The sequence below is a fragment of the Pseudomaricurvus alcaniphilus genome, from assembly GCF_011440395.1.
In the GTDB taxonomy this organism is placed as follows: Bacteria; Pseudomonadota; Gammaproteobacteria; order Pseudomonadales; family Cellvibrionaceae; genus Pseudomaricurvus; species Pseudomaricurvus alcaniphilus.
Window position 1 is genome coordinate 1 of record NZ_JAAOIX010000010.1, and the last position, 115,343, is coordinate 115,343.

The following is a 115,343-nucleotide window of genomic DNA, read 5'->3' on the forward strand; positions in this document are numbered from 1 at the left end:
ACGACAACATCGATTTCTGAGCGCCCGTAAGCAAAATAGGGCGATTACGAGGCGGTGTAATGGCGGTGTTGCGTGAAATCAAACGGCGGCAAATAACCGCGCTTTTACTCCGGCGTTAACAGGCATCGACATCCTGTTGTCGAACTTGTAATTCAGACTCAAGTTGGAAGCGGTCTAGCTCATCATCACCCAGCCGAAAACAAGACTACAGGTTTGTTTAACAGCGTGCGCTCTATGGGTTCACGGGAAATTTCGTTAGAAAATGCGGCCATGTACCAGCAGTTGCGTACGATAATGCTGTTAAAATTAAATGGATACACGACCGATTATTCCCGATTTCTATTTTCTGCAAGCTTACATTGGGCCCAACAAGCTTACATTGGGCCCAACAAGCTTACATTGGGCCCAAACAGGTTTTTAATTGCCAGCCTACTTCGTCAGCAGGCTCGTGGCACCCTTCAGCCTGGCCGCCGCCAGCACAACACCAGCCGCACACAGTCCGGCAAACAGCAACAGCAGGTTTTCCAAACCGCCCAGCTTGCTTTGCAGTGCTGCGGCAAGCAGCGGCGCAAAGAACTGACCGAAAAAGAAGATGCCGGTCCACAGACCTGTGCCGCGACCGCGGACATTGTCCGGCAGTAACTGCAGCACCCAGGTCAGCATTGTTGGTAACAGTATGCCGAAACCCAGAGAGGCGATGATGACAGATACAGTGGTCACGGCCAGTGATCCGGACAGACCCGACCCCATATACCCAACGGCCGCAAGCGCCAGACCTATCAACACCAGCAGCGGGCCGGATGCGTTGCCGAAGCGGCGGAACAACATCGTGCCGACCGCAACACCGATATTGGCAGCGGCGCCGATTGCTCCGATCTGGCCGGGTGAGACTTCAGCGCTAAGGCCGAGAATCTCGCCCAGCTTAACCATAACTGTGTAGAAAATGATGCCGACAAATAGTGTCGTCAGCAACAGCGGCAGTAGGCGGGCAAACGGAAGTTTTGCGCCGCTCTCGGATGCCTGCCTGGCAGAACGATTCGGCTCGAACAGGACCAGCGCGACCAACAGGGCCACAGGAATCGCCAGAATATACAGCAGGAAAGGACCGCGGGATCCAAACAACTCGCCGAGAACGCCGCCAACGGCGATGAGTACAATGGCGCTTAAACTGACAGTGGCAAACTGTAGTCCAACCCAGCGTTCCCGCTCCTTGCCGGTGAAATAGTCACCAATCAGCGCTGTGGCGATAGTCATAATGACCGCTTCGGCCAGGCCTAACCCGATACGAGCGGCAATAATATGCATGATGTCGCTGAGGAAGTAGGGCGTGACGCCAACTGCCGCGTAGATGAGCAGTGTAATGACCAGCAGATTCTTGCGGCCAACGCGATCGGATATCCAGCCGGCGATGGGAGAAAACAGGGCGACACAAAGCGCCGGGATGGTCATGGCGACCGGCACGAGAAACTGGCTGCCTTCGACGCCGCTGAATTCCTGCATTAGCAGCGGCAAGACCGGAATCAACGAGATAATTGCCATGGGGGGCATGACTGCGGCTAACAGCAGTATTATGCCATGCTTGGTAGAAGCGGATTTGCTCGTGCTCACGGCCGTTTCTCCTGCGGTAGTGGTGATTGTCATTTTATTTGCCCCTGTTGTCAGTTATATCTCTGCAGCGGTTTAGGTCATTGGCAATACTGATTTCGCCGTCAAGCAGTTTGCCTGTTTCAGTCTTGTCGTGTTTTACCCCGGCATCACTACGGAGTCCCGGTGCCATGGTTGGCTGAGCCGAAATCGAATTTGAGCTAGGTACTGATAGCCCGGTAGTAGTCTGGCAGTGACGCCGCTTTTCATTGCGCCGAAACGGCTGCTTCTTCGAGCGTCGCACCACTGTGATTTCCGGCTCCTGGATTCAAAAGGGGTCGGTGACAAATGCAAACCATTCTCAAGTGTCACCGACCCCTTTTATCCCGCTCCCTTTTACCGTGAAGGTGGCTTGAAAGTGAGGCCTTCGGCTTCGAGTTGCGCCATTGCGGCCCGCTCACGTTGCCATGCCCGCTGGACTGCGGGACGCTCTTCCATTCGCTTGGAATGATCCTTGAAACGGGGGAAAGGGGTGACATCAAAGTCGGCACCTTCGACCCGCCAGAATACCCAGTACAAATAGGCATCCATGGCGCTCCACTGGTCGCCGTACCACCAGGGTTGGTCAGTCAGGCGGTTCTCTATTAGGCTGAAAAACTCTGTCATGGCACTGCAGCCTTTTTCCCAGATCGATTGTGCTGCGGCTTCGCTGGCAAAGAAGTGGGGCATGCGTATGCGGGTAACGATCGGGTGCAGGGTCGCCGAACAAAAACACAGGTCGGCAATCTGGCGGGCACGGGCCAGCGCGTCCGCCGCCTCTGGCATGAGTTGCGCCTCTGGAAACCGTTCGTTCAAGTACGTGATGATAGCAACGTTCTCGGTCAGCGCTTCGCCGTCAATGACCAGCGTCGGCACCTTACCCTTGGGGTTCAGCTTCTTGAAATCCGGCGACTTGTGCTCGCCTTGCATAAAGCGGATGAGGACGGTTTCGAAATCCTGTCCGGCCTCTTCCAGGCAGATAGAGGGCACCCGCGCGCAGGTGCCCGGTGCCATATAGAGTTGTGTCTGGCTCATGGTTACTCCACTTGTGGCGGGGTTATTCAAAATCGATCGAGGTCATTGGCAATTACGATTTCACCGTCGAACAGTTTGCCGATTTCAGACTGGTAGTGTTTTACCATGGCTTCAGTGCTGATATCGGGCACCATGTGGGTAACCACTACCTTGTTGACCCCGGCGTTTGCTGCCAGTTCGCCAACCTGGCTTGGCAGTAAATGGTGGGCCCTGAAATGCCATTCGATGCCATCGAGCTGCCGCTGGGGCATGTTCGGGTTTACCTTGCGAATGCTTTCCATAACCGCCGGAATGTCCATCATTTCACTGATAAGCAGGTCAGCGCCGCGGGCCAGCTTTGCGACAGCATCACTCGGTCCAGTATCCCCGGTAAAGGCAATGGAGCGATCTTCCAGGTCGAAACGGAAGGCCAGGGATTTCGCTTTTTCCTCGAGGTTACTGTTTTCCGGGATCTTGAAGTGAGAGTTTTCGGCTGCCGTAACTTTGACTCCGTTCAGCTCAACCACCGAACCGTGGGTCAACTCTTTGACCTCGACATTGGCTTTCCACTCCTGGCCGGGCATGCCGTAGGCGGCTTTCCTCGCCGGCTCCATGCCTGCCAGGAGCCCCTCGATAAAGGCTTTGGTACCCGGGGGGCCGTAAATGGTCAGCGTATTGTAGGCATGGAGCTGCATACGCAAGCCGAGGATTGCCAGCACGCCGCCGGTGTGGTCAAAATGGTTGTGACTGATAAACAGCCCTTTCACCTGTGGCAAGCGCAATCCGGCTTTTTTCAACTGACCCACCGCGCCATCGCCGGCATCCACAAGATACACGTCGTCGCCGACCAGCAGCGCGTTAGCCGGCTGTGAACGGCTGGCCTCACCCTCGGGGCCACCGGCTGTGCCGAGTGTGATAAAGGCGTTGCCGGGGCGTGCAGACGCAACGGGTGAGGAGGCCGAATCAGCAGTTATTTGCTGACATGCAAACAGCATCAGGCTGCATGCCAGCAGTGTCAGGTGTCGAGTTGTTTTCATTCTCATATCCTTTATTTATTCGCTTGCCTGGTGGTTGCAGAAGAAACTTGCGCCGTAGGTCCGCGCTGTTTCATAGGCCGAGCCGGAGGCACTACCAGCCCGTGCGGGCAAGTGACTGTCCCGGTTAGATTGGTCCCGGTTAGATTGCGGATGAAAGCACTTAAGTTCCAGTTCCTATTGATCGTTATTGCAACACAGCGCCTTGTATAAATGAAATTATTTTATTCGATAGTAAACGATCAATATTATTAATTGGTGGCGCCGGCGCGTCCGCTTAAAGAAGGCGCTTAAAACCCCGGTTGAATCCAGCCGTCAATCACCCGTCGATTTCAGATCAGTTGTTTGATCTGGTCAACCAGCCAGCGCAGGCCGGCATCATGCCGGCGTGATTCGTGAAACTGGATCATCTCGCGCATAACCGGAAAGTCGAACGGCATCTCGGCTATGGCGATATCCAACCGTTGCGCAAACAGTCGCGCCAGTCGCTCGTGCATCACGGTCAGTTTCATGGTGTTAACCACCATTTCGGGGGCGATGAGAAAGGAAGGCACTTTCATATCAATGCGGCGTCTTTCGTTGAAGTTGCGCAGGTGGGTTTCGGCAAAAGAGGAGCGCGCCAACTGGCCAATTTCCACCACCACATGCCTGGCATTGAAGAAATCTTTCTCCTTTATCTTGCGGCGTTTGAGCGCCGGGTTCTTTGCCCAACCGGCCACAACGTATTTTTCCTCGAACAGCAGTTCGCTGGGGTGATTGGGGGAAACATGCTCCTCGGGGGTGATAACCAGGTCAATATCACCCTGGTCCAGCAGTGACAGGGTCCGCTCAGAGGGCTGAAAGCACTCCATGGTGACTCCGGGTGCGATCTGCTCCAGCTTTTGTGTCAGGGAAGTGAAAATAACGGCAAGCAGGTAGTCGGAGGTGATGATGCGGAAGCGCCGGTCGGAGTCTTGCGGGTCAAAATGGGTAGTCTTGGTCACCAGGATCTCCACGTCCTGGAGCAGGGCCTTCAGCGGTTCCCGCATCATCAGTGCCGCGGGGGTGGGCACCATACGTTTGCCATGCAATACCAGCAGCGGCTCTTTGAAGTGGTCCCGCAGGCGCGACAGGGCGGCGCTCATTGCCGGCTGGCTTACATTGAGTCGTTCCGCCGCCCGAGTAACGTTTTTCTCCTCCAGCAGTACGTCCAGTGCCACCAGTAGATTAAGGTCCAGCGCCTTGAATCTCATTTGACTACCTATATTGTTTATTGATCGTAATGTATAGATATAAACAATTTTATTTATTGATTGTCAAGGAGTAATCTCGCTAACAGCTTAATTGATGTAGGCTTTTATTAACGCTTCATTGTCTCTACCTAAATAATAAATCGGAGATTTCAATGCGCAGAGCACCCATTTCTTTAGCCACTTTCGCGCTAATGCAAACAGCAATAAGCAGGATAGTTTCAACATCTTTCACAGAGGAATTACGATAATGCTTAAGTCACCTCCTACTATGTCCAGTTTAACCATTTTGAGTTTATTACTTGGCGCTTCATCGGCATTCGCGCAAACGAATGACAATAGAACCCAGGCGAGCTCCAAAGGCGTTCTTGAGGAAGTCATCGTAACTGCGCAACACCGCGAGCAGTCGATGCAAGATGCTGCGGTTGCGATTCAGGCATATGACCAAGAAGCGCTGATGCAGTCTGGCATGGAGTCCGCACAGGATCTTGGCAAATTATCCCCGTCTCTGGGAATAAGCGCTGGCGGCGGTCCCTTGACGAGCTTTTTTATTCGCGGGGTCGGGGCGCTCACAGTTAATCCATTGACAGATTCTGCCGTTGCTCAAAACGTTGATGGTATTTACCTCGGACGGTCAAGTGGTGCGGCTGGCCAGGCTTTATATGATTTAGAGCGTGTAGAGCTGATGAAAGGCCCCCAGGGCACGCTATATGGCCGAAATGCGACGGGCGGCGTTGTAAACTATATTCCACAAAAACCAGTCCTGGGTGAAAACTCCGGTTATCTGCAGGGCGAATTTGGAAACTATTCTAAAGTTGGTGTGCAGGGGGCCGCGAATATCTCACTTGCCGAAACAGCTGCAATTCGGCTCTCTGGTAACAAACTGGAGCGCGATGGCTACTCTGATGACGGCTCAAATGATCAGGATTCCTACAGTGTGCGTGCGCAGCTTTTAGTAGAGCCCAACGAGAATTTATCCGTGCGATTTGCAGCGGATTACTCCGAAATTAATGGGATGGGGAACGGCGGAGATTTGGTCGGGACTTACAATAATACACCTGGTTCACTTGCTGAATTTATACCCTCAGGTTTGCCGATTGGTAGTGGGCCCACGGCAGCCGGTGCAAATGCAATTCGAACAGGTGTTCTTCACACCCCGTCGTTTGCATTTTTCAAGCCGATCGACACAAGCGAATTGTATCAAGATATCAGTTTCACGGGCTATATGGCCGAAATTAATTACCAAACAGACGCTGGTACATTGACGTTCATTCCAGCTTATAGAGAGTCGGAGCAGGATTACCAATTTTCGGGTCCGGGTTTTGCTCCTGCGAAAACGCTTGAAGAGAATAATCAAACCAGTTTTGAGCTGCGTTTTGCAACCGATTTGGACGGCCCTTTAAACGGCATTATTGGCGCGTTCTATATCGATGAAGAGATCAGTACAAGTGGTGTGTTTGCGCAAAACTATACGTCTCCCATTCAAAATTATGACAATGGCGGAGATTCCTGGGCGATCTTCGGGCAAGGGACATTTGATGTTACGGATACATTTCGTTTAAATGCAGGAGTTCGCTATACAGAAGACAGCAAATATGCCAGGGGCATTAGTGATACGTTTGTAACGTTCTGTGGTGGCGCGCCGGCGGGCCCTAATTTCCTGACCCCCCCACGCAGTTTTGCTAATGGTTGTGCGTCTGGCGCCATTCCGGCTCACGCCATTACATCCGATCGTGATGAATTTATTGCCGATTTAGTCGCGAGAGGCGAGATTGCTCCCGGATCGACGGCAGATGATGGCGTATTTCCTCTGCTCGCTCCCGGCGGTATTTCACCCAATTTGGCTGTGATTGTTAATGTGGGCGATGGCTTTCTCGAGTCTGAGCTTGACTATAGCGAAGTCACTTATCGTGTCGGGGTAGAGTGGGATTGGGGGCCAAGTAACCTTCTCTATGCCGGTTTTGAGACCGGCTATCGTGCCGGCGGCGTTGATCTCAGTGTTGTCAGCCCTACTTATGATCCAGAATATATTGACGCCTTTACCATCGGTTCAAAAAACCGCTTTTTGGAAAATACCTTGCAGGTCAACGCCGAACTATTCTATTGGAAATATGACGGCCAACAAGTAACGTATTTCACTACGTTGGAAGGTGCGTCCGCATTCCCAATCGCCAATGCTGATGCCACGATTCAGGGTATCGATGTCGATTTCATCTGGGCGGCTACTGACAACACCACAATAAGCGGCAATTTCCAGTTTTCAGATGCTGAATACAACAAGCTGCAGCTTATTTCTGATCCGGGCAGGGGTAGGTTTGGTTGTGCGTCTTCGGGTGTTAATGCCGGCCTGGAAAGCTTCGATTGTTCAGGTAATTCGTTGCTTTATAACCCGGACTTTGGTGCAGATTTAAGTGTTAATCATGTCATCGATTTCGAAAATTCTGATCTGTCATTGACTGCCAATGCTTCATATAGAGATGAGCGACAAACAAACTTCCTCTTTTTGAAAGAGACAGTATCTGACGCTTACACCACGTTCAATCTGGATGCGACACTGTCGCTGGATGATGCTCGCTGGGAAATCTCTGCTTTCGTGCGAAACTTGACGGATGAAAGGGTGAGTGCCAACACCAATGTCTCCAACCGTGGGCTTTCCTACGCAATATACTCGCCACCTAAAACCTATGGCGTACGTCTGCGGGCGAACTTTTAATCTGGCGAGATAAGTAAAATAGGTGACCCTATCCGAGATACAGGCTTTACGGGTAGGGTAGCCTTCCCTGTTTCTTCGGAAAACCGTTTTTGAAGTCCAGGCCAAGAGAAAAACTATTTATGAAACTAGCAACCCTGAAAGACAAAAATCGTGACGGCCGGCTGGTAGTTGTTTCGAAAGACCTGAGTCGCGCTGTAGATGCCAGTTCAATCGCATCGACGCTGCAAGTGGCCGTTGAACGCTGGTCCGAAGTGGCTCGGGAACTGGAGCAGTGCTATCAGGCATTGAATAACAATGAGCGGGCGGACGCTTTCGATTTCGACGCCTCCCAGGCGATGGCACCACTGCCCCGGGCCTGGCAGTGGCTCGACGGCTCCTGTTTTCTCACCCACGGCGAACGCATGCAAAAGGCCTTTCACCTGGAACCCATTGCCAACGCCGATACAATTCCGCTGATGTATCAGGGCGCGGGCGATGATTTTATTGGCCCCCGCGACGACATAGTGCTGCCCGCTGAAGAACACGGTATTGATTTTGAAGGCGAATTTGCCGTGTTGGTGGACAAGGTTCCTATGGGTTGTCCGGTCGATCAGGCACTGGATCATGTGAAGCTGATTCTGCAACTCAACGATATCAGTTTGCGTGCTCTCGCACCCCGTGAAATGCAGACTGGCTTTGGTTTTTTGCAGGCCAAAGCTACCACCGGTTTTGCACCGGTCGCGGTAACTCCCGATGAGTTGGGAGCGGCCTGGAGCAATGCGCGGGTTAAGCTGCCGTTAAAGGTAGAATGGAACGGTGAGTGGTTTGGTCATCCCCATGGCAGTGAAATGCACTTTGGCTTCGATCAGTTAATCGCCCACGCAGCGCTCACCCGCAATTTGAGTGCAGGCACCTTGATTGGCTCTGGTACTGTTTCCAATAATGACCTTGACGCCGGGGCCGCCTGTATATCGGAAAAGCGGGCGCTGGAAATGATCGAGTTTGGCCAGCCCAGAACCGGTTTTATGAAATTCGGGGACCGGGTGAAAATGGAAGCGCTCGATTTGGAAGGCAAGCCGCTTTTTGGCGCCATCGACCAGCAAGTTAAGCCATACGGAGAATAATTATGTCTACCAGCAAGCGTCGTTTGGTTGATCTTTCCGTCACTCTGGATAACAACCCCAATAATGATCCGCCGCCACTGCGGCCACATGTTGAATATACGGATCACCAGGAGGGTTGGCCGGAAATGGAGGCCATGTTTCCGGGCCTGACCATTGACGATTTACCCGGCAGTGAAGCCTGGGCGGCGGAACGATTACAAATCACCACCCACAGCGGCACCCACATGGATGCCCCCTGGCACTACGCCTCAACCACTGACGGTGGCAAGCCGGCTTACGGTATTGATGAGCTGCCGCTGGATTGGTGCCTGCAGCCCGGTGTCAAACTGGACTTTCGCGCTCTGCCGGACGGCCACGTGGTCACGGCGCAGGAGGTTGAAGCGGAGTTAAAACGTATTGGTCATGACCTGCAGCCGCTGGATATCGTGCTGGTCAACACCCGCGCTGGCTCGGTATTTGGCACACCGGAGTATTTGCTGGCGGGTGTTGGCATGGGGCGCGAAGCCACGATGTATCTGCTGGAGCGCGGCGTAAGAGTGGTGGGTACCGATGCCTGGAGCTGGGACGCACCGTTCAAATACACTCGCGAGCGCTTCGAGGCCAGCGGTGATGCTTCCATTATCTGGGAGGGGCACAAGGCCGGTCGCGATATTGGCTACGGCCAAATGGAAAAACTCGCCAATCTTGAGGCCTTGCCGGCGCACGGATTTACCGTGTCCTGCTTCCCCTACAAGATCAAACACGCATCCGCCGGTTTTGTGCGCGCGGTGGCCATTTTTTACGATGAATAGTCGCAGCTAAATGGCTGAAAGTTAATCGTTGAAGGCGAGCAGTCGCCGACACAACAGCAACCGAGGAATTCTTATGTTCAGATATTTTCCAACCAACTACGTGTGGGACCTGTCCATCAACCTGGCCATAGAAATGGGCGCCCGTATTGGTGAAATCCAGGAGATGTGCGAGCCCCTTAAAGAAGCCGCCAAGCAGCCGGATGCTGCCGGTACCAAGGCCTTTCGCGATACCTGGCAGAAGATGGCCGATAAACTGTGTGGCCTGGCGGAAGAAGATGAGGCCCGAGGTCGGCTGCTCTCTGCCGGCGAAAAGTATTCCCGTGCCTCCATTTACCTGGGCACCTGTGAGCGCCTGCAAGCGCATGGCGCCGAAGGCCGGCTGCAACTTTACCAGCGCTCTTTGGAGCTGTTCCTGAAAGGTGTTGCGCTGTCCAAAGCCAAGTGCCAACGGGTGGAAATCCCTTACGAGGGCAAACACCTGTCGGCGCTCTATGTGCCTGCCGAAGATGTCGATGGTCCGCAACCTATCCTGGTACAGGTCAATGGCCTGGACTCGACCAAGGAAATGAAATATCGCGTTGGCCTGCCGAGTTGGCTCGCCAAGCGCGGTGTGGCGTCGCTGATTGTGGACCAGCCGGGTACCGGCGAAGCCCTGCGCCTGCAAAACTTTAGCGCCCGCTACGACAGTGAACACTGGGCCAGCCGCGTGGTGGATTACCTGGAAACCCGCGCGGATGTAGACAGCAAGCGTATCGGTATGGAAGGTGTGTCCCTGGGCGGTTACTACTGCCCGCGCGCAGTGGCATTCGAACCGCGTTTTGCTGCCGGTGTTGTTTGGGGGGCAAACCACGACTGGCGTGATGTGCAAAAACGCCGCCTTGCAAAAGAGGGCAACCTCCCGGTACCCCATTACTGGAACCACGTCTGCTGGGTCTGGGGTGCGAAAGATATTGAGGAGTTTATGCAGATCGCCGAGAACGTCCATCTCGACGGCGTGGTGGAGAAAATCAAAGTGCCTTTCCTGGTGACCCACGGCAGCAAAGATTCGCAGATTCCTCTGAAATGGGCAGAGCGCACCTACGAGCAGCTGGTCAACAGCCCCAAGCGCGAACTGAAAATATTTACCGAGCGCGAAGGTGGAGTACAGCACTCCAGTTTTGACAACAGCATTAACGCCGGTCACTACATCGCCGATTGGGTTGCCGAGACTCTGGGCGGCCGAATTTCCTAAGAATTGGAGCATGAAAAATTATGAATATTATTGGACCTGATGCACTTGTTTTTGGCGTCGACGATGTCGAAGCCTGTAGCCAATATGTTACCGACTACGGTCTGGAGCCCAAGGGCAATGGCCGCTTTGAGGCACTCGACGGCACCGCGGTGATCGTGCTGCCCAAGGATGACCCGACGCTGCCAGCGCCGCTGGCAACTGGCACAAGCCTGCGTAAAACCGTGTACGGAGTAGCGGACCAGCAAACCCTGGATGCCATCGCTGCGGAGCTGGGCAAGGACCGCGAGGTCAAGCAGCTCGACGACGGCTCCCTGGAAGCAGTGGACGACCTGGGTTTTGTGCTGGGCTTCCAGGTGACAGTGCGCAAAGCGCTGTCGCTGGCCGCGGAAGTGGTCAATGCCCCCGGTTCTTCGGCACTGCGCCCGGTCAACACCGTCGGCGTGCAGAAGGAAGCCAGCCCCAAGCCGCGTTCGCTGTCGCATGTGGTTTATTTTGTGCCGGATTTCGCCAAAGCGGAAGCGTTTTACGCGGATCGGCTGGGCTTTGTCACTACCGATCGCTTTCATCATGTGGGCCCGTTTATGCGCCCTGCGGGTACCGATGATCACCACACCCTGTTCTTTATCCAGACTCCGCCGCATATGCAGGGTATCGAACATTTTACCTTCCATATGGGCGGGCCGACCGAGGTAATGCAGGCCGGAACCAATATGGTGAACAAGGGTTACCAGAGCTTCTGGGGGCCGGGACGGCACCTGTTTGGCTCCAACTGGTTCTGGTATTTCAAGAGCCCGTTCGGTTGCAATATGGAATACGACGCCGATATGGATCTGCACGACGATAATTGGACCGCGCGTGAATTACCGCCGGGCGCTGATAATTCCCAGGCGTTCCTGTTCCAGTACCGGGAAAAGTGGGCACCTATGGGCCCACCACCGGGCAAATAAAATGCGACAGACGGTGCCCCTTTGCCACCTTGACGATCTCGCCGATGGCAGCGCCAAAGGCTTCGATCCTCAACACCAGGGTAGCGACACGGTATTTATTGTGCGCAGCGGTGACAAAGTCTTCGCCTATGAGGACAAGTGTCCTCACTATCGGGGCCAGACGTCACTGCCCTGGCGCAAAGATGCCTACCTCGACCCGTTTGGCGAAACCATCGTCTGCGCCGCCCACGGTGCACATTTTGAGATAGCAACGGGACTCTGCACTGCAGGTCCCTGCCTGGGTGAATCACTTACCCGGGTGCCTTTGCAAATCCGCGACGATGGTTGCGTGTTGGCAGAACTTAACGATAACAACGTTGGAGGCGAAAGCCCGTGACTCATTCCGTTTCTAAAGTATTGATTATTGGTGGTGGTTTCTCCGGTATGTCAGCCGCTATCCAGTTGCGCAAACAGGGTATCGAAACCCACCTGGTTGAAATCGATCCCGATTGGCAAGCCGACGGCGCCGGTATCAGCATTGGTGGTGCCACGCTGAGGGCTTTCGACACGCTGGGCATACTGGATGAATTTTTGCAGCACGGCAGCGGGCACGACGGCCTGGATGTATTTGCACCCAATGGACACCACCTGCAACATATTCCAACCCCGCGTTTCGCCGGCCCGAACATTCCGGGTACCGGGGCAATCATGCGGCCGGTATTGGCGCGTATAATGTCCGACAAGGTCAAGCAGAACGGCACCAAAGTGCGTCTGGGCCAGACTTATCAAAACCTGGAAATGGACAACGAGGGTGTGGCCGTTACCTTCACCGACGGCAGCAGCGATCGCTACGATCTGGTCATAGGCGCCGACGGTGTCAAATCCAAAACCCGTGACTGGCTGCTGCCAGGCGCTCCCAAACCAGCCTATGCCGGGCTGGGAGTCTGGCGTGCCGTTCTGCCCCGTCCGGCGGAGTGCAAAGGCACTATGATGTGGGTGGGTGAGCACTTGAAAGCGGGCATCAACCCCATGTCCAAAGATCAGGTCTACCTGTTCCTGACCGTGAATAGTGAAACGCGCCAGCGTTTCGACCCAGCCGAAGAGCCCGCCATCCTCAAGCAATTGTTGCTGGACCACTTCAGTGCGCCCACGGTGCAGGAGCTGGCAGCGGCCATTGGCGAAGATTCCCACGTTATGCTGCGACCGCTGGATTCCCTGCTGGTGCCTCGGCCCTGGTACAAGGGGCGCGTGGTTTTGATTGGCGATGCGGTTCACGCCACCATCCCGCACCTGGCTTCGGGCGCCTGTATCGGTATTGAAGACGCCATCGTATTGGCGGATGAATTGGGCAGCAGCGAAGCGCTGGAACCCGCCCTTGATGCCTTCCAGAATCGTCGCTGGGAGCGCTGCCGCATGGTAGTTGAGAACTCCGCACGTCTCGGACAAATTGAAATCGAAGGGGGCGATAAAGCTGAGCACTCTGCCATTATGCGCGAATCCATGATGGCGTTGGCGCAGCCTATTTGAGGCCTTGATTGATGCTGGAGCTCTATCACAACGATATGTCAGTATGCGCACAAAAAGTGCGCCTGGTGCTGGCGTTTAAAAACCTGGAGTGGCAAGGGACCAATCTCAACCTGCGTGCAGGCGAGCAATTTGCCCCGGATTTTTTAAAAATCAGCCCCAAGGGTTTGGTGCCGATATTGCTGCACGACAAGCAAGTAGTCTACGAATCCAACGTGATTATCGAGTACCTTGAAGAGGTATTCCCCCAATCGCCATTACTGCCAGTGCAGCCATTAGAGCGGGCGCAAGTGCGGGTTTGGTTGACGCGCCTCGATGCCGGCTTGCATGAACAGGTGGCGGTGCTCAGTTTCTGTATTGCGTTTCGCCACCAGATGCTGGAACGCTATCCAACCGACGAAGCCTTACAGGGCTTTTTTAACAGCATGGCTGACCCGGCCCGCAGAGCTGTGATGAAAGATATCGTAGTCAACGGTATGGCCTCGCCCAGGTTCTATTTAGCCGCACTGGCCTACGATAAATTGCTGGCGGATATGGCGAAAGCTTTGGCTGTTAACGACTGGCTGGTGGGTGAAAACATCAGTTTGGCGGACCTGTCATTCCTGCCTTATATCGAACGCCTGGAGCAGTTGCAGTTGTCTGCCTGGTGGTCCGGGTATCCGCAGTTGCAGCGATGGCTGGCGCGGATGCGAGATACTTCGGCGTATCAAATGGCGGTGCGCGATTGGCACAACCCCGCCTACATTGGCTTGATGAAATCCTGTGGGGCTGACGCCTGGGAGAAAGTCAGCGAAGTGCTCAAAGGGTAACGCTTTTTTACAACGCGAGAGATAATAGTTATGAGCGTCAAATTACATATTCCCGGTGTCTGCGACCTGACCACCCAGAACAAGACTCCATTTCCGCTGAACCAGTGGTATGTAGCCGCACTCAGTACAGAGTTGGCGGATCAACCGCTGGCAAGAACCCTGCTAAATCATGCCGTGGTGTTGTTTCGCGATGCCAGCGGCAAAGTCTCGGCACTGGAAGACCGCTGTTGCCATCGCGCCTTACCCTTGTCCAGCGGTACCCTGGATGGGGGTGGTATTCGCTGTGGCTATCATGGCATGTTGTATGACGGTTCGGGGCAGTGTATAGAAGTGCCCGGGCAGGATGTTATTCCGCGCCGTGCAAAAGTGAAAAGTTTTTTTGTCGAGGAAAAAGACGGGCTGGTGTGGATATGGTTTGGTCAGGACGAACAGACTGAACCAGTAAGTTCTGCCCCCGATTACCCGGTGCATTCCAGCGGCGACTATATTTGGGGGGGGGGCGTCTACCATTATCGCGCACCCTATCAACTGATTCACGATAACCTTCTGGATTTAAGTCATCTGGGCTATGTGCATCTGCGCACCATCGGTGGTGATCCCGGTACGCACATGAACGCTGATATGAAAACAACTGCCGATGGCGATTGCGTAAGGGTGGTGCGTCACATGCGCGATTCCACGCCGCCCCCGACCTACGTTGCTGCCTATCCCTTCAAGGAAAAAATTGATCGTTGGCAGGAGATTGAGTTTTTGCCATCACACCTGAAGATCTGGACTGGCGGGGTGAACGCTGGAACAGAAGACCTGGACAACCCCGATCGGGGCGGATTTCATATGCGCGGCTTTCACGGAGTAACTCCTGAAACGGAAACGTCCGCTCACTACATCTGGACAATTGCCACCAATCCCCAGACAGACCCCGAAGGGACATTGAAAAAAGTGGTGGACCAAACTGCGCTGACTTTTGAAGAGGACAAGGTGGTAATCGAGAACCAGTACCAGAATATGCTCAAGTTTGGCGATCAGCCCATGGTCAGTATTCATGTGGATGCCGGCGCAAATCAGGCGCGTCGAATAATCGAAAAACTCAGAACGCAAGCAGAGTAAACCAAGCCTGAAAAAGGCGCGGTCAGGGGGGCCTGCAATGGCAAGAAAAGCAGTGCCGATTCGTCGTGTGGTCACAGGCCACGACGACAAGGGTCGCGCCGTATTTCGCTCGAAGGATGTGATCCAGCCTGAGACTATTCCCTCCGGTGATGCGGACTTCGCAACCCTCTGGAGCACGGCGCAAGTACCCGTGGACCTCAATGATGAGACCGACGGTCGCGACCGCGATGCGGGGCTTACGCTCAACGGTGGTTCAGTCATACGCGTGACCGATATGCTGCCGGGTGGCGAGTCACCGATGCACCGCACCAACAGCATCGACTACGGTATCATCCTGGCGGGAACCGTTGAACTGGAACTGGATGACGGGGTGGTGGAAACCTGCCGCGCCGGTGACGTGATCGTGCAGCGCGGCACCATTCACCTGTGGCGCAATCCGAGTAAAACCGAAACCTGCCGCATTATTTTCGTGCTGATCGAAGCCCGGGGGCCTTACCTGCACGATGGCCAACCGTTGGCAGAGTTGAAGCCCTGAAAATAAATCGATAACCCAGGTAACGCCATGCGCATAATCATTACCGGTGCCGGCGGTTTCCTCGGTCGCACACTGGTCGAGCAACTCGCAGACCACGATGTGGTGGCGTTGGACTCGGTCGCCGATGGCATTCCGAAACTCGCGCACGCTACGCCTGTCACGGGTGATTTGTGCGACGTCAATAGTTTGCAAGCCGCCATGGCGGATGGCTGCGACGCTGTAGTCCACCTGGCAACGGTACCCGGCGGCGCCGCTGAACAGAATCCGGATCTCGCCCGGCGCGTCAATATCGAAGCAACGATGGCATTGGCCGCAGCCGCGGCAGAGGCGGGCAAGCCGCCGCGATTCCTGTTCGCCAGCAGCATTGCGGTGTTTGGGAGTCCGTTGCCGGCCCGCGTCGACGACGCCACGCCGCTGGCGCCGACAATGCTCTATGGTGCCCACAAAGCGATGTTGGAACAGTGGCTCGCGACCTTGACGCGACGCGGGGCCCTGGATGCCCTTTCACTGCGGCTCTCGGGGGTAATCGCGAGGCCGAAAGGTCCATCGGGTATGAAATCGGCGTTCCTGAGCGACGTCTTTCACGCACTGTCCGCCGGCGAGTCATTCGTTATGCCGGTTTCCCCCAAGGCGACTACCTGGTTGACATCACTCGATTGCGCCGCGGCCAACTTCGCCCATGCACTAAGTGCTGATCTGGGCGAGGCTCCCGCAGACCGTGCGCTGACGCTGCCAACACTGAGAGTTCAAGTAGCCGACCTGGTCGCCGAGATCTGCCGCCAGACTGGCGCACCTATCGAAGCCGTTTCCTATGCCCCGGATGCTGCGCTGGAAGCGGGGTTCGGTGCGCTGCCGCCGGTGAGTACAATTGCAGCGGATAGACTCGGATTCACCCACGATGGTGACCTGCAACAACTGGTGCAGCGTGCGCTGGAGAACCTGAAGGCTGCGGCGGCGCTGTAATTTCCCCGCACTGCTGCCCCTATTTTTTACCCCAGATTGATTTGAGTGTGTACAGGTCGGCGGATTCCACCTCAACCTGGCCGTCGCTGCTCAGTTGCACGCTGGAATAGGGTTGAGTGGGGAAAACCTGAGCGGTCATGACCGTCTCGCCGGCGTTGATAAAGATCTCAACCGATGAGTGATCGACGAAGACTTGCAGCGACACCGCGCTGGCGTCGCCGACAATGGGCGCGGTCTGCACGCTGGCAAATGACTCGTCGAAATCCACCTTGCCCGATCGGGTTCGGTCCAGTTTGTACACACCCTGTTGCCGGTCAATGGTGAACAGGGTTTGATCCCCGGCCTCATTGGCCAGCGTCAGGGTTACAGCCGGAGACTGCAAGGTGTCCAGCGAAAGCAGGATTTCCATGGTTCCGTTAAGGCGGCGCAACTTCTTGCCCAGGTCCAGCACGCCGTCAAAGCTGAGGTTTTCGAGGCTGGTTTTACCCGCGCGCAGTTTTTCCAGCTCCCGCACTGGCTGGGAGTGCACCCTGAAGCTCTGATCGGACTGGTGTAGCGTCAGTTTCCGCGGAATGGTCATGGCACTGCGCCAGCGTTCCGTAGGGGTGGCGCCGCCATAGTCCCAGTTGCTCATCCAGCCGATAAACAGGCGCCGGCCATCTTCTGCCGGGATATCGGACCAGGTGACGCCGGCATAGTTGTCGGTGCCGTAATCGAGCCACAGTGCGGACTCCTGCCGGGGCATCGCCGCTTGCTTGGCAAACACGATATTATCGATGTGGGTGTGTCCCCAGCGGCCATCGGCCTGGTCTATAATCTCCAGCTGTGCCTGCTGGCCCTTGAATTCACTGACATCCCAGCTTGCAACTCGCATGCTCTGGGAATTGTTGCCCGCGGCACGGCGAACCACCTTCCCGTCTACCAGCAGGCGCATGCCCTGTTGGCTCTCGTCAGCACCGCCGCCCACGTAAAAGTTGATAAAGGGCTGCTTGATGGTAAAGGTTGTGGAGCGCAGCGAGCCGGTACCGGCACTGCCGCGGGCCTCGGTAGAGAGAAAGGATTTACCATGAATGGCGCTGTCCATGATGGTTGTTTCTATCATCTTCAGTTCTGTTGTGTCACCGGTTGCAGTCCAGCGTGACAGCGACTTTTCGAAATCCTCGAATGTTTTCCCCTTGGGGAAGGTCGCGGGCACGACCTTGAGGTTTTGCAGGCTGGGGTCGACCGTAAATTCCCGGCCGTCAAAATCACCAACAAAATACTGTGTTGCAGTGCCGCCGTTGGGGCCGCCGGCAACGATGCTGACCAGCAACAGGTATTTGCTTTTATCCGACCCGGCAATCGGAATTTCAATCAGGTCGGGGCATTCCCACACCCCTTCATGGACACCCCAATCCAGGCCAAAATCACTTTCAAACGTCCAGCTCTTCAGGTTCTTCGAGGAATAAAAGCTGATCCTGTTCTTGACCGCCAGCGACATGATCCATTTTTGCTCCTGCGCATACCAGAAAACCTTGGGGTCGCGGAAGTCCCGGTCGCCCTGGTTTTTTAAGACGGGGTTGTCTTCATACTTGGTCCAGGTGCGCCCGCGGTCCAGGCTATAGGCGACCCCTTGGGACTGGTAATCGCTGCCGCCAAAATCTTGTATCAGGTGGTTGTGGTAAGTATATATGGCCACCAACGGTGGATTGTCCTCTGTTCCAAACCCCGAGGAGTTATTCCAGTCCACCACGGCGCTGCCCGAAAAGATGGCGCCATGCCAGTCCGGGTAGATTGCCACGGGCAGGTGCTCCCAGTGCACCATATCGGTACTCACCGCGTGCCCCCAGTGCATCGGACCCCAGACATTGCTGTAGGGGTGGTACTGGTAGAACAGATGGTATTCGCCCTGGTAGTAGAACATACCGTTGGGGTCGTTCATCCACTTCTGCTCGGGAGTGAAATGAAACTGCGGCCGGTGGGGCTCCTGGTAGAGATCCGCCGGTTGTACTGGATTGGCCTGCGCTGCACCCGATAGCAGCAGCGCGGTGAGCATTATAAGAAGGGTTTTCATGCACAATACTCCTTATTCATGGAATTAGGATAGGTGATGTTCGTAGACGTCTTTGCCCAGGTCTTCCAGTGAGCGGCCTTTGGTTTCGGGCATCATAAACAACACAAACAGCAACTGCAGCACCATCATGCCGGTGAAAAAGGTGAATATACCGGTGGGCTCGAAGCGGCTGAGGAAGAACGGCATGACCAGGGTGATTACCGCCGCAAAAACCCAGTGGGTGCTGGCACCGAGCGATTGCCCGGTGGCGCGTACGCTGTTGGGAAAGATCTCGGCGATAAACACCCAGATTACAGCGCCCTGGCCGATGGCATGGGAAGCAATAAAGGTAAACACGAAGAACACAACCAAAAAGCCACCGGCGCCGCTGTGAAAGGCCCATGCCACCACTGACAGTGACCCGATATAGCCGATGGAGCCGATCAACATCAGGGTCTTGCGCCCTAAGTTGTCGATCAGGTACAGCCCCAGCATGGTAAACACCAGGTTGGTAACACCGATACCGGCGCTGGACAGCAGGGCTGAACTGGCATCCAGGCCGGCGAGTTCGAACACCCGCGGCGCAAAGTAGAGAATAAAATTAATCCCGGACAACTGATTGAAAGCGGCAATCAGGAATGCCAATAAAATGGGAAACGCATAGATCCTGTTATACAGATGGTCCTTTTTGTGCTGCTGGGCATCGGCCTGGATCCTGGCCACCACGGTGTCTACGTTCTCGGTTTCACCCACGGCCTCGCCGATCTGCTGCAGCACGGCCCGACCGCCTTCAATGTCATTTTTGCGGCGGATAAGCCAGCGCGGGCTTTCCGGCACACCCAGCACCATCAACAGGAAAAGGGCCGCGGGAATAACCTCTATGCCCAGCATGATCCGCCAGTTCAGGCCAACCAATTCTGCAATGAGGTAATTGGAGAGAAAGGCAACCAGGATGCCGAACACGATCTGGAACTGATAGGTGGCCACCAGCCGGCCGCGAATTCTGGCCGGGGCGATCTCCGAGATATAGGCCGGTACCGCAATGGACGAGGCGCCCACGCCGAGCCCGCCCAGAAAGCGAAAGAAAGAAAAGGTATAGGGATCCGGCGCAATTGCGGAAACCAGCGCAGAGACCAGGTAGAGTGCACCGACGCCGATCAAGGTTTTTTTGCGGCCCAGCGCATCGCAGAAAATACCACCTGCAAGTGCGCCGATCACAGTGCCCCACAAGGCAGAGGACATAATAAAAGCGCCGTGAAACAACGGGCTGGTCTGCCACAATTGCTGGATTGGTTTGTCCGCCCCGGAGATTACCGCGGTATCAAAGCCAAACAGAAAGCCGGCAACGGCGACAGTAAGTGACCAATATACGACTTTGTTCATGTCTCCCCCAAGAAATTACTTATTTTCAGGTTGCGCCGTGGGTCGTTTGGCGACCCGCCATTGCTTGCCATTGCGCACAATTATTATTGCTGCTCCGCAGGATCAACAACTTTCTGCGCTACTACTTTGGTGTCAGGCGCGCTGTCCAACCACCGGCTGCGGTTAGGCTGGCCTTGATTTGTGTCTTGGCGGTTACATCTAAAGTAACCTTTTTATAGTCTTCGGCCCAGCGGTCGGCGTTGATGCCGTCCTGGAACGCCACCATTTCATAATTGCCTGCGCCAAGAAAGGACAGGTCAATATCCAGCTCGCGCGCGTTCTCATCTGTCATGGCGCCGATAAACCAGTGGGCACCCTTGCGCCGGGCGAGTGCAATGTAGTCACCAATACTGCCATGTAACACTCGGGTTTCATCCCAAACTGACGGTACGGCAGCCATAAACTCGGTGCACTCGTGCTCGCGTCGGTAGTTACTGGGAGAATCAGCGAGCATTTGCAGTGGACTTTCGAACACCGTTAGCATCGCCATCTGGTGTACGCGGGTAGTCTGGCTCATGGGGCGTTCGAAGCGCTGGGCGAAATCCTGAGCGTCACCGGCATTGGGGTCGACAGGTTTAAAGGTGGCCGGGCCGTGGGCATTGGACATGGCGCCGGGAGTGTAGTCCATGGGGCCTGCAACCATGCGAATAAACGGCAGGGTCACATTGTGCTCAGGAGTACTAAGCAAACTCCACTTGTTCCATTCCAGGCCGCGAACACCTTCACGAGAGATTACGTTGGGATAGGTACGGCGCAGGCCGGCCGGTTTGTAGGAACCATGGAAATCCACCAGCAGCTTGCGCTTGGCAGCTTCCTCGGCGATCTTCCAATAGAAATTTACCATTTCCTGATCGTCGCGCTGAAAAAAGTCAGGCTTGATACCCACCGCCCCGAGCTCCGCAAAGCGATCCATGGCGGCGTCGAACTGGTCGCGCAGGGTCATCCATGAGGTCCATAAAATAATCTCAACGCCTTTAGATTTGGCGTGGGCGATCAGTGCCGGTACATCCATATTGGGAAGCGAGCCCAGCAGGTCTCCCAGCGGGTACCAGCCTTCGTCGAGTATTACATATTCAATGCCGTAATCGGCAGCGAAGTCAATGTAATACATGTAGGTTTCGGTATTAACGCCGGCCTTGAAATCAACACCATAGAGATTGTTGGCGTTGTACCAGTCCCAGGCAACTTTACCGGGCTTTATCCAACTGGTGTCGCCGATCCGGTTGGGTACTGCGAGCTGGTAGGACAACTGGTTGTTGATCAGGTCGCCATCCTGCCTCGCGATAGCGAGAATGCGCCAGGGGTATTTGCGGTTGCCGCTGGTTTTTGCCAGGTAGTTGGCGCGCTTGGTAATTGGTTCGTTGCGGTCCGGGCCAGGACCCTCGCCCTGCAGTGTCTGCTTTTGCAATGGGAAGGTAGGCAGGGTACCAACCAGACGGTCCTTGCCATTGCCAAGCAGCCACAGGCCTGCATAATCTTGCAGTGATGACTCTGTGATCAGCAGTTTTATTCCCGCCGTGCTCACCAAGGCCGGTGTGCTGGCCAATTTTTTCTTGCCGATATCAGCCAGTGGCTGGTAGATATAGGCGCGCTCGTTATGTGAATAGAAGTCTTCTTCTTCAGGGTAGTAAACGTGGCTGTCCTGACTAAATACTAACTCCACCAGCTCGGAATTGACGGTGACTTCACCCGGCAGAGTGGTTACGTAGCGATACGCGACGCCGTTATCGTAGGCACGGAAAACCACCGAGTACTGGTTATCAAATACCAATGTCATCTCGTTGAAATGATCGCGAATAGTGGCAGATTTAACTCGTACTTCCGGTTGCAGTATCTGGTCCACGTTACGGCGCTTGACCTCTAGCACCTTGGGCGAGTGCTGCAAGTCCAGCTTTTTATCGATCTGCAATGACAGTTTTGACGGCTTCAACACCTGCTTGCCATCCACGGCAACGCTGTAGCTGACAACCTTGTTGACTTCGACCACAATCCGGATGGTACCATCGGGCGATATCAGCGATAGCTCATCCTCGTTATCGGCAACGGCAAGATGGCTGAGGAATACCAGCAGGCAGCTAAAAAAAAGTTGCCCAGCGCTTCGATTGAGAAACTCTATTGGAATGTTCATTTTATTTTCTCCGTTATTGGTTTTTACTTTATTGGTGTTAACGTTAGTTGTGAGGTTGGAGTTGTTTATTGCGATCGCGGTAGTGCTGCTCAGCGGAGGTTTGCCGTAATCTCTCTGCGGCCTGTTCGGTGGGATAAAATAACATCAGCTGCTCGCCTCCGGAGTTATTGCTCGATTCGATTGCTTCCCATGTCCCGCTCGGCACACCAGTAGCGTTCTGCCGCGGACTTACCACCAGGCAATATAAAACGCTGCCAGAATCAGCAGTACTGCCAGCGACGAGATATTGAAGCCGGCAGAGGTGCTGAAATCAAAGTCACTCAAGCGAATGGCTTTCGGGTGATCTCCACCTTTTTCGTACAGTGTCACCGCAATGGCCGCCGCGGCCGACAACAGAAACGCCAGCCCCATGCGATCGAGAAACGGCACCTGGTCCAGCCAGAGCTTAAATGCCAGTGAAAATACGACCGACACTACGGCAGCCGTCAGCGCCGAGTGTGCAGTTGCCTTGCGCCAGAACAGGCCGAACAGGAATATCACCAGGATCCCGGGGGTGAAGAAGCCGGTGAACTCCTGAATGTACTGGAACGCCTGGTCGAGGTCGCCAAGCAGCGGCCGGGCGACCAGCATAGCCACGATCAGCGCGACCAGGCTGGCGCACCGGCCAATCAGTACCAGCCTTTTTTCACTGACATCCAAATGATGAAATGTCGACCGATAGATATCCATGGTGAAGATCGTGGAGATACTATTGGTCATGGAGCTCAACGATGAAACAATGGCGGCAATCAGGGCCGCGAATGTCAGGCCAAACAGCCCTGAGGGCAGAAGTTTCATCATTTCCGGGTAGGCCTTGTCAGACACGTCCAGGTTGGGCACCAGCAGAAACGCTGCGATGCCGGGGATCACAACGATAAAAGGCATAAACAGCTTCAGGAAGGCAGCGAAGGCGATACCTTTCTGGGCTTCCTTCAAGCTCTTGGCCGCCAGTGCCCGCTGGGTAATGTACTGGTTGAAGCCCCAGTAGGAAAACTGCGCGATCCAGAGGCCGCCGACCAGCACCGAGATGCCAGGCAGATCCATATAGCGGGGATGATCGCTGGCCAGAATCATGTCAAATTTTTCAGGCGCGGCGTCGAGTAAATAGGTAAAGCCGGCGATGACTCCAGCACCATCACTGAGTTTATCCAGCGACAGCACGGTCACTGCAATACCGCCGACGATAAGAATTGCGACCTGGATAATATCGGTATAGGCCACGGCCTTAAGACCGCCGTACAGTGAGTAAGCCAGCGATAGTCCGGCCAGGAACAGCATGCCGTAAACCATTTCAACGCCGGCGACGATCTCAATTGTGAGCGCACCGAGATACAAAACCGAGGTCAGATTAACAAAGACGTAGACCCCGAGCCAAAAAAAAGCCAGCAACACCCGCACTCGGTGGTCGAAGCGTTTTTCCAAAAACTCCGGCATGGTGTAGATGTTTTTTTCTAGGTAAATAGGAATGAAATATTTGCCGATCAGTAACAGCGCTATAGCCGCAGTCCACTCATAAGAGGCAATGGCGAGCCCGATGGCATAACCGGAGCCGGTCATGCCGATAATTTGCTCAGCTGAAATGTTGGCGGCAATTAGCGAAGCGCCTATGGCCCACCACGGCAGTGAGCGACCGGCGAGGAAGTAATCCTCCGACCCTTTCTGGTGACCCTTTTTTTCCCGTGAAACCAGGCTGGCAATGGTTACCAGGCCGATGCAATAAGCTGCCACCACTGTGATATCGAGCACCGCGAGTTGCATTGGTGTTCTCCCGTTATTTTTATTTTATTTGTTCCGCCGGGCCGATCGCAGGGTTGCGCTGGTAGCGTGGCGGCCATACTTATAGAAGCGCTGTTAAGAAATTTTGTTATGAAAATATTGAGGGACTCGAGTTCACTGTAGGGCAATCGCAATCGTTTTGCAACCGATTGCAGAATAAATTACAAATGCACTGTCACAGCAGTATAGCCAGGCATTGGGCCCGCTCGAATACTCAAGCGAAGGGGCGGCAAAGCCCGGGATTCAATCGAGCGCTTTGCAATATTTATCAATGTACTGTTGATGGGTTGGAAGATTCTGTGCCGCTGCGGCCATCGCCGCACGTAACTTGTTGAGCCAGGCGGCGGCATCAACGTTACGGTAACGCAGCAGCGGATCGGAGCGCTGCGGCAGGTTGAGTTGACCAATGTGCACCGCGAGCCAGCTGGCATTACCAAACAGATCCATTTCACCGGGGATAAGGCGGCCGTAGCGACGGAAGTGTTCAATTTTGTGCTGCAGTGTGTCGGGAATTTCCATATTGGCGCAATAGCGCCACAACTCGCTGTCGTCACGCTCGGTGAGGTGGTAATGCAGGATCAGGAAGTCGCGAATACGCTCATACTCATTGATCGCAATACGGTTGTATTCATCGATCACAACGGCATCAAAGTCCCGGTCAGGGAACAGCGCCAACAGTTTCGCTATGCCGGCCTGAATAAGATGGATGCTGGTGGATTCCAGCGGCTCCATAAAGCCGCTGGACAGGCCGATGGCGATGACATTCTTGTTCCAAAACTGGTTGCGGCGGCCGGTGACGAAGCGCAGCATCCGCGGCTCCGCCAGCGGCTTGCCGTCAAGGTTATCCAGCAGGATCGCACGGGCGTCATCATCTGCCATAAAATTACTGCTGAACACATGGCCATTGCCGGTGCGGTGTTGCAGCGGAATACGCCACTGCCAGCCAGCAACGTGAGCTGTAGAGCGAGTGTAAGGGGTAAACTCACCGCGCTCGGAGGGCACCGCCCAGGCGCGATCACAGGGTAACCAATGGGTCCAATCCTGGTAGCCGGTTTTGAGTGCTTCCTCAATCAACAAGCCGCGAAAACCGGAGCAGTCGATAAACAGGTCGGCGGCGAGTTCGCGGCCACCCGCCAATTGCACACTCTCCACAAAACCGCTGCTGGCGTCCAGGTTGACGTTAGTAACCTTGCCTTCGATGCGCTCTACCCGGCGCTGCTCCGAGTATTTGCGCAGGTATCGGGCGTACAGACCGGCATCAAAGTGATAGGCGTATTCGTAGGTCGATAGTACATTGCGGGGATCCGGCGTGGGTGGTGCAAACCGACCCGCGGACCCGGCCGCCCAGGCCATACAATATTCATCGAGGCTTGCCGCCTGCCTCTGGGCACGTGCCTGTTGCCAGAACTGATGCATTGGCACGGTATCGAATTGACGCCCATAAGTGCCAAAGGGGTGGAAATAGCGGTGTCCCTGGCGCCCCCAGTTGACAAACTGTATGCCCAGCTTGAACGAACCTTTGGTGTGGCGGACAAAATCGTTTTCGTCGATACCCAGTGACTGATTGTAGACTCTGATTGGCGGAATAGTTGCCTCACCCACTCCCACCGTGCCAATATCATCTGACTCTACCAAAGTAATCTTACAGCCCTGCTGCAGGGCATTGCTCAGTGATGCAGCTGTCATCCAGCCGGCAGTACCGCCACCAACAATGACAATACTGCGAATTTGTCGATCATTCTCGTGCATCATGCCTAACCTCATTTTATGTTTGTATTTATGCAGTGGTATTGAATTGTACGGCTGTCTTCATGGTTACGGCCGAGCTGAACTACACGGCCCTGTTGGAGGCGGCAGTGATGCTCGGCGCTAGCGCGGACTGCGGCGCGCGAACGTCGAAGGCTACCACCAAACGCTCACCGTCATTAAAGGGCACAGTAGAATGCCACATAGTTGACGGGAACAATACCAGCCGCCCCGCCTTGGGTTCTTGCTGTGCCGTGGGCGACAGCGCCAGCTTGAGTTCAGCTGGTGGTGTACCAAATTGCAACCAGCCAGCCGGTGCGGCTCCCATTGACGTAGCTGGCGGCAGCGCAACATAAAACGCGGAACTGATCCAACCCAGCGGGTGAGTGTGAGAGACATTAAAACCCTGTGCTTGCAGACGCACCGACCAGCTGCCAGAAAAATGTATCCGTCCGCGTCGCAGATCGCCACGCTCAACGCCTAGCAATGGATGCCCGGGAATGGGGGATGGCAGTTGCTCGACATAAGTCCTCACAGCGGCTTGAATTCGAGATTTCAAGGCCCGTAGAATCGGCTCGTGACGCAGGAAAAGATTCTGGTCGGTCTGGGTTCCGCCGCGCACCGACTGCTCAGCAAACGGCGAACGGGCGGTGTGCAACTTGCGCAGCAGGTCGGCCAGGCGATTCAGTTCGCCGTCGGCAAATTGCAAATCGACGGCCGCGACATGGGGCGGGGAGCCATCCAGCCATTGCGCGGCCTGGGGGATACCCTGCAAGCGCCAGATAAGCGCCAGATAAGGCCAAAAAACATTCTCCGCTGGCGTAGCAATGCGCGGCCTGGCTGTGGCCTCGGCAATATCGAGATCGCCCTTGCGCAGGCTGTAACGAACCAGTGCCATGTCCCGCATCACGTCATCGATTGACGCCGTCGCTGCAAACAACTGTGCCGCCTTCAGCTCATCGCCGGACTCACTGGCAATAAACAGGCGCGCCAACTGCAACTGCGGATGAGTGCCGAAAATTCGCTCACCCTGGTCAATAATGCGGCCGGCAGCGCTCCAGTCACGGGTCTGCGCCACGCTCCTAAACCACTCCATACGCAGGGCGAGGTTGGCGGGCTGCGCCTCACAAGCGGCGCTGAAAGAATCTGCAAAATGCTCACTGTCACCACCAGTAAAGCGTAAACGCGCCAGCAACTTGTGGCCTGCCAGCCAGTCCGGATGCTGTTTGAGCCTTGACATCAGTACGGTTTCGGCGGCGTCTGACTGCTGTTCAGTGGCCAGCGCCAGGGCGTAACCGCGCTGCGCATTAAGGTCGTCGGGTTGCAATTGCAGGACCCGTCGGAACGGTTCCAGGGCTGGCAAGCCAGCAAGCAAACTGCTCTGCGCCAGCGCCATGGCGGTAGCGGCATCCCCCGGATCCAGTGCTGCGGCCCTGGTCAGGGCGACGACCGCCTCGGGCTCCAATTGCTCCTCGTGACAGGCAAAACCCAGCAGTTTCCAGGCGCCACTGTGGTTGGGAGTTCTGCGGGTGATATCCTGCAGCTTGGCCATCGCCAGATCGGCGCGTCCTCGCTCCATGGCGCGCTGCGCGGATTGTAATCGTTTGTGGTTGTTAAACTTCTTTGACATCGATCTATTCTAACACTGATTCACAATAGCCAGCGCGATTGGCCGGTAGCCGGAGTTACTCCCGCGCCGCTTCCATTTTTAGCACTGCTCCGCGGTCACTTTTTTCCACGGCCAAGTGTATCAATATGTCGAAAACGCAGAAATATCGGGCCGTGTGCGATCCATTTACAGGATCAATATGTCGGCATTTGCCTGGCAACGAAGCATTCACTGTTGTGCAAAGACATCAAGGTAATTATTTGCCAGCAGCGGACGGGCCCTGGCCAGGAAAGGTTAATGCTCCTGCCTTGAGCAGAAAAAAGGTGGCAATGTCTGCACATTGCCACCAAGGTAGAACAGGTGGGTTCTCGTAGCAGGCGCTACGAGAAACTCCTCCAACTGCAGAACGCCTTAGAACAGTACCTTAATAGAGGCACGGGTGGTTCGGCCCAACGTCGGCGCGCCGGAGATAAATGCCGGGCTGATCGAGCTGTCCCTGACACTACCGGCACCACGGATGTCATAATCGTCGAGCAAGTTGTATACCTGCAAGCCAAACTCCAGGTTTTCAGTGAGTTTGTAACTGGCGTTGGCCCCCCAGGTTTCTCCGCCCTCGTACTCGATTAGGTCGTTGCCCAAAGTATCCGTTTGGCCGGTGACGTTGACACCAAAGCTGAACTGTTCATTGACCTCATAGCCCGCTGAGATGGTATAGGTCAGGTCTGGAATACTGGGCGCACGACTGAAACCGCCTTCGCCCGCCAGCTTTCTCTCCGCATCAGAGTAGGTTGCGTTGCCGGTGAGTGACAAACCTTCCCAGAAGTAATTAGCCAACAGCTCGAAACCCTGCGACTCGTACTCGGCGTCAATGATACAGCCGCCAGCACCGCCGGGGCAGTTGGTGGCAGACAATTCAAAGGTACTCTGGGTAAAGTCGCCCTTCAGCAAGGTCAGCTCGACACTGTAGAGTCCTGAGCCGATCTCACCCTGGTTTTTGATACCAATCTCCAGCTGATTGACAAAGTCAACGGCGGCCACTTGGCCTGCCCGGTTAAGTGAACCATCAGCGTTGATCTTGCCGCTCACGGTTTGCCGGTCACTGTTGAAGCGACCGCCTTCCGAAGCGCGTGCAAATACGCTGAAGTTGTCGTTCACTTTCCAGAGGCCACCCACCGTCCAGGACTCATAGGTCTCTTCATAATCGAGATTTTCCCTGGTGCCGTTGGGGATCAAGGTCTCAATGCCGACGGTAATGTTGTCGCCGTTAAGATCCTGGGTGACCACGTCAGTGCGGAAGGGGTCGCCACCGGCCACGGTCCAGCCGGAAGCGTCCACTTTCTCCCAGCGGTAGCCGACGTCGACGGTGAACAGATCGTTTTCATAATCCAGCACCAGGTAGGGCGCTGTATTGACGTAGCCAAGATCATAATCGCGGGCACAACAATCGCCCCAGTTGTTATTGAAGCCGGCGACACCGTTGGCGGTCAGTTTGTTGCCCGCGTCATCAAACAAATCCAGCGTGGCCGGATTGTCGCCACTGACTTCCTTGTAGACCCTGTTTGGGTGCCAGTCCGCGGCAATGGACTGGTCCATGTAGAAATAACCAGCGCGCACTTTCAGGTCGCCGTCGCCGATGGTGTACTCCCCGGTCAGGACCAGGTCGTTGACAAAACTGCCAACGTCGCGAATATCGGTAAAAATACTGACATCGGTGTTGATATAGGGGTTGTCGTAAACCATTCCGGCATTGGGACCATTGGCATAACGAATTTCATCAACGGTGTCGCCAAAGCTGTTAATTGTCGAGCCAATTACGTCAGACGTCAGCCCTGGAGAGAAGAAGGGCGCGGCAAAGGAGCCGCTCATATCTGTCCAGCGGAATTTATTGTCGAGCTTGAGATTGTCGTCGAACTCATAACTCAATTCGTGCCCAAACGCGACCGTCTCGGTGGAAATGCCGTTCATATTGACACGCTTGAAATCGCCGTTTTTGTCGACGATGGTCATTTCCTGATGGTGAATGGAGTAGTTGGATTCTTCCCTGCCATCAAAACCGCTAAACTCCTTGACACTTTTCACGGATTTGCCGTCAAATTTGCCCCGACCCGGCGCGCCGGTATAGTTTAGCTCCTCGGTATCAGCAACCTTGATATGAAAGCGCATGTAACCCTTGTTATCGTCAAAGTGCTTGGTCAGGTTACCTTTTATTTGAAAGCTGTTACTAGCTCCGTAAGCGACATCGAGTGGGCCGTCGCCATTGCGAATAAATCCGCCAACGTGATAGTTGACACTGTCACTGACCGGTCCACCGTAGCGAAAATCTATCTTGTTTTCGTCAAAACCAAGGCCGGTGGAGAGTTGGACATGGCCACCTTCTTCCTCGCCGTAATTACTGACGTAGTTAATTATGGCGCCGGGGGATTGAGAGGAATAGACGCCGGCTGTTCCGCCGCGAATGCCTTCGACCTTGGCCGTTGATGGATCAAATCGGGTCCAGTAATCATTGTTGCCAAACTGGATATCACCGAACAGCACCGTAGGCAATCCGTCTTCCTGGATCTGGACGAAGGGCGAGCCACCGGTTGCCACCGGCAGGCCGCGCACGGCGATGTTTGAGTTGCCGCCGGGACCCGCAGTACCGGCTACTTGAATACCCGGAATCATACGGAAGACTTCCGCCTCGGAGCTGGGCTGGAACTTCGAAATCATATCGGAGTTGACGGCTGTTACTGCGACCGAGGATTCAAGCTGATTTCTGCCGCCAGCAGCGGCAGTGACAACAACTTCCTCCAGCATTCCTTCTGCGTGTACATACAGGTTCGGTGATGCGATAGCTACTGCCAGCGCCAGCGCGTTTTTACTGAAGCGAAAGCTGCGAGTGGTGGTGTTGGGCATACTTACTCTATTTGATTTGCTCACTAGGAGACCCTCTTATTTTTTTAAAATGTGAGTTCAAAGTTATGATTGTTAACAGCAATTACCCGTCTGTATAACTGGGTAATTACTTCTACTGCCTGACAGTTAAGTTGATGTTTTGAGACAAATTAACTGTCGTCCTCGTAAACCCGGTGAAACTTCATGGGGAGCCGGGAGTTACGCGAGCTTGTACGGGCTACGCCGATGGCGAATTACCCACAAGCCACTTCCAGCACCAACTAAAGCAGAGTGTTTATTGTAACTATTTAGCTGTTGCTGCAATCGGTTGCAGGGCGAGATTAGCATGGCCCCTTGGCAAATGCAACCGGTTAACATCGTTGCAAGTTCACTCTATGCCGAGCCGGGCGCACTGCCGGTTGTGGAATCAAAGCATCCCCCGTGCATTGGTCTCTACCGGGCTATCACCGCGCCGCGCCGGCAAAGTAGGCGCGGGTGAGCTTGAACACCACCGGGCTGAGCAGTACCAGGGCGATCAGGTTGGGCACCGCCATCAAGGCGTTGAGGGTGTCGGCAATCAGCCAGATCAAATTCAGGCTGACCCCGGCACCCACTGGTATCGACAGAATCCAGAGGATGCGAAACGGGACAATGGCCTTGACCCCAAACAGGAATTCGGCGCAGCGCTCACCGTAAAACGACCAGCCCAGGATGGTGGTAAAGGCGAAGATAGCGAGGGCGATGGCCACCACATAGTTGCCGAAATTGGGCAGCGCTTCGGCAAATGCCAGCGAGGTCAGTGCCGCCCCGGACTCCCCGGACATCCAGGCGCCGGAGGTGATAATCACCAGCCCGGTAATGGTGCAGATGATCAGCGTGTCGATAAACGTGCCGAGCATCGCCACCATGCCCTGCTTGATGGGGTCTCTGGTTTGCGCGGCAGCGTGGGCGATGGGGGCGGAGCCCAGCCCGGCTTCATTGGAGAATATGCCCCGTGCCACACCGAAGCGAATGGCGGCCCAGACCGCGGCGCCGGCAAAGCCGCCCTCCGCGGCGATCGGGGTAAAGGCGTGGCTAAAGACCAGTTCGAGGGCGTGGGGAATGGCGGCGCTGTTGAGGGCCAGCACCACCAGCCCGGCGCTGATATAAGCGATGGCCATAAAGGGCACCAGGGCGCTGGCCACATGACCGATACGGCGGATGCCGCCGATCAGGACCGCGCCGGCCAGTAGCATAATAACAATACCGGTGAGCCAGACGTTGATGCCAAAATTCGCCTCCAGCACGTCGGCCACGGAATTGGCCTGCACGGTATTGCCGATGCCAAACGCGGCTACCGTGCCGAAGCCGGCGAACAGTATCCCGAGCCAGGCCCAATTTTTACCGAGCCCGTTTTTGATGTAGTACATGGGCCCGCCGACGTGGTTGCCCTGTTCATCCACTTCCCGGTAGTTTACCGCCAGCACTGCCTCCGCGTATTTGGTGGCCATGCCCACCAGCGCCGTGCACCACATCCAGAACAGTGCGCCGGGCCCGCCCAGGAAGACTGCGGTGGCCACCCCGGCGATATTGCCAGTGCCCACCGTGGCCGAGAGTGCGGTCATCAGGGCCTGAAACGGCGAGATCTCGCCCTCCCGTTGCTCGCTGCTGGCAACTTTGCGACCACCGAACAAGAGCCGAAAGCCGGTGCCGATATTCAGCAGTGGCATCAGCCGCAGGCCGATCATCAGGTAGAGCCCGACTCCGAGGATCAGGACCAGCATCAGCGGCCCCCACACAATGCCGTTGACGGTTCCGATAAAGTTGCTGATTGCTGTCATGGGCGCAGTTCCCGCTCAGGAGTGGACAGTGGGAGTCTGGCGCCCGCTAATGGGGCGCCGGTGAGGATAGGGGCAATAGCGGTGTGCTTGGGCGGAATAATCGTAATGTCCCTGGGCTGCTGGCTGATATCCGGAAAAATTCTACCCGGAAAAACTTACTGCATGTTGCTACAGAGTAAAACTGTTTTTTAACACTTTTGGCAGCATAACCTTTTTCAGGCGCGCGTATTGGGGCATACCTTTCTTGTAGGGGGGGTAGTCCTCGCCCTGGACCAGGGGCTCAAAATAGCTGCGGGCCTTGTCAGTAATGCCAAAGCCGTCGGCGCTGATAAAATCCCGCGGCATCATCTTTTCAACATTGGCAACGTCTTCCAGCGGCGCCTCCTTGATCGACCAGCTGTATTTTTTACCGCTGCCGCGAATGATCGCCGGCATAATCGCATTTTTACCCGCCAGCGCCATTTCCACCGCCGCCTTGCCCACGGCATAGGCCTGCTCCACATCGGTGGCGGAGGCAATGTGGCGGGCAGCGCGCTGCAAATAATCCGCCAGCGCCCAGTGGTACTTGTAGCCCAGTTCGGTCTTGATCATCTGCGCCAGGGTGGGGGCGACACCGCCGAGTTGGGTGTGGCCAAAGGCATCGACGCTGCCGGCGTCGGCCAGGAAGCGGCCGTCGGCATAGCGGGCGCCCTCCGAGGCGACTATGGCGCAGTAGCCGTAGCGCTCGACACTCTCCTTTACCTTGGCCAGAAACCGTGGCTTATCAAAGGCAATTTCCGGGAACAGGATAATCTGCGGCGCATCGCCTTCCTGCTCGGCGGCCAGGCCCCCGGCCCCGGCAATCCAGCCGGCGTGGCGGCCCATGACTTCCAGGATAAACACCTTGGTGGAACTCTCGCACATGGAGGCGACATCGAGGCCCGCCTCCTTGATGGACACCGCCACGTACTTGGCCACGGAGCCAAACCCGGGGCAGTTGTCGGTTATGGGCAGGTCGTTGTCGACCGTCTTGGGGATATGGATGGCCTGGATCGGGTAACCCATGGTCTCCGATAACTGCGATACCTTGAGGCAGGTGTCGGCGCTGTCGCCACCGCCGTTGTAGAAAAAGTAGCCGATGTTGTGGGCCTGGAACACTTCGATCAGGCGTTCGTATTCCGCCCGGCTCTGTTCCACGCTTTTCAACTTGTAGCGGCAGGAGCCGAAGGCCCCGGAAGGGGTGTGGCGCAGGGCGGCGATGGTGGTGGGGGTTTCCTTGCTGGTATCAATCAGCTCTTCCCGCAAGGCACCGATAATGCCGTTGTGGCCGGCGTAGACCTTGCCGATGCGGTCCTTGTGCTGGCGGGCAGTTTCAATGACGCCGCAAGCGGAGGCGTTGATGACGGCGGTAACGCCGCCGGACTGGGCGTAAAATACGTTCTTTTTTGCCATGGGTGTCGGGCCTTGTTGTTCGGGGTAGGGGGGCTGGTTGGGGTGAGTCGTTGGGGGAGAATGATACGCCAGCGGCGCAAAAATTTCATGGCCGGTGGCAAGTCGTTGGCCGGGTGGCGTCTTTTTATGGCGTCGCCCGGGCCCCAGGCTGTTGCCCGGGGCGCAAACGGTTGGCACGCTTCCGCCGCTGCGTGCTAAGCTCTTGCGCAAACAGTCAGTACGGGTCGTTATGCACATTCATATTCTAGGTATTTGCGGTACATTTATGGGCAGCCTGGCCCAGCTGGCCAAGGAGTTGGGGCATGAGGTCACCGGCTCCGACGCCAACGTTTACCCCCCCATGAGTACCCAGCTGGAAGCCGCCGGCATTACCCTGATCGAGGGGTTTGATCCGGCCCAATTACAGCCCGAGCCAGACCTGGTGATTATCGGTAACGCCATGAGCCGCGGTAATCCGGTGGTGGAGGCGCTGCTCAATAAGGGCTTGCGCTACACCTCCGGGCCCCAGTGGCTGTGTGACCACCTGCTGCAGGGTCGCTGGGTGCTGGCCGCGGCGGGAACCCACGGCAAGACCACAACCGCCAGTATGCTGGCCTGGATTCTCGAGTACGCGGGCATGAAGCCCGGCTACCTGATCGGCGGGGTGCCGAAAAATTTCGGCAAGTCCGCCAGCCTCGGGGACAGCGTTTTCTTTGTGGTGGAAGCCGATGAATACGACAGCGCGTTTTTCGACAAGCGCTCGAAATTTGTCCACTACCGGCCCAACACTTTGATTATGAACAACCTGGAGTATGACCACGCGGATATCTTCCCCGACCTGGCCGCCATCCAGACCCAGTTTCACCACTTGCTGCGCACGGTGCCCGGCAACGGCCTGGTTATTTTGCCGGATAATGAGCCGGCCCTGGAAGAAGTGCTGGAGCGCGGCTGCTGGACGCCGGTTGAGCGCACCAGTGTGCATGGCGACGCCAACCCGGCGGGCGCTGAGTGGCAGATCAAACTGACCAGCGCCGACGCCTCCAGCTTCGAGGTCTTGCAGGGCGGGGCCGCAATCGGCACGGTGGCCTGGTCCCATACCGGCTTGCACAACGCCCGCAACGGAGTGGCGGCCATTGCCGCTGCGCGCAATGTGGGGGTGAGGCCCGCCCTGGCGGCGAAAGCCCTGGGGCAATTCGAAGGGGTCAAGCGGCGCATGGAGCTGATCGGTGAGGTGGACGGGGTGCGGGTCTACGATGACTTCGCCCATCATCCCACCGCCATCGCCACCACCCTGGAAGGGCTGCGGGCGCGGGTGGGCGACGAGCGCATCGTGGCGCTGATCGAGCCCCGTTCCAATACCATGCGCATGGGGGTGCACTCCGATACCCTGGCACAATCCACCGCCGCGGCTGACGCGGTAATCTGGTACCAGCCCCAGGGTATGCAGTGGAACCTGGAGCAGGTCATTGGCCAGAGTCCGGTGCCGGCCAGCCTGGCAAGCAGTATCGACGCGATGATCAGCGCCAGTTTGGCGCAATTGCAAGGCAATACTCATGTGGTCATTATGTCCAACGGCGGCTTCGGTGGTATTCACAGCAAGCTGATGGCTGCCATCCGCCAGTCACCAGATCCTGGTGACCAACCAACCCGGAGCAGCGAGGCAGGGCAATGAGCCAATACCAGCAAACCATAACCCTGGCTATGACCGGCGCCTCCGGCGCGCCCTACGGCTTGCGCCTGCTGCAGTGTTTGCTGGCGGCGGATTGCCGGGTGTATCTGCTGCTGTCGCGGGCGGCGGAGATTGTCATCAGCACGGAAACCAATATCGACCTGCCAGAAGAGCTGGAGGACCAGCAGGCTTTTCTGGCCGCCCGCTACGGTGCCGGCGACGAGCAGCTTATACTATTGGAGCGGGAGGACTGGTTTTCACCGGTGGCCTCCGGCTCCAGTTCGCCCACTACCACGGTGATCTGCCCCGCCAGTGGCGGCTGCCTTTCGGCCATTGCCGCCGGGGCCAGCAACAACCTGGTGGAGCGGGCCGCGGATGTGGCGCTGAAAGAACGGCGCAAACTGATCCTGGTGCCGCGGGAGGCGCCCTATTCGGAAATTCACCTGGAAAATATGCTCAAGCTGACACGCATGGGCGCCATTATCATTCCCGCCAGCCCGGGTTTTTACCACCGTCCGCGGGTGATCGAGGACCTGGTGGATTTTGTGGTGGGGCGAATTCTGGACCAGTGCGGTATCGAGCAGGACATCATGCCGCGCTGGGGCGAAGATTGAGGTAGAGCAATGTACGAACAGTTTATGGCGGCGTCGCGAGTGGTGCCGCTGGAAGGCGGGATTAATTTTCGCGACCTGGGAGGCTATCCCGCTGCGGATGGTCGCCAGGTCAAGTGGCGCAAGATTTTCCGCTGTGGCCACCTGGCGAACCTGACCGAGCAGGACCTGGACGTGCTGGAGTATCTGCGGGTCACCGAGGTGCACGATTTTCGCCGCCGGCAAGAGCAGCAGTTGACACCCAGCCGCCCGCTGCGGGCCAACTTTAACAACGACTACGAAATGCACATCGGCAGCATGGCGAAATTTTGGGAGTACCTGACCACCGAGCGGCTCAACGCCCATAAGTCCCACGAGCTGGTGGTCGGCTCCTATCGTAACTGTGCCGAGGAGGTGGCGCCCCATTACCGTCGCCTGTTTGCCGCGCTGCTGGCCAATCGAGATAACGCCAGCCTGTTTCACTGTGCCGCCGGCAAGGATCGCACCGGCCTCGCGGCGGCCCTGATCCTGTCCGCCCTCGGCGTGCCCCGGGAGGTGATTATCGAGGACTACTTGCTCACCCTGCAGTACTATGACACCAAACCGTTACTGGCGCGGATTGAAGCCCACCTGCGCGAGGCCGGGGTGGAACAGTGGGAACCGGAGTGGTTAAAGCCCTACTGCGAAGTGCACCAGGACAATATCGAGGCGTTCTTTGCCGGGGTTGAAGCCGGTTACGGCTCGGTGGATCGCTATCTGGAGACTCTTATCGGCCTCCGCCCGGAGCTAAGGCTGCAATTGCAGCAGGCCTACCTGGACGTTTAGCTTTTTTGCACCGTATAGTCTTTGCTCGCGCTTTCCCCCATAATAGCGCACTCGAATTATCGCCGTTAACGGGCGCGCAGCTGCCGCAGTTTCAAGCAGCCGCCAGGAGTAAGATCGCCGCCCCGGCTAACAGCTCAGCAGATCATCAGCTCACATGCCGCTTTGTCGCATTGAGGCCCGCCAGCGGGACCCTCAGCGCAGCGGTTATGTCACAAGGAACAACATGTTGGAATCGCTCTACCGGGGCTATAAAGCCTGTGTTATCCAGCGGCCGTTGGCCGTGCTGGTCAGTGTCGTTTTATTGGTGGTGGCGGCAGCGGCCGGGCTGCCGAATTTCAAACTGGATGCCTCCTCCGATTCGCTGACCCTGGAGAACGACAAGGATCTGGATTATTTCCGCGAGATCAACCAGCGCTACCAGAGCGGCGACTTCCTGATCGTCACCTTCCGCCCGAAGACGGAATTGTTCTCCGAGCCCTCCGTCGCCCTGTTACAGGCGCTGAAAAAGGACCTGGGGGCGGTACCCGGTGTCGCCAGCACCCTGTCCATGTTGGATGCACCGCTGCTCTACAGCCCGAAAATTGCCCTTACCCAGATCGATTCGCCGCGCACGTTGCTGACCCCCGGTGTCGATTGGCAAGCGGCCAAGGAAGAGTTTTTAACCAGCCCGATCTATCGGGAGATGCTGCTCGGCCCCGACGGGCAGACCACCGCCATGTTGCTGAACCTGGAGGTGGATAACCATTACATCGAACTGGTCCGCCACCGCGATGCGCTGCGCTTGAAGCGCACCCGGGAGGGCCTGTCCGAGGCGGAGGAGGCGGAGCTGGCCGCGGTCAGTAAAGAGTTCCTCGACTATCGCACCCAGGTGGCGGCGGAGGACCACCAGCGGGTGGAGCTGGTCCGGAAAATTGTGGCCGATTACAAGGATCGGGCCGAGATTTTTGTCGGCGGTGCGACCATGGTCACCGCCGATATGATTGCCTTTATCAAGAGCGACCTGAGCGTATTTGGCGTTGGTGTGCTGCTGTTTATGATCCTGATTATGGCGATCATCTTCCGGCAGAAACGTTTCGTGGTGCTGCCGGTCCTGACCTGTGTGGCGGCGGTGATCATCGTGCTGGGTTTCCTCAGCTGGATCGACTGGCGCCTGACGGTCATCTCCTCCAACTTCGTCTCCCTGCTGCTGATTATCTCGCTGGCCATCAATATTCATTTGCTGGTGCGCTACCGGGAGTTCCACGCCGCCAGCCCGGATGCACCCCAGGCGCAACTGGTTTGGGATACGGTGGTGTTTATGGCCAGGCCCTGTTTCTACACCACCCTGACTACCATGGTAGCCTTTGCCTCCCTGGTGGTAAGTGGGATCCGGCCTGTGATCGATTTTGGCTGGATGATGTGTATCGGCCTGGCGCTGGCGCTGGTGCTGTCATTCCTGGTGATTCCCGCCGGGCTGATGTTGATGCCCAAGCGTGCACCGCAGAAAACCGCCGACAATTCCCACGTGTTCACCACCATGTTCTCCCGTTTTACCGAGCGACGCCCCACCGTGGTGTTGGTGGTGAGCGTGCTGCTGGCGGTGATCAGTGTCTATGGCGCCAGCCGGCTGGAGGTGGAAAACCGCTTTATTGACTATTTCCACGACAGCACGGAAATCTACCAGGGCATGTCGGTGATCGATAAAAACCTGGGCGGCACCATAACCCTCGATATCATTCTCGATGCGCCCAAGGCGGCGGCCGCCGGTGCGCTCGAGGAGGGCGGTGAATTTACGGCGGACAGTGGGTTTGCCGAGTCGTTTGGCGAGGACGATCCGTTTGCGGAGCAAGAGGCGTTTGCCGACGACCCCTTTGCCGACGATCCCTTCGCCGACGACCCGTTTGCGCAAGAAGACCCGTTTGCTGCGACCGGGGCGGGCAAGCGCGGGCCCTACTGGTTTACCAGCGCCGGCCTGGAGCAAATCAAGGCCCTGCATGACTACCTGGATTCCCTGCCGGAAGTGGGCAAGGTGCAGTCGCTGGCCATCGCTTACCAGGTGGCCATGGATGTCACCGATGGCCCGCTCAATGATTTTGAACTGGCGCTGATGCAAAAATCCCTGCCCCGGGAGATCATCGATGTATTGATTACCCCGTACCTGTCGGAAGCCAATAGCCAGACCCGGATTACCCTGCGGGCAATGGAAACCAGCCCTAAATTGCGGCGCGCGGAACTGCTGAAAAAGATTCGCCATCACGCCGTTCACGAGCTGGGCTTTGCCCCGGAACAGGTGCACTTATCCGGTATGCTGGTGCTGTACAACAATATGCTGCAGAGCCTGTTCTCCTCGCAGATCGTCACTCTGGGTGCCGTGTTCCTGGGGATTATGATCATGTTTGTGGTCTTGTTCCGCTCCCTGACGCTGGCGCTTATCGCCATCCTGCCCAATCTGCTGGCGGCGGCCTGTGTGCTGGGGGGCATGGGGTTGGCGGGAGTGCCGCTGGATATGATGACGATCACTATTGCCGCCATTACGGTGGGCATCGGGGTGGACGATACCATCCACTATATCCATCGCTTTAAAAAGGAGTTTGCCGTCGATGGCGACTACGTGGCGGCCATGCATCGCTCCCACGGTTCAATCGGCCAGGCGATGTTTTATACCTCGGTGATTATTATTATCGGCTTTTCAATTCTGGCGCTGTCGAAGTTTATCCCGACCATCTATTTCGGCCTGTTGACCGGCATGGCCATGCTGGCGGCGATATTGGCGGCCCTGACGCTGCTGCCGCGCCTGATCTTGCTGGTCAAGCCGCTGCCGGCCCCGGCCCCGGTTCCGGCCGGGCAGGCGGCGGGCTAGGAGCCTGTCGGACTTAGGTACCCGTAGCGAGAGAAAGTCCGATTTGAGTCAGTTTTTAACCATTTTTGAGGCGAATAGTGGTTCTATTTAACGAGAAAATGGTTAAAAAATGGCCAAACTCGGCTTTTTCGCAGCAGGGCAACCCTAAGTCCGACAGGCTCCTAGAACAGCGGTAAACAGATCTCAAACTCGGCGCCCCCGAGGGTGGCCGAGCGCTGTACTTTCAAGCTGCCGCCGTAGGCGCTGACGATATCCTGGGTGATCGCCAGGCCGATGCCCTGGCCCGGGTTGGCGGTATCGGCGCGGGCGCCGCGCTGCAAAATGGCCTGCTGTTGATGGCTGGCAATGCCGCTGCCGTCGTCGCCGATAGTAATAATCAGGTCGGAATCCAGCCGCCGGGCCTTGATATGAACCTGGCGGCGACCGTACTTGCAGGCGTTCTCGATCAGGTTGCCGAGCAGCTCGAACAGGTCCTGGCTTTCGATGGGGTACATAATGCCGGCGCCGATATCGAGATTGAACTCGATGTGTTTGTCCCGATACACCTTGTCCATGGCGGTGCAGAGTCGCTCCACCACCGGCCGGATCTTTTGCGGTGTGTGCAGCTTTTTGTTGGTCTGCAGCACGGCCCGCTGTAACTGGTGGCGGATAATGGTGTTCATCCGCTCGACCTGCTCGGTGAGAATGCCGCTGGAGTGGGAGTGCTGTTGCACTTCCCCCTGGATAATCGCCAGCGGGGTTTTCAGGCTGTGGGCCAGGTCGCTGAGGGTGTTCTGGTAGCGCTCGCGCTGTTTCTGCTCGTTGGCCAGCACGCGGTTGAGGCTGTTGGTTACCGGGGCGATCTCCCGCGGATAGACACCGCGCAACTGCCGCTCGGTTTGCTCCGGCAGCAACTTGAGTTCCCGCACCAGCTTTTTCAGCGGCCGCAGGCCCCAGCGCATAATAAACACCTGCAGGGTCAACAGCGCCATGGCGAGGAAACTCAGCCCGTACCAGAGTTGCTGCCGGTAGCGCTTTAGCTGGGCGCTGTAGCTGTCGCGGGTGTGATAGATCTGGAAGCGCAGGGGCAGGGCAGTGCCCTGTTGATCCTCCCACACCAGGTCGTAGGTGAGGCGAAAAAAGTGGGGCAGGCTGGCAAAGCTCTGGCGGTTGGTTTCGAACGGGGCTCGTGACTCCGGCAGGGTTTCGTCCAGCAGCCGTGCCGAGGTCGAGCGCCAGCGGCTCAGCCAGGCGGTGTCGGTCAGGCGCTCCGGGTTGAGGGTCAGGATCTTGGCGTACAGGCCCGAGTCCATCAGCGTATAGCGCGGTTCCGGCAGCTGCTCGGGCAGCCACAGATTGCCCCGCTGCACTTCTGCCGAACCGAGCAGGATGTAGAGCTGGCTTTGCAGCTGTTCCTGTTCGGTGGACAGCAGGTTTTCCTTGAAGGCGTTTTCCAGCAGCAGGCCGCTGGCGCCGATAAACAGTGGCAGGCAGAGCAGGCTGGCGGCGATAAAGCGCCCCTGCAGGGAGTTGAGGAATCGCAAGGGGTCAGCTCGGGTATTCAAACCGGTAACCCTGCCCCCGCACGGTGTGAATAAACTTCTGCCCCAGCTCGATTTTCTTGCGCAAGCGGCCGACGAAGACCTCGATGGTATTGCTGTCGCGCTCGAAGTCCTGGGCGTAGAGATACTCGGTCAATTCGTTTTTCGAAACCACCTTGCCCTTGTGCCGGGCGAGGTATTCCAGGGTGTTGAATTCGTAGCCGGTCAGCTCGATGGTTTCGTTATTGAGTTGCACCAGTTTGCGGTCGTAATTGATGGTCAGGGGGCCAAAATGCCAGCTGTTGCTGGATTGGCCGGCGGAGCGGCGCACCAGTGCCTTGACCCTGGCGACCAGTTCCTGCTGGTGGAATGGCTTGGTCAGGTAATCATCGGCGCCGGCCTCGAGCCCTTCGACCTTGTCCTGCCAGTCCCCCCGGGCGGTGAGAATCAGGATGGGGTAATCCTTGTCGGCAGCGCGAATGCGCTTGATCAGCTCGATGCCATCGATCTCGGGCAGGCCCAGGTCGATAATCGCCAGGTCGTAGCGATACTCTTCGGCAAAGTACAGGCCTTCACGGCCGCCGGAGGCGCTGTCAACGGTGTGACCGAGTGCCTCCAGCTGCTGGCGCACCTGCAGTTGCAACTGGATTTCATCTTCAACGATGAGCAAATGCATGTCGGGTTTCCTTGCTCCGGTTTTGGCCGGCCGGCGGCCCGCTGGGGCTGCCGTTTGGCCTGGCCTGCACGGCGGCTTTATTTGGCCTTGACGACGATGTAGTTGACCTTGCCTTCGTGCAGTATCTTGACCTTGTAAAAGCCGTCGTCTCGTTTGACACTCAGCACTTTGCCCGGCTGTATTTTCCGAGCGATGTCTGCCGCTTCCTTGGGGTCGCCGGCGCTACCCTGGGAGTCGTATTTCTGCGCCAGGGCCCGCTCTGTCACCGACAGCGAAAGAAGACAAAACAGGACACATTTGAGGACCCCGTACTTCATATAACTCGACTCCATGTGGATAAAATCATGAGGCAGCTCTGTGCCTGTTAGTACAGCGGCGTTACGTTGACGGCCACTTTGATCTTCTTGCCCGGGTGGTGATCCATGCGAGTTTGGTAGCGCTGTCCCTGGTAGCGATAAGTGACATTGTAGCCAACTATTCGCTCCTCGTATTCAAGCCGTTCGTTTATTTCACAGACCTCTTCACTGACCGGGCGCGAATAGCCGGAGCTGGCGGAGTTGTGATGGCGCCAGTCGCGGGCCAGGGAAGCGCCCACTGCCGCGCCCACGACGGTGCCCACCTTTTTATTGGTCTTGTTGTGCCCGACCTCATTGCCGATGGCGCCACCGATGATGGTGCCGAGCAGGGTCGGGGTGTGGGATTGGTAGCCTCTGTGGCTCGGCACATAGCGGGTTTCAGTCCAGCAGGAGCGCTCCGGGATGCGGTGGGTAATGGTTTTGTAGATCGGTTTGACACTGGTTACCGGGGCATAGGCAACCTGGTTATAGTCAGCATTGCCCCGGTAGTGTCCTGAGTGCTTCTTGTGTTTGTGCTCGGCGACGGCGGGCAGGGCTGTGGCCAGGCTGGCGAAGCCGGTGGCAAGCACAACAGCAATGAGTGTCGTATTCATTTGAGTGCTCCTTCATAGGTGTTACAGAAAGACTACTCCCTGTAAACTGAACACACGCTTAATACCTCTTGAAAAGACCGCTATGAATTCACTTGCCCTGTTTCCCCTGTCGGCGCCGCTGTTTCCGCAGCAGTCGCTGGACCTGCAAATCTTTGAGCAGCGTTACCTCACGCTGATCAGCCGCTGCCTGAAGAGCGAGCAGGGCTTCGGCATAGTGCAAATTCGCGAAGGCCGGGAGGTGGGGGCGGCGCCGCAGATATTCCAATTCGGGGTGGAGGCCAGTATTGTCGACTGGCGCCAGCAAGCCAATGGCTTGCTGGGTATCACCGTGGTCGGCAAGCGCAAGTTCACTGTGCGCTCCACCAGCGTGCAGGCGGACCAGTTGCTACTGGCCGACGTGGACTGGCTGGAGGATGAGCCGCGGTTGCCGATTCCCGAATATTTCGATGGGCTGCAAATTTTGCACCAGCAATTGTGTGAGCACCCCATGGTGGCCAGGATGGGGCTGGCGGAACCGCAGTGCAGTTGCGAGCTGGGTTGGCACCTGTGCCAGCTGTTGCCCCTGAGCGTGCCGGACAAGGTCGCACTGCTGTCCATGAGCGATCCGGAAGCGAGGCTGGAGCAGTTGGCCGAGCGGGTCAGGCGGCTGGGCGAGGAATAGCCCGAAACAGTGGCGGCCGGCACAATCCATGGCCTGAAAAGCAATCGCCGGTTGGCGGGCCGGCGCGCACAATTTATACTGCGCGTCCTCTGCCGTGATGCCATCCGGGCGGCGACCAATACTGGCCGCCGTAGACCGTAACCCGGGTTGGCTGGATCTGGACCAAATACATCAAACGTCGGGCCTCCCCCATGAGTGATTTACTGCCAACACCCCTCCACGCCATGCACCTGCAAGCCGGCGCCAAAATGGTGCCCTTTGCCGGTTACGATATGCCGGTGCAATACCCCTCCGGCATTAAAAGTGAGCACTTGCATACCCGCAGTGCCGCTGGCCTGTTCGATGTCTCCCATATGGGGCAAGGGCTGTTTGAAGGGGCTGACGTGCGCCAGGTGCTGGAGAAGTTACTGCCGCTGGACCTGGAGGAATTGCCCCTCAACCACTCGGTGTACACCTTTTTGCCCAACGCCGAGGGCGGCATCATTGACGACCTGATTGTGACCCGCTGGGGGCCGGAGGCCTACTTTGTAGTCTTTAACGCCGCCTGCAAGACCGGGGATATTGCCCACTTCCGCGCCCACTTGTCCGCCACCACCCGCTTGCAGGTGCTGGATGACAGGGCCCTGCTGGCGCTGCAAGGGCCACAGGCGGAGGCGGTGCTCTCCCGCCTGGCGCCCGCCGTAAAGGCGCTGGTGTTTATGACCGGTTGCCGGGTGTCTATTGACGGCGCGGATTGCTATGTGACCCGCTCCGGTTATACCGGCGAAGACGGGTTTGAGATTTCAGTGCCGGCGGCGGCCGCCCCGGGGCTGGCGCAAACCCTGCTCAACGACCCGGCGGTCAACTGGGTGGGGCTGGGGGCGCGGGATTCCCTGCGGCTGGAGGCGGGGCTGTGTCTGTACGGCCACGATATGGACGCGCAGCGTTCGCCGGTGGAGGCGGGGCTGATGTGGAGCGTGGCCAAAAGTCGCCGCGCCGACGGCGCCCGGGCCGGTAACTTTATCGGTGCCGACAAGATCTTTGCCTGTCAGGCCCAAGGGGCGCGGGAAAAACGTGTTGGCCTGCGGGTGAATGGCAAGGCGCCGGTGCGCGAGGGCGCCGACATTGTCGATGCCGCCGGCGAATTGATCGGTAAGGTCACCAGCGGCGGCTTTGCACCGAGCCTGGCTGCGCCCATTGCCATGGGTTACGTCAAGGCGGAGCACGCGGCGCCTGGCAGCAGTGTCGCCGCCATGGTGCGCGGCAAGCCGCTGGCCATGACGGTCTGCAAAACACCGTTTGTGCCACAGCGCTATTATCGCGGCTAGGCACAGGATCCGGGGCGCACTAATAGTCCGTCCCGCCTTTTACCTGCAGGGTTGAATTTGCCTGCACAGTCAAATGAAAGAATCCATTTTTGAGATCGCCTATGAATATCACCGGTTTTGAGTCCCGCCACATCGGCCCTTCACACGCCGAGCAGCAGCAGATGCTCGAGCGCCTCGGCTACACCTCCATGGCCAGTTTTATCGATGCGGTAATACCCAGGGGAATCCGCCTGGCCGAGCCGCTGGCGCTGGACAGTGCGGTGAGCGAAACCGACGCCCTGAAAACCTTGCAGCAGCTGGCGGCGCGCAACCAGGTACTGCGCTCGTTTATCGGCCAGGGTTACTACAACACCCACACGCCGCATGTGATTCTGCGCAATGTGATGGAAAATCCGGCCTGGTACACCGCCTACACGCCCTACCAGCCTGAAATCTCCCAGGGCCGATTGGAGGCACTGCTCAATTACCAGACCATGGTCTGCGACCTCACCGGCATGGAACTGGCCAACGCGTCCATGCTGGACGAGGCCACCGCCGCCGCTGAGGCCATGACCCTGTGCCAGCGTATGGCCAAGTCCAGGGCGCAGCAGTTTTTTGTCGATGCCGATTGCCTGCCGCAGACCATCGATGTGATCAGGACCCGGGCCGAGCCACTGGATATCGAGGTGGTGGTGGGCAACCCGGACACCGACCTGGTGGCCGACGAAGTATTTGGTGTATTGCTGCAATACCCGGGTTGCAGTGGCCAGATTCGCGATTTCAGCGCGGTGATCAATGCCGTGCACGCCGCCAAGGGGCTGGTGGCCATGGCCACCGACCTGCTGGCACTGACCCTGTTGACCCCGCCCGGCGAGCTGGGGGCCGATGTGGCTGTGGGTTGCAGCCAGCGCTTTGGCGTGCCGCTCGGTTTTGGCGGCCCCCACGCGGCCTTTATGGCGACCCGGGAAAAGTTCAAACGCTCCCTGCCGGGGCGCCTGGTGGGCCGCTCCCTGGACAGCCAGGGCAATGAAGCCCTGCGCCTGGCGCTGCAGACCCGGGAGCAGCACATTCGCCGGGAGAAGGCCACGTCCAATATCTGCACTGCCCAGGTGCTGCTGGCGGTGATGGCCAGCATGTACGCGGTCTATCACGGCCCGGACGGACTGAAAGCCATCGCCAGTGAGGTGCAGCGGCAAACCACGGCGCTGGCCACCGAGTTGCAGGCGGCGGGCTTTAGCCTGCAAAACCAGATCTGGTTCGATACCCTGACCGTGCACACCGGTGCCAAGACCGCGGAAATTCTGCAGCTGGCGGAGAGCAGCGGCATCAACCTGCGCCGCGCTGACGCGGAGCATATCGGCATATCCCTGGATGAAACCGTGACCGCTGAGGAGTTGCACACCATCCTGTTCTGTTTTGGCGTCACCGCCGCCCAGGTGGGGGAGCCGCCGGCCGACGGCGAGCAGAGCGGCATTCCAGCCCAGTTGCAGCGCAGCAGCGGCTACCTCACCCACCCGGTGTTCAATACCCATCACTCGGAAACCGAAATGTTGCGCTACTTGCGCAATCTGGCCGACAAGGACCTGGCCCTGGACCGGGCCATGATCCCGCTGGGCTCCTGCACCATGAAGCTCAATGCCACGGCGGAAATGATTCCGGTGACCTGGCCCGAGTTTGGCAACCTGCACCCGTTTGTGCCAGCCTCCCAGGCCGAGGGCTACCGCCAGTTGGACCTGGACCTGAAAGCCATGCTGTGCGAGGCCACCGGCTACGACGATATCTCCTTCCAGCCCAACGCCGGCTCCCAGGGCGAATACGCCGGCCTGCTGGCCATTCGCGCCTACCACGCCGCCCGCGGCGAGGGCCAGCGCAACATCTGCCTGATCCCCAGTTCTGCCCATGGCACCAACCCGGCCTCGGCGCAAATGTGCGGCATGAAGGTGGTGGTCACCGCCTGTGACGCCCAGGGCAATGTGGATATGGGTGACCTGCGCCGCAAGGCCGAACAGCACAGCGACTCGCTGGCGGCGATTATGGTCACTTACCCGTCCACCCACGGTGTATTTGAAGAAAATATCCGCGATATTTGTGAGTTGATCCACGGTCACGGTGGCCAGGTCTATATCGACGGCGCCAACTTCAACGCCATGGTGGGGCTGTGCAAGCCGGGTGAGTTTGGCGGCGATGTCTCGCACCTGAACCTGCACAAGACCTTCTGCATTCCCCACGGTGGCGGTGGCCCTGGCGTCGGCCCGGTGGCGGTCAAGTCTCACCTCGCACCCTATTTACCGGGGCACCGGCAGCTGGGCGACAGCACCAGCGCGGTGGCCGCAGCCCAGCTGGGCAGCGCCAGCATCCTGCCCATCACCTGGATGTACATCACCATGATGGGCGCCCGCGGCCTGCAGGCGGCCACGGAAGTGGCCATCCTCAATGCCAACTACATCGCCAAACGGCTGGCACTGGCCTATCCCATTCTCTACACCGGCAACGCCAACCTGGTGGCCCACGAGTGCATCGTCGATATGCGCGGCATCAAGGAGGAAACCGGGGTGGACGTGGAAGACGTGGCCAAACGCCTCATCGACTACGGTTTTCACGCCCCCACCATGTCCTTCCCGGTGGCCGGCACGCTGATGATCGAGCCTACCGAAAGCGAAAGCCTGTACGAGCTGGATCGCTTCTGCGATGCGCTGCTGAAAATTGCCGAGGAAATCGAGGCCGTGCGCAGCGGCACCACCGAGCTGGCCAACAGCCCGCTGGTGAATGCGCCGCACACGGTGGAGATGGTGTCGGCCGACGAGTGGCCCTACGCCTACCCCCGCTCCCAGGGCGGTTTCCCGCTGGACTCGCTGCGCAAGAACAAATACTGGCCGCCGGTAGGGCGCATCGACAATGTCTACGGCGATCGCAACCTGGCCTGCAGCTGCGCGCCGATCGAGGCGTATCAGTAGCGGCCTGGTGCCTGGCTCAATCGCTGTCAGGGCATAAGCAGCACCTTGACGGCGTCGGCAGCCACCAGTTTGTGACCCGCTTTGGTGGGGTGAATGGCATCCCAGAAAAACTTGGTATTCGGTTTGCGGCAGATGCTGTTACCAGTCTGGTCGAATGTCAGGCACGGCTGGGCGTCGCTAAAGCCGTACAGGTCTGGTGCGCCAAATACTGCGCTTGACAGGGCATACAGGTCGAGGGTGTAGAAGCGGGTCTCCGGGCAGCTCGGCTGTACGACATTGGCGATAAAGAATTGCACGCCGTTATTGAGCCCGGCTGACAACAGCATCGCGCCGGTAATCGCGGGCTCACCAAAACTCTGTGCCAGCGGTGTGGTGCCCACATTGGGCACGTTTGCGATCAGGATATGCATCGCGCCGGCACTGCACAGGTTGAGTAAATTGGTAGTGATGGCGCTGACCGCGGCGCTTACCAGCGGCGGGCCGTTAACCGGACCCATAGCCAGTGCGTCGCGGACATCGTTGCCACCAAAACCAAACAGGTAAAGCGCGCTGCTCGAGGCCGCACCGTTGCTGAACGCCAGATACTGCTCGAGTTGCTGGCTGGCGGAGCTGCTGCCGGGCACATCGCGAGCCCGAGCCCCCCCGACGGCGTAATTGGAGAATACTTTCGGGTTGCGCGCGGACGGGCCGGTGGAGCGCTGCAGGCCTAGTACCTGGCCCAGCTGCTCGACCCAGGTGGGCCCATTGCTGAAGTGGTGGCCGCCAATGGCGTAGGCAGCACTGGGTACCGGGGCGAAGGGCGGGGTCGCCACGGCGCCAGTAAGGACAAAAGCGTTGCCGGAATCCATCAGGCTGTCACCGAAGGCGACGATCTGGTCAAAGTCGTTGGCGCGAGCAACCGTGGACAGGGTGCAAAACAGGGCCGCCGCAGTTACTAAGGTGCATACACAGGAGCGCATTAGTGGCAGCAGCGTACTTAACATGTCAGGGCTGGCACTGGCGCTGGTGTTAGGGCTGCGAGTGCCCGGTTGTTGACAGGAGTTATTATCACGGGACAGCATTTCGGCTACCTCTCATTGTAATGTTGGTACTGGTACTGGTGCCCATTCATTCAGCGACGGCGGAATAAATACTGCTTTAGCGAGTGAAACCGGTTGGTTAAAAATCCAATGACTGCGCCGGGAGGGCAATTGGGAACAATGGCGGGAGTAGGACTGCTGACGAACTTGCCTGGTGCCACTGTCTTGCTTGAATCTACGCCGCCAGCGATCGACTGGCAAGCAAAAACTTGTCGTTTTTGTATGGTTTTTGATCAGTCGTTGGCGCCTGAATCCCGTTTTGCCAGTGGATTGAAATTAAAGGCACTCAAACTTGCACTTTTGCGAAGTTGGGCTATTGCGTATTGCCGGCTAAATGACTATAACGTGCCGCTTACATTCGTTTTGCTGTAGGTTTGCATTGTATACATGGCGTTAAATTCTTCTTCTGCGGCAGATGTAGTGCCGACATCGCCGGCCTTTCGACTGAAAGGTGGCCTCTTCCCCCTGACTTTACTTGAAATCAGACGCTACTCTCAGCCCGAATTCGAGCAGGACCTGCTCAGCAAAGTCGCGGAAGCCCCGGCTTTTTTCCAGCAGACGCCGGTCATCCTCAGTTTTGAGATGGCGGTCGCAGAGGCCGAGCAGGTACCGCTGGCGGAGCTGGTGGAACTCTGCCGCAGCAATGGCCTGCGACCGGTGGCCCTGCGCGGCGGCAGCAAGGAGCTCAAGAAGCAGGCCGAAACCCTGCAACTGGCGCTGATGCCGGAGGGGCGAGTCAAGGTGGACGCGGCGGTCAGCCCGGAGGGCACGGCCGAGCCGGTTGCCGCAAAGGCTGCGGCCACGGATGCGGCTGCTGGAATTGATGCGGCCGCTGGCAGCGGTGCCGACCGTCCTGCGGATAGTGCCGAAAACGGCGCGGGCGGCGGCAACAAGATCATTACCACACCGATTCGCTCGGGCCAGCAGGTCTACGCCGCCGGTGGCGACCTGATTGTGCTGGCGGCGGTGTCTACCGGTGCCGAAGTGCTGGCGGATGGCAATATTCATATTTATGGTGCCCTGCGTGGCCGGGCCCTGGCCGGGGTGCGCGGCGATACCTCGGCGCGCATTTTCTGCCAGAGCCTGGAGGCCGAATTGATCTCCATTGCCGGCGACTTCAAGCTGCACGAGGATTTTCGCGGCCAGTGGTGGAAGAAGCCGGTGCAGGTATCGCTGACGGATGACATTCTGGCCATCGAGGCGCTGAGTAAATAGCAGCGCCCGCTGGCAACAGGGCTAGAGCTTGTTTGTTGAAGCTTAAGCCTGTTTATTGAAACCTGATTTTTTATTATTGAAAGGACATTGACCTTGGCCAAAATAATTGTTGTAACTTCCGGTAAAGGTGGTGTTGGTAAAACGACCACCAGCGCTGCCATCAGCAGCGGCCTGGCCCTGCGCGGCCACAAGACTGTGGTTATCGACTTCGATATCGGGCTGCGCAACCTGGACATTATCATGAACTGCGAACGTCGCGTGGTGTACGATTTTGTCAACGTCATCAACAAGGAAGCGCGCTTGAACCAGGCGCTGATCAAGGACAAGCGCGCCGATAACCTCTATATCTTGCCGGCCTCCCAAACCCGGGACAAGGATGCCTTGTCCAAAGAGGGGGTGGAGCAGGTGCTGGAAGAGTTGGCCAAAGACGGCTTCGAGTACATTATTTGCGATTCGCCGGCTGGCATTGAGCACGGTGCCTTTATGGCCCTGTATTTTGCCGATATGGCCATCGTGGTGGCCAACCCGGAAGTGTCCTCAGTGCGCGACTCGGATCGAATTCTCGGCATCCTGCAGAGCAAGTCACGCCGTGCGGAGCAGGGCGAGCGGGTGGAAGAGTACCTGTTGATTACCCGCTACAGCCCCGAGCGCGTCGCCAAGGGTGAAATGCTGGGTGTGGGCGACGTGGAAGAGATCCTGGCGACCAAGTTGCTGGGGGTGATTCCCGAGTCCGAATCGGTGTTGAAGGCCTCCAACCAGGGCATCCCGGTTATCCATGACCAGGAGAGTAATGCCGGTAAAGCCTACAGCGATGCGGTCTCGCGCTTGCTGGGTGACAATGTTGAGCACCGCTTTGTCACTATCCAGAACAAGGGCCTGTTGCAGCGACTGTTCGGGAGGTCTGCGTGAGTATTTTTGATTATTTTCGCACTGCCAAAAAAGATACGGCGTCGATCGCCAAGGAGCGCTTGCAGATTATCGTTGCCCACGAGCGCTCGCAGCGCAATCAGCCCGATTATTTGCCCAAGCTGCAGCAGGAATTGATTGCCGTGATTCGCAAATACATCGACATCGACCAGGACCAGGTGGATATCCAGCTGGACCAGAACGACGACTGTTCGGTGCTGGAGCTGAACATCACCCTGCCCGAGCTGCACGAGCGCCACTGATCCTTGACCGCCAGCGGCGGGGCTTGCCCCGGCCGCTACTGCGATTCAGCAGCCCTGCGCACCAGCTCGCAGGGCTCGATTAAAACCTGAACCCCATTCCCAATTGCAAGCCCAGCGCCCGCGCCTGTTGCCAGTCGCTGTCGTCACTGTGCAGGCCGATACTGAAGTTATCGTGACTGATATTTAGCCCCAGCGCCCCGGTTTCCAAGTCGTAACTGGTTTGCAGCAGGCAGTTGCCCAATTGCCAGCCCAGCGCCAGCCGCGGGAACAGGTGCTGGTCATAGGCGTAGACGCTGGGGCTGATGCTGAGCTTGCTGTTGAACTGGTAGCGGGCGCTGAGGTTGTAGCGCGCCGGCAGTTGCTGGGACTGGCTGCGATAGCCTTCTGTGCCGGCAATGCCCGGAATACTCGCCAGGGCACCGTCGGCGTCATAGCTGATAACGTCGGTGGTGGCGCTGGCCCGGGTGTAGGTCAGGTCCTTCCAGCGCAGGCGCGACCAGATGTCGCGCCCCTCCAGGGCAAACTCCAGCTGGTCGCCCCAGCGCCAGCGAATATCCAGGTCCACGGAATAGCCGCTGCCGTCCACGTCTTCAATCTCGCGCCCCAGCAACTGATCTTCCGAATAACCGTAATCCAGTTGCAGGTCGCCGCTGAAGCCCAGTTCTTCGGCTATCAGAACGCCGTTGAGTTCACCGTCGCTCATGTCATCGGCGCGGAGGTAGTTGAGGCGCAGGCGGCTGTGCAGGTTGGGCGCCAGTTGCCACTGATAGCTGAAGCCAACCCCCTGGGAGCGCAGCTCATTGGCGCGCAGGAAAATATTGTAGCGGCCGGTGGTGGGCAGCGGGACATTGTTTTGCTCGCTATGGGCCAGCCGGGCGGTGTCGCCGTTGAACTCGAGAAAATAATCGTAGCGCCAGAAATAGCTGAGGCCAAATTGCAGCCAGGTCTCGCCAATTTCCAGCTGGTTGTGGGTAAAAGCAAATTCACCGTCATCGACGGGTGGGCCTTCGAGGCCATGAATGACCTGGTCGATGGGGGCGATGTCGCTGTAGCTGTGGCTCTCCAGGCTGGTGTAAAACCGGGCTTGTCCGGTGTCTGCCCAGAGTGGCGCAGGAACACTAAAGACGCCCCCGACGATGGCGACGAGGCAGGTGCGGGCGCTGTGGTTCACGGCTGCTCCGACGCTAACAAGCGGCTGGTGTGCATACTGAAATGTCTTCCCTTGAAGATAAAAACGGAGGCCGAGGCCTCCGTACGAGTATTAGCGAGGCACATCTGCACTGCGCTGGATGTGCCTCGGTGAGGTTACAGTGACTGGAAGGAACCGTCGCTGAAGGTGATGACCGCGACGCCGCCATCTTCGTCAATGGTGGCATAGCGGTTGCCGTTCTGGGTGATAGTGCCAGACACGGTAACATCACCGGCTTCGGTTTCGGTTTCCGTCAGGGTCAGTTCCACGTCGTTGTGATTGCTGACCGTCAGGCTGTCGCCGCCGTCATAGTTGAAGTCGAGCTGGTTGCCGCCGTAGCTGATGTTGATATTGGCTTCGCCTTCTTCCAGCCCGGTGCGCTGGATCACAGCTTGCACCTCGATCGGGTCGAGAATGCCCTGCACATCCATGCTGAACATCACTGTGACCGAGGCTGAGGCAAACTCTGTTGCAGTCTCGTTGCTGCTGCACTCATCGGTCCAGTCGTTGGACGACTCGTTGACGCCGTCGGCGTTGTTCAGGTAGCCAAAGCTGGAGGAATAATCACAGGTCTCGCTAAAGCCGCTGCCCGCCAAAGCCACGGAGGCCGCCAGTGTATTGGCGCTGTTGCTAAACTCGCCGCTGAGAACGATGGACAGGCCTTCGACGGTGACGGTTTCCGTGCCCTGGTGGGAGAAATCGCCCGAGTTGGAAAAGTTGGCACTTCCCTCTGTGGAGGACTGGGTGTTTTCCTCGGTCTCCGTGGAATCGATGCTGAGCAGGTCGGCGCTGACACTCAGGGAGCCGGTAAAGCTGACTGGATCAGTCACTTGCGCCGATGCCTGTTGGGCGATAGTGACGCTGAGATCCATGTCCAGGTCTTCGACGGTGATGGCCTCGGCGTAGCTGCCGGACCAGGTGTCGCTGGAGGTGTAGGAGGTTTCGGTTTGCTGCATGGTGAAGTTGCCGCTTTCTTCGCCTTCATAGTCGACGGTCAAGCTGGCGCTGAAGCCGGAACCTTCATCCAGGCTCACACTGACCAGCGCAGTGCTGGCGGTGCCGCTCACGGCCAGTGCGGCGCTGGCGTTACCGCTGGCCGTCTCGGTGAGGCTAAAGCCGGTGTCGGTTTCGCTCTCCTCGTAGCTGTCTTCGATATTGTCGACAAAGCTGACCGATGCACTGAGGTCAACGGCGACGCTGCTGGCGACGCCAGTGCTGCTATCGCTGATGCTGACGTCCTGGTCTACCGCAAAGCTGGCGGAGTCGGTAGCGCCGCTGATGGTCACCGTAATGCCGTCGCTGACCCATTCGGTCAGGCTGTCGTTCAATTCGTAGGCGTACTGGGCCTCGGCGATGGCAGCCATGGCCAGGGCCATGCCCTCGATGGCGAGGGCGGTGTCGGCCGAGGTCAGTTCCGCCGCCATATCGATTTCCGCGGAGAAGGCCTGCAGGCCGTCGATGTCGCCAGCGCTGATCAGGTTGCGCACCTGCTGCACAAACTGCTTGCTGGCCACCAGGCCCTCGGAGCCGGCGTCGTCGGGGATGTCGCCCTGGTCCGGAGTGCTGTTGTCGCTGCTGTCGGCGTTGGCTTTCTCAGCGCCGATGTTGGAGGTGAGGGTGAGCAGGTCCTCGTCTTCACCGTCGAGCCCCTCCAGTGCGGCCACATTGCCGAGCAGGCTGTCGGCTGAGGCGAGAATTTCTTCCAGCGATACGGTGGCAGGGTTATCGGTGTCACCGCTGCCCTCGTTGTCTGCCAGGCCGGTGTTGACATACTGGTCGACGAAATTATCCAGGGCGTCCTCGACACTGATATCGGTGCTGGAGCCCAGTGCGGCCTGCACCACGGCGGTGGCCTTGAGGTTGTACTCCAGGGCTTCGGCGCTGGCGGCGTTGACGGACTCGGCATTGGTGATGTCGACAATCGGCTGCTGGGTGATGTCGCCAGTGATGCCGAATTTGCTGGCAATCTGGGCGTTGGTGGTCAGTGTTGCTTCACTGGCCTCGATACCGTTGGCCACTTTATAGAGGGTGAGGGCTGCGGCGACATTGGTGAGTGGGGTGACGTTGATGGCAATGCTGCTGGCCTCGGTGCCCGCGCTTACCGCGCGCAGGCGGAAGTCGGCGGCCAGCTCATAGCTGTCGCCAAATACGACCGTGGGGGTGCCGCTGCTGTCGCGCTGGCACACTGCCAGGTCACATTTCATCAAGGTGGTTTCGCCCGAGTCGGCGCTGGTGATTTCAATCAATAACGGGCTGCCGTCGTAGCTGGCGTCCAGTTCCAGTTCGTAGGAGCCGTCGACGCTGTCGGTCAGCACGGGTCCGGCAACCAGTTCGCCCTTGTCGCCGGTACTGGTCAACAGCCAGGCATTGGCCACACCGTTGAGGATGATGCCCTTTGAGGCAGAGCCGCTGACAGAGGTGGAGGAGCCACCCTGCGAGTTACCGGCAGAGGAAGAGTCGCCACCACCACCGCCGCCACCACAGGCGGTAAGAGCGGCACTTATGGCCAGCGGCAGGAGGAGTCTTTGACAATTCAGGGGGTTAAACATTCGCCATTCCTTGTGTCTTGGTCGGTTCAAATTGTGGCCACGTGGGGCGGCCTGGAGATTGGTAGCCTTACAGTTTTCAGTGTGTCAAAAGCGGAATGTAAGGTGCTAATAGACGGGGTTGCCAGGGAGCATCCGCCTGGCAAAAAATAAAAGGCTAGGGAAGGTATAGTTCAGCAGCTTTCGAGGGTCAAGAAATCGAGGGACGAGAGCTTAAAAGCTGTTGAGCCTGGTGTTGTGCCAGTACTTGCTGCCCTGCAGCGTCGCTTGCAGGGCTACGCCGGCTTCCGTCAGCTGGTAAATGCTGACCCCGGAGATGGCGGTGACTGCTGTGCTGCTCTCTTCGCCCTTGTCAGGGGACTTGATGGCCGCGTCCGCCTGGCCGGAGAAATCCCAGCCGTAGAGGATAAAGTTGCGATAGGCCTTGGCGGTGTGAAACACAAACACGGCGCGAAAGTCCTTGATGCCAACTCCCAGGCCGACACCGGCCGAGGCCATCTTCATAAAGGAGTCCTGGCCATTGTAGTTGTTGTGGGCAATGCCATTGCCACCGCCGGCAGCGAAGAACAGCAGGTTGACGCCCACATTGGAAAACACTGCGTAGCCAGCGGCGTTGCGAATTTCCTCCCGCGTGCCGGGTTGTTGCTGGTACAGCTTTTCCAGTACTTCGTTGCGCATCGCGTGAATCTTGTCGCGCTGGGCGGCGCTATCGTCGGCCAGCGTGGGGCTCAAAAACGACAGCGCCAGGCAGATAGTCAGCAGGCTTTTAATAAACGCAGGGGTTTTAAACATACACATACCAGATAAATTTTCAGGGTGACAAGTTTAATGTCGAACGGCGCTATAGACCAGAGCGGCGGCGATAGATTCACAACTCGTTGAAAAAATAAGGCAGTAGCACTACAAGCCAATAGCACATGAAACCAGCAAGGCAATAAGCCCGATGGCACAATTATTTGCGCCTGTGCGGCATGGCCCGGCAGGGCCGGTTTGACTTTGTGCCGCTGCCTGCATAGAGTTGCCAGCTGCCCAAAACACCGCTCTAGATTAATTGGAAGTTTGCTGATGTCCAACGACGAAAAGAAAAACCGGAAACACAAAGCCGCCATGGAAAAACAGAAAGCTAAAGTGGATGCGCGCATCGAGGAGGCTTCGGCCGAGCGTGGTGTGGCGATACTGCTGACCGGCAACGGCAAGGGTAAGTCCAGCTCGGCCTTTGGCATGGTGATGCGCGCGCTGGGCTACGGCCACAAGGTGGGCGTGGTGCAGTTTATCAAGGGGGTGCAACTGTCGGGCGAGGAAATCTTTCTGCGCGACCATAGCGACCAGGTGGAGCTCTATCAAATGGGTACCGGCTTTACCTGGAATACCCAGGATCGCACGGCCGATATCGCCGCTGCCGAGCGCACTTGGGCGGTGGCGGAGCCGATGCTGCGCGACCCGTCCTACAACCTGGTAGTGCTCGATGAACTGACCTATATGATCGCTTACAAATACCTGGATGAGGATAGGGTCGTCAGCGCCCTGCGCAACCGCCCGCTGGAGCAGAGCGTGGTGGTGACCGGCCGCGGCGGCGGTTCCAAGCTGCAGGAGATCATGGACACCGTATCCGAGGTAAAGGAAATCAAGCACGCCTTCAAGGCCGGTATCAAGGCGCGTCAGGGGGTGGATTTCTGATTGTGTCGCAGTGGGTTAATCAGGGGCTGGGCTGAATCAGAGGCTGCGCAAGAAGTCGTCGAGGCTGGTGTTGTTATCCAGGCTGCGAATCTTGCGTGCCAGGTGGTCCTGGGGCCCGAAGCGGCGCTCATCGTAGCTGATCTGGCGGCGGTAAGCGGGGGCGGCTGACTGTAGCTCCAGCGGTTGGCCGCCCGGTGGTTGGTGATCCGGTAGCGGGTTCTGCGCTGCGGGGGGCGCCGCGGCGGCGCTCGGCAGTGGAGCAATGGCCTCGAGGGTGGCCAACCGGGTTTCTACCTGGCGCTTGATCTGACTTATCTGGGATGTACTGAATTCACCTGGACCGGCGTGTTCCAACAGGGCCGAAATCAGCGTCAGTGCCTTGTCAGCGGGGATCGCAGATGCGCTGTCAATGTAATCCACCATCGCCTGGATACTGGGAGCGGCCGGGTCCACAGCGTCGCTGGCGGCCGGCATCGCTGGAGCAGCACTGGTAATCGCTGGGCTGTCCTGCGGTTGGCGGGTAGCGATTACGCCGCGCCAGTACTGGCTGAGCAATTGCGGCTGCACCTGGCGTTCATTAAACAGGGAGTTGAGGCTGTCGGCCAGGCGCAGGAACAGCCGGCAGGAGGGGTCGTGGGTGGGTAGGGTCGCCACCGGCTTTTGGCTGGCCACCGCGACCCGCATGCTCTCGTCCATCCAGACACTGCCCAGGTAATCCGCTTCTATGCCGATATACTTGCGCACTGCCGCCTGGAAGCGGCGGAAGATGGCTTGGGGTTGATCGCTGGACGACACCATGTTGACAATAACCAGAACCCGGCGCTGGTAGCCTTTGCGCTGCATGGCCTTGAGCAGGGAGAAGGCGTCCGTCAGGGAGGTGGGTTCCGGGGTGATTACCAGGGCGGCCACCTGGGCGGATTCAATCATATTGATGGTGACCGAGGAAATCCCCGCGGCAGTATCCACCAGTAGCCAGTCGAACGCGGCTTCGATTTGCTGCAGGCCGTTGATCAGGCTGACCTGGTCCGGCTGATTGAGTTCGGCGCAGCGAGTGATCCCGGAGGCGCCGGGAATGATCGCCAGGCCCTCCGGCCCCGGCAGCAGGATCTCCTGCATGCTGCGCTCACCGGTAAGCAAGTGCTCCAGGGTGTATTGCGGCTGCAAACCGAGCAGGATATTGACATTGGCGAGACCGGTGTCACCGTCCAGCAGGCAGACCCGATGCTGCAGACGTGCCAGCGCAATCGCCAGATTCACAGCTATACTGGTCTTGCCGACCCCGCCTTTACCACCGGTTATCGCGACAACATGGGGCCCGGGATTGGCGTAGTTGCCCCGCGCAGGCGCAGAAGAGGAGTCAGATTGGCTCATGAGTGGCCACTGTAGCGTCTTTGAAAAAAATCAATTTCGTTGCCAGCTCGCGTGTTTTTCCTGCTAATAGTGCCATTTTATGTGGCGTTCGGCCTAAAGTCTTTAACCTGGACTTTCAAAGTCTGGCTATATTTACTACTATCGATTGTCGTGATAATAAACATTTTCAGGAAGTAATGCATGCCAGCTGGCGGTGACGCAATACAAAAAGAGTTGGCAGGGTCGAAACTGCCGCCGCTGCCACATGTGTTAGTGGAGCTTTTGCGCGCCTGTCAGGACCAGTCCTCCAGCTTTCAGGATATGGCCAAAATCGTTGCCAACGATGCCGTTATCGCCGCCCAGTTGATCATGGTGGCCAATACCTCCTATTACTCGCGCAAGGGCAATGTGGCGACCATCGAGCGCGCTTTGCTGTTGCTGGGCACGGATACACTGAAGACCATGGCCATCACCGCCTCGGTGCAGCAGATGTGCGATGGCTTTCTGCCCACCGATCCGGCTTATTACAAGAGCTACTGGAAGCGATCCCTGCGCTGCGCCCTGATAGCCAAGGCTCTGGCGCATCTTACCAGCTTTTCCTCGCCGGACGAGGCCTATCTGATTGGCCTGCTGCACAACATCGGTGAGCTGGTGTTGGCGGTCAACCACACCGGTGCCTACCCGGAGTTGCTGACCCTGGTCAATGGTGGCAGCCAGGCGGAGCTGGAAAACACTCGCTTCCAGACCAATCACTGCGAGCTGGGCAGTCAACTGGCCCGGCAATGGGGGCTGGACGCCTTTGCTGCCGATGCCATTGCCTACCATCACGAAGCGGTTAATGAGGTGGTCGATGCCCACCATCTCACCAAGATTATTTTCCTGGCCGCCAAGTTGGCCGATGAACCTCTGCACGCCGCGCTCGACGATGAGGCTATCGAACTGGCGGGGATCGAGGCGGCGGAGCGGCTGTTCGATTTGAGCGGCGCCCTGGCCCGGGAGATTGCGGCCAAGGTGACCGATGAGGTCAGCCGTATAGCGGACGCCTTGGCGATCGATCTGCAGGGGGACGAGCACCAGGATATGGCCGAGATGAAATCCCGTCTCGGGCAGCAACTGCAGCGGCGCCTGGTGAACCAGGAAATGTCCACCATGTTGCAGTCGTCAGCGGAGGCGCAGGCGGTGGCTCCCGAGACATTGTCCCAGGCGGTCAATATCATGTTTGGCTATCGCCAAACCCTGCTGCTGGAGTTTGCCCGTGGCCAGAATGCCCTGCTGTTCCAGCCGCCGGCGGCGAGCGCCGGCGCTATCGCCATTGCACTCTCCTCCAGTGGCAGCCTGGTGGCCGCCTGCGCCAAAGCCGGTGAAGTGATGTGGTCGCACGCCCCAGCAGGAAACACGGTGAACCTGACGGTGGTGGATCGGCAGTTGCTGCGGCTCTGTGGCGGCCAGGCAATGGTCTGTGTTCCGGTGTCGGCTGGCGGGCAATTGCAGGGCGTACTGGTGATGGGCGATGCAAGCAATACCCCGCCCGATGGTGTAAGCTTGGCGCTATTAAAGGATTTTGCCGGACATGTAGCAACGCTATTGAGCGCCAAAGACGCAGCCCAATCTGCGGTTGATGACAAGGTGTTGGAGCTGCAAGAAAAAGTGCGTGCGGTGGTGCATGAGGCCAATAACCCGTTGACCATCATTCGCAATTACCTGGAGGCGCTGTCCGGCGCAGCCGACGCAGAGGACGACGACAGTAGCGGCGGCCAGGAGTACCGGATACTGCGCGAAGAGGTGGACCGCGCCAGTCAAATCCTGATGCGGCTGCAGGACCTGGAGCAGGACGCAGCCGAGGCGCCAGCGGCGATGTCGCTCAACCAGGAAATTAAAGCTCTGGTGACGGTGTTCCAGCAGTCCATCTGCCGCACCAGTAAGGTGGAGTGCAAGCTGCGCTTGAGCCCGAAGTTGGACGCCGCAGTGTTTCCCAGGAATCAACTGCGCCAGATTGTGACCAACCTGGTGAAGAATGCCGTAGAGGCGATGCCCAGAGGGGGCGAAATCAGGATTTCCACGGCGCTGGTGACCAGTTCTGATCGGGGTAAAAGCGCTGAGATAATCATTGCCGATAACGGGCCGGGGTTGCCGGACCAAATCGTCAGTAATTTGTTTAAACCGGGATATTCCACTAAGGATGGTTACCACTCCGGGCTTGGGTTGAGCATTACCCGCAGTCTGGTAGAGGAAGTCGGGGGGTTGATTAGTTGTCAATCCGGTGAGCGTGGTACCCAGTTCAGGGTTGTCATACCAATGGCCTGAGCGAGGCCGTTGCGCTCGGCCAACCAGCGTTCGTCCAACCTAATTGTTGGATAATTGGTTAGCTGGCCCCCAAATACCAATACTTTAGGAATTGAGCTTGTATGGGACACAGTTCTCAATCATTTTCCCTGAAAGAGGCGGATGTAGCTATTCTGGCGGTTGACGATGAGCCGCGTATGCTCGACAGCTTGCTCGCCTGCCTCAAGCCCTACCGTCTCAATATCGATACCGCATTGGGCGGCGCCAGGGCGTGTGAAAAGCTGCTCGCCGGGCACTACGACCTGGTATTACTCGACCTGAACATGCCCGATATTGATGGCCACCAGGTGTTGGAGTTCGCCGCCGAACACGGCTTGCGCTGCCCGTTTATCGTGGTGAGTGGCGAGTCCTCCTTCGATGCGGTCACCAAGGCGCTGCGGCACGGGGTGAGCGATTACCTGAAAAAGCCCTACAGTGTCGATGAGTTGGTCACTACCGTATCCAATGTCCTGCAACAGCAGTTGCTGCAAAAAGAGCACAACCTAATGCAGTTGCGGCTGCAGCAGTCCGAGGGGCTGCACCGCTATATCGTCAACAGTTCACCCGATATTATTTTTATGCTCGATAAACGCGGGCGTATTACTTTTATCAACGAAAAAGTCGAGGCCCTGCTGGGCTACAAACGATCGGAGTTGATCGGCAGGCCCTGTCTCAACCTGATCGATCACGAAGATAGAAACAAGGCAATTTACTATTATCACAAGGGCGCGGCCGAATCACAGGGCGGCGCCAACTTTGAAATTTGCCTGCGCCGCAAAGGCCCATCACACCTGCCACGGCACTTTGACATTACCCTGTTCCCGGTGGACAACAGCCAGCTGGTGGCCGACCATATCAGTGGCGTGTCGGGCAGCGTGATCTACGGCGCGGCGCGGGATATCACCGAGCAAAAGGAGGCGGAAGAATTTATCAGCTTCCAGGCCTACCACGACACCCTGACCCGCTTGCCCAACCGGGCATTGTTTAAAGACCGCCTCAGCCTCGCCATCAATCAGGCGACCCGCAACAAGCAGATGTTGGCGGTGATGTTCCTGGATCTCGACCGCTTTAAAAATATCAACGATACCCTCGGCCACTCTATTGGTGATCTGTTGCTGGAAAAAGTGGCCCGGCGATTGGAGCTGGTGCTGCGTTCCGGCGACACCCTGTCGCGTTTTGGCGGGGATGAATTTACCCTGCTGTTACCGGCGTTGAACAGTAACCAGGATGCCATGCAGATTGCGGAAAAAATCATTGCGACACTGCGTGAACCCTTTGATGTGGACGGCATGCAGCTGTTTGTCGGGGTCAGTATTGGTATTGCCCTGTACCCGGAGTCGGGATCCAATATTGAGCAGCTGATTAAAAATGCCGACCAGGCGATGTATCACGTCAAGGAGCGCGGCAAGGACGGCTACTGTTTCTACGCCGCCAGCATGAGCGATGACCTGAGTCGCCAGGTCAAGCTGGAGCGCGACCTCAGGGTTGCCCTCGAGGCCAATCAATTTGTGGTCTATTACCAGCCCCTGATCGAAATTGCGACCGGGGCCATTGTCGGTGTGGAGGCCCTGGTGCGCTGGCAGCACCCGGAGCGGGGTGTCATATGCCCGGTGGAGTTTATTACCTTTGCCGAAGAGACCCGCCTGATCAACGAGATTGGGCGCCGAGTACTGGTGGCTGCATGCACCGAAGTCAAACGCTGGATCGACATCACCGGGCACAAGTTGCGCCTGGCGGTGAACTTTTCCCCGGTGCAAATGGATGACCAGGATTTTGTCGATCTGCTGCACAGCGTGCTGCAAGAAACCGGATTTCCGGTGGAAATGTTCGAGCTGGAGCTCACCGAAAATACCTTTATCCACAACCTCGACCACATTGCCGGCAAAATTGAGCGGTTGGTGGACCACGGCATGACCGTGGCCATCGATGACTTTGGTACCGGCTACTCGTCACTCAACTATCTGAACAAGTTGCCAATTCACACCCTTAAGATCGATCGCTGTTTTATCCAGCAAATTCCCAACCTGGAGGACGGCTCCTCCTGCGTGGTGAACGCCATTACCGCCATGGCCAAGGGCTTGCACCTGAATATCGTCGCCGAAGGGGTGGAAACCCGGGAGCAGCTGGATTACGTGCGCGAGTTGGGTTGCAACGAGGCCCAGGGCTTTTACTGCGGGCGCCCGCAACCGGGCGAAGCGGTCCTCGACCTGATCGCCGCGCAGCAGCAGTTGAGTCTTGGCAGTTTGGCGTGATTCCACGCGCGAACCGCTGGCGGCTGTGGTCTTGCAAGTGCGGGCAGGAGTGATTGAGTCGTGATCGGTGCTATCCTGAATGCGCTGCGAGGCCGCCGTCGGCACCAGAACTCGGCGGCGCGCTGCCAGAACATCTACCGTTTTATACGCCTGCAACTGGGGGACACACTTTCGGATCGAGAGGTTGCCCGGCAGTGGGGTATGGATTGGTCGGGCTTCGCCAAGCTCAAGAGTGGCGCCCGCCGGCTGCCCCGTATCGAAGAGCTTGACGCGCTGGCTACCTTGCTGGAAGTGCCGTCAGCAGTGGTGTTCGAAGTGGCCATGGGCGTGCCTGCCGCTGAGGCCCATGAGACGCTGGGGGCGGGCTATAGTGGCGGGGTGGGGCTGAGCCCGGTGCATGCCTGGGTTTACCTACCCTCTGCAAATAAGCGGTTGTTGTCAAAGCGGGTTACCAGCGCCGAGGGTAAAATGGACCTGTCCGGTCTGGTCATCCGCGAGGCCATGTTTTTACTCAATGCGGACGGGGTTTTTCTCGGTTACTACGAAGGCCACTTTGCCCCCTATATCTCACCCGAGACCTTTCTCGGGCGCGCCGCCGCTGAAGTACTGCCTGCAGGTATTGCTGAGCGTATGCAGGCGGAGGTAGCTACTGCGGCGCGGGGCGACGAAGTGCGCACCCTGTCGTACGCGCTGCCTGGCCCTAATGGTGAGCAACAGTTCAGTGCTCGCCTTATTCCCCTGGAGGCCAATCTTGTTCTGGGTGTGGTGCGGCGTTTGGAGTGTACTCCGGCCGATGACAGCGGCGCGGCCTGAGGCCGCCTGGGTCTGGCACGCGGAGCGCAACTTGTAGATTGGCCTGAGTTCTCGTTACCCGGTGTATACCCGCACAAGTTGATAGATTGTTGATGTGCTGGTGTATGTTCCGTCTGGCATGTTTGCACTTCTCGGGTTAAGCCTTGCGAGCGTCAATCGGGCGCTCAGCTCCAATCCCTTCTTCTGTGGGCGCCTGCGGCGGGCTAAGTTACGGCGGTCGGCCCGACCCGATAGCAATTTGTGCGCTATCACTACCAAAATTGGCCCTGTCTTATTTCGTTGTTTTACGCCGCCTCGTACCTTCTATTCTCCAATAGCTACGTTCTCTTCGGCAATGTCGCACTGCGCCTGGTGGTTAATCTTTTTGTTGGGTGTGCAGGGTCCGGAAGGCAGCTGTCAGTTGGCTGCGCCCACAGGCAATAACCTTGTATATTTGATGGTTTTTGGCATCCAAATAAACCTGGTGGCAACCACCGTTTGTTAGAAGAAAATGCGTCTTTTCAGGTTTTTTCGATAATATTTCCGAATATTGATGTGCTTTTTAATGCAGTGAAGTGCTTTATGTATTTTGCGCATGTAAAATGCTGAAGACTTCGCGGATAATTGATGGTAAAAAGCTACCATGTTGTCTTGTATGCAGTCGGGCAGGCGGGATAATCATCAGGTCGCAAGCGAATCTCGCCCAAGTAAAGGATTCTACAACTATGGGCCCCCATGACTGACTCTGAAAACATTCTGATTGCCGCCGAAGATGTGCACGATGCCAGGCTGGTGTTTGAGATGCTGGATGGTGATTTTGCACGCATCACCATATCCACCAAGGCGGAAAAAGCGGTGGAGGACTTCGAGCGGCAGAAACCCGCCGTATTGGTGCTTGCGTTTACCTCACTGGCAAAGGCGCAAGGCTACTATCGGGGGCTGTACCGCTCCAGTCCCCAGGCCCACGCGCAACTGCATAAGACCCTGGTGCTGTGTAATAAAGATGAACTCAAGGATGTGTACGCGTTATGTCGCAAGGGGCATTTTACCAACTACATCCTGTTCTGGCCGCTGGGTTACGACGCTACCCGCCTGTCCATGGAAGTGTATCGAGCCCTGCAGCAAGTTTCCTATGCCACCGCTGGTGGCCCAACAGTGCGGGAGTTTGCCGCCCAGGCGCGGGAAATCGATGGTTTGGGGGCTATGTTGGACGACACCCTGGCGGAGGGGGAAGAGCATATTACTCGGGCCGACGACGCCTTGAAGCAATTGACGGACGATATTGGCCAGGAGTTGGCACAGCTGCCAGCGGCAGTTGGTCTGGAGCGTTCTATCGACGCCAGTAGTGATCCCAGTCAACTGGCTCTGGAGGCAGTGATTAGCCGTTTGCGGGAAAAGCTCGATCGCTTTAGCGCCGAGACTATGCAGCCCCGCCTGCAGACCGCTGCCGCTACAATGGGGCCACTGCGGGGCTGGGTGGGTGATGCCAGGCGCAACTTGACCCCCAAATTGCAGGGGCTGCGCGGCATGCAAGCCCTGGCTGAGAAAGTACGCGCGCAGGTCCTGTTGGTTGAGGATGACCCCCTGCAGCACCGGCTGTTACAGCAGCTGTTGATCACAGAGCCAATGGAGCTGGTGTTTGCCAGCAACAGTTATGAGGCCTTTGCAGCCATTCACCGACGTCGCCCTGACTTGATTCTGATGGATGTCAACTTGCCCGATATCAATGGTATTGAAACCACGCGCCGGCTAAAAGCGACGCCGGGGCTTGCGGCTATCCCGGTGATCATGGTCACCGGACATCGACAGAAAGAAATCGTGGTGCAAAGTCGGCAGGCCGGTGCGCAGGACTTTATCGCCAAGCCGTTTGACCGCGAGGTTGTGTTGAAAAAAATTAAATCAGTCATGTCGAGCGTCGGCAGTTACTAGCTTGTAGCTGCCTGGCCTGAATACTCGTATTGTTTCCTATTAACCCCGCTAGCAGTCGACGCCAGTCGCCCCTGTGTCTATGCGGGGCAGGGGCGAAAACTGGAGTTGTCGAACATAAACCCTGAGTATTACCAAAATGAACGCTTCACCCGCTAATCCGCCACAACACCTGTGGCGGGGCATACTGGCCGCCTTTGCCTGCGCACTCTTGCCGTGGCTAAGTTATTGGGTCGAGCTTGGCGCAGGTGTCGACTTGCCGTTCTGGCCTGCGGCCGGTTACGCCTGGGCGCTGTTGATCCTGTGGGGCGCGCACTACTGGCCTGTGGTTTGGGTCGGGGTCTTTGTTGGCCATGTATCGCTTGGCGCCTTTAGCGCCAGCGCACCAGCCTGGCTACCCTGGTTTATGGCAACGGTGTTGACGCTGCAAGGGCTTGCCGCAGCCTGGATGAGCAAGCGTTCTTTCCAGGGGGGCGTATTTTGTTTTTCGAGCAATTCCCGCTTGTGGTTGTGGCTGCTTATGGTCGGGCCCGTGACCTGCTTGCTGGTCCTGACTTTGGGCGCTGCAGCGTTGGCACTAACCGGGCTGACCGATGCCGGTAACACGGCGGATTTTATTTTCTGGTGGCTGGCAGACACCCTGGGAGTGGTGCTGTTTGGCCCGGCATTTGTGATCCTGGTCGGGGCAAAACAACTAAGAGACAAGATGTTTCGACGGGTTACGTTGACGCTGCTGGGCGCGACGATACTGGGGCTGGGCGTCGGCGCCTATGTGTTTACTGTAAAGCACCAGGGCAAGGCCCTGAGCGAGGCGCTGGACCGTATCGACCAGGTCTACCAAACAGGACTGTTTGGCATTAAAGACAGCAGCCATACCCTGCGGGGGCTGGAGCGTTACTTGTTCGTCAATGTACAGGTGAACCAGAGAAAATTTGAGGATTTTGTCTTCTATATCGTGCAGCAGCCGGGTGTTAGCGCCCTGGCTTGGGCCCCGAAAGTAGACAGTTCTGAACGTGCGACCTATGAAGCACAATACGGCGAAATATTCCGTATTGATGGGGATGGTCAGAAGTCGCATGTCGACGCGACCACAGAGTATTACCCTATCAGGATCGTGTCTGCTGAACAGGTGCAGCAGCCCTTGCATGGGTTGGACCTGGGAGGGTGTGGGGCGTGCAAGATAGCGATGGAAAAGAGCGTCGCACTGAATGGCCCGGTTTCTACCGACCCCATTGCCCTGTTTGCCACAGGAAGCCTGGGCCTGCATATCTACCTGCCGGTCTTCGAGCGGGATATCACTTTGGCGGATGATTACCCGTCCCGGCTGGCGAGTTTGCGCGGCTTCGTGGTCATGGGGGTGGATCTGCATGGGCTATTGTTGCCTCTAACCCGGCTGGCGGAAAAGAAGGGCGTAGTAGTGCGCTTGCGGGACGTGACGCCGGGTGCGACGGAGCAGTTGTTATTCGATTCCTTTCCCCAATCGTCGAACCAGAGTTTGCGCGAAGAATATATTGATTTCGCCGGGCGTCACTGGCACCTGCAGCTGGCGCCTGCGGAAGCACTTGCCTCGGCCAGTGAAGCGGGTCTTCACTTTTTGTTGTTCGAACTGTTTTTGGCGCTGCTGGTGGTAGGTGCTGCGCTCAGCGCGTTCAACCGGCAGCGCGAGGTCGCGAGTCTGGTGCAGCAAGGCACCGCTGAACTGGAAAAGCAACTGCGGGCAAAAGATATAGCCGAAGGTCGGTTGTTGGCCACGCAAGATATGGCACAAGTGGCCATGGAGCTGGCCGATCTGGTGTCCTGGGAGGTGGACCCCTATACCGGCATCTACACGCTTAATGACCGGATCTATCAGTATTTGGGCACCAGCGCCGAGCGCGAAGGCGGTTACCAGATGTCGGCGGCTGATTATCTGCAGCGTTTTTGTCATCCGCAGGACCAGCAGCGGGTGCAGCGAGCACTGACGGCCAGGTTTGACGGAGGTGCAAGTAGCGATGATGCGCCGCTCGAATACCGCATCGTGCGGGCTGACGGCGGAATTCTCCATATCGCCAGCCGGGCTCGGGTGTTTCGTGATAGCGCGGGTCGAGTGACCAGGGTGTGCGGGGCCAGCCAGGACATCAGCGACCGCAAGCGTACCGAGCGGGAGCTTTATCAAAAAGAATGTCAGTTGCGTGAGCTCAATGTCGAGCTGGAGCACCGGGTCGAGAAGCGCACTGCCGAGTTGGAACATACGCAAAGGTTTAACCAGTTGCTGCTGGAAAATTTGGCGGAAGCTGTTGTCGCTTGCGATCAGGAGGGGCGTATTACGCTCGGTAACAGGGTGGCGCGGGAGTGGTTTGGCCCCGGCCTTACCACTCTGCAGGCTTGGGATACCGTGGCTCTTTTCTCGGTTCAAGCAAACGATAGTGACGAGTTGATAAGTCCCGACGCGCTGCCGTTTCGCCGCTCGCTAATCCACGGCGAAACGATAGAGAACATGGAGCTGAACTTCACCGATATACAGGGCCAGAAAAAATACGTCTTCGCCAACAGTGCGCCGATTTTAGATGAAAACGGCGAGCGCTACGGGGCGGTGCTGGTTATGGCTGATATCAGCAAGCGGGTCAAGGCGATACAGGGGATGCGGGAAACCCTGGCGGTACTGGACGCCATTGAGGACGGTGCCTTGATTGTGGATCCGGATACCGGTCAGTTTACCTATATCAACGAAGGCGTGATTAAGCAAACCGGCTGGTCACGGCAGGAGTTGCAGGATAGATCCGCGGCTGGGGTTTTGTCGGCTTTTGGCGCGCAAAGTTACAGTGAGCTTGTCGCTTCCCTGTCCGACGGCAGCCGCCATCTTACCGGCGCCTACCAGCGCCCGGACGGCAGTAGCATAACCCTGGAGTTGCATCTGCAGTACGTGAAGTTGCCAAAAAGCGGCGGCCGCCTGATCGCCATTTCTCGCGACGTGACTGAAACCCAGGAGTACCTGGCCGAACTGCAGCAGGCTTCGGAGAAGCTGCAGGCTGCCAATCAGCAGATCACCGCGGAGCGCGCCAGCCTGGCGCAACGGGTGGAGCAGAGTACGAGCGAATTGCGAGCGGCCAAGGACGCGGCGGAGCGTGCCAACCGGGCCAAGTCGGACTTTCTCGCCGCCATGAGTCACGAGATCCGCACCCCCATGAACGGCGTGGTCGGCAGTGTCGATCTGCTGGCGCGCTCCAGCCTGAAGCCACACCAGGTAGAGTTGGTGCAAACCATCACCGATTCGGCCTACAGTTTGCTCACGGTGATTGATGACGTGCTGGACTTCTCCAAGATCGAGGCCGGCAAGATGGTGCTGGAGCAGGAGCAAATGTCACTGCGCAAAGTGCTGGAGTCTACCAGTCACGGGCTGGCATCGCTGGCGGTCAATAAAGGTGTGTGCTTGCTTGTCTTCACCGACCCGCGGCTACCGGCGTGGATTCTCAGCGACAGTATTCGCTTGCGTCAGATTCTCAATAACCTGATCTCCAACAGCATCAAGTTCTCCGCCGGTAAGCGTGTTGCCGGCCGCGTTATGGTGCGGGCAGAGCTGGCCGGGGTCGACGTTGTGCGACTGGTGGTGGCGGACAACGGCATTGGCATGGACGCCGCCATGCAGGCGCGTTTGTTCCAGCCATTTGAGCAAGCTGAGGCGGCCACTACCCGCCACTACGGCGGTACCGGGTTGGGGCTGGCCATCTGTCGGCGTTTGGTCGACGCCCTGGACGGCAGTATTGAGGTGGATAGCAAGCCGGGAGTGGGTACCCGGTTTACCGTGTTATTGCCCCTGACAGAAGCCAGCGCCGAGCCCGAGCCGGCCAGTGTAGATCTGCAGGGGCTGGTTTGCGTGTTGCACAACAACGATGGCGAGCTGCTGCAGGACTGGTGTACGTATTTACGCTTTGCCGGTGCCGAAGTCAGTCATTATGACCAGGAAGAAACGGCCAGGCAGCAGTTGCAGGTGCAACTCGAGCGAGGTGAAACGGCAGGGGTGTTGGTGATTGCCGCCGACAGTCACTTGTTGCAAGAGTGGTACGCGCAGCAGCGGCCAGCTACCGCACCGGCGCTGGTGTCTATCGGGGTGGGCCTGCGTCGCACGCCGCGCCTGCTGTCGTCGGGCGTGGTGGAGCTGGACGTGGATGCCATGAGTGAAGCGGCATTCCTGCAGGCGGTTGCGATGGCGACGGGGCGTGGCATAGCGGTGCAACCTGTTATGGGCTCCGGCCTGCTTAGCGAGGCTTTTTTACCGCCGGACCGGGACACGGCGGTGGCCGAGGGGCGCCTGATCCTGGTGGCGGAAGATAACGAGATCAACCAAAAGGTGATCCGTCGGCAATTGGCACTGCTGGGGCTGGCGGCCGATATCTATGAGGATGGCCAGCAGGCACTGGCGGCCTGGCGCAAGGGTGGGCACGCGCTGCTGTTGAGCGATTTGCATATGCCCGAGGCGGATGGTTTCGAGCTGGCGAGGAGTATTCGTGCCGAGGAGCAGGGGGCCGCACATATACCCATCATTGCGCTCACCGCCAACGCATTAAAAGGTGAGGTGGACCACTGCCAGGCCGCGGGCATGGACGATTATCTGTCAAAGCCCACCACCCTGGTTAAGCTCAGCGCCACCTTGAAAAAGTGGTTGCCGAAACTGGCCTCGCAAGTTGATGACTCGGATGCAGACTCATTGCTATCGGTGGCAGAGGGCAGTGCCGTGTTGGCGGTGCTGGATGTGCAGGTGTTAAAAGATTTGGTCGGGGACAATCCCTCCCTCAACCGGGAGTTTCTCACCGAATTTAGCCGGGCGGCACAGGAGGCCGCGAAAAAACTGCGGGTGTCGGTGGCGGAAGGGGACTTTAGCGCAGTGGTCAATACGACTCATCGATTGAAATCCTCTGCGCGCTCGGTTGGCGCACTGGCGCTGGCCCAGTGCAGTGAATCTTTGGAACAGGCTGCCGGGGTGGGAGATGCTCGCGCGGTGCGCGTTTTGTTTTATCAGTTTGAGCAGGAGGTAGCGACGGTTTTGGTTGCGATCGAGCGCGTGGATAGCCTATGAAAAAAACCGTAGTAGTGGATGACGACCGTTTGCAGTTACGGCTGCTGGCGCAGCAACTGTATAACCTCGGACGGAAGCAGGAGCAGGTGGTCACATGCAATACGGGCGAAGGTGCCTTGAATATGTTGCAGGAGCAAGTTGACCAGGTGGAGCTGGTGATCCTGGATCTCAACATGCCCGACATTGACGGTGTTGAACTGATGCGCCAGCTGGCCGATATGCGCTATGACGGGGGGCTGATACTGGTCAGTGGGGAGAATTCACGTATTCTGGAATCAGCTATCAAGCTGGCGACGGCACATAACCTGAAAGCCCTGGGAGGGTTGTCCAAGCCCTGTCAGCCAACCAGACTGGCGGCACTGTTGCACGATTGGCAGCAGCTGCAGAAGGTACAGCAGAGGCGGGCCTCGTTTTCCTATGCTGTAGCCGAAATACAGCGCGCGATTGAACAGAGTGAATTGGTGAATTTCTATCAGCCAAAAGTGCGTATGGCCGATGGCGAATTGCTTGGGGTTGAAACCCTGGTGCGCTGGCGCCACCCCGTCGATGGGCTGGTGTTTCCAGACCAGTTTATCGGGGTCGCCGAAGAGCACGGTTTGATTAACGAACTGACCAAAGTGGTGCTCGCGCAAGCGGTGGCAGATGCCAGCCAGTGGCGCGCCGCAGGGTTGCAGTGCGGTGTCGCGGTGAACATTTCAATGGAGGATTTGCTGACGCTGGATTTGCCGGAGTACATCATTGAGTTGATGAGCCTGCATGCTGTTCCTATGTCCAGCTTGACCCTGGAGGTGACCGAGTCCCGTTTGCTGGTCAATCGACGCGCCTGCCTGGAGGTTCTCACCCGGCTCGGATTGAAGCGGGTCGGGTTATCCATTGATGATTTCGGCACCGGTCACTCATCACTGGCCCAGCTGCGCGACCTGCCGTTTGGTGAGCTTAAGATTGATCGCGGTTTTGTTCATGGTGCTGCCGCCGACCCGGTGCTGGCGGCGATAGCGGCGGGGAGCATAAATATGGCGCGGCAGCTGAATATGCTGACTGTGGCCGAGGGGGTGGAGGACCTGGCCGACTGGAGTTGGTTGCGTGACCACGGTTGCGAGCTGGCGCAAGGGTATTTTATCGGCCGGCCTATGCCGGCCGCAGAGCTGCAAGCCTGGCGGGATGACTGGCAGCGTCGTCGGGAGGAGCGAAAATGCGAAAATGGGGACGGAGGGATTAAAATTTGACCAGCTCTTGATTTGCCTGGGCGTGCGGTTGCGCTGAGGTGGAAGCGGTTTGACGTTGTGCAACCCAGTTCTAGAGCAGTCTAACCCCGGCAGGAGAGCTTGAGGCAGGTTAGACTGGTTAAAAAATAATCCCTCCGTCCCCTTTTTCCCCCTCCCTTTTTTATTGCCGATGCCTGTTCCGGGCTTGATCGACAATATTTTGCCTCGTAATCAATGCCAGCCCGCGACGCGGGCGCGGGCGCCATCATTAGTTAAAAAGGCAAAACAGATTGTTTTTTATGCTGAAATCGGGTATAAACTGGCTTGTGAAATTAGTTAGTCAATCGTTCAAAAGCTGTATTTGTAAAAACTAGATAATTAGCGAACCGAGGAGTTCCTGCATGAATCAGTACATATTAGCCAGTGACCTGGATCGTCCGGTCAAACTCGATGAGGCGGAGTTACGCCAGGATTTGATCAGTGCCGAGCGATATACTTCCGCCGATTATGCCCGTGAAGAGTGGAAAAAAGTCTGGATGCGCACCTGGAACCTGGCGGGTATGGCGTACCATGTGAAGGAGGAGGGTGAATACATCACTGTCGACCTGGCGCATGAGTCAATCGTTTGTGTGCGCGGCGCGGACGGCGAAATCAGGGCGTTCTACAATTCCTGTCCCCATCGTGGTACACGCTTTGCCGCTGTGGAAGAGGGTTATGCGGAGAAGTTTACCTGCCCTTACCATGGTTGGCAGTTTAGTACCTCCGGCGAAACCATATTCGTGCCCAATGAAGAAGATTATGCCCAGGGTAGCCCCTGTGGCAAAAAACGCCTGAAAGAGATCCAGTGTCGCGAACTGTTTGGCTTGATCTGGATAAATATGGACAACGATTGTGCCTCCCTGGAAGAGTTCCTGGGGGAGCAGATCGTGCGCGAGCTCGGCTCGTATCATATGGAGAATATGGTGCGGGTCATGAACATGACTGCCGACAGCCCCTGTAACTGGAAAATTATCACGGATAATTTCAATGAGGCGTATCATGTTCAGGTATTGCACCCGGGGCTGATTCCTTATATCGAGGCCAATTACAAGAACTGTCAATTTGATACCCTGGCCGAGGGGCACAATCGCGGCTGGTTTCCCTCCCACAACCCTTCCATATTGCAGGACGGTGACGAAGTGGCCGAGCATCTGGCGGCCATCATGCGCCAGTGGGACCTGGACCCCGAGGACTATCACGGCAGGGAAAATCATCCCAAGATTCGCAAGGCACTGCAGCAGGCCAAGCGCGAAAAAGGCATTGAAAAAGGTTACCTGCATTACGAGGGCTATGCGGATTATCAATTCACTGATTACATTATCTACAACATTTTCCCGAACAGTGTCATTACTGTGGGGCCGGACGGTGTTCAACTGTTGCGCCCGCGCCCACACCCGTCGGGCGATCCTGCCCGCTGCCTGTTTGACCACTGGTGGATGGTACCCGAAATCGAGGGCATAACTCATACTCCGTCGCCTGCCGGCGGCCCTGACTTGCCGATCGAGGATGGCGAGCATGAGGTGATTGTCTACGGTGAAAAATCACTCGGCACCACCGCCGATGAGGATTTGAGTATCGCCAAAATGCAACAGGAAGGTCTCGCCTCTGCCGGTTACCAGCCATTCTATCTGGCGCACCAGGAGCGGCGAGTGCAGCGTTTTCATGAGGTGCTAAACGATTATATGAGCAAGGATTGAAAGCGTCTTGCAGGTTAACCGGGCCGGGTTAATAACTGGCCCGGTGCCAGCATAGCCAGTCACATTGGGCGGCTCCGCGATAAAATTACAGCGGCGCCGCCTTTTTTTTGGTGCCGCCTGACTGCCATTGACCCGTAGATCCTGGCCGCATTTTTTCCAGACAATTTGCGGCACTCCCTACATCCTTGTGGGTCGTACGTCGCCGCTACGCACATCCCTGTGCTCACGCGGCATTCGGTACTTTCTGTACATAAAAAAACCCGGACTGGGTCCGGGTTTAAAGAATATCCAGGTGAGGGCGCCGTTAAGCGCCCTTGCAACTAGAACTTGTACAGCACTTCCATACCAATTTCTCTTGGCGGGCGACGCTGGGCGAAACGCCACAGGGCGCTGTCACCTTCCACATCCAGGCGCGTGCCATTGACCACATAGTTGTGGGTCCAGCTGTCGTCGTCGGTCAGGTTGCGGCCGAACAGCGAAAACTGCCACTGCTCCAGCGCAAACGACAGGGAAGAGTCGACCATGCCGGTTTCTTCTACGCCAGAGCCCGGATAATTGGTGGTAGTCGCTTCATACTCATCGGTCCAGCTGTAAGAGAGGCGCCAGGTCAGGCTGCCACCGCCCACTTCCCAGTTCATGGTCGACGCCAGGCCGTAGCTCAACTCAGGCGAGCGCCGGAGCTCAAGGCCGGACTCATCCCGGGTTGAGTAGGGCAGGCCAGTGGACGGGCTGATGCCATAGAGGTTTACGAACAGCTCGTCGTACTCGGAGTCGAGGGTGCCCACGTTACCGGACAGGCGCCACCAGTCGTTGATCAGCCAGTTGAAATCCAGCTCAAGGCCCTGGATGCTGGCCTGGCCGGCATTAACCACGAAGTTTTGCGTAAATGGCGCAATAGTGGCGGGAATTGCCAGCTCCACTTGCATATCCTCATAGTCCATCTGGAACGCGGTCAGGTTAAAGTTCAGCGAGCCATCAAACAGGGTTGTGCGCAGGCCAATTTCATAGTTGGTCAGTTCTTCAGGCTTATATCCCTGTGACAGATACTCGGGATCCAGTGCCCTGGGCGACAAACCGCCGCTGCGGAAACCGGTGGAGGTGGTAAAGTACATCATAACGTCATCGGTAAAATGATAGCGTGCGCCGAGACGATAGATATTTTTGGAGTTGGAGGTGCTGCCACCGGCGTTTGGCCCCAGGTTGATTGTCGACGGGTCATCGATATTGGCCCAGGCGGCGCGGGCCAATTTCTTGGTCTCGTGAATGTAGCGCAGGCCTGCGGTCAGCACCAGTTTGTCATCCAGCAGTGCCAGGTCGGCTTCGCCGAATGCCGAGTAGGAATCAGAGGTGGTGCGACCAAACTCTCCGGATCTGGGCGGGAAAAGCACGCGCGTGGCCTGGTTGTTGGTGCCCTCAGCATAGGCGCTGAAAATACCCACTTGCCAGGTCAGGTTGGAGCCGGTGTCGCGACTCAGGCGCAACTCGTGGGTAAACTGGTCGAAGTCTCCCCAGCGCCGGAAGTGGTAAATGGGCAGTGCCTGGCCATCACCGTCAAGTGACTGGTCATCTTCGGACTTCATCAGGCTGCCGACGTAGGTCAGGGTGTGGTCGTCGGTGACATTGGCGGTCAGGCGTGCGGTAAACTGATGCTTTTCCAGTTCATTCCACTGCTCTCCGTCGAGTGAGCCCCGGTCGCGGCTACCGGTGCTGGACTCACCGCCAACCGGGCTGCAACCCTGGTCGGCGACGCCGTAGAAAGAACCCACATTACAGAAGGTGTCGGCGGCTGAGGATACGTTGAAGACCGTACCCGGGTCACCCTCCAGGTTGCTGTAGTCGTACATCACTTCCGCGGTAATTATATCGTTTGGCTGCCACAAGAGGTGAGCGCCAAAACGTTGTGTATCGCGATACCAGAGGTCGCCACCTTCGGTGTTATCGACGTAACCCTTACCCTGCTCCGAAACACCGCCAGTGACCTTGATGGCCCAGTTCTCTTCGCCGTAGTTGTAGAGAAAGTCGCCCTGGACTTTTTCATACTCGCCGTAGCGGGCGCGCACTTTGCCGCTGGTTTCATCGAGTTGCGGCTTGACGCGGTGAATATTAATCAGGCCGCCGACCACGTTCTTGCCAAACAGTGTGCCCTGGGGGCCGCGCAGCACTTCAATGCGCTCGATGTCGATCATGTCGAACACCTGGCCAGTACCGGTGGCCAGGGGAACGTCATCGACGGACACCAGTACGGTGGGGTCGAAACCCTTGTCGACGTCCTGATAGCTGATGCCGCGAATGGAGAAACCACCGCCACCCGGGGTACCCATTTCTATGGTGTCGAAAACCACGTTGGGTGCGAATGCCTGCAGGCCGGTGGTGTCCAGGGTAAACGCCTGCTCCAGGTCCATGCCGGTAATGGCGGTTACCGCGACCGGAACGTCCTGAATGCTTTCTTCTTTCTTGCGGGCGGTAACTGTAACTTCTTCGAGCTGCAGTGAGTAAGCCGGCAGGGCTACTGCCGCGGATACCGCTGCGCAGAGGGCTGATCGTAGTAATAGTTTTGTTTTCATGTGGTGTTGACTCCCGCTTTATTGTGCTAATGGGTTATGGGCGTAGTGTGAATTATTGTTAAGAATGACTGCGCTGTCAATAAAAACATATCAATCTGTTTGTTTTATTTGGGGCAGAGGGCTGAATTTGGCAGGGTGAATCAGCGCCGCTGGCAGTGGCGCTGGCGACAGTTGCCGCTCAGGGTTTCTCGACTTCGAATACCAGAAACATATTGCCGGGCATATGCTCATTGAACATATAGCCGGAATTGATAAACAGCATGCCAGCGTCCAGCAGCGCGGCTGAGCCGCCCTCCAGGGCGCCGCCTGTGCCCGCAATGCCGGATACCGTTTGCGGGTAATCGCGGGCGGTATTGTATTGCCAGAGAATTTTGCCGGTGGCGGCGTCGTGGATGCGCAGATGGCCGTCGAGACTGCCGGCAATTGCCAGTTCCGGGGTGGTGGTGGGCACCGCGCTGTTGCCGGGCATGCAGTAGGGACGCCCGGCACAGATATCCTCGGCCTGCCACTTCCACAGGTATTCACCGCTATCGATATCCAGGGCGAAGACCCCCGGGCTGGCATCGCCGCTGTATTTGAGCCGGTGACTGGAATCGGCCACCGCATCCGAGATGGGCACAATCAGCCGGTTGCCGGATACCGCCATGCCAAAGTGGATGCCACCGATAATGCCGCCGCGACCCACCTTGTTGTTCCACACCAGGCTGCCGTCGTCGGGGTCCAGCGCCCAGACCATGCCGGACTTCTGGCCGGCGAGCACCAAATCCTTGCCGTTACTGCGGGTGGCGAGGATAGTGGCGCCGCCGAAGTCAAAATCCGGGCCATCTTCCACCGGGCAGTTGACTGGGTCGGCTAGTACGCAGGAGGCGTTCCAGGCATCGTTGGCGGTGGCCTGGAAGGTCCATTTGATGCTGCCGTCATCCAGGTTGAGGGCGAGTATGGCATCGCTGGTTTTACTGGCCGGTGAGGAGTAGTTCTCGCCAGTGCCGACATAGAGCGTACGCCGCTTGGCGTCGATGGAGGGGGTGTTCCAGATGGGTGCACCGGACGGACCGAGCTGGGCGACACCGACGCTGTTTTTGGCGCGGGGCGAGGGCGTTTCACTGATGGTGTAGGTCTTCCACAGCTGCTTGCCGCTGTCTGCTGCATAGGCCACCACCGAACCACGGAAGCTGCAGCAGGCGTAATTCGGGTCGATTGCAGACAGCACTTCCAGTGACGATACCGATACGTAAAGGCGGCCTTCAAACAGCGTCGGGGCGGCGGTAATGGTGCTGTTTGAGTGCAGCTCGGGGCGGGCTCGCCAGGCCAGTTCACCGCTGAACACTTTTACCGCGTAAATGTTGCCGAGAAAGTCGCCGAAGTAGAGCAGCGGGTCGGCGTGCGGGTCATTTTTATCCCACGGTGCAATGACAATGCCGGTGCGGACTTCGGCACTGGCCTGGAATTGCCAGCGTACACATCCGCTATTGCGATCCAAGGCGTAGACCGCACCGCTCTGGCTGCCGACAAACACTGCACCGGCAGCCGTTGCCGGATGGGAGCGGGCGCGCACCGCTTCGGGGAAGGCAAATGCCCACTTCAATTTCAGCGTGCTGACGTTGTCGCGATCGATGCCGGCGACCGCAGTGGGAATTTCGCGGTGATTGTCCGGGGTGAAGCCCCAGCCCTGCAGCGCTGGCGGCGAGCTCCGGTCAAACCGGGCGGCCTGGTTTTCACAACGGGGCGGCTTCAGGTTGATGGCAGCGAGATCCAGCTGGCGGCCGGTTACATATTCAACCACGGCTTTTTTTTCCTGCTCACTGAGAGCTGCAGCCTGGGCTTGCATAATGCCTTCCGTCAGCGCGCGATAAATTGCCCCCGGTGCCATAAACGACAGCATGCCCTTGGCGGGCGCTTTGGGCACGCCGGCTTCGTGGCAGTTTGCACAAATACTGGTGTATACCTCGGCGCCGCTCTTCGAGGGTGCGGCGGAGGCGGGGACTGACGCGAGCCCGGAGGCCAGGCTAAAACAGAAAACAGCAACTATAAATCGAATACGCATAGGGTAGCCTGTGACCAAGAGCGGGAAATTGGGTGGTGAAGGGTTTTGGTGTTTTTTCAGTCCAGTGCCATGCTGTCAGTCCAGTGGCATCAGGGACTGGCCACGGAAGGAACTGATTTTCCAGTGGTCGCCGCTGCGCCGGTAGCCAAGGTGGTATTGCAGGTAAAAAAGTACCTCGTCGCCTTCGTTGGTCACACCCATGCCGATTACGTGAGTGCGAGCGGCAGCGCTGTCCTGTTGCAGCGAGTCGATCTTGAAGTTAGTGGCGTAGTGGGCGTGATGTGACATGCTGGCAAATACGCCGGTGAAAAATTCACGCAGGGCAGGCAGGCCGGAGAAGCTTGGATAGTTGATGCCGGTCATGTCAAATACCGCATCCTCGGTAAAGCAGTCGAGTACAGCCTCGACACTGGCAAGATCATCCACAGCCACCAGGTAATTGGTGATGACCTCCTGCAAGGCCTGGCGATCTTCAATGGATTGTATGCGCTGTTCGAGGGTTGTCATTTTGCTGTCCCATTCAAATTATTCTGTAGCCAGCATACTCTCTATTTTAAAAACCATCAATATTGTTTGTTAATTAAATGGGCTTGTGCCAGAATCGAGCGCTAATGTCGCAGCAGCGGATGGGGGATTTCCTCCCGGCTCGGGTTGTTGCGGTGCATAAATATAACTGTAAGCGCGTTAACGCGGAGGAACGGCTATGTCAGGAATTACGCAAGGGTCAGGAATTACGCAAGGGTCAGGAAGCACTCACGGGTCAGCAAGTACGCAAGGTTCAGGTCGTATGCAAGGCAAGGTGGTCATTATTCTGGGCGCTTCTGATGAGCGCAGTATGGGCGCCGCTACAGCGCGCCGCTGCCAGGCTGAGGGCGCGCAACTGGTGCTGGCCGCACGGCGAGTGGAAAAGGTGGCGGAAGTGGCCAAAAGTGTCGGTGCTGTCGCCGTAGCCTGCGATATTTGCCGGGAGGAAGACCTGGCCAATCTGGCCGACCGTGCCATACAGGAGTATGGCCGGCTGGATGCGGCGATAAACTTTGCCGGTTTGGACTCGGCTTCACCTATCGCCGATATTACCCGGGATATGCTGCAGCAGGCGTGCGATGTGCACCTGATCGGTACTGCGCTTTTTATCAAGCATATGGCCGCGCGCATGCGTGAAGGCGGCTCGGTAATTACTACCTCATCCCAGACGGCAATTCTGGCGCCGCCCGGGCTGGCGGCATACGCGGGTACCAAGAAAGGCGCTGACCAGATTGTGCGCATTGCAGCGGTGGAATACGGCCCGCAAAACATTCGGGTCAACGCCATCGCACCGGGGTTTACCCCATCGGGCATGACGGCGGGTTACCTGGAAGTGCCGACTATTGAACAGGCCTTCTTGCGCGAAGTGCCGCTGGGACGTTTGCCCAGGGTAGAGGATATCGCCAATGCCGCTCTGTGGTTGGCGTCGGAGGAAGCGTTTATTACCGGGCAGGTGGTGGATATTTCCGGCGGCCAGACCCTGTGCCGAATCCCCACGGGTGAAGAAATGATGGGTGGCTGACAGTCTGGTCTGTTGCCACCACGAAAAACGGCCGCCATTGGCGGCCGTTTTTCGTTAACTGCTGGCAGCGAATTATTCGCCGTGCAGTGAGTGAAAGATACGCTCTTTAAACAGCCACTGGCCGTCAACTTTGACCAGCTTGTCATCGTATTGGCCGCGGGGCCTGATTTCTGAGCCGTCCTGGGTGGTGCCCACTTCAGAGGTGTAAGCTCGAGCGGTGGCTGTATCGCCGTCGACCTGGATGTCGCCGATGGAGATGGACATGAAAATAAAAGGAAACAGCTCCATCCCCGCTTTCCAGGCATTGACAATATTCGTCTTGCCGGAGACATTCTCCATACCGGGTATCACCGGCAATTTCCAGTTGGAGTCCTCCGCCCAGGTCGAGCCCCAACGTGTGGCGTCGCGCTGGTTTACCGCGTCAGCGTATATGTCCATGAGCTCACGAATTGCGAGTCGATCTTCGATTGGTCCGGAAAAAGCCATAGCTTACCTCTGTTATTGTTCAGTTTGGGTGATGCCCTGACAACAAAACAAGCAAAACTGTTTTGTTGTCAGGGCTAGTTTAATCCTTACGCCGGAAGTCTGCCAGCGGTACGTAAATTGTCCCGGCGTTTGTGGCTGGCCGGGCGCCAGCCCAGACGTCAGGCTTAGCTAAATTCCCGAATCAGGTGACTCAGGGTTTCCTTGGCGTCGCCGAACACCATGCGCGTGTTCTCTTTAAAGAACAGCGGGTTGTCGATGCCGGCAAAGCCCGAGGCCATGGAGCGCTTCAGGACAAACACGGTGCGCGCCTTGTCGACGTTGATCACCGGCATGCCGTAGATGGGGCTGCCCTCCATCTCCCGGGCGGCCGGGTTGACCACGTCGTTGGCACCGATAACGATGGCCACGTCGACCGTCTCCATGCGCGGGTTGATGTCATCCATCTCCAGCAGCAGGTCGTAGGATACATCCGCCTCGGCCAGCAGCACGTTCATGTGGCCGGGCATGCGACCCGCCACCGGGTGAATACCATAGATCACTTCGGCGCCGTTCTCTTCCAGTAGTTCCTGCAGTTCTTTCACTGCGTGCTGGGCCTGGGCCACCGCCATGCCGTAGCCGGGGATGATGGCCACGGTGCTGGCCGCTTCCAGTACGTAGAAGGCGTCGTCGGCGGTGATCGGCTTGACCTCGCCTTCGATCTTCATGTCCATGGACTTGACCTTGCTGAAACCGGAGAAGAGCACGTTGCTCAGGGAGCGGTTCATGGCCTTGCACATGATGTTGGTGAGGATGATACCCGAGGCGCCCACCAGCGAACCGGCCACGATCAGCAGGTTGTTGTTGATGGCGAAACCGGCGGCACAGGCGGCCAGGCCGGAGTAGCTGTTGAGCAGGGAGATCACCACCGGCATGTCGGCGCCGCCGATGGGGATGACCACCAGCACGCCAAACACTACCGCCAGGGCGATGGCCGCGTACAGGTAGCTGAGGTTCTCCGGCTGCTGCACAAACAGGTAGCCGGCGACGAAGATGGCGATGATCACCGCGCTGTTGACCACGGCCTGGCCTTTGAACATCAGCGGCTTGCCGGGCATGATCTCACTGAGCTTGCCGTAGGCCACCAGGCTGCCGGTAAAGGTCACGCCACCGATCAGGATGGAGAGGAAAATGGTGGTCAGCACGATACCGCCGGCGTCCGGGGCAATGGCCGCCCAGCCCACCAGCAAACTGGCGATACCGCCAAAGCCGTTGAACAGGGCCACCATCTCCGGCATGGAGGTCATGGCGACGCGACGGGCGGCCACAGCACCGATAACGGCGCCGATGGCGACGGCGATGGCGATGTAGCGGAAGTCGACAATGCCCTGGTCGAGCAGGGTAACCACCACGGCGATCAGCATGCCGATGGCCGACAGGGTGTTGCCGCGGCGGGCCGTGGCCGGCGAACCGAGCATCTTCAGGCCGATGATAAACAGCGCCGCGCTAACGACGTAACTGAATCCGATCAATGATGACAAAGCCATTACTTCTTATCCCCTTTCTTCTTGAACATGCCCAGCATGCGGTCGGTCACCATGTAACCGCCGACCACGTTGATGGTGGCAAAAGCCACTGCGGCGGCACCCAGCAGGGTCGCCATTTGCGGGTCGGCGGTTTTGCCGGCCAGCACGATGGCGCCGATCAGGGTGATCCCGGAAATGGCGTTGGAGGCCGACATCAGCGGCGTGTGCAAGGTGGCGGGGACCTTGTGAATCAGTTCGAACCCCAGTATCACTGACAGCATCAGGATAAAGGTTAAAAAGATATACACTTCCATCGGGGTTTACTCCTGCATACCGTAGTGTTTGCGGATTACTTCATTCACGACTTTGCCATCGTTGGTGATGACACAGCCACTGAGGTCGTTGTTGAGATCCAGCGTCATGCGCTTGTTGTCTTCATCCCAGAACTCGTCGATCAGGTTGAAGATATTGGCGGCATACATCTGGCTGGCATCCCGGGGCACCTCGTTGGCCCAGTTGCCGGTGCCGATGATCTTGACTCCGCCCTCGGTAACCACCACTTCGCCGGGCCTGGAGCCCTCGACGTTGCCGCCGCTCTCGGCCGCCATGTCCACAATCACACTGCCGGGTTTCATGGCCGCCACCGCATCGGCGCTGACGATCACCGGCGGTTTGCGACCAAATAGCTGGGCGGTGGTGATGACGATGTCAGATTCGGCGATCTCGGCCTTTTGCCCTTCTTTCTGCTTCTCCAGCTGCTCCGGGGTCAGTTGCACGGCGTAGCCGTCCTTGGTCTGTCCGGTCTCGCCGAGGTCGATGTGCAGGAACTTGGCGCCCACCGATTGCACCTGTTCGGCTACTACCGAGCGGGTGTCGAAGGCGGTGACCTTGGCGCCGAGGCGCTTGGCGGTGGCGATGGCCTGCAGGCCGGCGACGCCGGCGCCGATAACAAACACCTTGGAGGGCTTCAGGGTACCGGCCGGGGTCATCATCATGGGCAGAATCCGGTCCAGCGCGGTGGCGGCTTTCAGCACCATGACATAACCGGCCAGGTTGGCCTGGGAGCTGAGGGCGTCCATTTTCTGTGAGCGGGTCGTGCGCGGCACCATCTCCATGGAGATGCCGATTACGTTCTTGCCGGCCATAGCTTCGATTAGCGCGCGCTCATTGAAGGGGTCGAGAAAGCTGATGGAAATGGCGCCGCGCTTGTAGGCATCGATATCGGCGGCGCTGGGCTTGTGCACCCGCGGGACTATGTCTGCGCTCGCCAGCAGCGCCGGAAAATCCTGGCTGATCTCAGCGCCGGCGGTCAGGTAGTCGGCATCGGAGTGGCCGGCGCCGGCACCGGCACCGGCTTCCAGAGCCACCCTGGCACCGGCGCGGACCAGCTTTTTGGCAAACTCCGGGGTTATGGCAACGCGACGCTCGTTGGGGTGCGTTTCTTTAGGGACTGCAATCAGCATAGGGCATTCACCGTGGTGTTATTGTTAAAACCAATTGTTAAAACCAGCAGCCAATAAAATTGGCCAGCAAGCATACCTGGTGGTGTGAGGCTTATTAGTACCCGTCCTGGTGCCGGTCCAGAAGCTCATTGTTTGTCATGCCCGCGCGGTACTACAACAAAGCTCGTCATCCCCGCCCCGCGCGGTACTACAACAAAGCTCGTCATCCCCGCGTAGGCGGGGATCCATAAACTTCGAGCACTTACTGGGCCCCGAGGCATTGGATCGTCGCTTAAACCGGGTGGGCGCAGCATCTGGCCAGGTACTGGCGGAGGACTATACAGTAGTTTAAATAAAAAACAAACATAATTGATTGTTTGTGACGGTTACCCGGTGTCCATTACCAGCCTTGCAACGACTTTTGCCACCTGCTGGCGGCGCTCATCATGATTGACTATTGCGGGTACGGCGTACCTCTATTAAAGCCTGTCGGTTGTAAGTGCTTTCAGTGCGGCCAGCAACAATATTGCTCAATGCCAGCATATAAAACGCGGCGAGTATATTTCACACGTATATTATAAAAATACTGTAACTAATTGAAATATATAAAAAATAATGGATCTAAATTGTCTTATTGATATTTTAACGTTACAGATGTAATATTTAAACACCTGTAAATATAAACAAACAATATTGTTTGTGTAAATAACAATGCGACCAGGTCGCTGGAGGTCTACATGTCGGATAACAAGAACAAGGGTTTGAATCGTCGCCAGCTGCTTGCGGGTTTGACAACAGCGGGCGCGGCAGCCGGCCTCGGCCTGGGGGCATCCCCGGCATCGGCGCAGGGACTGCGCTGGGATGCCGAAGTGGATATTATCTGCGTTGGCAGTGGTGCGGCGGCAATGACCGCGGCGGTAACAGCGCGCGAAGCGGGTGCCAGTGTGCTGGTGCTGGAGAAAGCCCCGGTGACCGGCGGTACCACGGCCAAGTCCGGTGCCGTTTTCTGGATTCCCAATCACTACGGCCTGAAAGCCCGCGGCATCAAGGATGAGCGTGACGATTGTATTCGCTATATGTGTCGCTATGCATTCCCCAACCTGTACTCGGCCAATGCAGAGTATTTCGGCGTGCCCAAATTTGATTACGATCGCCTCGCCGCCTTCTACGACAACGGCTCCGACATGGTCGACTTTATTCGCTCGGTGGGCGCCACCCGGGTCAAGGAGTGGCGCATGTGGTCGCTTGATATTCCGGCACCCGATTACCTGGATCACGTCCCGGAGAACAAGACACCCACTGGCCGTCCGCTGGCGGCGATCGACACCAGCGGTGAGTACTGCTGGGGCTACGGCATGATCGAGCAGATGGAAAACTGGTTGACCGGTCGCGACGTGCCGGTATTGACAGGTCACGCCGTCAAAGAGCTGCTGATGGAAGACGGCGCGGTTGTCGGCGTCAAAGTGGAAGCCGGCGCGGTCGTGAAAAATTTCCGCGCCAGAAAAGGCGTGATCTTCGGCACCGGTGGCTACGCCCACAATGTCGACCTGATCAACGCCCACCAGGATATGTTTGCCTACGGTTCCTGCGCCCAGCAGAGCGCCGAGGGCGATTTTATCGGCATCTCGGAAAAGGCCGGCGCCAAACTGGCCAATCTGCAGGGCGCCTGGCGCATGCAGGTGGTGCTGGAGCAGGCTCTGGAAAATCGTGCAGTGGGCAGTGGCATGTTCGTACCGCCCGGTGACTCCATGATTCTGGTCAACAAGTACGGCAAGCGGGTGGTGAACGAGCATCGCAACTACAATGACCGGTCGCGCATTCACAACAATTTTGAACCGACCTCCGGTGAGTTCCCCAATCACCTGTTGATGATGATCTACGATGCTCGCACCGCCGCAATCATCGGCGAGGAAAACGGCATGCCGCCGGTGCGCCCTTCGGAAAGCTATGTGATTTCGGGCAACACCCTGAAAGAGCTGGGCAACAACATTCAGGCGCGCTTGCAGCAGCTGGGACCGCGGGTTGATGGTTTCAGCCTGTCAGAGACCTTTGGTGAGAATCTCGAAGACACGGTCGAGCGCTTCAACGGCTTTTCCCGCAAGGGCAAGGATCTGGACTTCCAGCGTGGCGACCACGCCTACGATCGCGCCTGGCACCTGGTGTGGGGCAGGTTCAAGTTCAATGAGCAGCACAAGGAAAACGAGTACCCCAATATCACCCTGCACCCCTTTACCCGCAAGGGGCCCTACTACGCGATCATTCTGGGGCCGGGCGTGCTGGACACCAACGGCGGGCCCATGACCGATGCCAATGCCCAGGTGGTGAACAACGACTACCAGCCGATCCCCGGCCTGTATGGCGCCGGTAACTGTATCGCCGCACCGACGCGCAATGCCTACGTGGGCGCGGGTGGCACCATCGGCCCGGCCATGACCTTCGGTTATATTGCCGCGAAGCATGCGCTGAAATCCTGATGAAAACGGGTGATTCCATGATGAAACAAAGACTCTTTCCCGTCATCGGCATGCTGGCCCTGGTCGCTGTGGGGGCGCCTGGTGCTTTGCTCGCCAGTGCCGCGGATGATGCCAGCCAGGCACCCCAGGTGTCATTCCAGAGCGATCTGATGCCGATTCTCAAGCGTCGCTGTGCCGCCTGTCATATCACCGGCGATGAACCCGGCAAGATGGCACTGGTGCCGGGCAAGGCGTATGACTTTATTGTCGAGGTCGATGCCGTGGATGTGGCCATGAAGCGCATCGCCCCCGGCGACCCGGACAACAGCTACCTGCTGCACAAGCTCCTGGGTACCCACCTCGACGTCGGCGGCAACGGTGTACGCATGCCATTTCACCAGGGCCCGTTACCCCAGAAAGACCTGGACAACTTTCGCCTGTGGATCGAGCAGGGCGCAAACAATAACTGACCGTCGCCGGGTGGGTGCCACCCGGTTGACTTGTTCGCACACTGAAGGCGGGCGGGTACCTGCCTTTTTCTTTAGGTAAAATTGCAGGCAATCGGAAATCGATTATGGATTACGACTACATCGTGGTTGGCGCCGGGTCAGCGGGCTGCGCCCTGGCCGGTACTCTGTCGCAAGACCCCTCGAAATCGGTATTGCTGCTGGAAGCGGGCGGCAGCAACCGTTCAATTCTGGTGCAGATGCCCAAGGGTATCGCCAAACTGGTGAACAAACCCGAATACCTCTGGGCCTACCAGATCGCACAGTCGCGCGTGGCGGGTGAAGATCACGGTGAGGTGTGGATTCGCGGCAAGGGGCTGGGTGGTTCTTCCGCCATCAACGGCATGATCTGGTCGCGCGGTCAGGCTACGGATTACGACGCCTGGGAGGCCATGGGCTGTGAGGGCTGGAACTGGCAGAGCATGAACCGCGCCCTCAAAGCGATTGAAGATCACCAGCTCGGCGCGGCAGAAAACCGCGGTGTCGGCGGTCCGGTCACCGTCAGTCCCGGCCCGTTTCGCTACCCACTGGTGGAGGACATGTTATGCGCCGGCGAGGCCATGGGGTTGCAGCGGGTCGCGGACCTCAACGATAGCCACGCCGATCGTATCGGCCTCTACAGCCACAATATTCGCAACGGCCGGCGGGTGAGTGGTGCCAAAGCGTTTCTCGATCCGGCACGGCAGCGCGCGAACCTGACGGTGATCACGCACGCCAATGTGCGACGTATCGTCTTTCAAGGTAATCGAGCCACCGGGGTGGAAGTGGATGTCGCGGGTGAGACGCAAGTGTTTTCCTGCCGGCGGGAAATTATTCTCTCTGCCGGGGCGATGGAGAGCCCCCGGCTGCTGCAATTGTCCGGCGTGGGGCCGGCGGACGTGCTGGCCGCAGCGGGTGTCCCACTGCTGCACCACAGCCCCGATGTGGGCCGCAAGATGCTCGAGCACCTGGCGTTTGCCATGTCCTATCGCTTGAAGGAGGACGGTCTCGGCAACCAGAAGAATTTTATGGGCCTGGGGCTGCTGAAAAGTGTGCTGCAGTACCAGCTGTTTGGCAGTGGTGCCCTGACCCTGGGGCCGTTTGAAGTCGGTGCGTTTGCCCGTTTGAGCGAGGATGCCATCGCGCCCAACCTGCAGATGTACCTGTCCGGCTATGTGTTCAAGTTGACCGATGACAACCACCCGGTACCGCTTTCGGACATCGATCCTGAGCCGGGCCTGTCGATCTACGGCCAGCTGCTGGATTTAAAGAGTGAAACCGAGATGCGCATCACCAGTGCAGACCCGGACCAGCCGGCGGTGATCGAGCCCAACTGGCTCAGTCACCCCGACGACCGGGAAAAGGCCATTGCCACGGTGCGCTATATGCGTGAATTCGCCGCCCAGCCGGCGCTCAGCCAGCACATCGAACAGGAACTGGTGCCGGGCGCTCAGTACCAGACCGACGCACAGTTGCTGGACGCGTTCCGGCGCCTGTCGACCTGCGGACTGCACGCAACCGGCAGTTGCCGCATGGGTGGCGACGAGGATGCTGTGCTCGACAGTCGTCTGCGGGTGCGCGGTGTGCAGGGCTTGCGAGTGGCGGACTGCTCCGCCATGCCGGGCCTGATTTCCGGCAACACCAACGCCCCGGCCATGGCGCTGGGTTACCGCGCCGCCGGGCTGATTGCCGAGGACAACTGCTGACGCTGCAATCGATAATGACAGCGGCAAACACCGATGCAACTCCCCGAGCTGGCCTTTTCCTGCGCGCTTGCGGGCAGGGGCCGCATCGATCCGGAAAGTTTTGTGCGCAAGCGTCCAGCAACTACCCGTTGCGCTATCGAGGTGCCCTTCCGGACCGTGATCCCAAATTTCTACAAGAGAACTCCTATGTCTGAACAAAAGTTATTGGCACGGCGGGCGATAGTCACCGGCGCGGCCTCCGGCATCGGTTACGGTATTGCACAGCGTTTTTTGGCCGAGGGAGCTCAGGTTATTATCACCGATATCGACCACCCGCAGGGGATGCAGGCTGCCGCAGAGCTGGGTGATGAGTGCGAGTTTATCCACCACGATGTGTCCCGGGAAGACCATTGGCAGAAGGTTTTTGAGCGCGCCCGGGAAAAATTCTCGGGTCTCGATATTCTGGCCAACGTGGCAGGGGTGACATTGATGGGAACCATTGAGGATCTCGACGTCGAGACCTGGGACAAAACCATGGCCATTAACTTGCGCAGTTGTTTTCTCGGTTGCCAGGGTGCCATCAAGCTGATGAAAGCCGCCGGCGGGGGCTCGATCATCAATATTGCGTCGGTATCATCGTTCAAACCCCAGGCGGAATTGGTGGCCTATAACGCCTCCAAGGCGGGGGTCGCCCTCATGACCAAGTCCATCGCCTTGCACTGCGCCCGCAGTGGTTATGGCATAAATGTGAATTCCATCAATCCGGGAGTCATTCAAACCGCCATGCTCGACAAGGTCATCAGTCAGGTGGCAGACGGAGAGGCCCTGATGGCCAGTTACAGGGCCATGCATCCCATCGGTCGCATTGGTCAGCCGCAGGATATCGCCTCCATGGCCGTCTATCTGGCGTCGCAAGAAGCCAGCTTTATTACCGGGTCGGAATTTACCGTGGATGGGGGATTGGGCATTAACTGATGTTTGGGTCCCTCCATTCCGGAACCTCGTGGCGCGACCACATTCCCGGTAAGCAGCTGCTTGCCGTCATGCCCGTGTGACTGTCGGCTGTTTGCCGGTCCGGCGCAAGACTTCGTGAATTATGCCTAGGGATTTCTCGGTGATTTGCAATCCAGTTACCATCTCTTTGGCCACGTGAATATCCAGCTGGAGGACAACAATGACAATTGAAGCGATTGACCACATCAACATTCGCACAGACGACGTGGTCGGCACCAGTCGGTTTTTTGCCGATGTGCTGGCCATGGAAATTTGCGATGCGCCCGGGATTCCCGATCGCACCCTGGCCGCGTGGCTTTGCGACAATGATGGCCGTGCCGTCATTCACCTTGGCACCGCGGATGTATGCTATCCGTGTGAACAGGAGGTCCCGGTCAACCCGACCGGTAGCGGCCGTATCCATCACGTTGCCTTCCGCTGTAGCGGCTACAAAGCGATGACACAAAAATTGACGGCACAGGGCCGCGATTTTCAATTCAATCTGGTAGAAGGCGTTGGCTTGCGACAGCTGTTCCTTTCTGAACCCAATGGGATTCTTCTCGAACTCAACTTTTTTGGTGACTGACCACCATGCATATTGATCTGACCGGCTATACGGTCCTAGTGTAGTGTCCTATTTAAAACGGTGTTTTAGTGGCCCTCAAAAAAAGCTCGTTGAGACCTTCATCTGAAGAGGCCATTACCCGGTCTCGCCAAGCATAGTAGCGCTGCAGCCCCTCTTCGTTGCGACCTAAGTAGACAGAAGGCAACAACCCCGAGGACAACGCCTTCTGCTGCTTTCTGGACATGGGCAAATCCTCCTCCCGCACCACCTTCTGGATGAATTGCACAACGGCATCTACCTCCTCACGCTCCGCGTCAGTGGGAGTCCTTTCCACCAGATAGGTTTGCACGGTGAAGGATTCTTCTACGCTACGCCCCGGGAACACCTGGGAAATGACCATCACCTGCACCCCACTGGGGTAACAGTTGATAGATACGTTGGGGAATAGTATCCACTCACCAAACATCATGGTGGCGACATCCCACTCCGCCTCGTCTACCACTCCCAATTTGAGAAAAGCAGCCTGTTCCGGAATCAGGGGATTGGCAGACATCAGCCCCAATCGCTGATGAGGCCCCTGAAAATAGTATTGCGCCAGGTTGCTGATATCGGCACCAAAGGTTTTACGATGCAGAACCGGCAGATGATAGAATTCGAGGTGGGCATCAAAGGCGAGCTTCCAGTTGGCACCCGCCAGGCTCACCTGCTCATAAAACTGCCAGTTTCGAAGGTCGTAGCCTGTGAGCAAACCGTCAAAACCGGATAGAAAGGCTTCAATATCCAAACCAGACTTTGGATCGAGCACCACCCAGATCAGGCCGGCACTTTCGTAAACCGGAAACTCCACCAGCGCCAACTTCGCTTTGTCAGCAGCGCCGAACTGGGCCTGCGAAGAGATACCGATCAATCGCCCGTCGTTGCGGAATGTCCAACCGTGGTAAGGGCAGGTAAAACGGTGGGCGCAGCCCTTGCCACTAGCGAGGACACTGCCGCGGTGAGTGCAGCTGTTGAGAAAGGCACGCACCCTGCCGCCTTTTTCTCGGGTCAGCAACACGGGTATATCGATCACCTCCAGGGCTTTATAGTCGCCATCACCTGGCAGCTCACAGCTTGCGGCCAGCATCAAAGGCAGGCGACGGAACAGGGTCTCTTTTTCTCGCTCAAAGCAGTCGGGGTCAGTGTAGAGACTGGCGTCTTTGTTCATCACCTGCGGGGCAAGACTGATCTGGCCACTGCTCAGTCGGTCGAGCATGTCACGGGTGGTTTCAACGAGCTGTTGATAGCTGTTCGGATTCATGAGGCACTCCATTGGTCCTGGGAAGGGTGTGAACCATACTTATAATACTGTCACTGCTGCCCCGTTAAGGAGAAATAAAAAGACCTGATTCCGCACTGTGGTATTCCCACAGTGGTGGCTCCTTGTCCCTGGGGTTGCTGTGCAAGAGGGCTATCAGCATACCCATTTCTCTCTCCCCGCCTGGTTTTGGCAGCGCCAGCTGTTCCAGTGATTTTATTGTGACGGCGCCGCCCGTCCGGACTAGGGCCGATGTTAGATTGCTGCACTCTACACGCCTTCCAATAAAAAACAATGTTGATTGTTTTGGCTGCATGGGTTATGTTGCTGCCAGTATCGGTAGACCTTCAGTAATGGTGGACCTTTAGCTGCGGCGGTTGAAATAGAGCCAGATTTGCGGATGTTCCTGAAGCTTGCTCGCTGTGAAGTCTTCCAGAACCCGTCGCCGCTCTTTTTACCAGGCTCCATTAAATGGCCTCCTTTAAATAGGGTACTGGAAAACTGCCGCGCGTTTCGAGTCTGGGGCTGTACCGAAGCGCCGTTGGTCACTGTCGGCTTTATCGATGAGGCTGAGGAAGAGCTTGCCGCCAACACCGATGGCTTTGTCAACAATTGGGACGTCAGGGTTATCGATGACCGGGCGGCGCTTGCGGGGTAGGGATTGATGTCGGTTATCAAGTACACGAGCGCCACTAAAATACTGGTGTCGGTCAAGGGCCACCCCTATCAACGGGATGAATTCTTCGCCATGTTCGAGGACATGCAAGACCTGTCCTATACCGCGGTGGAGCAACCTGCCAGTAAGCTGTTCTTCGCTCCGGAAACTGCCGCCGACTATGACGCCCATGTGCTCTACGATATGCCGGGCATTGACTTTAGTTGTCAGCCGCCCAGGCTGGTCGACCCCGGGCAAGAGTTCAAGCGCAATTTTATCGACCTGCTGAACACTGGTCACGGCTTTGTATTTTTACACCACGCCATAGCCGGTTGGCCCACCTGGCCGGAGTACGCCGAAATTGTTGGCGGTAAATTCCTGTATTTACCCGCGGAGCTGCGTGGGGCGGCCTGCCTGGATTCCGGATATCGCCATGACGCGAGCTATACGGCGAGTATCAACAACAATCATGCGGTGACCGCAGGCGTCGATTTAACCTTTCCGTTAACCGACGAGCTGTATTTGTATGAAGTCTTCGAGGACGATGTAATTCCTTTAATCTCAAGCGATTACTCCTTTGATAGAGAGCACTTTTACTCAGCTCGACAGGCGGTAACGGGCAATATGCACTGCCGGGATGACTGGCCGCACCAGTCCGGCTCCAAGCTGATCGGCTGGGTCAAGCACTACCTCAACAGCCCAGTGGTTTACTTGCAAATGGGCGATGGCCCGAGCGCTTATGGTGCTTCGCAGTACCGACAGTTGCTCGAAAATGCCATCCGCTGGGTGAGCAGTGCGGACGCACACCAGTGGGCGAGAGAACGCAACAGCCGGCCACCGGTAAAACGAAGCTCCAGTAATCAGTACCCTAACCCGTCAATATAAAAACAAAAGAATTTTTATTGCTGGGTTGCGCTCGAGATGCGCCGAAGGGGCCTGGCTTCATTGACGTAAGCAGCTCTTCCAGCCGCTCTGGTCGCAATGGAATATTAAAAGATACCGGCTAAGGTTATTGTCGCCTAATTCTGGCGGTTGACTCGCTACGAGACGCCCGAGGGCAGGTGCATTGAGTTTCTCACCAATAAGCTGGACCTGGCACCGGGTATGATTGTCTTCTTGTACCTGCGCCGCCGGGATGAGGAGAAATGATTCGACACCTGGAAGAACTATTTCGCCAGCGGCAACGCGTGCGTGGAGCAAAAGCGTGATGGGCGTGACGCAACAGGCCTGGCTGGCGATCATGACATCATTGCTACTGTTGCTGTTTGTGCATCATCACCAGGAGCGCTGGCAGATCGGCGACGAGAGGAGCCTGAGAAGGCAGGAGGACTTGATACTCTGCTTTAAAAAGTGTGTATTAAGCCGCTGAGTACACACTGAATTCTGCCGTCAGTCAAATCGGAACGCCGACAGCCGTGTCTTTAACACTTGCTCTGAATAGACTTTGCGCCCGGCTGACTCTCCAGCGGCGCCGGCCGCCACCATCAGCGGCATCAGGTGTTCCTCATGGCCTGGCGGGTGGCATTGATAAGCGTGGGGGGCGTGGCTCCAATCACTGAGCAGAGCCCGCCGCTGTTCGGGAGAGGCCTCGACTGCTCGGCTGAGCCAGTCGTCAAACACTTCAGAGAGAGGTGTGAACTTTGGGTTGCCATAACCGCTCATGTTGTGAAAACTCATGCCACTGCCGACGATCAGGACCCCCTCAGCGCGCAGTACTGATAGAGCCTTACCAGCGGCCAGATGGGCTGCCGGATCGAGATTTTCACGCAACGACAACTGCACCACGGGAATGTCCGCCTCCGGAAACATCAGTTTCAGCGGAATAAACGTGCCGTGGTCAAACCCCCTCTGAGCGTCCCTTGCACCGGGCAGCCTAGCTTCGGCGAGCAGCGAGACGATTCGTTCGGCCAACGCCGGAGCACCGGGGGCCGGATACGTCAGTTCGTAGGTATGCTCGGGAAAGCCGAAATAATCGAAAATCAGATCGGGCTGGTCGCCGGTCGTGACGCTGAATCCTGCCGTCTGCCAATGCGCGGAGACCATCACAATGGCCCTTGGGCGAGCTGGCAGCGAGGCCGCGATGCCTTTGAGATAGGCCGCCATACCCTCCCACGCATCGGCGGGATTCCAGTCCATGAAGAAACACGGACCCGCGCCGTGGGGGATGAAAAGTACCGGCTGTACGGTGGATGCAAAGCGCGATGTAGTGGAATGGGTCATAGATGGGCTCTCCCCGGCGCACACTGCGTCACTAGCTTCCCTTCCTGGAAATCACGAATGGCCTGTTCGATTTCCTCGGGCTGGTTCATCACAAAGGGGCCATACTGAGCAATGGGTTCGCGCAAGGCTGTGCCAGATAGTACCAGCGCATCGAAACCCTGTTCGCCAGCTCGTAAGTGAAGTGTGTCACCACTGCCGTAAACACCCAACTGCTTGCTTTTCAACCCTGTGCTACCTCCAGCATAAACAAACACCAATACCCGTTCATAGTCACCGAGATCCAACATAGTTTCCGCGTCAGGCGCCAGTGACACATCTGCCAGCAATGGCCGGGTGGGCATGGCCGGTAAACAACCGTTAAGTGTTGTGTTCCCTACCCCAAGCTTTCCGGCGATAACTCGCACTTCACTGCCATACTCATCCTGGTGGCAGGGTATTTCGGCGCTGCGAATATCTTGATAGGCAGCTGGTTTGAGTTTGTCCGCAGCAGGTAAATTCAACCAAATCTGAAAGCCGTGCATCAGGCCGTCTTCCTGCTCGGGCATTTCGGAATGCAGTACGCCATGCCCTGCCGTCATCCACTGCACATCGCCGGGGCCGATCACCCCCTCGTTACCCATGTGATCGCGATGACGCATGCGACCGGCCTTCATGTAGGTTATGGTTTCAAACCCTCGGTGGGGATGTTCGGGAAAACCGCCCATATAATCCGCCGCTGAATCCGAGTTGATTTCATCGATCATCAAATACGGGTCCAGTATCCTGTGCATTGACGCCCCGGCAATGCGGTTGATCTTGACGCCATCACCATCACGGGATGGTAGTGACAAATGCACCTGCGATAATTTTCTGTTCATTTTAATCCTCCTCCGTGGAGACCCTGCTGTTTTCAGTCCAGCTGGCCCCGGTTATGGGGTAGCGTAAAATCCTGGTCAGGCCTCCTCTACTTCGCTCTGCGCCAACAAGGCATCAATCTGCTGCCTGGCGTCTGCCAACACCACCTCCGGGGCTCCCTTGGACCCGCTGGCGTCGATATGCACTACCTCTTTGACCCCCAGAAAGCGGCAGACGTGTTCCAGGTAGCGGCTGGCAAAATCCCAGTCACCGCCAATCGGCGTGCCACCGGAAGCCGTTACAATAAAGGCTCGCTTGATGCCGGTGAGCCCTTCCGGGCCGTTCTCTGTGTAGCGGAATGAAACCCCGGCGCGACAGACATAATCGATCCACTGCTTCAGGTAGGCCGGCACACTGAAGTTGTACATGGCAACGCCCAGCACCAAGGTGTCGGCTTGCTTCAATTCGGCGATCAACTTGTTGGAGATTGCCAGGTGCTGCTGCAGGCTGGCACGGTCATCTTCGTGGGAGCCGTGCACTCCGACAAGATCTTGCGGACTCATCGGCGGTAGAGGATTCTTAACCAGATCTCGTTCGATGACCGGCTGGCCCAGTTGTTGCGCCAGGTAATCGGTAATGATGCGAGAGTTAGCGCCTTCCATCCGGGCGCTGGAATCAATTTTCAAGGTGCTCATAAGGTATATCCATTTAGGTTTAAGTAAGTTTTATTGGCCAAGTTTTGCGCTGATCAACTGATCGGCACTCACGCTGCCCGCACAGGCAGCGTGTCTAAGCCCGCTGCAGAGTTAATGAAGTGTTTCAATAAAGTGTTCATAGCTGTGCCCTCATCAAAGAGTTGGTGTTGGTTTAACTGATGAGGTCAGTGTATGGAAAGACTTTCGGGCGAATAAGGGTGATTTTTAGTTAAGAATATTCAATTCTATTGAACAATACTGCTGTGCTTTTCGAGGAGCAGGTTATGAGCTACCGCCTGGTTGGCTGGCCAGGTGAAAGAGCTGACCACTGGCTGGGAGCCGAGATTACGCATTGGGCTTGAATCCACTCTTGAGCTGACCCTTATTTTCAAGCCTTGGGTAATTTTTGGAAGAGCAGCCGATCATGGAAATAGATATTCTGGAATGTGTCCTCAGTGGCGGCTGGGAGGCACTGAAAATGGACAGCATTGACTTACTGGTGGGAGCTCCCGTGCCGGTATGCGCTTCACCGACGCAGTAGCCCACCCGGCGAACCAGGAACTTGGAGATGGCCCGAACCACCAGCTGCAGCACTTTGCTCATCGCCTCCGAGTAGTGTGCCAAGAGCAATCGCAACGGGATCGGCAGACTCAACACATTGGCGTACTGGCGCCTTGGGCAACGGGGTTAGGATGCTGCCCTCAATCTTGCCCTGCAGAACAGGGGCGAGGATGCCTACGGTTACCGGATTGAACTGGTGCAGCTGATCCGTCAGGCAAAGCGGGCCTCGGCCATGTAGGGCCACGAAAATTCTGCATGATTCCCTCTCCCGGTGGGAGAGGGTGCTGAATGATTGATTGGGTAAAAGACCTTTCCAGCATTTTGTGCAGCTGCGAAATACGCGATTCCTGGTAGTTACCGAGGATCAGGCCTTCATCACCTGTTGTTCTGGCGGCGGGGCAATATGCGGGCTGTGCGATGCATTGGCGGTGATCGAGCGGCTGACGTGATCGCTGAGGATGTCGTACTGGGCGTTGGCATCGCCCATGAAGGTCAGCAGTTGCGGGTGGGTAGCGATGACGTGGTAGGACTCCATAAAGGCTTCCAGCGCCACCTTCCAGTTGCAGGCGACCACCTTGTGAATGTGCGGGGCCTTGAAGCAGCGATCGAGTTGATAGCCGTCCAGGTGCCGGGGTAAAACCTGCAGAAACTCCGACAGCGGGTCGGCATTGATGTCCGGGTTGCGGAACACAAATCCCTGCCAACACTCGATTCTGGCTTGCGGTAGCTGGAACTCGTCGTCGTTGGCATGGCTGAAGTCGCTCCTGCAGGGCACGAATTTGATCGAACCCTCCAGGTTCCAGGTCCAGGCGTGGTAGGGACAGCGAAACTTCTCCCTAAGCGGTGTAGTTTCATTGCGGAATACTGGTCGACGACTTCTGCTTGGGCCTGGTGGCACGTTGTTCCAGCGTCAATGGCTGGATGGAAAACACGTTTAACGGTGAGGATATCGGTGCAGAAGCTGATCCGGCGCACGGCTTTCCAGGTCGTTAAACAACGGCCAACGCGGGCGGGATCATCTGGCAAGCCCTGCGGTTTGCCCCGGGTTGCGATCAAATTACAGCGTTGTCTTGCAACCGGGTTCGCGTGTAGCCGATGACCAGTAACCCGAGTAAACCACTGGTAAAAAACAGCCCCGTACTGCTGAGTGCTGCTGCGGAGAAGTCTCCACCTTTCACCGACCAGGCGGCAATCAACGGCCCCAGAGAGACTCCCAACAATTGCGCCCCGCTCAAAAACATGGCCGACTGACCGCTGGAGTCCAGTCGCAGCATGAATGGCATGTGAAACGGTGGTGCGAACATCCACAGGAATGCGAACAGCATGATGATGAGAAAATAGCGGCTCACCGTGTCAACCTGGGGCGCCATAAACACCAGTAGCGCACACAGCAGGCCCGACACCGTGGTCACCAGTGAGCCGTTCAGCCGGTTGGCGAATACTGCCGCAGCAAAGCCCGCCAGAATCTGTACCGCAATTGCCAGGCTGACTCCGTAGGACAGGGACTGTTGATCGAGACCCAGCTCCACACCGATGGGTATCACGTAGACCCAGAAGCCCATGACTCCAGCCAGAAAAAGCAGTAATACCATCAGGCCCAGAACTCCGACAACGCTGGGTCGCAGCATTCGCTGCTGGGAGGCAAGTAGCGTATAGGCACGGGGTATACCCAAAACAGGAATCAGCAGCAGTAAATTGAGCGCTGCCAGAACAAGATAGCTGCCATTGGCACCGGAGCGCGGAATGATCAGGCTGGAGAACAGCAATGATAGCAGCAGTGCACACACTGACTGCGCGGTCACATAGACAGCGAAAGTTCTTGCCGGGGAGGGCACTCGAATAATAAGTCCGACCACCAGCCACAACAGAATGCCCGACGCCATGCCGTTGAGTGCACGACACAGCTGTATACCCAGTGCGCCAAACAGAATGGTGCCGATATTGGCAAGCAATGCGATCAGGGCTGCAAACAGTATGATCCTTTGCAGCCGTAACGGTTTCAATATTGCGCCGGCTATCAGCGCTGAAACTGCCATTCCCAGCCCCTCCCACATGGCCGCCTGCCCTATTTGTGAAGCAGAGAGCTTGCCCGCGTCGAGCATGCTAGACAGCAGCAGGGGTTGCAACGATGGAATACACCCTCCCACCACGGCAATGGCAATGATGCAGCCCAATTGCCTTCGAGAAAAAGAATCTGTAGTCACACGTTGTGTCTCTGTGTTGTATTTGGCAGTAGCATTCAAGGGTAAGGCAGTCGGTAAAATAAAGCAATCATGATTGACTTTTTTGTAGGCTGGAGTAGGATTTAGGCCGGCCCGGGAATCACCCCGGAAGCAGCGCAAAGACTTAAAGGCCAAAAACTATGACACGTCTAAACCAGCAGTGGATTTTAAAAAAAAGACCGGTCGGCAATATCCAAAACAGCGACTTGGAACTGCGTGAATTTGAACTGCCCGAGCTGGAAGAGGGCCAGACATTGATCAAAACCCTGTACATCGCCATGGATCCGGCTACTCGTGGCTGGATCAGCGACGGTGGTTATATGGAGCCGTTACCCCTGAATACGCCGGTGTTGGGCGTCATCATCGGCGAGGTCATAGACAGCCGCAATGAACGGATTGCAGTGGGTACCTTTGTCGCCGGTGTCGGCGAGTGGGGCAAATACATGGTTGCCGGGCCGCAGCAAATCTCCTTCGACCGCACCGGTGAAGCGGGAACCCTGGCGCCGATGGATACCTCCAGCGGCCATGAGTTACCCATGTATCTGCACGCGCTCGGCACCAGCGGCGGAACCGCCTGGTACGGGCTGATGGAAGTGGCGGCCATGCAAGCCGGTGACCGGGTGCTGGTGAGCGGCGCTGCGGGCAGTTGCGGGTCACTGGTGTGCCAGTTTGCCCGCCTCAACGGTGCCTCCAAAGTGGTGGGTATCGCTGGCGGCGCAGACAAGTGCGCGGAGCTGGTTGACCTGTTTGGCTGTGACGCCAGCATCGATTACCGCGCCACCGATAACCTGTCGGCTGCTATTGCGGCAGAGTTTCCGGAGGGGCTGGATGTCTACTTTGATAACGTCGGCGGCCCCACCCTGGAAGCGGCCATGGACAATCTGGCCAAGGATGCCCGCATCGCCATCTGTGGCATGATCTCCCAGTACAATGCCACTGATCCCGCTCCCGGTCCCGGCAATATGTGGAACCTGCTGGTGAACACCGCGCGCGTGCAGGGCTTTCTGGTGTCGGATTATTTCGGTACGCCCGGGTGTGAGCGAGCCTATACTCGCATCGAAGAGTGGCTGTCTGCCGGCGAGCTTAATGCCCGGCTGGATATTCGCGATGATTTTGCCCACATTGTCGACGTCTACAATCTCCTGTTCAGCGGCGGCAATCGCGGCCGGCTGGTGGTGAAGGTGCCGCACGACAATTGAGCCTTGCACTAAGCGGACGGCGTTGCACGTAAGCCGGCGAGCGATTTGCAGACTACAGCTGGCCAGCGGTGATCACCTTTTGCGGCGCGGTCTGCAGATTGTGCGAAACCGCTGAAATAGGGAAGTGAAATATAGGGCAGGCCACGGTATTGCGCTATTAATTGCCGTTACAATCGTGGACTGTCCCCTGATGATCGTGGCTTCTGTGTCTTGCCGTTGACTAGCGGCCGCGGCCGCCAGTCAACATCAGTTTCTGCAATATCAATTAAACATATATTCCAGTGATACACCCACCTGGCGTGGCGGTCCGTAGCTCATCAGGCCGATAAAACCAGGCGCATCAACCACGGCATCAATGTAGCGGTCGTCGAGCAGGTTGGTGCCCCACAAATTGATGGCCCAACTGCCGTTCTCCGGTTCCCACTTGAAGTTGGCGTCGAGGTATTTTGTCGGCTGGATGGTGCCGCGCGGGGTATTCAGCAGATTGCCCTGAAACTTCTCGGCAGAGTAGGTCCAGCGGAAGCCCAGTGTACTGCTACCGGACAGCAGCGGAAACTGGTAAGTAGCGCCAATGCTGGCCGTCAGCTCGGGAGAGTTCTGCAGATCGGTGCCGCTGCGGTCGAGAGTATTGCCCGAGGCGGGATCCAGAAACGGAAACTCCTCATAGGTTGCATCCAGGTAACCCATACTCGCGGTAATCATCAGCCCATCGATTGGCGCCGCTTCAATTTCCAACTCCAGACCCTGCGTCTCTGCCTGTGCGGCATTGAGCACAGAGTTACAGTTGATGGTGGTGCCCAGTGAGTCGGTACAGAAATAGATCAACGCCAACTGCAGGTCGTCATACTTGTTGAAGAAGTAAGACGCATTGACGCGCAGGCGGTTATCCAGCCACTCACTCTTGATACCGGCTTCGAAGGTTTGTACCGTTTCCTGGTCAAACGCGACGAATTCCTCGGGGAGGCTGATGCGACCGACAAAGCCACCGGATTTGAAGCCACGGGAAATAAAGGCGTAAGCCATGATATCTTCGTTGATCTTGTAATCAAGGCCCACCTTGGCAGCCCAGCCATCCCAGTCTTCGCTGCCTTTTTCATGTATTTCTGCAACCGCAACGCCGCCATCGAATACCGAACTGCCACCGACTTCGGTATTGGCAAAGGTGACAACATCGACCATCGCATCGGTTTCTTCATAGGAGGCACGAGCGCCAACCTGCAGGCGCAAACGGTCGGTGAGATCAATAAACGCGTGGGTGAAAATAGAGGTCGACCAGTTTTCCCAGTCATCCTCGGTCAATTGATTCAACGGGCCAGCGAAGGGAATTCTGAAATTCTGGTAGTGAGTCCAGTCATTTTGCTGGTAGAAGAGACCGGAAATAATTTCGGTATTTTCAGCCAGGTTAAACGTAAGGCGCAATTCCTGCGACAGCTGGCGTCCCTCGGTGCCGCGGCGCGTGTCGTCGATAAAAAACACACCACCGTCCTGGTCGGTTTCTTCATACAGTTCGAAATCCTTGTAGCCGGTAATGGCGACCAGTTGCCCCCAGTCCAGGTCCCAGTTCATTGTCAGGGTAGTGCTGTAGGTATCCATATCGGATACATCCTGCACGCTGCTATTGGCCGAGAGGTATTTGTCGGGTGCTTTACAGCGTGTGGTGGCACTGCTGCAGGGGCCCTGGTACATGCTGCCCAGGCCCGCGCCCGGTGAGCTGCCGGGCGCCTGGTAAGTCACTTCACCGGGCAGGGAACCGTTGGTAACAATAGGCGAACCGTTGCGTGCGCGGGTGACCTCGGCGATCAGTGTGGCGTCGAAAGTGCTGCCGCTGTCATACTTCAGATAGCCGCGCAGGGAGGAAATATCGCGGTCACCCATGGTGCTGGCATCGACAACGTTCCTGGTCCAGCCGTCACGCTTGTGACTCTGGCCGGTGAACTTGGCGGCCCATTGTTCGTTGATGGGCAGGTTGACGGTGCCTTTGACATCGACGCGGTTCCAGTTGCCGAGGGTAACCTTGAGATCGCCGCCGGCCTCGCCGGTGGGTTGGCGGGTAATCACGTTAATCACCCCGCCGGTGGTGTTGGCGCCAAACAGGGTGCCCTGCGGACCGCGATGTACTTCGATACGTTCAATGTCGTATAAATCGAGCAGTGACAGCATGTTAAACGCCAGCGGTACGCCGTCGACAACGGTGGTGACCGTTTGCCCGGCATAGGGATCGGGTTCGATAACACCCATGCCGCGAATGTTAAATACGGCTCCGTGGGGGGTATTGCCAAAGTGACCGATCTGTACGTTCGGTGATGCGCCACTGAGAGCGCTGAGGTCGACGGTCTGGAAGTCGGAAATCCCCTGGCCAGTAAAGGAACTGATCGATATGGGGACCTCCTGTTGGCTTTCTTCACGTTTTTGCGCGGTGACGACGATTTCTTCCAGCGCGGCATTGGCCGTAGGTACCAGTGTCAATGCCAGCACGGCTGTTGCGGCACCGTGCAAGAGTGGGTGTGTTTGTGGTTTCATGTTTTTCTTGCTCCTGTTATTGCTTTTAGTGGTAAAACGCATGGCATTACTATCGGTCTGGAAACTGGTGCTGGTGTCATTGCAGTTGATCGGCGTAGCCGGCGAGGAAGACCGGGTCGGCAAAGGCCTGCTCCACGGTTACTGACTGGAAGCGCCAACCTTCGGGGGTTCGGGTAAAACGGTCTGTGTAGATATTGGATAGCCACACCGGGGCTGTGCCTTGTTGGGCGATAAAGGCAAACAGGCCGGTAAATTTGGCGCTCGCCCTGTCTCCTCCAACCTCGATAACCGGGTTGAGCATGTAGTGCATGGCGCAATGCCACTGACTGGTGAGCTCCCGCATCATGGTTTCGATAGCAGCCGGGCCGATGGCGACCCCCATGCCCACGTCGAAGCTGGCATCTTCTGCAAACAGTGCCGCGAACGCCTTGAGGTCGCCGGCTTTGCCATTGAGTATATTGGCGCCGTAACTGTACTTGTATTTCAGAGTTTTGATCTCGTCGATATCACTGAGCAGGGTGCTGTTATTGTTCATGGTCACTGTTCCTGTAGAGCGGAGTTGATTAATCCTGGGGACTAATGATTAGTGGTTCCGGGCCGCTAGCGTCGCCCTTCGAGGTAGTCGTTGAGCACTTCGTGAAAGTACCGCACCCGCGTTTCCTGACCGGCCAGGTAGCTGTCGCGGTAGCCGCGCGATTGCCAGCCGCGCTGCTGCCCTTCCGCCAGCATCATGTCCTGCCAGACGATGGAATCAACAATCTCGGGCACTCCGCGGCCACCGTCAAAATCGCAGGTCTCCGGCTCCGCCTCCTCGAGGGGGTGTACGCCCGCCATGACGGAATCCACTGCAGTCTGCCCGGCCACCGGAAACGCCATACACCAGAGGTCAAAGGTGCATTTTGTCGGGTCTTTGGCATCCGGTTCGCTGCGGAAAAAAATCAGGTTGTCCGGCAGGAAGGAGATGGTCACATTGGGAAAAATGACCGTGTGCGGGCTGTCGGTCAATTCCTCGTCGTTCATGTCTGCATAGTGAACGTAACCGCGCTCGCGCCAGAGGTTGCGCTTCGCCGCCTTCAGGTCCAGCCAGCCCTGCATGGCTTTGGTGGCAAAGTCGGGGTAGCTGTCCGGATCGATGTCCCACATGCGCAACAGCTGGTCGAAGGGGTGTGGCTCGCCGTCGGGTAGCAGATCGCGTAACGATGGGCGCATCGGCTGCACGGTTCTGCCGTGTCCATTGGGGAACATTTCCGAGCGCGCGCTCCAGTAATCCTGGTCTATCCAGGGCGGCACCTGGGGGTGGGCGGTGCGGGTATGGTAGGACTCGCTGAAATTGTCAGTGGAGAATTTCCAGTTGCAATTGAGGCGAATTTTTCTGGCGAATACCCGCACTGCCGTCTCCATCGGATAGTTTTTATAGAGTTCGGGCAGCGGCGCCAGATAATCCAGTAATGCGGGTGCTCTGTCGTTCATGGTGTACCAGACCAGCCCGCCCCAGGTGTCGCAACGCAGCTCATTCAGCTTGAGCTTGTTGCAGGGATTGCCCTGGGGAAAATCCTCGGGGTCGCACAAGTCCTGCAGCACGCCATCGCGGCCCCAGACCCAGCCGTGGTAAGGGCAGTGGAATTGATTGCTGGAGCCACTGTCGGAGACCAGGCGCATGCCGCGGTGCTGGCAAACATTGTAAAAAGCTTTGATGCCGCCATCGTCCTGCTTGACGCAAAATACCGATTCACCCATAAAATCGTGCACCACGTAGTCACCAGCTTCCAGCAGCTCCTGGGTGCGCCCGGCCACGTGCCAGATCTTGGTCCACAGTTGTTCCCACTCGCGATGGGCAAACTCGGGTGAGTAGTAGCGGTCACCGCTCATGGGATCGCCGCGCAGCTGCTCGGGATCGCGACCGTTCAGGGTGAGGGGATGGGGAGCTATAGCTTTCATCAATTAAACCTTTGCCATTTATTAGCTATTTACTATTTATCGGCGACGATTATAAGTGTTCTACTAAAAACAGAATGGTCGCTCTGTTTTTAGTAGAGCAGCTTTTTGGTTGCATGTCAAACAGTCTTGATTGTTTTATATGCCGGTCTGGTGTGGTAGCGACGAACCGTGGTATAGAATCGGGGTGAAAATTGAAATTAAATGAAAGGGACAGGATGACAATGCAGAGCGGTGATGTATTTCAGGGCGTGGGGATCGATTGGCTGGATGATTCCGAGTGGGTTGCGACTCCCATGCAACAGCGTAGCCGCGAGACGATGTTGAAAATCCTGAAGACGGCAAAGACGTTGTTTATTGAAAAAGGCTATCAGGAAACGTCGATGGCTGAAATCTGCAGGGTAACCGGCATGTCGATGGGCTCCATTTATCACCGTTTTCCGGACAAGAAATCTATCTTTTATGCCATTCTGGAAATGTACCGGCATTCGCGCTTTGCCCAGATTGCCAGTTTGACCCAGCCCGAGGACTGGCGGGACAGAACCGCCGAAGAGGTGCTGGCATTTCATATTGAGATCATGTTTTCCACGTCGCGCAAGGACAACGGGTTTATCCGCCTGATGGAACGCCAGCGCATCGTCGACCCGACGATGTGCCAGCTGTTAGCGGACTGGAATGAGCATGTGGTCAACGTGATTTACGGGTTGATGGAACCCCACGCCCATCGGGTACAGCAGGAGGATTTGCTGCAGGCCATTCGCTATACCCACGGCATTTTACGCGGCGCATTGATGTGGTCACTGCTACCGCCGATAAACCCGAATTCGCCTCTCGATACCTTCAGTGATGAGTACAAGGACGCGACCTATGCCATGGCCGCGGCCTACCTTGGGCTCGATAGCTCGGTTGATGGATAGTCTGGTCGAGGCATAGTTTGATCGACATATAGTTTGGTTGACAAATAGTGGCCTCAACCAAAACTTCGCTTGCCGTGGTTTAACCGCTAAAAAAATCCGCCCGTGGCACACCCTGGTCATCGTAAACCGGCTCGGCGTGGTCGATGCGGTATTTGAGAATGTCGGTAGCCAGCATTTCATAGCGGCCCAGCACTTGCACCATATCGGTGTAAAAGTGGCCGGCCAGGTGGGCGGCCAGGTCGGCTACGGACTCCCAGTTCTCATAGACATAGACGCGCCCGGGAACCGCCGGGTCGAGGCTCCAGACGTAATGGCGACAACCTGTTTGCTGGCGGGTTGCGGCCATCAGTTCAGCGGCGTCTTTTAATACCGCGACCGCGTCTTCGGGTTTAAAGTCGACGGTGCCATTGATGATAACGGTCATGATTATTGTCCTGCAGTTGAGTGGGTAGAACAGACTAACAAAAACCCACAATAAAACAAACAAAATGACTTGCTTTTTATGATAATATGTTCGGCGACTGTATTCGCGTGCACAAAAATCATAAGGAAAACTTGTATGGCAAGGTCTAATCTTCGGCGTGTTTGTGCTTTATCAGCCCTGTCTTCGCTCTTACTGCTGGTGTTGGTTGGCTGTGATCGCAACCAGGGGCAGAATACGCTGTCAGCAAGCGGCGAGCCTGACGGCGCGGTGCTGGGCCTGGCCAATACGGCCGGCGCCAATACGCTGCTGCTGGACGACAGCGCCGGGGAGGACTGGCCGGCCTTTGGTCGCACCTACGGCGAGCAGCATTTCAGCCCGCTCACGCAGATCAGCGATGGCAATATTGATGAGCTTGGCCTCGCCTGGTACCTGGACCTGGGGCCGGGTAATCCGGTTACCGGGCCGCTGGCGGTCGACGGCGTGCTCTATTTCGCCAGCGGTTACAGCGTGGTGCACGCGGTCGATCCGCGCAGCGGCAAGCTGTTGTGGCAATACGATCCCAGGGTAACCGAAGTGGCGGGCAAGCGCTTGCGCATGGGCTGGGGCATACGTGGTATTGCTTACTGGAACGGCAAGATTTACACCGGCACCCACGACGGCCGGCTGCTGGCGCTGGATGCGCGCAGCGGCGAGCTGGTGTGGTCCGTCATGACCCTGGAGGAGGGCGGTGACGACCTCTTTATCAGCGGCCCACCCAGGGTGTTTGACGGCAAGGTAATCATTGGCAACGGCGGTGCAGACCAGGCTTCGGTACGCGGCTTTGTCACCACCTACGATGCCGAGAGCGGCGAGCAGTTGTGGCGCTTTTACACGGTACCTGGCAACCCCGAGGATGGCTTTGAAAACCCAGCCATGGCAATGGCGGCCGAAACCTGGCACGGCGAGTGGTGGCGATACGGCGGTGGTGGCACGGTCTGGAATGCCATGACCTATGACGCCGACGCCGATGCCATCCTGCTTGGGGTCGGCAATGGCTCCCCCTGGAACCATCGCATTCGCAGCGCGGGCAAGGGGGATAACCTGTTTCTCGCGTCGATCGTGGCGCTGGACGCCAAGACCGGCGCCTACCGCTGGCATTACCAGGTAAACCCGGGCGAGACCTGGGACTATAACGCCTCTATGGATATGCAGTTGGCGGAGCTGGAGATTGATGGCCAGTTGCGCAAGGTGGTGATGACCGCGCCCAAGAACGGTTTTTTCTACGTCATCGACCGCACCAATGGCAAGTTAATTTCTGCCGAGCCTTTTGCCAAAGTCACCTGGGCCAGCAAGATCGACCTGGCCAGCGGCCGTCCGGTGGAGGACCCTGCGGCGCGCTACCCCGATGGCTCCACCTTCGTGCTCTGGCCCAGCCCGCTGGGCGCCCACAGCTGGTTGCCCATGGCCTTCCATCCGGGCACCGGGCTGGTCTACATTCCCACCATCGAAACCGCCACCGCCTACAGTGACGCGGCGATCGATACCGATAATTGGCAGCGAACACCGGGTAATGCGGTGGACGGTGGCACCAGCCCCGACTTCGTCGTGGAGGATGCCGGGCCGCTCAATGGCACCAGTTCGCTGCTGGCCTGGGATCCCGTGGCACAACAGAAGGTGTGGCAAGTCGCCAATCCGGGCCCGTGGAATGGCGGTGCGCTCGCCACGGCCGGCAACCTGGTCTTCCAGGGGCAGATCGATAACTCCTTCAACGCTTACGCCGCCGACTCCGGCCGCAGGTTGTGGCGCTACGACACGGCGGCAGCGGTACTGGCGCCGCCAATTACCTACGCAGTGGACGGTATCCAGTACGTCACGGTACTCACCGGTATGGGCACCAGCGCGGCCGCGTTCGGCCCCTTGCTCCCCGTCGCGATCGACTATCGCAGTGAGGCAAAGCGGGTGCTGACCTTTGCCCTTAACGGCGGTGCCAGTTTGCCCGCAGCAGCGACAGCGGAGCGCGCTCCGGTAGCGGATCCGACTTTTGTGGCTGCAGCTGAGGAAAATGTTAACGGCCTGTTGATCTATGCCCAGCGCTGCGCCATCTGCCACGGTGTTGAGCTGGTGGCCGCCGGCCAGGCGCCGGACCTGCGCACCTCAGCGGCAATTGTAACGGCGCCATCGTTCGCGGCGATCGTGCGTGCTGGCGCACTGACGTCACGGGGCATGCCGGGGTTTGCGGAGTTGACTGATCAGGAACTGGCAGATCTGCGCGAGTACATCCGCGCCGCCGCGGCGGTATGGCGCGCGGAGCTGAGTGGGGAATAATTACCGAAAAAAACCTCCGCTCAATTCAGGGCTGAATCAAGCGGAGGTTTACCAAGGCTATTGCGCAGGTTCCGCCGGACAGAATCGTCCGGGGCGTGTGGCTAGAGAAGAATGGCTATTGCTCTTCCGGCAGGTCCAGTTGCACCAGGGCCTTGCCTGTGGTCTTGCCACTCATCAGCTCGCAGAAGGCCGCCGGCGTGTTGGCGATACCCTTGGTGATATGTTCCAGCACCTTGATTTTACCGGAGGTAATCCACTCCGCCAGTTGCGCCTGGGCGGCGGGTACCTGGTCGTGGTAGGTGAACAGCAGGAAGCCCTGCATGGTCAGTTGTCGTGCCACCACTTCCCAGAGATTGGTGATCGGGTTGGGATTTTCAGTGCGATTGTAGTCGGAGATCATGCCGCAGCAGACGATGCGGCCCTGCACCTTCATGGTCAGCAACATGGCGTTGAGTATGGGGCCGCCAACATTGTCGAAGTAAATATCGACCCCATCGGGTGCCTGCGCCATGACCGCAGCAGTAATGTCTGTGCAAGTGTTGTAATTGATGGCGCCGTCAAAACCAAAATCATCCACCAGCATTTGCGCTTTGGCGTCGCTACCGACAATGCCGATGACACGGCAGCCGCGCTGCTTGGCAATCTGGCCAACCATGCTGCCGGTGGCACCGGCGGCGGCGCTGACGACCACCGTTTGGCCCGCCTTGATGTGGCCGATCTCATGCAGGCCGACATAGGCAGTAGTACCCGAGCCGCCCAGCGGGCCGACGTACCAGGACAGTGGCGTGTCGTCCTGGGGCTGCAGTTTTTCCAGCAGTATGGTGTCGGCGTTGCAGATCGAGTAGTCCTCCCACTGGTTGAGGGCAAACACGATATCACCCACCGCGTAATCCGGGTTGTTGGATTCTATAACCCGCCCCACCGACGGACCGCGCACAACGCCACCCAGGGGAATCGGTTCGAAATAGTTGGCTTTGCCTTCCAGCCAGCCGCGGATCGCCGGCTCCAGCGAAAAGTACAGGTTGCGAATCAGGAATTGCCCCGCACCAGGTGTCGGCACGGGCGTTTCGATCATGGAAAAGTTATCCACTTGCGGCACGCCATGGGCGTGTGAAGCCAGGGTGATCTGACGGTTCTTCAACATTTTTTTAATCCAGTTTGATTTGCAGGTTGCCATCGTCAGCGACGCTGATGTCGTAAGTCTTCAGCGGTACTTTGGTGAGTTCGCCCTTGGGTACGCCGGTGCGTAGGTCGAACCTTACACCGTGCAGGGGGCAGGAGAGAAAGCAGTTGCGAATGCGGCCTTCCTGCAACTCCGAGCGCTGGTGGGTGCACATATTGTCGACCGCATAGTAGTTGCCACTGGCTTTGCAAACGAGAATGTTCTTGCCCGCAACGGTGACGGCTTTGCTGCTGTTTTCGGCCAGCTCGGCGGCTGGAAAGAGAGCGTGTAGTTTGGTATCCATGGGAGTTCTCTGGTCTTGTTGCTGTGGTGCTCTTACTGTCGCATGTTCACTTCTCGCCGTCACCTCTGGGGTCTGTCGGGAAGAAGCCGGGCCGCAGGATACTGCAGCCCGCTGCGACAGGTCTCAGGCATTCAGGTATTTGTCGATGGTCTGGTGCATATGGCGAATGCGACTCTCCTGGTAACTGGCGAGGCTGACTGCTCCTTTTTTCGATGCCAGCATACCGCGCTGCACGGCGGGCATATTGCTGTCATCCTGATCGAAGACCGGCCCCAGGCCGCCCAGTTCTTTGGCCTCACTGAAGGCCTGGTCGGGCCGCAATACGGTTTTTTGGGCCGACTCGGGACGCTGGCTACCTTTCGGGTAGCGCATCAGCAACATGGTCTCGAAAATGCAGCTGTTGTGGTCGTCGCCGTTGGGCAGAAAGCGATAGACAATATTGCCGTGGTAGCCGGTCCACACCTGAAAGTTGGGAAATGCGCTGTACAAAATCGCGTCCTCCAGCTCCGACATGGTGGCGTCGTCCAGGCTTTCGCCGATGATGTCGCTGAACATTTTGCGATTGGTTTCGGCCACGTATTTGCGTGCGGTCAGGCCCTCGGGCATTTCGTGGCCCTCGGCGCTGTCGGTGGCCATGCGCCCGGACAGCTCGAGAATATCGCGCATGGTGTCTGCTTCCGTGACGCCCGGCAGGTGCGGGCTGGCCACGCCCATGGGGGTGACCGACCGGCTGACGTTGTCACCGAAGGTGTCGTATTGGGAATTGGCGTCGCCGGTGAAGGTCAAGATCTCGCGATGGGTGGCGATGGTGTGGAAAGACTCCATAAACGCCTCGGCCCCCACTTTCCAGTTGCACTGCACCACTCGCTGCACATGGGCACCTTTGTAGTAATCGTGCAGCGGGAAGCGCGCAAAGTGCTCGGGCAGCGGTTTCAGGAACTCTTCCAGAGGCTCGGCGTTTTCGTCAAAATTGATAAAGACAAACCCGCCCCAGGTACCTACTTTGACCTGCGGCAGGCGCATGTCTTTTTCTTCAAAATGGCGGAAGTCCCACTGGCAGGGGATGCCCTTGAATTCGCCGTCGAGGCTCCAGGTGGCACCGTGGAAGGGGCATTTGAATTCCTGCACGCAGCCGTCGTCATCGCGCAGGATTCGACCGCGGTGCAGGCAGGAGTTGATAAAGCCCTTGATTTCGTTTGCCGACGAACGCACCACAATCACCGACTGATTGATCACCTCGTAGATATGGTGATCGCCGACCTCGGGGATATCCTCCTCGCGACAGGCCATCTGCCAAACTTTGGGCCACAGTTTCTTTTTTTCCAGTTCGTGAAATTCACGCCCAACCCAGCGCGCGACATCGAGGTCTTCGTCGCCCATATACGGGTTGGTATTTTCACGCAGGTAGGCTGGTACTTCGACCTCTTCCTGGTCGAGCAGATCCTGGTAGCTGGTACCCTGGCAGCGCTCGTCGCCCTGCTGTTTGACTTTAATCAATTCGCTCATTATTGCGGTCCTCTGGATCGTTATTGTGACTATCTGGTAATAATGTTGACGCCACTGACACCGGGGGCGCCGTAGACGTGGGTGTAACCCACGGCCGGGTCATTGGGTACCTGGCGGGCACCGCCTTCGCCGCGCAGTTGCACACACACTTCGTAGACCTGGCGCAGGCCGGATGCGCCCACCGGCTCGCCGTTGGCGAGACAACCGCCATCGGTGTTGACCGGCATTCGTCCGCCTATTTGTGTCGCTCCGTCGCGCAGCAGTTGTTCCTGCTCGCCGTGCTCGCAAAAACCGTTCTCGGCCATGTGAATAATTTCGGTGCCGCTGTCGGTATCCTGCAATTGCATGACATCCACATCTTCGGGGCCGATGCCAGCCAGTTCAAACGCCATGCGCGAGGCGGTGACGGTGGGGGCGTCGGCCACGTGCATGGCCTGGGACGGGGCGAACACCTCAAAGCTGCCGTAGTGGCGGGTGCGCACGGCGGCGGCCTTGAGCAACAGCGGCTTGCGGGTAAACTGCCGCGCCTTGTCGGCGTTACATAAAATCAGTGCGGCGCCGCCCTCGGCCGGGCTGCAGAACATGTATTTGCGCAGCGGGTCGCTGACCATGGCCGAGTTGGCAATGTCCGCATAACTCAGGGGCTGCTGGCGCCAGGCGGTGGGCGTGAGTGAGCCGTTGGCAAAGGCTTTTTCCGAAACCCGCACCAGCGCGTCCTCGCTGATGCCGTGGTCATGCATATAGCGTTGAATCTTCATGGCGAAGAACTGGGTGGTCAGCATCAGCCCGGTTTCGCCGTACCAGTCGTCCAGCCCCCAGTCTGCCGGCTGCGGGTTAAAAGCACCGCGCGGGTGCTTGTCGAAACCCACCACCACGCCGAGATCGTATTGGCCGGATTTAATGGCGCTGTAGGCGGCGTGCAGCGAACTGCCGCCGGTGGCGCAGCCATTCCAGATGTTGGTGAACTGCAGGCTGGTTAGCCCCAATTCGTTGACCAGCGAATCGGCGTTGCCGGCATCCTGGCTGCCGCCGTAGGCGAATTGCATATCTTTCCAGCTGAGGCCGGCGTCGGCCAGGGCCGCGCGCACTGCGGCGGCCCCCTGCTGTAAACCGGACATATCCGGGCTGCGGCCGAATCGGTGCAGGCCAATACCGATAATTGCTACTTCCATGCCTGGTCCTCCTCAACGGCGCTGAAACTGAACGTCATAATCTGGTTGCCGCTGGCATCGGTGCGGAATGGCACGATGTTTAACTGCATGGGCATGCCGATGGCCAATTGCTCCCTGGTGCTGGGCTCGAGGCGCGCTTCCACCCGCACACCACCGGGCATTTCCACGTAGCCGACGCCGTAGGGGCGGAAGCTGGCTTCGGTTTCGTCGCTGTGGTAGGGCTGCTTGGGCATAAAGGTCTGGATGGTCCAGGTCCAGAGCGTACCGCGATCGCCCAGTTCCACCACCTCGGTGTCGCGACCGCTGCAACTGCGACAATCGACCTGGGCAGGAAAGGCGGTCTCGCCGCACTGTTTGCAGCGACTGCCAAGCAACTGCGGTCTCGACGATGGCCAGGTAAAAAGTCCTTTGTGGATCGGTATTTGTTCGCTCATGATGCGGTCCTATTGATGAATCGCCAGGCCGAGGCTGTCGAGAACAGACTCGTGCATACTTTCGGAAACCGTGGGGTGGGCAAATACGGTATGCATTAACTCGTGCTCGGTGGCCTCCAGTTGCTGGGCGATACCGAAGCCCTGTATTTGCTCGGTAACCTCCGGGCCAATCATATGGGCGCCCAGCAGTTCACCGGTCTGGCTGTCAAAGACGGTTTTTACCAGGCCCTCGGCTTCGTTGATCGCCAGGGATTTGCCGTTGGCATTGAGATTAAAGCGGCCGATACGCACTTCGTGGCCGGCGCTTTTGGCCTGGGCTTCGGTGAGACCGACGCTGGCAATTTGCGGCCGGCAGTAGGTGCAACCCGGAACCCGGTCTTTATTAAGGGGTTTGACTCCGTCGACACCGGCAATTTTTTCCACACAGATCACCGCCTCGTGGCTGGCTTTATGGGCCAGCCACGGCGGTCCGGCGACATCGCCAATGGCGTAGAGACCCACCAGGTTGGTTTTGCCAAAGCCGTCGGTTTTAATAAAACCGCGTTCGGTGGCAACGGCCAGGGATTCGAGGCCAAGCTGTTCAATATTGCCGCTGATGCCGACCGCCAGGATCACCTGGTCGACGCTCAGTCGTTGCTCTCCGTCGGGCCCTTTGAGCAGGGCAATGGTGTCTTCGCCGGAGCTGTCGAGGGCGTCGACCAGGGTGTTGGTCAGCACGGTGATGCCGCGTTTGCTGAAGGCTTTTGCGGCCAGTGCGGAAATCTCCGCATCTTCGGCCGGGGTAATGCGCTCGACCGCTTCAACCAGGGTGACGCTGCTGCCCAGGTCGCTGTAGAGACTGGCGAATTCCACCCCGATAGCGCCGGCGCCGATAACCAGCAGGCGTTCGGGCAGGGCCGTGGGCGTCATCGCCTCGCGTGCACCCCAGACGCGCTTGCCGTCGATGGCGATATTGGGCAGGTTGCGCGCCCTCGCGCCGGTGGCGAGGATAATGTGATCGGCTTTGTAGCGACTGGCTTTGCCGTTCAGTGTCACCTCGAGTTCGCCCTTGGCGGCCACTCGGGCGCTGCCGTCGATAACGGCAATGCCGTTTTTCTTCATCAGGTAGGCGATACCCTGGCTCAGTTTATTGGCCACATTGCGGCTGTGCGCAACCAGCTTGTTGATGTCAAAACTGAGGTTGTCAAAGGCGAAACCAAAGTGCGCGGCTTCTTTCAGGGTGTGGGCCACATCGGCGCCGCGCAACAGCGCCTTGGTGGGGATGCAGCCCCAGTTCAGGCACACGCCACCCAGGTGCTGCTTTTCCACCAGCGCGGTTTTAAAGCCCAGCTGCGCTGCGCGAATGGCGGCGACATAGCCACCGGGACCGCCGCCAACTACTATCAGGTCGAATTGTTGCATGCTCACTCCGTTATCCCAGCATGGTGGCCGGCTGCTCGAGGTAGCCCTTGAGCACGGACATGAATTGTGCGGCCACGGCGCCATCGATGATGCGGTGGTCGCTGGACAGGGTCAGGCTGACCACAGTGGCGACCGCCAGCTGGCCATTTTTGACCACCGGTCGCTGCTCGCCGGCACCGACCGCCAGAATGGCGCCTTGCGGTGGATTGATAATGGCGTCGAACTGTTTAATGCCGAACATGCCGAGATTGGAGATGCAGAAGCTGCCGCCCTGGAACTCATTGGGCTTCAGGCGATTGAGTTTGGCCCGTGTCGCCAGGTCGCGCACCTCATTGGAAATGGCGATCAGGCCCTTGCTGTTGGCCTGTTTGACGATGGGGGTAATCAGGCCCTCGTCGATGGCGACCGCCACCGAAATATCGGCATCCCGGAAGTATTTCACCTGCTCGCCATCGAACTGCACATTAATTGCGGGCACCCTGGTGAGAGCACTGGCGCAGGCCTTGACGATAAAATCGTTGACCGAAATTTTGGCATTGGTATTGGCGTCGTTGAGCTGCTTGCGCACCGCCAGCAGGGCGTCCAGTTCGGCGTCGATCTGCACTCGGAAATGGGGCGCGGTCTGCTTGGAGGCCTGCAGTCGGGCGGCAATGGTCTTGCGCATGCCGCTCATGGCCTGCAGTTCAAACGCCTCTTCGACGGCGACCTCGGTGGCAGTGCTGGAGGGCTTGGCCTGGAGTTTGTTGTGCAGCGCCGCGGCGGCCTCAACATCTGCCTTGCAGACCCGGCCGCGATCGCCGCTCACCCGGCACTGGTGCAGGTTGATGCCCAGGTCACGGGCCAGCCGGCGGGCGACGGGTGTGGCCTTCACGGTGCTGTCGTCCGGGTAGCGTGGCGCGTGGCTGGAGGATGCAGTGTGGGCGCCGATCAACTGGCCGCCGGCGGCACTCACTGCCGCGTCCAGGTCGCGCTTGGAAACCCGGCCGTGGCGGCCAGTAGCACTGATGTTGTTGAGGTTGACGCCGTATTCAGCGGCCAGCCGACGGGCAACGGGAGAGGCGGCGACGCCGCTGTCGTCAGCACCTGCGGCCAGCTTGCTCATGGCATCGGGCGCGTTGGGCTTTGTGTCCGCCTTGGCCGGCGCCGGCGCTGCAGTGGTTGCCTGCGCGGCTGCAGGCGGTGAGGACTTCTCTGCAGGGGTTGAAGACTTCTCTGCAGGGGTTGAAGACTCTGCAGGAGCCGCAGCGGCGGTATGACTGGCGATAAAGGCCTGAATATCCGCATCACTGGTATTGGCGTCCGCGAGCACACCGAGCAGGGCGCCCACCGCCAGGGTGTCGCCAGGCTGGCCGACGATGGCGCGCAGGATACCGCTGTTAGTGGCGGTAACGGTGTTGACGATCTTGCTGGTCTCCACATCCACCAGGTCGTCGCCCGCATTTACCTGGGCGCCAATCTCTACATGCCAGGAGTTGATATCGCCCTCGGCCATTTCCATGCCCCATTTGGGCATATTGATCGGCTTGATTTGTGCAGACATAACTAGGCTCCCATGACGTCCCGAACGGCGGCAATGATTTTCTCCGTGCTCGGAATGTAAGCGTCTTCCAGTTCCGGGGCGAAGGGGACCGGCGTGTGCGGTGCGGTAACGGTGCGAATCGGCGCCCTGAGGCTGTAAAAGCCTTTCTCGGCGACAATCCCGGCGATATCGGAGGCGAGACCGCAGCGGGGGTTGCCCTCATCCACAACCACCAGGCGCCCGGTGACCTCGATACTTTCAAGAATGGCCTCGTCGTCCAGCGGCGACACCGTGCGCGGGTCAATTACATCGCAACTGATGCCCTCTTTGGCGAGGATGTCTGCCGCCTGTATGGCGCGGGGAACCATATTGGATATGGCGACAATGGTCACATCGGTGCCCTGGCGCGGAAACGCAGCCTCACCAAAGGGAATACAATACAGCTCGTCCGGTACTTCGCACTTGGTGTCGTACATGATCTTGTGTTCGAGAAAAATGACCGGGTCGTCATCGCGAATGGCTTGTACCATAAGCCCTTTGGCATCGTAGGCGTTGCTGGGCATAACCACTTTCAGGCCGGGCATGTGGGTGACCACCGAGTGCAACATGCTGGAGTGCTGGGCGCCGGCGCGCCAGCCGCCGCCGACCGTGCCGCGAATCACCATCGGGGTCTTCGACTTGCCGCCAAACATGTAGCGGAATTTGGCCGCCTGGTTGAAAATCTGGTCGAAGCAGACGCCGATAAAGTCAAAGAACATCAGCTCGGCGACCGGGCGCAGGCCGTTGTTGGCGGCGCCAGCGGCAGCGCCGATAATGGCGGATTCGCTGATCGGCGTATCGATAACGCGCTCGCGGCCAAATTCAGGTTGCAGGCCCTTGGTGACGCCAAATACGCCACCGTAGGCATCGTCCTGGCCCGGGGCACCGGCACCGCCGGATACCTCTTCGCCCATGACAATCACGGTGGGGTCGCGGCGCATTTCCTGGCGCAGGGCATCGTTGATCGCTTCGCGGTAAGTCTTGACGGATGTCTTGCCGGCGACTTGCGGGTTATTGGAATGATTGGTCATTTCTCGGCATCCTTAGAATAAGCGGTAAACATCAGTATGAGCAGTAAACATCGGCCAGCAGGTCGGTGGCGGGGTCGGGGTGTGGCGCGGCCAGGGCATCCGCCACCGCCTGCTCAATGGCAACGGCTGTGGTCTCGTCAATTTCATTCATGACGGACTCCTGCAGCCAGCCCTCGGCAATTACTCGCTCACGGAATTTTTTCAGGCAGTCCTGTTGCTGGCGCGCGAGCTTGATTTCATCCTTGCCGCGATACAGTTGCGGGTCGCCAATAAAGTGGCCGTCAAAGCGCAC

90 protein-coding genes (1 of these 90 running past the window's edge) are annotated in these 115,343 nt (G+C 57.6%); 41 read left to right on the forward strand and 49 right to left on the reverse strand.

Annotated elements, in window-relative coordinates:
- Positions 1-429 precede the first annotated feature (429 nt).
- The 4 genes from G8764_RS17640 to G8764_RS17655 all read right to left on the reverse strand — a co-directional run bounded on the left by G8764_RS17640 (position 430) and on the right by G8764_RS17655 (position 4,903).
- Entirely contained in the window at positions 430-1,641 is a 1,212-nt protein-coding gene (locus tag G8764_RS17640) for an MFS transporter (RefSeq protein WP_166166078.1), read from the reverse strand.
- Positions 1,642-1,980: 339 nt separating this feature from the next.
- The gene (locus G8764_RS17645) at positions 1,981-2,658 is read right to left on the reverse strand and encodes a glutathione S-transferase family protein (RefSeq protein WP_166166080.1); all 678 of its coding nucleotides are present in this window, start codon (positions 2,656-2,658) and stop codon (positions 1,981-1,983) included.
- 26 nt (positions 2,659-2,684) lie between these two features.
- Positions 2,685-3,674, reverse strand: a complete 990-nt coding sequence (locus tag G8764_RS17650) for an MBL fold metallo-hydrolase (RefSeq protein WP_166166082.1) — start codon at positions 3,672-3,674, stop codon at positions 2,685-2,687.
- Between the two features lie 329 nt (positions 3,675-4,003).
- Positions 4,004-4,903 carry a LysR family transcriptional regulator gene (locus tag G8764_RS17655; protein WP_166166084.1) on the reverse strand — a complete coding sequence of 300 codons (900 nt, stop codon included), beginning with the start codon at positions 4,901-4,903 and terminating at the stop codon, positions 4,004-4,006.
- Positions 4,904-5,150: 247 nt separating this feature from the next.
- Here G8764_RS17655 and G8764_RS17660 point away from each other — a divergent pair, with 247 nt between their 5' ends.
- The 11 genes from G8764_RS17660 to G8764_RS17710 all read left to right on the forward strand — a co-directional run bounded on the left by G8764_RS17660 (position 5,151) and on the right by G8764_RS17710 (position 16,602).
- Complete coding sequence (locus tag G8764_RS17660) at positions 5,151-7,613, forward strand: TonB-dependent receptor (protein WP_243748881.1); 2,463 nt, start codon at positions 5,151-5,153, stop codon at positions 7,611-7,613.
- Between the two features lie 119 nt (positions 7,614-7,732).
- Positions 7,733-8,716 (forward strand): fumarylacetoacetate hydrolase family protein, encoded by a 984-nt coding sequence (locus tag G8764_RS17665; RefSeq protein WP_166166086.1) that lies wholly within the window; start codon positions 7,733-7,735, stop codon positions 8,714-8,716.
- A 2-nt stretch (positions 8,717-8,718) separates the two neighbouring features.
- Positions 8,719-9,507, forward strand: a complete 789-nt coding sequence (locus G8764_RS17670) for a cyclase family protein (protein ID WP_166166088.1) — start codon at positions 8,719-8,721, stop codon at positions 9,505-9,507.
- 73 nt (positions 9,508-9,580) lie between these two features.
- Positions 9,581-10,738 carry an alpha/beta hydrolase family protein gene (locus G8764_RS17675; RefSeq protein WP_166166090.1) on the forward strand — a complete coding sequence of 386 codons (1,158 nt, stop codon included), beginning with the start codon at positions 9,581-9,583 and terminating at the stop codon, positions 10,736-10,738.
- Positions 10,739-10,758: 20 nt separating this feature from the next.
- On the forward strand, positions 10,759-11,685 hold the full coding sequence (locus G8764_RS17680; RefSeq protein ID WP_166166092.1) for a VOC family protein: 927 nt from the start codon (positions 10,759-10,761) through the stop codon (positions 11,683-11,685).
- Between the two features lies 1 nt (position 11,686).
- A complete protein-coding gene (locus G8764_RS17685) occupies positions 11,687-12,061 on the forward strand; it encodes a Rieske (2Fe-2S) protein (RefSeq protein ID WP_166166094.1) in 375 nt (124 codons plus the stop codon).
- On the forward strand, positions 12,058-13,191 hold the full coding sequence (locus tag G8764_RS17690) for an FAD-dependent monooxygenase (RefSeq protein WP_166166096.1): 1,134 nt from the start codon (positions 12,058-12,060) through the stop codon (positions 13,189-13,191). Before G8764_RS17685 ends, G8764_RS17690 begins: the two co-directional genes overlap by 4 nt.
- Before the next feature lie 11 nt (positions 13,192-13,202).
- Positions 13,203-13,997 (forward strand): glutathione S-transferase family protein, encoded by a 795-nt coding sequence (locus G8764_RS17695; protein WP_166166098.1) that lies wholly within the window; start codon positions 13,203-13,205, stop codon positions 13,995-13,997.
- A 30-nt stretch (positions 13,998-14,027) separates the two neighbouring features.
- The gene (locus G8764_RS17700) at positions 14,028-15,104 is read left to right on the forward strand and encodes an aromatic ring-hydroxylating oxygenase subunit alpha (protein WP_166166100.1); all 1,077 of its coding nucleotides are present in this window, start codon (positions 14,028-14,030) and stop codon (positions 15,102-15,104) included.
- Positions 15,105-15,141: 37 nt separating this feature from the next.
- Positions 15,142-15,639, forward strand: a complete 498-nt coding sequence (locus G8764_RS17705) for a cupin domain-containing protein (protein ID WP_166166102.1) — start codon at positions 15,142-15,144, stop codon at positions 15,637-15,639.
- Positions 15,640-15,666: 27 nt separating this feature from the next.
- Positions 15,667-16,602, forward strand: coding sequence for an NAD-dependent epimerase/dehydratase family protein (locus G8764_RS17710; protein ID WP_166166104.1), 936 nt, complete (start codon positions 15,667-15,669; stop codon positions 16,600-16,602).
- A gap of 19 nt (positions 16,603-16,621) precedes the next feature.
- Here the strand turns inward: G8764_RS17710 and G8764_RS22830 are convergent, their stop codons facing one another.
- The 9 genes from G8764_RS22830 to G8764_RS17755 form a co-directional block, all read right to left on the reverse strand.
- The gene (locus G8764_RS22830) at positions 16,622-18,655 is read right to left on the reverse strand and encodes a glycoside hydrolase family 32 protein (protein ID WP_166166106.1); all 2,034 of its coding nucleotides are present in this window, start codon (positions 18,653-18,655) and stop codon (positions 16,622-16,624) included.
- 24 nt (positions 18,656-18,679) lie between these two features.
- Positions 18,680-20,017: a sugar porter family MFS transporter gene (locus G8764_RS17720; protein WP_166166108.1), complete on the reverse strand. Its 1,338-nt coding sequence runs from the start codon at positions 20,015-20,017 to the stop codon at positions 18,680-18,682.
- A gap of 121 nt (positions 20,018-20,138) precedes the next feature.
- Positions 20,139-22,184, reverse strand: coding sequence for a glycoside hydrolase family 97 protein (locus G8764_RS17725; RefSeq protein ID WP_166166110.1), 2,046 nt, complete (start codon positions 22,182-22,184; stop codon positions 20,139-20,141).
- 228 nt (positions 22,185-22,412) lie between these two features.
- Positions 22,413-23,981 carry a sodium/sugar symporter gene (locus G8764_RS17730; protein ID WP_166166112.1) on the reverse strand — a complete coding sequence of 523 codons (1,569 nt, stop codon included), beginning with the start codon at positions 23,979-23,981 and terminating at the stop codon, positions 22,413-22,415.
- Positions 23,982-24,242: 261 nt separating this feature from the next.
- Positions 24,243-25,751 (reverse strand): tryptophan halogenase family protein, encoded by a 1,509-nt coding sequence (locus tag G8764_RS17735; protein ID WP_243748882.1) that lies wholly within the window; start codon positions 25,749-25,751, stop codon positions 24,243-24,245.
- A gap of 79 nt (positions 25,752-25,830) precedes the next feature.
- Entirely contained in the window at positions 25,831-27,375 is a 1,545-nt protein-coding gene (locus G8764_RS17740) for a putative 2OG-Fe(II) oxygenase (protein ID WP_166166114.1), read from the reverse strand.
- A gap of 390 nt (positions 27,376-27,765) precedes the next feature.
- Positions 27,766-30,249 (reverse strand): TonB-dependent receptor, encoded by a 2,484-nt coding sequence (locus G8764_RS17745; RefSeq protein ID WP_166166116.1) that lies wholly within the window; start codon positions 30,247-30,249, stop codon positions 27,766-27,768.
- 443 nt (positions 30,250-30,692) lie between these two features.
- Positions 30,693-32,039, reverse strand: a complete 1,347-nt coding sequence (locus G8764_RS17750; RefSeq protein ID WP_341806416.1) for an alanine/glycine:cation symporter family protein — start codon at positions 32,037-32,039, stop codon at positions 30,693-30,695.
- A 177-nt stretch (positions 32,040-32,216) separates the two neighbouring features.
- Positions 32,217-33,479: a 6-phosphofructokinase gene (locus G8764_RS17755; RefSeq protein ID WP_166166120.1), complete on the reverse strand. Its 1,263-nt coding sequence runs from the start codon at positions 33,477-33,479 to the stop codon at positions 32,217-32,219.
- A gap of 229 nt (positions 33,480-33,708) precedes the next feature.
- Between G8764_RS17755 and mpl the strand changes: the two genes are divergently transcribed.
- The 4 genes from mpl (at position 33,709) to G8764_RS17775 (ending at position 39,381) form a co-directional block, all read left to right on the forward strand.
- Positions 33,709-35,130 (forward strand): UDP-N-acetylmuramate:L-alanyl-gamma-D-glutamyl-meso-diaminopimelate ligase, encoded by a 1,422-nt coding sequence (gene mpl, locus G8764_RS17760; protein ID WP_166166122.1) that lies wholly within the window; start codon positions 33,709-33,711, stop codon positions 35,128-35,130.
- Positions 35,127-35,741, forward strand: coding sequence for a flavin prenyltransferase UbiX (locus tag G8764_RS17765; protein ID WP_166166124.1), 615 nt, complete (start codon positions 35,127-35,129; stop codon positions 35,739-35,741). The genes mpl and G8764_RS17765 overlap by 4 nt, the downstream gene beginning before the upstream one ends.
- A 9-nt stretch (positions 35,742-35,750) precedes the next feature.
- On the forward strand, positions 35,751-36,542 hold the full coding sequence (locus G8764_RS17770) for a tyrosine-protein phosphatase (protein WP_243748883.1): 792 nt from the start codon (positions 35,751-35,753) through the stop codon (positions 36,540-36,542).
- Between the two features lie 223 nt (positions 36,543-36,765).
- Positions 36,766-39,381 carry an efflux RND transporter permease subunit gene (locus tag G8764_RS17775; RefSeq protein WP_166166126.1) on the forward strand — a complete coding sequence of 872 codons (2,616 nt, stop codon included), beginning with the start codon at positions 36,766-36,768 and terminating at the stop codon, positions 39,379-39,381.
- A 161-nt stretch (positions 39,382-39,542) separates the two neighbouring features.
- Here G8764_RS17775 and G8764_RS17780 read toward each other — a convergent pair whose 3' ends face one another.
- The 4 genes from G8764_RS17780 to G8764_RS17795 form a co-directional block, all read right to left on the reverse strand.
- Positions 39,543-40,925: an ATP-binding protein gene (locus G8764_RS17780; protein WP_166166128.1), complete on the reverse strand. Its 1,383-nt coding sequence runs from the start codon at positions 40,923-40,925 to the stop codon at positions 39,543-39,545.
- A complete protein-coding gene (locus G8764_RS17785; RefSeq protein WP_166166130.1) occupies positions 40,909-41,577 on the reverse strand; it encodes a response regulator transcription factor in 669 nt (222 codons plus the stop codon). Before G8764_RS17785 ends, G8764_RS17780 begins: the two co-directional genes overlap by 17 nt.
- A 77-nt stretch (positions 41,578-41,654) precedes the next feature.
- Complete coding sequence (locus G8764_RS17790) at positions 41,655-41,894, reverse strand: type 1 periplasmic-binding domain-containing protein (protein ID WP_166166132.1); 240 nt, start codon at positions 41,892-41,894, stop codon at positions 41,655-41,657.
- 47 nt (positions 41,895-41,941) lie between these two features.
- The gene (locus tag G8764_RS17795) at positions 41,942-42,526 is read right to left on the reverse strand and encodes a glycine zipper 2TM domain-containing protein (protein ID WP_166166134.1); all 585 of its coding nucleotides are present in this window, start codon (positions 42,524-42,526) and stop codon (positions 41,942-41,944) included.
- Between the two features lie 82 nt (positions 42,527-42,608).
- Between G8764_RS17795 and G8764_RS17800 the strand changes: the two genes are divergently transcribed.
- The 3 genes from G8764_RS17800 (at position 42,609) to gcvP (ending at position 47,427) form a co-directional block, all read left to right on the forward strand.
- Entirely contained in the window at positions 42,609-43,187 is a 579-nt protein-coding gene (locus tag G8764_RS17800) for an LON peptidase substrate-binding domain-containing protein (RefSeq protein WP_166166136.1), read from the forward strand.
- A gap of 191 nt (positions 43,188-43,378) precedes the next feature.
- Positions 43,379-44,494, forward strand: coding sequence for a glycine cleavage system aminomethyltransferase GcvT (gene gcvT, locus G8764_RS17805; protein ID WP_166166138.1), 1,116 nt, complete (start codon positions 43,379-43,381; stop codon positions 44,492-44,494).
- A 101-nt stretch (positions 44,495-44,595) separates the two neighbouring features.
- Positions 44,596-47,427: an aminomethyl-transferring glycine dehydrogenase gene (gene gcvP, locus G8764_RS17810; RefSeq protein WP_166166140.1), complete on the forward strand. Its 2,832-nt coding sequence runs from the start codon at positions 44,596-44,598 to the stop codon at positions 47,425-47,427.
- A gap of 26 nt (positions 47,428-47,453) precedes the next feature.
- Here the strand turns inward: gcvP and G8764_RS17815 are convergent, their stop codons facing one another.
- On the reverse strand, positions 47,454-48,488 hold the full coding sequence (locus G8764_RS17815) for an SGNH/GDSL hydrolase family protein (protein ID WP_166166142.1): 1,035 nt from the start codon (positions 48,486-48,488) through the stop codon (positions 47,454-47,456).
- 405 nt (positions 48,489-48,893) lie between these two features.
- Here G8764_RS17815 and minC point away from each other — a divergent pair, with 405 nt between their 5' ends.
- The 3 genes from minC (at position 48,894) to minE (ending at position 50,890) form a co-directional block, all read left to right on the forward strand.
- A complete protein-coding gene (gene minC / locus G8764_RS17820) occupies positions 48,894-49,721 on the forward strand; it encodes a septum site-determining protein MinC (RefSeq protein WP_166166144.1) in 828 nt (275 codons plus the stop codon).
- Between the two features lie 93 nt (positions 49,722-49,814).
- Positions 49,815-50,630 (forward strand): septum site-determining protein MinD, encoded by an 816-nt coding sequence (gene minD / locus G8764_RS17825; protein WP_166166146.1) that lies wholly within the window; start codon positions 49,815-49,817, stop codon positions 50,628-50,630.
- Positions 50,627-50,890, forward strand: a complete 264-nt coding sequence (gene minE / locus G8764_RS17830; RefSeq protein WP_166166148.1) for a cell division topological specificity factor MinE — start codon at positions 50,627-50,629, stop codon at positions 50,888-50,890. Before minD ends, minE begins: the two co-directional genes overlap by 4 nt.
- A 79-nt stretch (positions 50,891-50,969) precedes the next feature.
- Here minE and G8764_RS17835 read toward each other — a convergent pair whose 3' ends face one another.
- From G8764_RS17835 to G8764_RS17845, 3 genes are all read right to left on the reverse strand, one after another.
- Positions 50,970-52,061: a hypothetical protein gene (locus G8764_RS17835; protein ID WP_166166150.1), complete on the reverse strand. Its 1,092-nt coding sequence runs from the start codon at positions 52,059-52,061 to the stop codon at positions 50,970-50,972.
- 134 nt (positions 52,062-52,195) lie between these two features.
- Entirely contained in the window at positions 52,196-54,628 is a 2,433-nt protein-coding gene (locus G8764_RS17840; RefSeq protein ID WP_166166152.1) for a hypothetical protein, read from the reverse strand.
- Between the two features lie 210 nt (positions 54,629-54,838).
- Positions 54,839-55,417, reverse strand: coding sequence for a lipid-binding SYLF domain-containing protein (locus tag G8764_RS17845; protein WP_166166154.1), 579 nt, complete (start codon positions 55,415-55,417; stop codon positions 54,839-54,841).
- Between the two features lie 273 nt (positions 55,418-55,690).
- Here G8764_RS17845 and cobO point away from each other — a divergent pair, with 273 nt between their 5' ends.
- Positions 55,691-56,302 (forward strand): cob(I)yrinic acid a,c-diamide adenosyltransferase, encoded by a 612-nt coding sequence (gene cobO, locus G8764_RS17850; RefSeq protein ID WP_166166156.1) that lies wholly within the window; start codon positions 55,691-55,693, stop codon positions 56,300-56,302.
- Between the two features lie 36 nt (positions 56,303-56,338).
- On the opposite strand, the gene G8764_RS17855 is transcribed toward cobO, so the two are convergent.
- Positions 56,339-57,673 (reverse strand): P-loop NTPase, encoded by a 1,335-nt coding sequence (locus G8764_RS17855; protein ID WP_166166158.1) that lies wholly within the window; start codon positions 57,671-57,673, stop codon positions 56,339-56,341.
- A 180-nt stretch (positions 57,674-57,853) separates the two neighbouring features.
- Here G8764_RS17855 and G8764_RS17860 point away from each other — a divergent pair, with 180 nt between their 5' ends.
- From G8764_RS17860 to G8764_RS17890, 7 genes are all read left to right on the forward strand, one after another.
- Positions 57,854-59,956, forward strand: a complete 2,103-nt coding sequence (locus G8764_RS17860; RefSeq protein WP_166166160.1) for an HDOD domain-containing protein — start codon at positions 57,854-57,856, stop codon at positions 59,954-59,956.
- Between the two features lie 101 nt (positions 59,957-60,057).
- Positions 60,058-62,226, forward strand: coding sequence for a putative bifunctional diguanylate cyclase/phosphodiesterase (locus G8764_RS17865; RefSeq protein ID WP_166166162.1), 2,169 nt, complete (start codon positions 60,058-60,060; stop codon positions 62,224-62,226).
- 60 nt (positions 62,227-62,286) lie between these two features.
- Complete coding sequence (locus G8764_RS22990) at positions 62,287-63,039, forward strand: PAS domain-containing protein (protein WP_166166164.1); 753 nt, start codon at positions 62,287-62,289, stop codon at positions 63,037-63,039.
- A 714-nt stretch (positions 63,040-63,753) separates the two neighbouring features.
- On the forward strand, positions 63,754-64,947 hold the full coding sequence (locus G8764_RS17875) for a response regulator (RefSeq protein ID WP_166166166.1): 1,194 nt from the start codon (positions 63,754-63,756) through the stop codon (positions 64,945-64,947).
- A gap of 136 nt (positions 64,948-65,083) precedes the next feature.
- Positions 65,084-69,997 (forward strand): ATP-binding protein, encoded by a 4,914-nt coding sequence (locus G8764_RS17880; RefSeq protein ID WP_166166168.1) that lies wholly within the window; start codon positions 65,084-65,086, stop codon positions 69,995-69,997.
- Positions 69,994-71,223 (forward strand): EAL domain-containing response regulator, encoded by a 1,230-nt coding sequence (locus G8764_RS17885; RefSeq protein WP_166166170.1) that lies wholly within the window; start codon positions 69,994-69,996, stop codon positions 71,221-71,223. The genes G8764_RS17880 and G8764_RS17885 overlap by 4 nt, the downstream gene beginning before the upstream one ends.
- A gap of 380 nt (positions 71,224-71,603) precedes the next feature.
- A complete protein-coding gene (locus G8764_RS17890; RefSeq protein ID WP_207951954.1) occupies positions 71,604-72,938 on the forward strand; it encodes an aromatic ring-hydroxylating oxygenase subunit alpha in 1,335 nt (444 codons plus the stop codon).
- Between the two features lie 320 nt (positions 72,939-73,258).
- On the opposite strand, the gene G8764_RS17895 is transcribed toward G8764_RS17890, so the two are convergent.
- The 3 genes from G8764_RS17895 to G8764_RS17905 all read right to left on the reverse strand — a co-directional run bounded on the left by G8764_RS17895 (position 73,259) and on the right by G8764_RS17905 (position 78,053).
- Entirely contained in the window at positions 73,259-75,502 is a 2,244-nt protein-coding gene (locus G8764_RS17895) for a TonB-dependent receptor (protein ID WP_166166172.1), read from the reverse strand.
- A gap of 178 nt (positions 75,503-75,680) precedes the next feature.
- Complete coding sequence (locus G8764_RS17900) at positions 75,681-77,546, reverse strand: outer membrane protein assembly factor BamB family protein (protein ID WP_166166174.1); 1,866 nt, start codon at positions 77,544-77,546, stop codon at positions 75,681-75,683.
- A gap of 75 nt (positions 77,547-77,621) precedes the next feature.
- Positions 77,622-78,053 carry a nuclear transport factor 2 family protein gene (locus tag G8764_RS17905; protein WP_166166176.1) on the reverse strand — a complete coding sequence of 144 codons (432 nt, stop codon included), beginning with the start codon at positions 78,051-78,053 and terminating at the stop codon, positions 77,622-77,624.
- Between the two features lie 280 nt (positions 78,054-78,333).
- On the opposite strand from G8764_RS17905, the gene G8764_RS17910 reads away from it, so the two are divergent.
- Complete coding sequence (locus G8764_RS17910; RefSeq protein ID WP_243748884.1) at positions 78,334-79,092, forward strand: SDR family NAD(P)-dependent oxidoreductase; 759 nt, start codon at positions 78,334-78,336, stop codon at positions 79,090-79,092.
- 72 nt (positions 79,093-79,164) lie between these two features.
- Here G8764_RS17910 and G8764_RS17915 read toward each other — a convergent pair whose 3' ends face one another.
- The 4 genes from G8764_RS17915 to G8764_RS17930 all read right to left on the reverse strand — a co-directional run bounded on the left by G8764_RS17915 (position 79,165) and on the right by G8764_RS17930 (position 82,543).
- Positions 79,165-79,578 carry a nuclear transport factor 2 family protein gene (locus G8764_RS17915; protein WP_166166180.1) on the reverse strand — a complete coding sequence of 138 codons (414 nt, stop codon included), beginning with the start codon at positions 79,576-79,578 and terminating at the stop codon, positions 79,165-79,167.
- A gap of 164 nt (positions 79,579-79,742) precedes the next feature.
- Positions 79,743-81,101 carry an NAD(P)(+) transhydrogenase (Re/Si-specific) subunit beta gene (locus tag G8764_RS17920; RefSeq protein WP_166166182.1) on the reverse strand — a complete coding sequence of 453 codons (1,359 nt, stop codon included), beginning with the start codon at positions 81,099-81,101 and terminating at the stop codon, positions 79,743-79,745.
- Positions 81,101-81,394 carry an NAD(P) transhydrogenase subunit alpha part 2 gene (locus G8764_RS17925; protein ID WP_166166184.1) on the reverse strand — a complete coding sequence of 98 codons (294 nt, stop codon included), beginning with the start codon at positions 81,392-81,394 and terminating at the stop codon, positions 81,101-81,103. Before G8764_RS17925 ends, G8764_RS17920 begins: the two co-directional genes overlap by 1 nt.
- A 6-nt stretch (positions 81,395-81,400) precedes the next feature.
- On the reverse strand, positions 81,401-82,543 hold the full coding sequence (locus G8764_RS17930) for an NAD(P) transhydrogenase subunit alpha (protein ID WP_166166186.1): 1,143 nt from the start codon (positions 82,541-82,543) through the stop codon (positions 81,401-81,403).
- A gap of 716 nt (positions 82,544-83,259) precedes the next feature.
- On the opposite strand from G8764_RS17930, the gene G8764_RS17935 reads away from it, so the two are divergent.
- From G8764_RS17935 to G8764_RS17955, 5 genes are all read left to right on the forward strand, one after another.
- On the forward strand, positions 83,260-84,996 hold the full coding sequence (locus G8764_RS17935) for an FAD-dependent oxidoreductase (RefSeq protein WP_166166188.1): 1,737 nt from the start codon (positions 83,260-83,262) through the stop codon (positions 84,994-84,996).
- A gap of 17 nt (positions 84,997-85,013) precedes the next feature.
- Positions 85,014-85,445, forward strand: coding sequence for a hypothetical protein (locus G8764_RS17940; RefSeq protein ID WP_207951955.1), 432 nt, complete (start codon positions 85,014-85,016; stop codon positions 85,443-85,445).
- A 104-nt stretch (positions 85,446-85,549) separates the two neighbouring features.
- Complete coding sequence (locus G8764_RS17945) at positions 85,550-87,166, forward strand: GMC family oxidoreductase (RefSeq protein WP_166166190.1); 1,617 nt, start codon at positions 85,550-85,552, stop codon at positions 87,164-87,166.
- Positions 87,167-87,352: 186 nt separating this feature from the next.
- Entirely contained in the window at positions 87,353-88,120 is a 768-nt protein-coding gene (locus G8764_RS17950) for a glucose 1-dehydrogenase (protein WP_166166192.1), read from the forward strand.
- Between the two features lie 199 nt (positions 88,121-88,319).
- Positions 88,320-88,724 carry a VOC family protein gene (locus G8764_RS17955; RefSeq protein WP_166166194.1) on the forward strand — a complete coding sequence of 135 codons (405 nt, stop codon included), beginning with the start codon at positions 88,320-88,322 and terminating at the stop codon, positions 88,722-88,724.
- A 52-nt stretch (positions 88,725-88,776) separates the two neighbouring features.
- Here G8764_RS17955 and G8764_RS17960 read toward each other — a convergent pair whose 3' ends face one another.
- Positions 88,777-90,000, reverse strand: coding sequence for an aromatic ring-hydroxylating oxygenase subunit alpha (locus G8764_RS17960; RefSeq protein WP_166166196.1), 1,224 nt, complete (start codon positions 89,998-90,000; stop codon positions 88,777-88,779).
- Positions 90,001-90,064: 64 nt separating this feature from the next.
- The gene (locus tag G8764_RS23090) at positions 90,065-90,313 is read right to left on the reverse strand and encodes a wax ester/triacylglycerol synthase domain-containing protein (protein ID WP_166166198.1); all 249 of its coding nucleotides are present in this window, start codon (positions 90,311-90,313) and stop codon (positions 90,065-90,067) included.
- A gap of 84 nt (positions 90,314-90,397) precedes the next feature.
- On the opposite strand from G8764_RS23090, the gene G8764_RS17970 reads away from it, so the two are divergent.
- From G8764_RS17970 to G8764_RS17980, 3 genes are all read left to right on the forward strand, one after another.
- A complete protein-coding gene (locus G8764_RS17970) occupies positions 90,398-90,655 on the forward strand; it encodes a hypothetical protein (RefSeq protein ID WP_166166200.1) in 258 nt (85 codons plus the stop codon).
- A 6-nt stretch (positions 90,656-90,661) separates the two neighbouring features.
- Complete coding sequence (locus tag G8764_RS17975; RefSeq protein ID WP_166166202.1) at positions 90,662-91,537, forward strand: ThuA domain-containing protein; 876 nt, start codon at positions 90,662-90,664, stop codon at positions 91,535-91,537.
- A 319-nt stretch (positions 91,538-91,856) separates the two neighbouring features.
- The gene (locus G8764_RS17980; protein WP_166166204.1) at positions 91,857-92,021 is read left to right on the forward strand and encodes a hypothetical protein; all 165 of its coding nucleotides are present in this window, start codon (positions 91,857-91,859) and stop codon (positions 92,019-92,021) included.
- 20 nt (positions 92,022-92,041) lie between these two features.
- Here G8764_RS17980 and G8764_RS17985 read toward each other — a convergent pair whose 3' ends face one another.
- From G8764_RS17985 to G8764_RS18005, 5 genes are all read right to left on the reverse strand, one after another.
- The gene (locus tag G8764_RS17985; protein ID WP_166166206.1) at positions 92,042-92,872 is read right to left on the reverse strand and encodes a DODA-type extradiol aromatic ring-opening family dioxygenase; all 831 of its coding nucleotides are present in this window, start codon (positions 92,870-92,872) and stop codon (positions 92,042-92,044) included.
- Positions 92,869-93,729 carry a pirin family protein gene (locus tag G8764_RS17990; RefSeq protein ID WP_166166208.1) on the reverse strand — a complete coding sequence of 287 codons (861 nt, stop codon included), beginning with the start codon at positions 93,727-93,729 and terminating at the stop codon, positions 92,869-92,871. Before G8764_RS17990 ends, G8764_RS17985 begins: the two co-directional genes overlap by 4 nt.
- A gap of 75 nt (positions 93,730-93,804) precedes the next feature.
- Positions 93,805-94,401: an FMN-dependent NADH-azoreductase gene (locus G8764_RS17995; protein ID WP_166166210.1), complete on the reverse strand. Its 597-nt coding sequence runs from the start codon at positions 94,399-94,401 to the stop codon at positions 93,805-93,807.
- A 925-nt stretch (positions 94,402-95,326) separates the two neighbouring features.
- Positions 95,327-95,737: an SRPBCC family protein gene (locus G8764_RS22995; protein ID WP_166166212.1), complete on the reverse strand. Its 411-nt coding sequence runs from the start codon at positions 95,735-95,737 to the stop codon at positions 95,327-95,329.
- Between the two features lie 277 nt (positions 95,738-96,014).
- A complete protein-coding gene (locus tag G8764_RS18005; protein WP_166166214.1) occupies positions 96,015-97,166 on the reverse strand; it encodes a hypothetical protein in 1,152 nt (383 codons plus the stop codon).
- Positions 97,167-97,324: 158 nt separating this feature from the next.
- On the opposite strand from G8764_RS18005, the gene G8764_RS18010 reads away from it, so the two are divergent.
- Positions 97,325-98,383: an NADP-dependent oxidoreductase gene (locus G8764_RS18010; protein WP_166166216.1), complete on the forward strand. Its 1,059-nt coding sequence runs from the start codon at positions 97,325-97,327 to the stop codon at positions 98,381-98,383.
- Positions 98,384-98,644: 261 nt separating this feature from the next.
- Here G8764_RS18010 and G8764_RS18015 read toward each other — a convergent pair whose 3' ends face one another.
- The 3 genes from G8764_RS18015 to G8764_RS18025 all read right to left on the reverse strand — a co-directional run bounded on the left by G8764_RS18015 (position 98,645) and on the right by G8764_RS18025 (position 102,841).
- A complete protein-coding gene (locus G8764_RS18015; protein WP_166166218.1) occupies positions 98,645-100,903 on the reverse strand; it encodes a TonB-dependent receptor in 2,259 nt (752 codons plus the stop codon).
- A 76-nt stretch (positions 100,904-100,979) separates the two neighbouring features.
- The gene (locus tag G8764_RS18020; protein WP_166166220.1) at positions 100,980-101,438 is read right to left on the reverse strand and encodes a nuclear transport factor 2 family protein; all 459 of its coding nucleotides are present in this window, start codon (positions 101,436-101,438) and stop codon (positions 100,980-100,982) included.
- A 65-nt stretch (positions 101,439-101,503) separates the two neighbouring features.
- Entirely contained in the window at positions 101,504-102,841 is a 1,338-nt protein-coding gene (locus tag G8764_RS18025) for an aromatic ring-hydroxylating oxygenase subunit alpha (RefSeq protein ID WP_166166222.1), read from the reverse strand.
- Positions 102,842-103,062: 221 nt separating this feature from the next.
- Between G8764_RS18025 and G8764_RS18030 the strand changes: the two genes are divergently transcribed.
- Positions 103,063-103,755: a TetR/AcrR family transcriptional regulator gene (locus tag G8764_RS18030; RefSeq protein WP_207951957.1), complete on the forward strand. Its 693-nt coding sequence runs from the start codon at positions 103,063-103,065 to the stop codon at positions 103,753-103,755.
- Between the two features lie 79 nt (positions 103,756-103,834).
- Here G8764_RS18030 and G8764_RS18035 read toward each other — a convergent pair whose 3' ends face one another.
- Positions 103,835-104,179, reverse strand: coding sequence for a putative quinol monooxygenase (locus tag G8764_RS18035; protein WP_166166226.1), 345 nt, complete (start codon positions 104,177-104,179; stop codon positions 103,835-103,837).
- A gap of 135 nt (positions 104,180-104,314) precedes the next feature.
- On the opposite strand from G8764_RS18035, the gene G8764_RS18040 reads away from it, so the two are divergent.
- Positions 104,315-106,483: a PQQ-dependent dehydrogenase, methanol/ethanol family gene (locus tag G8764_RS18040; protein ID WP_166166228.1), complete on the forward strand. Its 2,169-nt coding sequence runs from the start codon at positions 104,315-104,317 to the stop codon at positions 106,481-106,483.
- A gap of 115 nt (positions 106,484-106,598) precedes the next feature.
- Here the strand turns inward: G8764_RS18040 and G8764_RS18045 are convergent, their stop codons facing one another.
- From G8764_RS18045 to G8764_RS18085, 9 genes are all read right to left on the reverse strand, one after another.
- Positions 106,599-107,627, reverse strand: coding sequence for an NADP-dependent oxidoreductase (locus tag G8764_RS18045; RefSeq protein WP_166166230.1), 1,029 nt, complete (start codon positions 107,625-107,627; stop codon positions 106,599-106,601).
- Positions 107,628-107,631: 4 nt separating this feature from the next.
- Positions 107,632-107,949, reverse strand: coding sequence for a Rieske (2Fe-2S) protein (locus G8764_RS18050; RefSeq protein WP_166166232.1), 318 nt, complete (start codon positions 107,947-107,949; stop codon positions 107,632-107,634).
- Positions 107,950-108,072: 123 nt separating this feature from the next.
- Positions 108,073-109,455 carry an aromatic ring-hydroxylating oxygenase subunit alpha gene (locus G8764_RS18055; RefSeq protein ID WP_166166234.1) on the reverse strand — a complete coding sequence of 461 codons (1,383 nt, stop codon included), beginning with the start codon at positions 109,453-109,455 and terminating at the stop codon, positions 108,073-108,075.
- A gap of 29 nt (positions 109,456-109,484) precedes the next feature.
- A complete protein-coding gene (locus G8764_RS18060) occupies positions 109,485-110,627 on the reverse strand; it encodes a thiolase family protein (RefSeq protein WP_166166236.1) in 1,143 nt (380 codons plus the stop codon).
- Positions 110,618-111,061, reverse strand: a complete 444-nt coding sequence (locus G8764_RS18065) for a Zn-ribbon domain-containing OB-fold protein (protein WP_166166238.1) — start codon at positions 111,059-111,061, stop codon at positions 110,618-110,620. Before G8764_RS18065 ends, G8764_RS18060 begins: the two co-directional genes overlap by 10 nt.
- A 9-nt stretch (positions 111,062-111,070) precedes the next feature.
- Positions 111,071-112,462: a dihydrolipoyl dehydrogenase gene (gene lpdA, locus G8764_RS18070; RefSeq protein ID WP_166166240.1), complete on the reverse strand. Its 1,392-nt coding sequence runs from the start codon at positions 112,460-112,462 to the stop codon at positions 111,071-111,073.
- Positions 112,463-112,472: 10 nt separating this feature from the next.
- Positions 112,473-114,002 carry a 2-oxo acid dehydrogenase subunit E2 gene (locus G8764_RS18075; protein ID WP_166166242.1) on the reverse strand — a complete coding sequence of 510 codons (1,530 nt, stop codon included), beginning with the start codon at positions 114,000-114,002 and terminating at the stop codon, positions 112,473-112,475.
- A gap of 2 nt (positions 114,003-114,004) precedes the next feature.
- Positions 114,005-115,051, reverse strand: a complete 1,047-nt coding sequence (locus G8764_RS18080) for an alpha-ketoacid dehydrogenase subunit beta (protein WP_166166244.1) — start codon at positions 115,049-115,051, stop codon at positions 114,005-114,007.
- Positions 115,052-115,082: 31 nt separating this feature from the next.
- On the reverse strand, positions 115,083-115,343 hold the end of the coding sequence (locus tag G8764_RS18085) for a thiamine pyrophosphate-dependent dehydrogenase E1 component subunit alpha (protein WP_166166246.1). Its footprint extends 711 nt past the window's final position; the window shows 261 of its 972 coding nt (coding positions 712-972); the start codon falls outside the window, past its right edge; the stop codon is at positions 115,083-115,085.

Excerpts from the sequence above, each read along its gene's own strand:
- G8764_RS17640 (WP_166166078.1), bottom strand. The coding sequence starts at position 1,641 with ATGACAATCACCACTACCGCAGGAGAAACGGCCGTGAGCACGAGCAAA.
- G8764_RS17645 (WP_166166080.1), bottom strand. The coding sequence starts at position 2,658 with ATGAGCCAGACACAACTCTATATGGCACCGGGCACCTGCGCGCGGGTG.
- G8764_RS17650 (WP_166166082.1), bottom strand. The coding sequence starts at position 3,674 with ATGAAAACAACTCGACACCTGACACTGCTGGCATGCAGCCTGATGCTG.
- G8764_RS17655 (WP_166166084.1), bottom strand. The coding sequence starts at position 4,903 with ATGAGATTCAAGGCGCTGGACCTTAATCTACTGGTGGCACTGGACGTA.
- G8764_RS17660 (WP_243748881.1), top strand. The coding sequence starts at position 5,151 with ATGCTTAAGTCACCTCCTACTATGTCCAGTTTAACCATTTTGAGTTTA.
- G8764_RS17665 (WP_166166086.1), top strand. The coding sequence starts at position 7,733 with ATGAAACTAGCAACCCTGAAAGACAAAAATCGTGACGGCCGGCTGGTA.
- G8764_RS17670 (WP_166166088.1), top strand. The coding sequence starts at position 8,719 with ATGTCTACCAGCAAGCGTCGTTTGGTTGATCTTTCCGTCACTCTGGAT.
- G8764_RS17675 (WP_166166090.1), top strand. The coding sequence starts at position 9,581 with ATGTTCAGATATTTTCCAACCAACTACGTGTGGGACCTGTCCATCAAC.
- G8764_RS17680 (WP_166166092.1), top strand. The coding sequence starts at position 10,759 with ATGAATATTATTGGACCTGATGCACTTGTTTTTGGCGTCGACGATGTC.
- G8764_RS17685 (WP_166166094.1), top strand. The coding sequence starts at position 11,687 with ATGCGACAGACGGTGCCCCTTTGCCACCTTGACGATCTCGCCGATGGC.
- G8764_RS17695 (WP_166166098.1), top strand. The coding sequence starts at position 13,203 with ATGCTGGAGCTCTATCACAACGATATGTCAGTATGCGCACAAAAAGTG.
- G8764_RS17700 (WP_166166100.1), top strand. The coding sequence starts at position 14,028 with ATGAGCGTCAAATTACATATTCCCGGTGTCTGCGACCTGACCACCCAG.
- G8764_RS17705 (WP_166166102.1), top strand. The coding sequence starts at position 15,142 with ATGGCAAGAAAAGCAGTGCCGATTCGTCGTGTGGTCACAGGCCACGAC.
- G8764_RS17710 (WP_166166104.1), top strand. The coding sequence starts at position 15,667 with ATGCGCATAATCATTACCGGTGCCGGCGGTTTCCTCGGTCGCACACTG.
- G8764_RS22830 (WP_166166106.1), bottom strand. The coding sequence starts at position 18,655 with ATGAAAACCCTTCTTATAATGCTCACCGCGCTGCTGCTATCGGGTGCA.
- G8764_RS17720 (WP_166166108.1), bottom strand. The coding sequence starts at position 20,017 with ATGAACAAAGTCGTATATTGGTCACTTACTGTCGCCGTTGCCGGCTTT.
- G8764_RS17725 (WP_166166110.1), bottom strand. The coding sequence starts at position 22,184 with ATGAACATTCCAATAGAGTTTCTCAATCGAAGCGCTGGGCAACTTTTT.
- G8764_RS17730 (WP_166166112.1), bottom strand. The coding sequence starts at position 23,981 with ATGCAACTCGCGGTGCTCGATATCACAGTGGTGGCAGCTTATTGCATC.
- G8764_RS17735 (WP_243748882.1), bottom strand. The coding sequence starts at position 25,751 with ATGATGCACGAGAATGATCGACAAATTCGCAGTATTGTCATTGTTGGT.
- G8764_RS17740 (WP_166166114.1), bottom strand. The coding sequence starts at position 27,375 with ATGTCAAAGAAGTTTAACAACCACAAACGATTACAATCCGCGCAGCGC.
- G8764_RS17745 (WP_166166116.1), bottom strand. The coding sequence starts at position 30,249 with ATGCCCAACACCACCACTCGCAGCTTTCGCTTCAGTAAAAACGCGCTG.
- G8764_RS17755 (WP_166166120.1), bottom strand. The coding sequence starts at position 33,479 with ATGGCAAAAAAGAACGTATTTTACGCCCAGTCCGGCGGCGTTACCGCC.
- mpl (WP_166166122.1), top strand. The coding sequence starts at position 33,709 with ATGCACATTCATATTCTAGGTATTTGCGGTACATTTATGGGCAGCCTG.
- G8764_RS17765 (WP_166166124.1), top strand. The coding sequence starts at position 35,127 with ATGAGCCAATACCAGCAAACCATAACCCTGGCTATGACCGGCGCCTCC.
- G8764_RS17770 (WP_243748883.1), top strand. The coding sequence starts at position 35,751 with ATGTACGAACAGTTTATGGCGGCGTCGCGAGTGGTGCCGCTGGAAGGC.
- G8764_RS17775 (WP_166166126.1), top strand. The coding sequence starts at position 36,766 with ATGTTGGAATCGCTCTACCGGGGCTATAAAGCCTGTGTTATCCAGCGG.
- G8764_RS17785 (WP_166166130.1), bottom strand. The coding sequence starts at position 41,577 with ATGCATTTGCTCATCGTTGAAGATGAAATCCAGTTGCAACTGCAGGTG.
- G8764_RS17790 (WP_166166132.1), bottom strand. The coding sequence starts at position 41,894 with ATGAAGTACGGGGTCCTCAAATGTGTCCTGTTTTGTCTTCTTTCGCTG.
- G8764_RS17795 (WP_166166134.1), bottom strand. The coding sequence starts at position 42,526 with ATGAATACGACACTCATTGCTGTTGTGCTTGCCACCGGCTTCGCCAGC.
- G8764_RS17800 (WP_166166136.1), top strand. The coding sequence starts at position 42,609 with ATGAATTCACTTGCCCTGTTTCCCCTGTCGGCGCCGCTGTTTCCGCAG.
- gcvT (WP_166166138.1), top strand. The coding sequence starts at position 43,379 with ATGAGTGATTTACTGCCAACACCCCTCCACGCCATGCACCTGCAAGCC.
- gcvP (WP_166166140.1), top strand. The coding sequence starts at position 44,596 with ATGAATATCACCGGTTTTGAGTCCCGCCACATCGGCCCTTCACACGCC.
- G8764_RS17815 (WP_166166142.1), bottom strand. The coding sequence starts at position 48,488 with ATGCTGTCCCGTGATAATAACTCCTGTCAACAACCGGGCACTCGCAGC.
- minC (WP_166166144.1), top strand. The coding sequence starts at position 48,894 with ATGGCGTTAAATTCTTCTTCTGCGGCAGATGTAGTGCCGACATCGCCG.
- G8764_RS17840 (WP_166166152.1), bottom strand. The coding sequence starts at position 54,628 with ATGTTTAACCCCCTGAATTGTCAAAGACTCCTCCTGCCGCTGGCCATA.
- G8764_RS17845 (WP_166166154.1), bottom strand. The coding sequence starts at position 55,417 with ATGTTTAAAACCCCTGCGTTTATTAAAAGCCTGCTGACTATCTGCCTG.
- cobO (WP_166166156.1), top strand. The coding sequence starts at position 55,691 with ATGTCCAACGACGAAAAGAAAAACCGGAAACACAAAGCCGCCATGGAA.
- G8764_RS17855 (WP_166166158.1), bottom strand. The coding sequence starts at position 57,673 with ATGAGCCAATCTGACTCCTCTTCTGCGCCTGCGCGGGGCAACTACGCC.
- G8764_RS17860 (WP_166166160.1), top strand. The coding sequence starts at position 57,854 with ATGCCAGCTGGCGGTGACGCAATACAAAAAGAGTTGGCAGGGTCGAAA.
- G8764_RS17865 (WP_166166162.1), top strand. The coding sequence starts at position 60,058 with ATGGGACACAGTTCTCAATCATTTTCCCTGAAAGAGGCGGATGTAGCT.
- G8764_RS17875 (WP_166166166.1), top strand. The coding sequence starts at position 63,754 with ATGACTGACTCTGAAAACATTCTGATTGCCGCCGAAGATGTGCACGAT.
- G8764_RS17880 (WP_166166168.1), top strand. The coding sequence starts at position 65,084 with ATGAACGCTTCACCCGCTAATCCGCCACAACACCTGTGGCGGGGCATA.
- G8764_RS17885 (WP_166166170.1), top strand. The coding sequence starts at position 69,994 with ATGAAAAAAACCGTAGTAGTGGATGACGACCGTTTGCAGTTACGGCTG.
- G8764_RS17890 (WP_207951954.1), top strand. The coding sequence starts at position 71,604 with ATGAATCAGTACATATTAGCCAGTGACCTGGATCGTCCGGTCAAACTC.
- G8764_RS17895 (WP_166166172.1), bottom strand. The coding sequence starts at position 75,502 with ATGAAAACAAAACTATTACTACGATCAGCCCTCTGCGCAGCGGTATCC.
- G8764_RS17900 (WP_166166174.1), bottom strand. The coding sequence starts at position 77,546 with ATGCGTATTCGATTTATAGTTGCTGTTTTCTGTTTTAGCCTGGCCTCC.
- G8764_RS17905 (WP_166166176.1), bottom strand. The coding sequence starts at position 78,053 with ATGACAACCCTCGAACAGCGCATACAATCCATTGAAGATCGCCAGGCC.
- G8764_RS17910 (WP_243748884.1), top strand. The coding sequence starts at position 78,334 with ATGCAAGGCAAGGTGGTCATTATTCTGGGCGCTTCTGATGAGCGCAGT.
- G8764_RS17915 (WP_166166180.1), bottom strand. The coding sequence starts at position 79,578 with ATGGCTTTTTCCGGACCAATCGAAGATCGACTCGCAATTCGTGAGCTC.
- G8764_RS17920 (WP_166166182.1), bottom strand. The coding sequence starts at position 81,101 with ATGGCTTTGTCATCATTGATCGGATTCAGTTACGTCGTTAGCGCGGCG.
- G8764_RS17925 (WP_166166184.1), bottom strand. The coding sequence starts at position 81,394 with ATGGAAGTGTATATCTTTTTAACCTTTATCCTGATGCTGTCAGTGATA.
- G8764_RS17930 (WP_166166186.1), bottom strand. The coding sequence starts at position 82,543 with ATGCTGATTGCAGTCCCTAAAGAAACGCACCCCAACGAGCGTCGCGTT.
- G8764_RS17935 (WP_166166188.1), top strand. The coding sequence starts at position 83,260 with ATGTCGGATAACAAGAACAAGGGTTTGAATCGTCGCCAGCTGCTTGCG.
- G8764_RS17940 (WP_207951955.1), top strand. The coding sequence starts at position 85,014 with ATGATGAAACAAAGACTCTTTCCCGTCATCGGCATGCTGGCCCTGGTC.
- G8764_RS17945 (WP_166166190.1), top strand. The coding sequence starts at position 85,550 with ATGGATTACGACTACATCGTGGTTGGCGCCGGGTCAGCGGGCTGCGCC.
- G8764_RS17950 (WP_166166192.1), top strand. The coding sequence starts at position 87,353 with ATGTCTGAACAAAAGTTATTGGCACGGCGGGCGATAGTCACCGGCGCG.
- G8764_RS17955 (WP_166166194.1), top strand. The coding sequence starts at position 88,320 with ATGACAATTGAAGCGATTGACCACATCAACATTCGCACAGACGACGTG.
- G8764_RS17960 (WP_166166196.1), bottom strand. The coding sequence starts at position 90,000 with ATGAATCCGAACAGCTATCAACAGCTCGTTGAAACCACCCGTGACATG.
- G8764_RS23090 (WP_166166198.1), bottom strand. The coding sequence starts at position 90,313 with ATGCAGCCAAAACAATCAACATTGTTTTTTATTGGAAGGCGTGTAGAG.
- G8764_RS17970 (WP_166166200.1), top strand. The coding sequence starts at position 90,398 with ATGTTCCTGAAGCTTGCTCGCTGTGAAGTCTTCCAGAACCCGTCGCCG.
- G8764_RS17975 (WP_166166202.1), top strand. The coding sequence starts at position 90,662 with ATGTCGGTTATCAAGTACACGAGCGCCACTAAAATACTGGTGTCGGTC.
- G8764_RS17985 (WP_166166206.1), bottom strand. The coding sequence starts at position 92,872 with ATGACCCATTCCACTACATCGCGCTTTGCATCCACCGTACAGCCGGTA.
- G8764_RS17990 (WP_166166208.1), bottom strand. The coding sequence starts at position 93,729 with ATGAACAGAAAATTATCGCAGGTGCATTTGTCACTACCATCCCGTGAT.
- G8764_RS17995 (WP_166166210.1), bottom strand. The coding sequence starts at position 94,401 with ATGAGCACCTTGAAAATTGATTCCAGCGCCCGGATGGAAGGCGCTAAC.
- G8764_RS18010 (WP_166166216.1), top strand. The coding sequence starts at position 97,325 with ATGACACGTCTAAACCAGCAGTGGATTTTAAAAAAAAGACCGGTCGGC.
- G8764_RS18015 (WP_166166218.1), bottom strand. The coding sequence starts at position 100,903 with ATGAAACCACAAACACACCCACTCTTGCACGGTGCCGCAACAGCCGTG.
- G8764_RS18020 (WP_166166220.1), bottom strand. The coding sequence starts at position 101,438 with ATGAACAATAACAGCACCCTGCTCAGTGATATCGACGAGATCAAAACT.
- G8764_RS18025 (WP_166166222.1), bottom strand. The coding sequence starts at position 102,841 with ATGAAAGCTATAGCTCCCCATCCCCTCACCCTGAACGGTCGCGATCCC.
- G8764_RS18030 (WP_207951957.1), top strand. The coding sequence starts at position 103,063 with ATGCAGAGCGGTGATGTATTTCAGGGCGTGGGGATCGATTGGCTGGAT.
- G8764_RS18035 (WP_166166226.1), bottom strand. The coding sequence starts at position 104,179 with ATGACCGTTATCATCAATGGCACCGTCGACTTTAAACCCGAAGACGCG.
- G8764_RS18040 (WP_166166228.1), top strand. The coding sequence starts at position 104,315 with ATGGCAAGGTCTAATCTTCGGCGTGTTTGTGCTTTATCAGCCCTGTCT.
- G8764_RS18045 (WP_166166230.1), bottom strand. The coding sequence starts at position 107,627 with ATGTTGAAGAACCGTCAGATCACCCTGGCTTCACACGCCCATGGCGTG.
- G8764_RS18050 (WP_166166232.1), bottom strand. The coding sequence starts at position 107,949 with ATGGATACCAAACTACACGCTCTCTTTCCAGCCGCCGAGCTGGCCGAA.
- G8764_RS18055 (WP_166166234.1), bottom strand. The coding sequence starts at position 109,455 with ATGAGCGAATTGATTAAAGTCAAACAGCAGGGCGACGAGCGCTGCCAG.
- G8764_RS18060 (WP_166166236.1), bottom strand. The coding sequence starts at position 110,627 with ATGGAAGTAGCAATTATCGGTATTGGCCTGCACCGATTCGGCCGCAGC.
- G8764_RS18065 (WP_166166238.1), bottom strand. The coding sequence starts at position 111,061 with ATGAGCGAACAAATACCGATCCACAAAGGACTTTTTACCTGGCCATCG.
- lpdA (WP_166166240.1), bottom strand. The coding sequence starts at position 112,462 with ATGCAACAATTCGACCTGATAGTAGTTGGCGGCGGTCCCGGTGGCTAT.
- G8764_RS18075 (WP_166166242.1), bottom strand. The coding sequence starts at position 114,002 with ATGTCTGCACAAATCAAGCCGATCAATATGCCCAAATGGGGCATGGAA.
- G8764_RS18080 (WP_166166244.1), bottom strand. The coding sequence starts at position 115,051 with ATGACCAATCATTCCAATAACCCGCAAGTCGCCGGCAAGACATCCGTC.